The organism is Leptospira fluminis (genome assembly GCF_004771275.1).
Classification (GTDB): domain Bacteria; phylum Spirochaetota; class Leptospiria; order Leptospirales; family Leptospiraceae; genus Leptospira_B; species Leptospira_B fluminis.
The window spans coordinates 1-115,343 of the sequence record NZ_RQEV01000008.1 but is presented as its reverse complement, the minus strand read 5'-3'; the positions used below and the strand labels follow the sequence as shown (position 1 = coordinate 115,343).

The window sequence follows — 115,343 nt, the reverse complement described above, 5'->3', positions numbered from 1 at the left end:
AGATACAGTAGGCTTCCGAGCAATACGCTGGAAAACAAGGTCCGTCCCCAAGTGATCATGGAAGGGGAATAGGGAAGAATATGCGCGAACAGAACGTTGCCGCTGATGATGATCTGCGAGAATTGGAATTCTAAGTAGGTCCGAAGCCGGCTCTCTTCCATGGAAGTTCGCCCAACTTATCTCGGGGAGGGAAAAAGAAAAGGAAATCCCCGATTCGAATTTCCTTTTTCAAATTGATGTAACAATCCGCCGGAAAACGTGGCTTTAAGATGCCAATCGGGCGACTCCGACACCTTCCGATTTTTCCAAACGATTCGCCCGAAAGATGCTTCCGAAATCGTTGAACCGGATTCCGTACCGTTTCATGGCCGGATGGACGAAAGGCGCCACGGCCTGTCGTAAGTAAAAGGGTTGGTTTACGACGAAATGATGGATGCCGTGCGTGCTTCCGAAATTGAAACAGAAAAGGTGCAGCGGGAGAAGCAGCCAAGAATTCAGAACCTGGGTTTGGTCGTACAACCCCTTAACGTCTCCATAATAATGCATATTGGAAGAAACGATTTGAATGCTCGTTTGGCGGATCCAATTCGGGATCGTATAGACGACCGCGGCCGCGTTCAAAAAGGAACGTAGCATATCCAACCAATCCGGCGGGGAAATCGGTTTTCCGAGAAAATCGTTGAGAAAGTAAAACCCGTTCAGGAAGAGAAATCCGTACCAAAGATGATAAAAGACGACGAGGTAAGGCCAGCTAGAACGTACGATTTCGCCTCTTTTGAACTTGGGAGCCTCTTTTCTCAACCGATGCGCTTGGAATAGAAAAGACAGATTTCCGTCCATCATCGTTAGAAAGCGCTTCCCTCCGAACCTCATTCCGTTTCCGATCAGCCTTTCTTCTATGTCTTCCTTGTGGCCGGAGACTTTATGGTGGAGGGTATGGATCATTCTTCTGTACCAAGGGCTGACCGTGTTTCCGCGAAAGATCCAAACGACCCAGAATAGGAAATTCTGTTTGGAAAGGTCGTCCTTGTAGTAGAGGTTGTGGATGAGGTCGTGCTCTATTTCGTGCAGTAGGGAAGCGAAGATCGCGTTTGCGATCACGCAAGCCCAGGCCGGAACGATCCCGGCGAGATACAAACCCGCGAAAAGAATCATGCCGAGCGCGGAACCTAAAGTGATGGCCGCTCCGATTTCGTTCTGGTGTTTTAAGAATCCGAATTTTTTCCGGAGCTGTCTATCCCGGAAACGGATCCATTTCATGATCTTTTTGCTTTTTTCCCGATCGGAAAGTCCTGCAGCGGGCCTGGTTGAAACCGGACGGATTGCGGTCGTTGTCATCGGTGTTCTCCTGTGTTTTCGTCGGGAACAAGATACTCCGTTTTAGAATCCCCGTCGTCCGAAATGATCGAATGAGTCGGGGTCTTCCGTCTCAAACTATAAATTCGTACCCTTGTCGTTCCGAAATTCGGATGGGGTTTTGTTCGTATGTTTCTGAAAGGCTCTGTGGAAGGAGGATTTCGTGCGGAAACCCACTTCGAAGGCGATGTCCAAGACCGACCGTTCCGGTTGGGATTTTAATAATTCGCAAGCCTCCCGGATCCGGTAGTCGTTTACGAAAGCGGCAAAATTCCTGCCTAGCTCTTGGTTGAGAAGTTCCGAAATCTGGTGGGTAGAAAGCGCAAGCTCGTCCGCGAGATCGGCTAGGCTTAACTCTTCGTCCCGGTAGAGTTTTTCCTTTTCCATCAGGTTTTTCAGGCTCTCTTTCAGCGCTTCTCGGTCCAGCTCCAGGAGCAAGGAACGGGCGTATTTTTGCCGGGTGGCTTGAGCTACTTCTTGTAGGGTTTGGAAAAATTCGGGACGCCTGTGTCCGATCAAATAGGCAAGGCAGAGGCTGGCCCCCATCATGGAGGCGTTGGACAAAAGGAACACCGGCTCCCGGGTCCAAAGATAAACCGCACCTAAGGATAGGTTGATCAAGGTGGCGGATACGAGAAAAAGTAGGATCCTCGCCGTCCATTCCTGGCTTAGGACTTCTGCCCGAAACAGGTCCAAACTTTCGGACAAGATCGCAAAAACATATCCCGAGAGTAGAAATAGCGGAAAGAATAGAATCATCTCTTCTTTCCGGATCCCGGGTGCGGAAAGGAAATTTCCGATCGATTCCGAGACCGTCTTTTCCGGTAAAAGGAAACTACAAAGGTAGAGGAGCCAAAAGAGTAGTGGGATAGTCAGGTGTTTTTTGTCCAGGCCGAGACTTCCGAAAGCATCCATTTCCTTTTCCGTCGCGATTCTTTGGATTCCATACAGTACCGGACCTACCGATCCTAGGGCAGGAAGGTACATCGCACTGAGATGAGGGTAGGTCCGGAATTCCCCGGAAAGAAAGAGGAGGGAACAGGATTGGAATAGGCACAATAAGCCAAATAAAACGGCCAAAAGCCGGTTGAGTCCCGTTTTTTTCTCCAGGACGATTTGGCCTACGCACATCAAAGCACCCAAATAGGCGCCGAACTGGAGGATTCCCCAGAGAAGAGAGGTGAAAAATTCTAGATGAGGCGGGTTTTCACCGAAAAAAGGCATTCGAGGAATCTGAGTCTTGGTCTTTGCTCTGTCAAGAAAATCCCCCCTTGGGGAGAAGCATAGAATCCGTTTGAGATCAGGATAGAAGGCGGCAATTTGTCTAATTTTTATTATATAACAAATGTTTCTTATAAAAGAATCAGAGAGTAGGACTTTCTGATTTTTGGTTTTCCGGAAACGGCGAGTCTCAAAAGATATTTTGGGACTCGTGGGTGGAAATCTCTCTTTTTTATAACGATCGATATGTGAATAATCGGATGTTTCTGCTCCTAAGTTTTTTCTCGGAAACCTTCTCTTTTTTTTCTCTGCGGGAGGAAATATAAGAGTGATATAAGAGGATGCTATGTAGCGTTCGCTATGCTGTCCCGGAAGCTCCAAAAAGCGAAAGGGAAGCGGAAAATGGTCGGAAAACGGTTTTGGATTTATACAGCACTTTTCCTCTCCTTGGCCTGTAAGTCCAAAGAGGGGGCGATGGACAATCCCTCCGGTTTTTTCGATAACCTCCAAAACAACGGAGGACTGAAACTCTTTAATCTTTTGGACAACTACCCATCTTTGAAGGCAGGGTTCCAGAGCCTCCAACCGATTCCTTTCAACGACCGTCTCGAAGGCTCCATGACGATTCCTTACCGGGACGATATCATAGGCTTTCTCCGCTCTTCCAGCGACATGCTTCTCAAACCGGAAGCGCACGTAAGGCAATCTCTACTGAAAGTCCATAATCTTCTGGACCGGATCGAGAACGCTCCAAACCGGGCATTCGACACCCTGCAACCTTGGTTGGAAAATCTGAGAGTTTATCCCAAGCCGGTGCTCAGAAGCTTGGCTCCGCTTAGCCAGAATGCGTTATCTTTCATGTATTCCACCTACTCGAAAAGCGACATGCAGACGAAATTTCAGGAACTCGCCGCCGTACTGCGGGATCCTGAAATCAAGATCCTATTCGTGGAGCTGGAGGACGTGCTCGACAAGGCCTTGAACCAAAATCCTACGACCAAGGGCGCCTTGCAGGGCCTGTTACAAGGAATGGTGGACCCGTCGCTGATCGCCGATCGGGTGATGAAACAAAAGCTCATTCAGATCATATCCTCCGTGGGCGAATCTTTTCAGCAGAGGGCAGGGTTCAGCGATTTCAAATCCTCGGATACGGTTCTGAAGGAGCTGATCATCAATTTACAGAAATTTTATACAGCTCAAGGCTCCGTGTATTCGGATCCGACTCTTACCGACTATACCGATCCCGTTTATCCCTCCGAATTTTCGATCGTTCTCACGGAGGCGTTTCGAACCCTAAAACCGATGATGTCCAGAGGAGGCACCTTCACTTCAGATCCGAACGTAATCCTTTCTTTGAAGTTGGCGCAAAATCTGGCCAACTTCGACTTTTCCAGAAACATCAGCGGGGTGGATTTCTCTCTGAAAGAACTGATCCGTATGGATTCTTTGGGAAGAGACAGGGTAAACGACACGACTAGCAGTCCCGTAACCGCACTGGAATCCTTGATGTTCCTACTGACTCTCTCAGATAAATTCGGTTATCGATGGGAGAACCCGGCGGACACTACGATGATGAGATTGGAGCCGAACGGTTCCGTTAACGGCGGACCGATGACGGGAGGAGTGCTGACGGTCGGAGATAGCATTTATTCTCTGGGTTCCACCATGACAGGGAATATAGGAATCAAGTCCTTTATGAACCAGAGTTCCGTCGACGGAGCGGTTTTTAGAAACGGAGATGCGTCTCATCCGACCGCCTTTTCGATCTCCATCAATACCCCCACATTGACTTTGCTGGAGGCCCCCGATCCGAGCATCGTTCCTTCCGCGACCGATCCAGTCTATACCAAGACGATCCCTTTTATCATGAAACTGGTGCGCAAGGTCCTGCTGTCAGGAGGCGGGCCGTACTACAACAGGAACAGGACGGATTCTACAGGTGCGATTTATACGATAGACGGGAACATGTACAAGGACTCCAACGGAGTGGATCTCATCTACAAGTCCAGCTGGAACACTTCCGAATATAGAATCAAAGTTTCGGACACCGCCAGCGGTACTTGTAGCGGAACCGGACTTTGTCGTTGGGTAGGTCCCGGAGGAAGGGAGACTTCCGCCAATTCTTCCGACAATTCCTTCTCTTCCGTCGCCTCCGGAGCGAATGCGTCCGGAGCCAAAGGATGGAGCATTCCCGTTTGGGAAATCAATAAGGACGATCAGACGCAAAGAGCCGTCAATTCGGACGAAGAAGCGATTTATAAAAATTTCCAATGGCTTTTGCACGAAAAGAGGATGGTGGCAGTCATTCCGCTTCGCGCGTCTCTCGGAGTCGGAGTTCCTTACAAGATGGCGGCATTCGTGACTTTGATCGGTAACGGCCTGACCGGACTTATGGGAGCCGTTCCTATCCTTCAGGACGGTCCGAACTGTACGGACAAAATCAATGGGATCTGGAGAGTAAAACAGACTTACCTAAAACCGGGATGTGCCAGTTCCACCCAGCCGAATTTTCGCCAACCTGGGATTCCCGTTCTCCAAGCGAATTATTCGGACGTTCCGGGGGACAGCATGTTTTATCTGGAAGCTTGGGACTACGGTACCACCGGATCCGGCCCCTTGACGTTTAACAGCCTCGGTGATACGAGCGTCTATAGTATCTTTTATCCTCCTACCTCTTCCTACGGAGTCATTCCTGAATCGATCGCGGCCAATTTTGGAGTGATGGAAAGACTTTCCTTTTTGACATCGAATCGGGTATTGGCTTCTCCCGCCGATTCCACTTACGGAGTTTCGGTGGATAGCGCTTGGGATAGCAGAAATCGGTTGCTCCCTCTCATCGTAGCTTTGGCCCAAACTTTGGATGACCAAGCGGATGCGACTCACAATCCGTTTCAAATCCTGACGGGATTGAGCGGAAGTTTGACCCGTCCTCTTTTAGGAAGAATTACGGACCCGGAAACCGGTTCCGGAAGTCGTCAGATCGACGTGGTAAAAATCATGAATTCGGACTCTAGCATCCGGAGCAATTCCGCCGGTCCCGACGAATATTTGTTCCGCTATCTGGATCCGGTCACCCAAAAGCCGATCCGGTCACCCCTGTCCCTCCTGGCAGAAAGCGAAAGGAGGTACCAGGACGGACTCCTGAATCTGATGTCCCGGACGGAACTTCTCTCCACGTTCGTGACCATGCTGGCCGAAATGGGAACTCCTGCGAGGGCGACGGGGGCCGCTTTGACCTTTTCTTCCTTGGCCGATTTCTTAGGAGAAATCAAGGTCACGAGCGATTCCCCTACGGCTATTCAGTACAACCTGCAGACATATTTGGAATCCGTACGGGATCTGTTGGCGAGTTATCCTACGACTCGATCCACGAACGTGTATGACACGAGTTGGGATCATGTAGGAGCTTGGGCGGTTCGTCTTCGGGATTACTTCTCGACGGAATCCGTATATAGTCTCGTTCCGATGATCGACTTCTCCTTGGACATGGTGATCGACAACGTGCCTAGCAATTCGCAAATTGCGGGAATTCTGAACCTCTTGGGTTCCTTATTCAGAGATTCCAACGGGAACCAGGATTATCTGATCACGAATCTGATTAGCGGAGATTCCGCGGACTTGTTGGACATCGCTTCTCCCAACGGAAGGAGCGTCGTGGGAGTGCTACTCGGCATCGTAAAAACCGGCGAATTCTATTCCTATCTGGAATCGGATATGAATACCCCGTATCCTTTGAAAGCCGTCTTTACCGATCTGAAAAGCCTCATCGTTTCGGATATGATTCAGACTCCTAACCAGGATTCCACATCCTTACTATATACGGTAGGCGTTTTGACCGGAATATTCGCGGACATGGCTGCGGGCGGAAGAAAGGAGATGCCCGGAGGCTTTACGTTCTACGACAGATTTAACCAAGACGAAAATTCGGACACGTATTGGAACCGACTGACTTTGATCTTTTCACGGTGAGGCAGAAAGTATGAACACCAACGGAATCAAACGCACTCTTTTTAAAAAAACGAAAAAAGGATCAGATAAAGAGATGGAAACCGGGAAGAAAAACATTTTGAGATCGGCTGGCATTCCGAGGAAGGTCGTTTGGATCTGCTTGCTCCTGATTTTGAGTTCCTTTTCGGGAGCCTGTAAATCCAAAAACGGAAGCGGCTTGGATCTCTCCGATATTTTCGATTTGGGTTTTTTCTCCTTCGGTCGCGGTTCCGGAGCAAATCCGAATTTGCAGCCGGCATACAACAGCGTGGATAATGATGTAGCTCAGTTGCCGGTGGATTTCGGTGCGGCGAATCCGCAAGCAATGCTCTTCATCAATTCCTTGGACAACGTGGATCGTTATAAGGAATTGGAAATCCGGTTTTCCCATCCGATGAATAAGACTCTGGCACAAACGAATTTTTCCATCGTGGGAAGCAAGGGGCCTCTGCTCGGGCCGAATCCGGGCGGGGAATTCTATTGGATGAGTAGTCAAAAACTACGTTTCAATTCGTATCGGGAATTCCGTCCTGCGGAAGTCTACACTCTCACCATCACATCCGCGGCTTTGACCATATCCGGAACCGCTTTGCAACAATATACGGTGCAATTCCGCACGGCTGTGGATTATAGTATGACTAATACGATCACCCAAGGAAGCCAATATACATTGAATGGAAACAACGATATGTCCTTTGACCAGTCCGCTCCCTTGCAGTTGGCTTCCAACTTTCAAAACCCGGTGGTGGCGAACAATTATATCCAAACCATCAACCTCAAAAAAGTGGGCTCGTCGAATTCCCAGTCCGTTTGTTCGGCGCCGCCTTGTTCCATGAGTAGTCCGGTCACGCTGAACTTGAACACTTCTCCCGTTCCTCCGACGATAGGAGGGAACACGTATTATTACGAGATCACGACTACGAACGGGAAGGTATTCCAAAAATATTTCAGCTTTAATTACGGTCGTCTGGAAAACGCCGATACTATTCTTCCATACGTCGCAAACGGAGTTATGGACGAGGCACAGATGTTACCCTTTTTGGGGAAAGCGATCCAGAAGTTCACTACAGGAGCGTTTAAGGTTCTGGATTCCGGCGGAGTTCCTAGAACTTTCCAGGAGTTCCTGTTAGGTCTTCCGGATTATCCTAAGAAAAAATTCTACGAAAACGGTCAATGGACGATCGGAGAAGCCTGTATGAAACCCGACGGACAAATGTCCGGAAACGCGAACCTCTCCGCTTTTCAGAATTATTCTTATATCTCCGTGTTCGGTTCCAAGCCGGGATCGGAGGGAAGAGGGTATTGTTGGGTTCGCCCAGCGGAATGCGGTCCTTCGGATAACGGCGGGCCGAACGATTATGGAGCCCCGTACCATCCGAACTCCAGTTGGAATTGGAACGACTATAACGCATGTAAGGCGGGAAATACGGCCAAATGCCAGGCAATCACCCATTGGAACGATCCCGCCTGGAGTTATTGTCATTATCCGACCGACGTGAAACAATACGACGGATATACTTCCACAGTATTCTCTCCTTACGGTAGACCTAAGGGGAATATCGGCACCATGTGCGACGATACCGTGGACATCAATAACGCCGTCAGTTGGATCGCTTGTCTCAAGACGTTCGGCGACGTAAGCGCGATCGCTCCAGGCCCTTTTTCCAAGTACAGCGCCACGCTAAACATTACGAACCAGGGAATTTCTAACGGAAACGCAGCGGTGAATATGGACGTGTACGTGACCGATATGAGACTTCCTCAATTCGTGCGTTGCGGTTCCAATAATTCCACGTATGGCTGCTCCGCAGGAGTAGGGACCCAGCTCGGAAACGTAGCCGCCGATTTGAAAGTGAATCCGGGAGCGGGTTCCGTGGCCCCCGGTCTGGGTTTGGATCTAAAATCCAGATACGTGGAAGTGGATCTTTTGGTCGTTTCCCGTTTCGAAGATTGGTTCGGAAGTTTTATGGGTCCGGGAGCACAATTGATATTCACTACCACTGCCAAATTGAATTGGGATCCGGCCGTGGAAGGAGTCTTGAACGGATCCGGATACGATTGGCAGAATGTCCAGCTTTCCAAGCCTAGGTTGGCTACGGCTCGCGCAAGGAACGTGCTCAGCGTCGGTACGGACGGTTTGATCACGATGAATGTACGCACTCCTTTTACGATCAACGATTCGTATTTTCCGAACAATCCTAGCGCGTCCGACATCGTTTCCAACCTGAACAATTTCTTTATTCTGCCTTGGTCGAACCCGAACCATCTTTCTCTGGCGGGCTTGTATCCGGGAGAGGATACGTCCGATTTCATGTGGACCTCTCCCATGACTTATCTGGGCGGCAGCGAACAGTTCGGGGCGGTGATCGCCGCCATCGTCGGCAGCCAATCCATACAGGACATGGCGGGAACCACGGTGCCTTTGGTAAAACAGATCATCACCCAATATATGCTGAAGGATATCGTGACCCGGATCGCACCGAACGTACTCAACTCGGTGATCGCGGATCTCCGGGATACGGGAGTCACAATCTCCTTACCGGATTATCTTCCCGCTCCTCTGGGTGGATTTCCCTTAACGGTTAAGTTTAAGTTAAATACGGATGCGGTCATCAAGGACGACGGCACGAACAAAGGGTTGGTTTCCTCTCTGGACTTCGCTTTTACGAGCGGCTATACCCCCGCGGCTGGCCTTCGCACGCAGTCGGGCAAGACGGGAATGGTATCCACCAGGAACTGGAACGCGGGAAATCCTCCACCTTCGGGGTATCAATTCACCCAGTCTTCGAGCAATCCCGGATTCCTGATTTCCATGCATACGGATACCATTTCTCAGGCGGCCTATCATCTTTGGAAGAGAAGGGGGTTGGACATCACGCTGAATCAGCAATTCATCAACGGGATGAATTCATTTGCAGGATCGGATCCACTCTTTGCCTTGACCACTTCCTTTCTTAAGGCCTCTCCTTTGGTAACGATTTTGGTTCCGGGCAGGAATAAGCTGCAAGGCTTGAATTCCTCCAACCAACTGGCGCCTCCCGTAAAATCCTACGACGACATAGACATGGTGCTTTCTCCCATTCACGTACCGAACGTAAGTTTCAAACCAATGACTTCGTCGGGAGTCCCTAAGATGAGGCTTTTCTTTACGGAAATGCAGTTGCAGATCATCGCCAAGAAACCGGCGTCCTGCACCGGACTCTTCGGAGACGATCTGACCGATTGTTCCGCGGATACGCGACCCAACGGGACGCAACAGGCTCTCGGAACCGTAAGAATCAGTTTTGCCGCGGACGCCGATTTTCGTTTCAAAACGTTCTCGAATCCTACCGGAAATCCTAATTTAGCGAATTTGAATGCGCTCCAGGTCGTTTTGGATCCTGTGAATAATCTCAATTATGCGGTGGAAGTTCTGGAAGGAGCGACGTACGATCCTTTCGGACTCGATCCGGAAGGAATCAAGGCGGTCATTTCTCCGTTGGTAACCACTTTGATCGTCCCTATGGTGAACAGTATCATGAAGGAAATCCCCATGCCTTCTACGATCACTTTCCCGAAATTGAGAAACCCGGCTTCGACCTCGTCCCCTCTGAACCTTTCCACCGCATGTGCGATCAGCGCGACCAGCGATAAGGTCCAGTTCTTTACGTTGAATACTCCGCAGACGGGCGATCCGTACCTGCTAGGAGGGATGAAATTCGTGGGACAGGCAGTTTCGGATCCCTCTTCTCTGATCGTATGCCCCTAGAGAAGAGGGGACGGGTTGTCCCCCGCCTTTATTGTGAACGTTAATTATAAAAAAACCGGATCTTTTTCTTCCGGTTTTTTTATTGGCTCGGCAGTTTTAGAATTGTTTGTTCGGAATCGAAAACTATTCCTTCTATTCCTGTTCCCTCCGTATTTTAGATTCGGATAAATTCAGAATTGCGATTTGAAATAGCGATGGACGTCGTAAATTGTGAGCATTTATTCACAAAATTTGTCTCCTTCTAAGAAATGGGTTGCAGGAATCCTTGTGAGATAGAAAAGGAAAGTCGATCATGACATATTACCAACTCTCCTGCTATTTGGTCGTTACGGTTCTGGTTTACAGAACCTTTCACCATTTGGTTCTTTTTTTCCGGAACCGAAAGCAGGTTTATTTGCTCCACTTCGCATTTTTGCAAATTTCCTACGGAGCATATCTTTTCTTTTTTATACAAACCATCAATGCGGAAAGCGCTCAAAAAGCGTTGGTCTGGGAGAGATTGGAAAATACCGCGGTCCCTTTTTTCGGCACGTCTCTAGTGTTGTTCGTGAATAGTTACCGGAGGATTTTTAGCCGGGATTTCACCTACCTCTATATCTTTTTGAACCTTCTACTTTCCGGGATACTGGTCACAGATCCGAACGCATACACGATGCAGTTGTCTCATCCTAGAAGTTTTCCCGCTCTAGGTATCGTCATTTACGAAACCAAGCAGCCGATCCTGGTCCAGTACCTGTATCTTTCCGGAATGTTGATGATCTTCTGGACCTTGTTCAAAGTTATGAACCAATTCCGGAAAAATCATTTTAAGAATCCGTTTCTTCTCTTCGGTCTTTTTCTATTCTGCTCTTCCGTCATTATGGACATTCTGGTTTCTACCGACGTCCTGCCTCTCCCTTACACCTCTCATTTCAGTTTTCTCATCCTGATGTTCTCGGTGGATAGCTTCTTGACTGTGAACAAATCCGAACGGGAGGTGCGTCTGGAATTCAAGGAATCGATTTCGAAATGGTTAAAGTCCCCGTTCGATGAGCCCCCGATATCCGGTCCGAAATCGCCGCAGGATAAGAGCGGAGAGGTTGTCCGATCGGATTTTTCAACGGATAAGGTCGCGACCCGTAAGAAAGAATCCAATTCGCAAATCCTGAAAATCAAAACGATGGGGCCTCTAGAGCTGGAATTGGACGGAAAGAAAATCCCCCCTTCGGAATATTCCAGCAAAAAGAAACTTCTGAAGCTCATTAAGCTACTTGTGGTTCGTTATGGAAAAGGAATCCATAAGGAGGAATTGCTGGAGAACCTGTGGCCCGGAATGTCGGAAAAGAATGCGCTGAATAGCCTGCACGCTCTATTGTTCCGATTGCGCAAGATTCTGGGAAATCCGGAAGCCTTGGTTTTTGCGGAAGACAGACTGTATTTTCATCCAGATCTGGTGATCGTGGATTTTTCGGAATTCGAAAGGGAATTGGAGCAGGCCAATCGCTTGTTGAGAAATAAGAAGGAAGGAGAGGCTCTTGCAGGATTCAGAAATGCGCAGGAGCACTACAGAGGGGATTTTTTCGAATTCGATCTGTATTTTCCGGAATCCGACGTAAAGCGGGACTATTTAAGAAAAAGCCTAATCGAAACGTACCGGATCCTTTGCGAATCTTCCCAAAAGAGTGCGAATGCTGAAGGCCTGTTTCTGGATTCCGAAAGCTGGATTCGGTTGGACGATTTGGATGAAAGAGCCTGGAGATACCATTTCGAGGCTTTGCAATTGTTAGACAGGAAGAACGAAGCCCTCAGAAAATTCGAGGATTTAAAAAAGATCTTAAAAAAGGAACTAGGAGTGGAACCGGAGCAGGATACGGTTGCGCTGGTCGAAAAGATCCGAACCGCAAATTCGGTTGCTTAAAAAGCGAACAATTTGGGCCCTTATCGTTCCCGACCGCGATTTTAGAATAAAACAATCATTAGAAAAAAAATAGTTGGACGGAACATCCTCCTTTCCATAGGTTTTCCACAGTTCCCCTATCTCTATTTGGAAAGCACATCCTATTTCGTCATGAAGAAACTCATTCTTTTTTTTGTAACGATTGTTACAATAAACGTTTTCAACTGTTCCCTCGTATATCGCGTCACCGGACGAACTCTGAATTCGTATGCCGCAGACAATCTCGTTCCTTATCTTTTGGCTTCGGATGATATCGATTCCGTTTGTACCGGCGGTACAGCTTTAGGACCCCTCATTGCTTCTTTCGAAAGAGTAGGGACATCCGTGGAATTGCCCGTAATGGTCGCGCAGATGGGAGCAGGCATCTGTGCGGAACGTAAAGCTCAGGAAGCGGAACTTTCTTATTTAGCGGCAGTAAAAAAAGGGAAAGGAGAAGAAGCCTCCGATTTCCAAGCCGTTCAGATCCGCCAACACGGGCTGGCGGCAAAAAGATACGGGGACTCCTATAATCGCTTTTTGCAATATTTCGGAGAATGGAAGGGCAAATGCCCCTCTATGAACGACGAGGAAGAATTCTATTTTATGGTGGGCTTGGCTTCCGGTTTGCTTGCGATCTTGCACGATCGTGCGGCACAAGGATATGCGGGTATTACGACGGAAATCCCTTCCGTGGTTTCTCAGGCTTCCAAATGTCTGGAACCTAAGAAATGGTGGGGAACGCCTTTGGCCTTCGAGGCGGTGGTTTGGCTTTCGGTTCCCGGCGCCACTCCGGAAGGAAAGGACGCATTTAAGCAATTGGAGGAAGCGGTTCGGATGGGTGACCAAGCGGGAGTCAGACTTTCCCGCGCTTTCCAACTCCAAGGCGTGGCCGGAAGAGGAAATCTGGAATTGATGAAAAAGCTGATCCAGGAACATGCAAAATCTCTGGAGCAGTCTCCCCCCAAAAAGGAATTCCGTTTGTTGGAGACGTTTGCAGAGAGTTTGTCCCGTCACGAGTCGGATAAAATTTGGGTGAAAGAAACCGGACATAGGGGGCCGATCCATTTCGGTCAATTCCCGGGCGGGAAGCGTAAGAACGCGAAAGAAGACGACGATTTATTAAAGGACTTATAGACTTTCGGGATTCGAAGCGGGGTTCCGAAAGAGTAGGAGAAAATGAAAATGAAAAAACTGATATTACTTGCGGCGATTTTGTCCGCATTCGGAAGTCCGGTCGGGCTACGGAATGCGGATGCGGCGGAGGCGGTGGATCGCACGATGTGCGTCTTCGATCCTTCCGGCGCTCATGGGGATGTGTACAAATCCGCACAGAGATACCAAGCACAAGCTCTCACTTGGGGGATCCGTCTGGATCTCAAAGCCTATACCGACGAGGTGGTGGCAAACAGCGATTTTAAAGCGGGCAAATGTCATATGGCATTCCTGACCTCCTTACGGGTTCGCGGTTACGTTCCTCAATCCGGATCCATCGAGGCGATCGGGGCGCTTCCTAGTTACGATCTTTTGCATAGAACGATAGAAGTTTTAGCCAACCCGAAGGCACGCAAGTTGAACGTGGACGGAGACTACGAAACCATGGCCATGTTTCCGGGCGGGGCAGTGTATCTTTTGCTTAGGGATAAAAATCTAAAAGATATCAAGGATTTGGCAGGCAAAAAGATCGCAACTTTGACCTACGACCAGGCAGCCACTACGATGGTGGACATCGTCGGCGCTTCCATGGTTCCGGCGGAGATCGCCACCTTTGCCGGTATTTTTAATAACGGAAGGGCGGATGCTTGTTATTCTCCCGCCATAGGGATCAAACCTTTGGAACTCATGAAGGGAATTTCTCCGAATGGAGGTATCGTCCGTTTTCCCATCGGTCAATTGACCTTCCAGATCGTGGCACGGCATAAGGATTTTCCGGAAAATTTCGGAAATACCTCCAGAAGCTGGGCCTCATCCCAATTCGATTCCATGCTCGCTTTGACCAAAAGGGCGGAGCAGGAGATTCCGGCAAAATTCTGGCTGGAAGTCCCCAAGGAATTGGCCAAAAATTATTTCGAAAAATTCAGGGAAGTCCGCATCAAATTACGCGATAAGAAAGTATACCACCCCGCGATCTTAAAGCTGATGAAGGGAGTTCGTTGCAAGGCGGACTCGAGCGCGACGGAATGTTCCGATAATTTGGAATAAGCCGATTTCCATTCCATAAAATTAAAATAAAATTCGGTCGCGGAAAATCCTTTTTCCCGCGACCTTCAATCGACCGCAAATCCCGAGGATAGAGTTTCATATGTGGAGAAAGATCGTTTCCTGGTCCGTATTGTTTTTCCTTTTCGTACCTTTGATCCAGAGCGGGGCCCAGCTCGTACAAGCTAGGCTCTTAGGGCTGGGGGGAAGTATTTGGCCCGAATACGCGATGATCCGGAATGTCTGCATGGCAGGTCTCACCGCAACCGGCGACCAAAGAGCGGAAGTAAGCGAGTCCGACTCCGAGCTTTTGGAAGAGCTGGACATGGGATCCACCGCCAAGCAGAGTTCCTCCTCCGGACCCACGGAAACCCAGTTGGAATTGGCAAAGCTGGCGGCGAATCTGACCTGGACCCAAGCGACGTACTGCGGTATAGAAAGGCGCCTTTCCTGGATTACGATTTTTGCTACGGATTATATTCCGATGACGATGGTCGTTCTTCTCCTAGTTGCAGGGACCGTTTCCACAACGAGAAGATACCATATCGCTCTACGGAACCCCGAGAATTTTAGAGAAGAATTCGTAACCGAACTCAGTCAGATCGTGGCGAACCTGATCGTTCTGGTCTCCGCGGCTTACATGCTTCCCCTCCAAAAAGGAGTCGAGGCACAGATCCAAGTCCTATGGATTTCAGGTTTGGCCTTTTTATCTTTTTTGAATCTGTACAATCTCCGTCATCCGGTCTTCGCTCCGGGAAAAGAAAGCGAGGAAAAGAAAGGAAACTTCGCACACATACTTCTTTGTATTCCCCTGTATTGCTGGATGGCTTTCGTTTGCGGTCTGTATTTTTTCGTTTTAGAACACCATCCGGCGGGCTTGGCGATCTACCTACAAAAGTTAACGGCTCATGCGACTCTTTACATCCAGATCGGATTGTATGTATGGACGGGAATTCTCCTTCGGGACACTTCTTTAGGACACAGATTTTTCGATCTTCTGAATCCGTGGAAACTTCCTTCGGAATTAATGGCGGTAATCATCGTGGTGGTAGCGGCTCTTCCCACGGCCTACAGCGGAGCGTCCGGAATCGTAGTGCTTGCCTTAGGCGCCACGATTTTTACGGAGTTGAGAAGGGCGGGCGCCACACAGGAACGGGCTCTTGCTGCGACAGCCATGTCCGGAAGTCTCGGAGTGGTTTTACCTCCTTGTCTACTCGTTGTCATCGTTGCGTCCTTGAACCTAGACGTAACGACGGACGAACTGTTCCATTGGGGTTGGAGGGTCTTTGCGGTTTCTTCCAGCCTTTTCCTATTGGTGAGCTGGTTTACGAGAAAGGAATCCTGGAAAATCCGTCCCGCGGCAGACGCGTGGCAACAAACCTGGAAAGCGTTTAAGCCTTTCAGCATCTATATGCTGGTTTCGGTTTCCATCGTTCTCATCATCGTTTTAGGCTTGGGTACGCATTTCGACGAACATACCGCACCGTACATTCTGCCTCTTGCGATGCTCGCGTTATTGTCCATAGATTATAAACTATCCAAATCTTCGCATCCCATCACCGAGCCTGCGAGAGAAGCGGTAAAACTTTCCAGGACTTCGTACGACGCGGGATCCCACCTAGGCGCTCTTTTACTGCTTATGGGGCTTTCCGCCTGTATGGGAGGAGTGTTCGAAAGATCCGAGGTCATCAATCTATTTCCCACACAATTGGGTTCTCCGATTTCCGCGATGGTGGTGCTGACGATCGCATTAGTAATTATCGGGATGCTGATGGATCCGTACGGAGCGGTGATTCTGGTTTCCGTTACCCTCTATCCGATCGCGAAGGCCAACGGAATTCATCCTTTGAATTTCTGGATGACCGCGCTCGTTTCCTTCGAATTGGGATATCTAACTCCTCCCGTAGCCTTAAACCATCTGCTTACGAAACACGTCGTCCGGGAACTTTTGGTAAAGGATACGACCCTGGACGGAAAGGGATTTCTCGGAAGACACGAGCATATCGTTATCCCGATCGTAGTGCTTTTTCTCACGTTACTCGTAACCGCTTTCGGGCCGATCCTATTCGGTTGAAAGAGGCAGGATAAAAATCGAAAACCCGCTCTTAGGCGGGTTTCTTTTTTAGGTCTTCTGTTTCTTCTTCTTTTTCTTCTGCTTTCCTTCCGGTGGAGGCGGAAACGCTGAAATTTTGCCGTTGCTTGTATGGGGAGCCGACCTTTGCAGGGCCCTTTTCTTACTTTCCGCCCAGGGGATCACCTGTCCCAATTCTTCGGCGAGGGCCATTAGGTTTTCGTTGATGTCCACCAGCTCCTCGACGATTACGAAATAGGCGACGCTGGACTTCAGTTTGCTTTCTCCCTTCCGGATCCGTTTCATCTGGTTTTTATAAATCCGGATTTTGATATCGGAGAGCTCTTTGAGTTTCTTTTTGGATCTGGCTTTTTCCAACAAGCTAGGAATCTTATCGGAATCCACCAAAAGTTCGAACCCTTCCTCGGCAAGTTTGCGTAGGTCTTTCAGATCCTCTCGTTCGTCCCTGTTCAACGCGGTGCGATGGGAATCTATGCTGTTCGAACTGCTTCTGAGTATGTTCGAAATATTTTCGGAGATCCGATCAATATAACCGAGAGCGCCGGTCATCGGATGGATGGATTGGAATTCGCTTTCGTCGAAGTGTCTTTCCGCCAAAGTCAGAAAGCCGGATATCGAACTCTCGTACGTCTTTTTCAGGTTTTTTAAAAGTCTACCCGTTTGCTTGAAATCCTTCTTTTTACCGTTGATGTATCCGGAGCAGACGTTGTTCATCGCCTTCTTGGCGAGGATGAGGCTCCCCGAAATGGAGGAAATGGTTTTGGCCAAGGCCTTTTCCGGATGCTTGGTCAGGTTGACCAACTTTTCCACGCTCTCGTCGTAGGACGCTTTTCGTTGCCCGTGCACTTTCGCGAATAGGACGACGAGGAAAAGAGTCAAGGCGAGGATTCCCACCACCGCAGCGAACCCGAAATAAAAGAAGGAAACCGCAATGACCCCGCCAAGCACGGACGCAAAGATCGCAGTCATGAACCAACCGCCTACGACGGTCAGTACCCCGCTGACTCGGTGGATTGCGTTTTCCTTCTGCCAAGCGCCGTCGGCAAGAGACGTTCCCATCGCTACCATGAAGGTGACGAAGGTGGTGGAAAGCGGAAGCTTTTGCATGGTTCCGATCAGGATTAGACCGGAGGCGATCAGGATATTGACCGACGCGCGTAAGAGATCGAAGGCGTCCGACTCGTGGATCCGCACGATGTCGTCGGCGGCGTTGTTTTTCATCCTTTCCGCGATCCAAGAACGTAAGGATTTCGGAAGAATGGCGCGAAGAGGTCGGTAGATTCCTAACGCTATCTGAACGAATACTCTTGCCGCTAAGCTGGTCTGAAACGTTTCGATCGTTTCTCCTTGGGAACCCAGGTTGACTTCCGTCAGCGTAACCGTTTCCGCTTTCTTGGAACGGAAGAGAGAGATGATCATTACGAGAGCGGCGAGGAACAGTAGAAGGTTCGGCGTGGGGACTTCTCCCGCCAGACCGATCGCCAGCGCACCCGGATCCCCGTTGGAGGATCGGATCAATTCGTGCGTTTGGAGGCTCGCGATGGGAACTCCGATGAAATTCACCAAGTCGTTGCTGGCAAAAGCCATGGCGAGAGCCGCCGTTCCCAGGAGCACCACGAATTTAAGAACGTTTCTACCGGAAAGTACCAGAATTTGGAAGAGCACCGAAAACCCGATGAAGGAAAAAAGAAGGATCCGACCGAAGTGAAGGTCCATCCATTTCAGCATGTCTTTACCGATCAGAGTGGAGCCTTTCATCGCCGTCAAAAGTACGAAGAATAAAACGGTAGTCGTAGCCAATCCCGCGAACACGCCGCCGAAGCGACGGATGGTTTTTTCCAATTTGAAACTGAAGACTAGACGGAAGAGAAACATGAGGATCATTCCGGCAAAAAAAGCAAGAATGACCGAGAGTACGATTCCGAAGATGATTTTGAGGGCACTTTCCGCGTTGATGATTCTGAAGGCGTCGTTCGGGGTTTCCGTCTTTAGGAATGCGATCGCCAGAGAGGCGCCGAGCAATTCGAAGACCAAGGAAACCGTCGTGGATGTGGGAAGTCCTAAGGTATTATAAAGATCCAGAAGGATGATATCAGCGACCATTACCGCCAAAAAGAGAAACATCAACTCCGCCAGAGTGAAGTATTCCGGTCGAAAAATCCCTTTTCTGGCGACTTCCATCATTCCGCTGGAACTCATGGCTCCGACCAACACTCCGATGGATGCGATGATCAGGATAGACCGGCGGGAAGCGGCTCTAGCACCCACCGCAGAGTTCGTAAAATTCACCGCGTCGTTAGAGACCCCTACGACGAGGTCCATCACTCCAAGGATGCACATGACTCCTACGATGATCAGAAAAATATCCATATTGGTAAGTACCTACCTTCGTCGGGTCGGACGGGCCCGAAGGGTCGTTTTTTGAATATTCTGCGGACGAGAGGTCGCCACAACCTAAATTTTGGGGGTCTTCATTTCAGGGATTTTACTTTTTACGCGGACGGTTCCGAAGGATGAGGAAGGTCTCGATTTTCAAAACGGAACATCGGAATTCGAGTTTCAGATTCCGACCGATCCTAAAGAATGGATCCACAAAGGCCCGCTTTCTTTGGAGCGGGACGGAACGGAATCGTCGTTAAAGAAAGAATCAGGAGGCGATATGAAAATTTCCGTGGGAAATCTTCCCCAGGATTGGTCCGAAGAGGACATACGAAAATTGTTTTCCGAGTTCGGAGAAACCCAGCACATTTCGATCAAAAGAGATAAGCTGACCGGACGCTCTTTGGGATACGGGTCGTTGGAAATGGAGGACGAATCCGCCAAAAAGGCTTTAAATGCTCTGAATAAAAAAGAAATTTCAGGAAAAACCCTGGCAGTCGTAGATTCGGAAGAATGGAAGAAAGAGTTCGAGAAAAAGCAGTCCATAAAGGGAGGCAGCGGAGGTACGAAAGTACTCGGTAGCCAAACGAAAGGAGGATTTTCCGGCTCGGGTATCCGGCGCACAGGTGGTAGAGGAAAATGACAAAAAAAGGAATCAACGTGAGAGTTTCCGTTTTTATTCTGATCGGCTTGGTCCTTTCGATGGGTGCGGGGATTGTATTCTCTCAAGCTCAGGGGCTAGTCGTAAAGGATATCAAGAAAGGTACGGGCAAGGAAGCCTTTAACGGTTCTAACGTAACCGTTCATTATACCGGATGGTTGACGAACGGCAAAAAATTCGATAGTTCCAAGGACCGCGGCCAACCTTTCAATTTCGATCTAGGGTCCGGTCAAGTGATCAGGGGTTGGGATAAGGGAGTCCAAGGAATGAAGGAAGGTGGAATCAGAAAACTGACCATCCCTCCGGAGCTAGGATACGGATCCAGAGGGGCAGGAGCCGATATCCCGCCCAATTCCACCCTAATCTTCGAAGTGGAATTGCTGAAGGTATACTGACATTTTTATGTCAAACCGGCGAGCTCTTGTCATCGAGCCGCCGGTCTCCGCATTTTAATTTTTTTACGATATTGTAATATTTTATTCTTCCCGCCCCTCAAATAGTATAGGGGATCTCACGGTGGGGAAAGACGGAAACTTATTAGAGAAGTCGCATGATTTCATGGACGGTCTCTTTGATCAATTGCCTCTTCCGTCTCTTGTGATAGGCCCTACGGGAATCCTAGAGTTAATCAACCGGCAATTCGAAATCCTCTCTGGCTTTTTAAGACCGGAAGTGGAGGAACATCTGAAGTGGTCCGAGTTGGCGCATCCCGACGACCGCGACAGTTTTATGGAATTGTTCCTGAGCCTATCGGCGGGCAAAGAATCCGTCGCGACAAGGTTTCGGACCAGAATCAAAACCAAAAGCGGATTTAAGAACGTCTATGTTCGAGTCCAAACCCTGATGACGAAGCAAAACCAAAGCAAGATCCTTGTCCAACTTCAGGAGCTGAACGAAGACGGTCTCCTTCGGGATTACGAACTTCCGGATACGGACTATCGGTGGAGATCCCTTTTGATAGAAGGAATGGATTCTGTCGCGGTTCTGGATCTAAACGGGAATATATTATTCGTAAGCAAGACTCTGAGCGGGGCGAGCGTGGACCGGTATCTCGGAAAAAACGTGTATTCCGTTTTGAATTCCTCCGAGGGGGCGAAGTTTCGTTCTTTGCTTCGGCAGGTCATTGATACGCAAAGTCCGATTTCCTGGCAACTATGGAGCGATTTTTCGGGCGTAAAACGTCATTATTTTATGCGAGTTTCTCCCGTTACTCGATTGGGGGAAATCTATTCGATTATCGTTTTGATAAGCGACACAACCGAGCTGAAGGAATCCGATGCGGATCAGTTGAAACGGATCGAACTTCAGAAGCACAGACAAAAATTGGAAGCGCTCGGAACTTTAGCCGCCGGAGTGGCTCATGAAATCAACAATCCGTTGACGGGTATTCTGAACTACGCCGAGATAGTGAGAGACCAAATCGGTACAAACGAGCATTTACGAAAAAATTTGGACATCATCATCCGGGAGAGCGAGCGTATTTCCGTCATTGTTCGGAATCTTTTGGGTTTCGTCCATAAAGAGGAACGCATTAGAATCGAATGCAAAACGGGTGAGATTCTATTCTCTTCCGTCCAGTTGCTTTTACCTTTCATGATCAAGGACGGAATTTCGATCGAAGGATTACAGGAACTTGGTCTGGACTCCGAGATTCCCGGCGTCGAAGCGGAACCGAATAAACTCAAACAAGTTTTCCTGAATCTGCTTACGAACTCCCGGGATTCCCTGAACGATAAATATCCGGACTCCCATCCGAATAAGAAAATACGTATTTACCAATCGGTCGTAAAGCGAGGAGAAGCGCGTTACGTAAAAGTCTCCGTGGAGGACACAGGAGCCGGGATCAAAAAGGAAAACCGATCCAAAATCTTCGACCCCTTCTTTACCACGAAGGCTACGTCCAGCGGCATTGGGCTCGGGCTTTCCATTAGTTACGATATCATACGGGATTTTGCCGGAGAAATCGATTTCGAAACGACGGAGGGGGAATTTGCCCGCTTCGATATAATCCTACCCGTACCCGAAAAGAATTCTTGACCACCTTCCGGATTCGAAGAATTTTAAGGGTCGTTTATGTCCGAGCCAGATAAAAATTTTTCCGGACCGCAGGCGGCATTCCAATCCGCGTCCCGTCGGGACGTAATTCGAATTTTGGAGAGAATCACCGACGCGTTCCTGTCTTTGGACGGAGAGCTTCGGATCGGTTACGCGAACTTCGAAGCGGAACATTTGCTGGACGTATTACGCGAAAATCTGGTCGGAAAACGGATCACGGAAATTCTCCCCCAATTTTCCGGAACGCCTTTGTTCCCGTCGATCGTGGAGGCGAGACGGACGGGAATCCATAAAGATTTGGAACTACTGGATCCTACGGACGGAACTTGGTACGAAGTCAGACTTTTCCCCTCGCATGACGATCTGGCCGTTTATTTTCGGGATGTTACGTCCAGAAAATTAGGAGAAGTCAAACTTAGGGAATCGGAAGAAAGACTTTCCGAATTGGTCCGAACTTCTCTGGAACCGATCCTTTCTTTGAATTCGGATATGGAAATCGTGCTTATCAATCCCGCCGCGGAAGCTTTGTTCGGGTACAGCAGTTGGGAAGTGATCCGTAGGCATATCAAATTCCTAGTTCCGGATAGACATAAAAAATGGGGAAGTACCGTCGTACAGAGACTTTCCGAGACTCCGGATAAGGGAATCTTCGGGCCCTTTCGCGGAAAAAGAAAAGATGGAACGGAACCGATCCTCGAAGTATCCGTTTCAAAAATGAGGACTTCCTCCGGAAGCGGATTCACGCTGATCGTAAGAGACGTTACGGAAAGGATCCGAACCGAAAGAAAGTTGAAAAACACCGTTGAAAAATTGAGGCAGGTCGATAGGGAAAGAAACCATCTGTTGCACCATTTGGAGGACCAGGTGAGGGAAAGATCCAAAGAACTTTCCCGGTTCTACAAGCTGATGAAAGAGGAACTGAGTCTGGCACAAAGAGTGCAAAAAAGCCTTCTGCCTCCGATCGACACTTCCATTTCGGGGGCGTCCACTTTCATTACTTATCTTCCCGTCATGGACGTGGGCGGGGATTGGTACGACGTATTCGAAGTTCGCCCGGGAATACTCCGTATCCTGCTCGCGGACGCGACCGGACACGGAGTCCAAGCGGCACTTGTGACGATGACGATCAAAGGGGTTTGCGAGCCGATCAAATATTTGGCGGTTTCTCCGTCCGAACTGTTAACCGGAATCAATACGGATTATTGCAGGAATTTCCGCAGCCTTCAGATGTATTTCTCCTGCTTTATATTGGACATAGACGTGAATCGGAAGGAATTGAGATTCGCGTCCGCTGGTCACCCCGCCGTTTTTTGGAAAACGAACGACGAGACGCAGCTCTTGGAACGAACCGGTTCTCTGGTAGGTTTAAGTGGCGAAATGAAATTCGGAGAAGAGCTCCGTACTTATAAATCGGGTGATTCGCTGTTAATGGTGACAGACGGTATTTTCGAAGAGTTCGATTCCGAGCAGCATCCGTTCGGGGAAGAGAGGATAGAGGAGATCTATAAGACATCCGGATTGGAAGGCAAGGCGCTTCATGATCGGATGTTAAAGGACATGAAAGCGCATCTCGGAAAGAGGGAGCCTCAGGATGATATCACCCTTATATCCGTGGCTTTATCCTAGGATTGTTCGGCTCCTCGGCCGGAAAGGTTAGGTCGTCTAAGTGGTGGGGATTGCGGTCTTAACTCTCATACTTGTGTGCTTGTGCCTCTACGGTGTTTGGGAATACGAAAACCATAAAGCGATTCTGAATCGTATTCCGATCCGAATTCACGTAAACGGTACGAGGGGAAAAAGCTCCGTGACCAGACTGATCGCTTCGGGGCTTAGGGAAGGAGGAATTACCGTATTGGCAAAGACTACGGGGACGACTCCCAGAATCATCGCACCGGACGGTAAGGAATTTTCGGTCTACCGTAGGGGCGAGGCAAATATATTAGAACAATCTAAAATTCTTAAAATGGCGGCAGAGAAAAACGTCCGTGCGGTCGTTCTGGAATGTATGGCTTTGCATCCTGCGAATCAATGGATCTCGGAGAGCAGATTGGTGCAGGCCACCCATGGAGTTCTTACGAACGTGGGAGAGGATCATTTGGACGTCATGGGACCGGGAAAAAGAGGGGTAGCTTTAGCTTTAGGGGGAAGCATTCCGCCGGGTCGTAAATTGTTCAGTGCGGAGACGGAGCTGTCCGAGCTGATCAAAAATATCTGTTCTGATCGGTCCACGGAATTGATTTCTTTGGAAAAAGAGGACATCGATTCGGTATCGAAAGAGGATTTGAGGGGTTTTTCCTATTTAGAACATAAGGAAAACATAATTCTTGCTCTCAGGGTCTGCGAATCGATCGGAGTGGATCGAGCCACGGCACTGAAGGGGATGAAAAAGGCGGAACCGGATCCAGGCGCTACCACGGCTCATAAAATGGATTTTTTCGGAAAGCGGATCTATTTCGTCAACGGGTTCGCGGCCAACGATCCGGCGGCGACGAGACGGATCTGGGAAAAAGCGGTCGCCGCCTTTCCCTCCGTAGAACGTAGGATAGCGATCGTTCATTGCAGAGCGGATCGTCCGGACCGGTCTTTACAGTTGGGTCGTGAAGTGGGGCGTTGGTCGGAAAGGTCGCCGGATTCTTTTTTGGTAGTCGGCGAGGGGACTCATATCTTTTTAAAGGGAGCGGAGGAAACCGGGGTTCCACTTTCCAAGATGCATATCGCGGAGAGCGCCGCGCAGTCGGAAGTTTTCGAAAGGGCGGTGGATTTTCCGGAGAGATCCGCTCTGATCGTAGGAATGGGAAATATCGGCGGATTGGGTTTGGACTTACTCAAGGCTTTCAAAAACAGAAGCGAAAGGATCGGATCGGATTCATGGATCTACTGACTCTCGCGATCGGAATCGGATTGTTCGTGAGTTTGGCGTTTGCGGAGTTCTTCGGGATCGCCGCCGGAGGTTTGGTCGTTCCAGGATACATCGCGCTGCAATTGCACAGACCGCTCAATATTCTGATGACCCTGTCATTAGGAGGTCTGACTTTCGGTTTCGGGAGGCTGGTTTCCGGAGTCACAATCCTGTATGGAAAGAGAAAGACCGCTTTTCTACTTTTGACGGGCTTTCTCCTGGGAGCATTGGTCCAGGAATTCCTGCACAGAAACCATCTTGTCTTCTCAGCTTTTTCCCCGACGCTTTCGGATTCGGAGGAAGCTAGGGTAGTGGGCCATATCATACCGGGCTTAATCGCGTTGTGGATGGATAGACAGGGGATATGGGAAACGATATGCGTGCTGCTTACAGGGTCCGTAATCGTGCGTTTAGCGCTGATCGTGATTTTAGGCGGAGATTTTCAGCCTTGAAGAAAATCTATTGGAGGCCGACTTCGATTACGATTCGAGTTTATCTATTGATCGCTGCCGTTTCCGTATCGTGTCTTTTCGCGGTCGAAACCCTCAAAGTCCGGAAAGAACAACCGTACTATTCGGAAAAGATGGAAGCGGCAAGATTGGCCGGAGAAGCATTCCAAAGAATCCGGGAACTTAGAAAGGAGCAGAATAAAATCTCGGATTCGGAATTCGATCCTTCCCGTTCCGGCCTTATCGGTTCCTTCCTTACGCCTGTCACCAGTAATACCGGAACCTTGACCGCAAAGCAAACTTCGGTAAATCCGAATTTCGCGGGACTCGTAGTGGAATTCCTAAAACAGGCAGGAGTAAACGAAGGCGGAACCGTTGCCGTAGGTCTTTCCGGATCCTTTCCCGCTTTGAATATCTGTGTGTATGCGGCGGGGAAAGCTCTGCATTTAAAGTTGGTTCCGATTTCGAGCCTTTCCTCTTCGCAATGGGGAGCGAACGATCCGGAATTTCTTTGGGCGGATATGGAAAGGGTGTTGTTCCTGGAAAAGATACTTCCTTACAGATCCTTAGCGCTGAGTTACGGAGGGTTGGAGGATAGGGCTCTTGGCCTTTCTTCGGAAGGGAAAAATCTATTAAACGAAGCGGTTAAACGTAATTCGCTGCCGCTACTGAGCGGAAATTCCTTCACGTCCAGCGTGGAGGAGAGAATGCGTAAATTCAAGGAGGGGGCCAAGGGAGAACGGATCCAAGCGTACGTTAACGTAGGCGGAGGCACGATCTCAGTTGGTACGAGAGCGGGAAAGCAGAGTTTTAAGCCGGGATTGAATCTTTCCTCTTTGCCCGGAGCAGACAAGATCGATTCCGTTATGACCCGCTTTTTGCGGGAGGATATTCCGGTCATTCATCTGATCGAGATCGAGGAACTGGCGAAAAAATACGGTTTTCCCCTACGACCCAAAACCACTCCTAAAGGAGGAGAAGGCGAAATCTTTTCCAAGGTGGAATACAGCCGTTGGTTTGCCGGCGTCGTTTTGTCCGCGATTCTATTCCTGATATACGGACTGTTCCGAACGGGAGGAAGAATCGCCGCGGATCCCGACACCGGTTTTCCGATTTAGTGAATTAGAAAATTATAAATTTCTTTATCTCTTCTTCCGTCTTCCAGAAGCACGACTTCGTAGTGATTTTTGTCCGGGATGTCCAAAACTCGGAAAAGTTTAATTTCCCGCTCCATCTTTTTTATGGCGGAATCCGGCAGCAATTCGTCTCCCGGCTTCAAGTTCGGTTTACCCGCACGAACGGCTAAGACCGGACAGTTCAGAGCGGAATAGGGAAGGCGGTTATTCTCTTTCAGGATCCGGAAACTTCGGAGAGGTTCCTTGCAAAATTTGAGAAGAATCTTGGCCGGATCCATGGATCCTCCCATGCTTTCCAATTCGGACTCCGCGACGAAGGGAGGGAGGGAGCATCGGACGGGGCCTAACGGGCCTGATCCGTTGGAAAGATTCAGAGAAGGGGAAAGAGTTCCGAGCGGTTCCAATTCATAGGTCAGAAAATTCCGAATATCGTCGTTCCAAGCGGAAAGGATGGGGGATTTTCGGGCCTCCTCCAAGTAGACTTCCTTGCTCGGTACCGTCTTACCTAAACGCGCCAAAGACGAACGGATCATCAACAAGTTGGAAAATTTCCTTTGTGGGGAAAGCGCTCCGCCTCCGTCAACCAACACCGCTTTTTCCAGGATTTCGGGATGGGATTCCGCGAGACGAAGTGTGATCCAGCAGCCCAACGAGTGGGAAAGAACGGAGATGCGTTTGTAACCCAAAACTACGGAAAGCTGTTTTAGATCTTCCGCATGGACTTTCGCCGAATACTGTCCTTCCGGTTTGTCCGATTTTCCCCTGCCGCGCAGATCGTAAGTGATTACGGTGATTCCTTTCTTGGATAGGCCTTTTGCAATCGGTTCAAAATTTCTTAAATTTCCCGTCAGTCCGTGGATGCAGAATAAGGGGATTCTACTTTTTCCCTGGAATTTTCGGTACGCGATCCTGATGCCCGACGGAAGGGTGGCTAGTTTCGGTTCTTGAGATCTGTCGAGCATTCGATTTCATTCCGAGAGTTCCGCTCCTAAACGGCGGAGTATGTTTCCCAGATTCTTTTCCATCTCGCCACGAAAGGGGTGGTGGAGTAAAGCGATCTTTTCCTTTCTTTTGACGGCGGAAAAACCGGCCTCGCGCCGTTCCAATTTGTACCATATTCTGGATTCTCCCAGTCCGGAAAACCGGATGCAAAAATCCTCTCCTTTCAAATCGAAGCTCGTCAGGGTCCCGAGTTCTCCCCCGGATACCGCTTTTCTCAATTTTCTCAGGAAGGTCTCCGGATCTTCCTCTGCGACTCTGATTTCTTTCATTGGTTTACGCCACAAAAAGCATGTACAAGCCTTGGAACAGACCGACGATCGCACCTAAGACGGAGCCGATCAGGATCAACACGTATTCGTCTTCCTGGAACGCGGAGCGAAGGATGGGTTCGAATTCCTCCGGAGGTAGATCCTTCATGCGTTTGAACATATTGTTTTCTATGCTCATGGCTCGACCCATATAGCTTTCCAGTTTCGTGGAACTGTTCGCCAAAGTCTCGCTCACGTTGCGTATCACTTCTTTCTTGGTGTTTTCGAAATCCGAGTCCTCGCCTTTCCCGTTTTCCGCGTCGAGGTTTTCGTTCAGATTCATTTTGTGAGCCGCGGTTTCGGTCTCGGATTGGATGGTTTCTACGAGGGTCCGCGCCGCTCTTTTGTACAGGATCTCCTCTAAGACGTTCCTGGCGGTCAATACCTGTGTCGCGAAAACGTTGGAATACTTTTTGGAAACCTCCTCTTGTCTCGCCAAAAAAAGACCTCTGTATTTGATGGGGCCGAATTTCTTTTCGTAGAGAGGACGGAAGATCATGGTAAGCGCCACCCAATTCGTGACGTATCCGACGATAATTCCTTGGATCGGTAAAGTCCACCAGATCGGAAGCACTTCCCAAAGCAGCGCTTGCAGGATTCCCAAAGCTCCGCCCAAGTACCAGCCGCATCTTTCGATGAACGTAAATTCCTTCGAGCCCACTTCTTCGAAAATATCCACGATTCGTTTAACGTTCGGACCGGTAAGTTTTCGGAGAACCAAGGACCGGAAGTTGAAGACGGAGGATACGTTCTCTTTTACTTGGACCATGATATTCCGAACGGTATGAGCACATTTTTCCTGAACTGCGTTCACAATCTCGGATTCGTGTCCGTTTTCCAAATGTTTGCGAAGACTCGGATTGATATGATGGATGATCTCTCTTGTGGCGGAAGGAACGAGCCCGTCCAACACGGGTTGGAACTCTTTTTCCAATTGTTCGGGATCGACTTTGGAGAAGAAATCCTCCACTTTAATCAGTCTCTCCGTCATGATGTTCACGGATTTCAGCGCGAGTTTTTGCGCTTTTTTCGGGACGATTCCTTGCCAGCCCAGGTAGGGGGGAATTCCGACGAATTCCAAGGGATAAAAAGTCATTTTCAGGGCGACTACGTTCGTGAACCAGCCCACGAATCCGTACGTAAAGGGCATCATAATGATACCGATCAGTTCTTTGTTTTGGCTAAAGAAGGAGAAGTCCATATTTTCAAATCCTGTAGCAACCGCTATAGAGGCGGGCTTTTTTGCAAAGTCCCGTCGCCTACAGTCGGCTGCAAGTCCTTTTTCTGAAAACGTCCGGGCAAGAAATTTTCCCGTAAAAAAAACTTCCTCGTTCCGAACGGAAATCCGAGCTCTGCGGGCGAAGGGGAAAGTGGCTTGAAGGTTTTTTTCCGAAAACTAGACTCGGTCTTTCTTAAGGAAATTCTATGCAACATTCAATCGAAGAAATCCTGCAAAGCATTTATCTCTTTTCGAGCTTTTCCAAGGACGACCTCTCCAAGTTGGCGGAAAAGACCAAATACACCATTTTAGAGCAGGGAGAATCCGTTTACCAGGAAGGAAACGAAGCCAAAGCGTTTTATGTAGTGATGTACGGCACACTGAGGATCATCACTTCCACCGAAAAAGGAACCGACGTAAACGTGACCACGATCGCTACCGGAGACCATTTCGGAGAATTTCCGTTTTTGGACCACGGGAAACGTGCCGGAACGGTGGAGGCCATGGAGCGTTGCGAACTGCTGGAAATTCCTTACGAGCATTTGCAAAAGACCTTGGACGGAGACAAGGAATTGGCTTTAAAATTCTACAAAAGTATCACTACGTATCTGGTTAAAAGAATGCGCTTATTGACCCAAGACCTTGCTTACGCGAGGGAATTGAAAAAACGATATTCCTGATCGGGACGATTCCAAATGAAAAAGATGCCTGTACGTTTCTCGCTCCTTCTTTCTATACTCGTTTTTACTTTCGTTTCCTGTTCCAACACCGTAGCAAGTCTGGCCTTCGGTTTCGAACGCTGGAAGGCGGGCTTAGAACGGAAAGAACTGAAGGTCAGTCCTTGGGACTGGACGTATTTGGAAGGTGGAAACGAAAAGGGGGAAAAGATTCTCCTCGTACACGGCTTCGGCGCTGACAAGGATAACTGGACTCGATTTTCCGCAGGTCTCACCAAAGACTATAGAGTGATCGCCGTGGATCTTCCCGGTTTCGGAGAAAATCTCAGGCTTCCGAACGAAGGGTATACCATCGAACAGCAGGTGGAACGGTTGGACCGGTTTACCCAAGGGCTCGGATGGGAGAAATTTCATATCGCAGGAAATTCCATGGGAGGCTGTATCGCCGGAGTTTTCGCGGCTAAACATCCGGAGAAAGTATTGTCCTTGGGAGTATTCGCTCCCGGCGGGATCAATAGTCCGGTAAAGAGCGAACTCTCTAGAAATATGGAAAAGGGAAAGAACACTCTGATCGTAACGGACCAGAAGGATTTCGAAGAATTGATGAAGTTCGTTTTCGTAAATCCTCCTCCGATTCCTTCCCCGATGAAAAGTTATTTTGCGGAAAAAGCCATTCAAAACGCTCCGTTCAATAAGGTGATCTTCAACGACATTCGAAAAGGATTTCCTTTACAGGAGAATATGAAGGAGATCCGGGCCAAGACCTTGATTCTCTGGGGGGATACGGATCGGGTTCTGAACGTTTCCGGTGCGGATGTTTTAGAGAAAGGAATTCCGGGATCGAAAAAGGTCATTCTAAAAGATGTTGGGCATGCTCCCATGCTGGAAAAACCGCAGGATGTCTCGCAAATCTACCGGAAATTTCTTTCCGAAAAGCCTTTTCCTTAAATTCGGATCCTACGTTCGGATTAGAACATATTTTCTCGGTCTTGGTGGTCGCTGTACGCACAGTCTACGGGCGGCTTCCTAATTTGAGATTCCTTCCGGAATTTGCGGGAAGTACGTTTCTTTCGCAAAAATAAATCGAGTAAAATGTCGAATTTACAGTAATTGTCAATAAGGGAGAACCGCTCCGTCTCCCTTAGGAGAGTGGAATGGCGTTTTCCTGGATTCGGAATTGGACTCGCAAAAAAAATCAGGCGATCGCTTCCGAATCGGAATTGCAATCCGTTCTTCCGGAAATAGCACAGGATCTGATATACCGTTTCGACATATCCGAAAAAAAAGAACTTCGCTTAACATGGGCAAACGAAAGCCTGCTGAAATTTTTTCAGTTCGATGGGCCTCTACCTTCGGAAGGAATCGAATGGGCTTCTTGGCCGACCGTCCCCCCCGAAGATCGGGAAATCCTGGAAACGAAAAAAGAGGCCTCTTTAAGAGGGCTTCCTTTTCAGGCCGAATACAGGGTCATTACCAAATCGGGCGAGACCGTCTGGATTCGGGACGTCACAAAGATATACAAGGATCCGGACGATTCCGAGTTGATCCGGATATATGGTTCCATACAGGACATCCATCTCCGGAAAAAGAACGAAATCGCTCTTCGAGATCAACTGGAATACATTCAAATTCTCTTGGATAGTACGGACGAATGGGTCGTCCAATTGAATCGTTCGGGAAACGTCCAATACGTAAATTCCTCCGGAAGGCAGGAGGTCAAAAACCAGTTCGGGATTTCGCTTTTCAAAGGAATCGAATTGTCCGCTTTGATTTCTCCGGAACATAAGGAAATATTTACCGCGCAATTGGCAAAAGCGTTTGCGGGAGAACGGGTGAAATGGCATTTCAGTCGCCTTTTTCCTACGGATAAAAATTCGGAACTGGAAGTTTCTTTCGCTCCGTTGAAGCGGGAAGGTACGATCAAAGAAGCGGTCGTTTTTTTGAAAGACGTAACGCTCCGAACCGTGTGGGAAACGGCCTTACTTGCGAGCGAGGAAAAATACAGAAAACTTGTGGAAGTTTGTCCGGACGGGATCGGACTCCATTCGAACGGAAAACTCCTCTATCTGAACGATTCCGGACTTAGGATCTTAGGGTATGCGTCTCCGCAGGAAGTGGAAGGGCGTCCGATTTCCGATTTTGTGCATCCGGAGTCGAGAGCGTTAGTGGCGGAAAGGATTCGTAAGTCCCTGGAATCCAAGGTCCAGGCGGCCCCCATAGAGGAAAAATTTCTAAGAAAAGACGGAACGGAAGTCTATGTGGAAGTCACCGGGATCGCTTTCCAGCAGAGAAACAGCGATTTTATGCAGGTGATATTCCGGGATATTTCGGAAAGAAAGAAGTCCCAGCAGGAAGTGACAGATCTCAGAAAAAAAATCATGCTCACGAACGATCGCCTTCAGGCGATTCTACAGGGCGTCAACGATTCCATCTGTGCGGTGGATATGGACATGAGGATCATGGCTTGCAACACTTCTTTCGAGCTTTTGGTCTGGAGGCTTTACGGAAAGAGGGTCACGGAAGGAAATTATATCACCGACGTATTCATCACGGATGCGAAAGAAAGAAACACTATCGTGGAAAACTGGAGCCGGGCGCTGAGAGGCGAAGTTTTCCGTGTGGAGAGACGTGTTTCCGGATTGATCGACGAAAATCTCGTGTTCGAAATCAACTATAGTTCCATTCGCGATTTTAGCCACAATATGGTAGGTGCGACCCAGGTGATTCGCGATGTAACCGAAAGATACCAATACGAAGAAACGCTGAGAATTTCGTTAAACGAAAAGGAAATGATGCTGAAGGAGATACACCATCGGGTGAAGAACAATCTCCAGGTGGTTTCCAGTCTGCTCAGTCTTCAAGCGGAATTCATGGACGATCCGAAATTGGTTTCCGTCATACAGGAATGCGAAAGACGGATCCGGTCCATGGCCCTTATTCACAAGGAGCTGTACCAGAACGAATCCATTTCGGACGCGGACTTCAGAGAATACCTAAACAATCTGCTGATCGCTCTGGTGCAATCGTACGGCGCCAATCGGAAAGTTAAGTATCTGGTCGAGTCCGAAGAACTGAAACTGAATTTGGATTACGCGATTCCTTTGGCTTTAGTATTAAACGAACTGGTATCGAATAGCTTGAAATACGCATTTCCGGGGGATCGGATCGGAAACATCAGGATCGCCATTTTTAGAGCGGACGAACGATTGATTTTGGAAATGAGCGACGACGGAATCGGATTGCCGCCGGGCTTCGATATACGAAAATCCGAGAGTCTAGGTCTTCAACTAGTCGGAATGCTTTTGGGAAAATTAAAGGCCGATTGGGAACTTCTCCCTTCCGAATCCGGCGCGCATTATAGAATCCAGCTTTCAGGCCTTCCTTAAAAGGGAAAAAGGTTGCCCGACTCGCGGCAAAGAAAAGCCTGTATAGCTAGTGAATTTAATCTCTGTAGACAAAATCTCCAAAACGATCGGGGAAAAAAAACTCTTCCAGGACGTCAGTTTCGGAGTCGACGAGCGGGAAAAAACCGGCCTACTCGGAATCAACGGTTCGGGCAAGTCCACCTTGCTGCGCATCCTTTTGGGCTCCGAAGAGCCCGACCAAGGAAAGGTAATCCGAAACCGAAGTCTTAAGATTTCTTTCCTGCCTCAGTTTCCGGATTTTTTACCGGAAAATACGATTTTGGAACATGTGCTTTCCGGAGTCGGGCCCTTGACCGCTACGATCAAAAGATACGAAGTCGCTTGCACCTTATTGGAAAAGGGCGGAGCGGATGCGGAAAATGAATACCAGAACGCGATGGCCGAAATGGACCGCATGCAGGCCTGGAGCTTGGAATCCGATCTGAAAAATCTATTAAGAGAATTGAATATTCCGGATTTTTCCAGAAAGATGGGAGAACTTTCCGGAGGAATGATCAAAAAAGTGGCGCTGGTCCAAGCCTTGACCGAAGAATCCAATCTGCTCGTTTTGGACGAACCTACGAACCACCTCGACATAGACGCGATCTTATGGTTACAGGACTATTTGAAGGAAACCGATAAAGCTGTCCTGCTCGTAACGCATGATCGTTATTTTTTAGAGGAAGTCGCCGGTAGAATCTTGGAGATAGATAAGGCCGTTTTTCGGGTTTTTCCCGGAAACTACGATCTTTACCTGGAAAAGAAGGTGGAGATGCAGATGGTGGAGGAAAAAGAGGAAACGAAGCGCAAGTCCTTTTTGCGGAACGAATTGGAATGGCTGAAAAGGCAACCAAAGGCGAGAGGGACTAAGCAAAAGGCCAGAACGGATCGTGTTTTGGAAGTGCTGGACAGGAAAAAAACCGGAAAGGATATCGTTCTGGATATTTCGGTTTCCGGGCGTAGGCTCGGAGGAAAAATATTAGAACTTAAAAATATTAAAAAATCCTACTCTTCTACTCTTATCGGAGGATTTTCCTACGTATTCAAAAGCAAAGAGAGGATCGGAGTCGTCGGACCGAACGGGGCGGGAAAGACCACTCTTTTGAATCTTGTGACGGGAAGAGAAAAGCCCGATTCGGGCGACGTGTCCATCGGAGTGAACACAACGTTCGGATATTTCGATCAGATGAACCGCGGGTTACCGCCCGAAAAAAGGGTCTTGGATTATCTGAAAGAGGAGGTGGCACCGACGGTTCGAATGGCGGACGGTTCCCTCTGGTCGGCTTCCCAATTTTTGGAGAGATTCCTTTTTCCCCCTCAATTGCAATCCACTAAGATCGAAAGGCTTTCCGGAGGGGAAAAGCGCAGATTGTTTTTGGTGATGCTGCTCATGCGTAATCCCAATTTTCTCGTGCTGGACGAGCCTACCAACGATCTGGATATCCCCACTTTATCCGTCCTCGAGGATTTTTTACAGGACTTTCCGGGAGTAGTGTTGGCGGTTTCCCACGACCGCTATTTTATGGACCGGGTAGTAGATTACATTTTTATAATGAATGGGGACGGGAACGTGGAAAGATTCCCGGGAAATTATTCCGATTATCTGGAATATAAGGCCTATAAGGAAAAGAACCCGGGCGATCAGGATTTTTCTTCCGAACCGGATCCTCCTTCGGCGGACAAATCTACAGTCGCGTCGAAAAAGAAGCTGGGCTACCAGGAAAAAAGAAGACTGGAACAACTGGAAAAAGATATTTCAGAATTGGAGTCGGAGGAAAAGCAGATCGTAGAAAGACTTCAGACTCTTCTTCCTCCAAACGAGGCAAAACTTTCCGCGGAGAGACTGAAGCGGATCCAAGAGGAATTATTCGAGAAGGTTGCGGAGTGGGAAATCCTCGCTTCCAAGGAGTCTTAATTTTTAGAGCGGGTCCGGACTTGATTCGGATTTTACGGTCGTATCGATACCGCTGAAGCAGGTCGTTCTACCGTTCAAACGGCGGAGAAAGTGTGACTGAAGCCTTTTACCAAGAGAATTGCACCCCGACTTCTACCCGCTGCCGTAAATATTGTTGGTTTGTGGAGGCGTAGGTAAAGCCGTTCGAATCCCTTTCATTTCTGAGCAGGGGAGACCAGGTGGCCGTCTTGTCGGTTCCTTCTATTTTAACCTGTCTTGTGCCGGGAAAGAAAGCGGCGTCCGCTAAATTCGCGAGATACAGGACGGCCAGAATTCCGATAGAAATTTCGACTTGGTGGTATGCGGAAGAGGCGACGCCGAGTTTGGAAGGAATCTGAAAATAATTGATCGCCGCCAAGGGGTAGATCGCTATATTTCCTGTCTGGGTAATCGCGGAACCTAACATCAGATTCGTTCTTCTGGCCGCGTCATAATCTTTGACCGCATGAAGATATTCCTGGCCTTTTAAATACGTGAACGCACCTGCGGTAGCGACAAGGATCGGAAAGGCAAAGGATCTAACTTTGGATTTGCCCTGGTACAATTGTCCCCATCCGGGTAGAACCGCGGATCGCGCAAGCGCGCCGTAATCGAAACGGAAAGGTTCCTTGGAGGAAGGTTCTTGGGGAAGGTATTGCCTCTGCAGTGCCGCCAACCGTTCCGGGGTCTCCGCGACCACAAGGAAGGCTTCCGTTTCCGTCACCTTGTTTCTGGGATTTTCCAGTCTTAGGGAAACGCTTCCTTCCGGGATCTTTTTCTTGTCCAAGGAAACGATCAAGGAATCGGGTTCCCTGAATTCCACGGACTTGATAGGAAGTTCTTCTCCATTCGAATTTTTTAAAGTGATTTTCGTGGCTTCGTTCAGATATCTACCCTTGATCTCCAATACTTCGGGAAAATCCTTGGCCAAGTAAGCGTTCCGGGCGGAGGAAGTCAGGACGGGAGGTCTGGACAAGATGACTTCGAAGGGGATCCAAGTGGAAAATATGGAAACCCTACCGTATCGATTCAGGACGCCGATCCTGTGCTCATAGGTTCCGGGTTTTAGATCCACGAAGATCTGAGTCGCGTTCGTTTTTTGCCTCGTGATTCTCCCGTTTGTATCCTTGATTTCCACCAAATAGCCGTTTGCATCCGGGATGGAACTCCATTCCAACTTGGCACCTTCTTCCGCGTCTTTGGCGGAGGAGGATGCGGGCAAAAAGAGACAGACGGCCGCCACGAGGGAAAAAAGAGAAATGCGGATCGTATTTCGAAACGGTTTATTCGACATAAATTGCCTTCGGAGTCAATATATCGGGAGCCTTAAAGCTGGCCGAAACGACTACCGCGAATTCCCGGGAGATCGGAAGGGTTGTGCGAGAATTCCCGGATTCGTCCTTGTATTTTGCACTCAGCCTCCACTGGTATTTTCCTTCCTTTAATCTGTACAACTCCCGAAATTCGTAGGTTTCTCCCTGAATTTCTTTTTTAAACACCGATTTCCAGTTTTTTCCTTTGGATTCCAGAAGTTCTAATACGTAACCGTCCGTTTTTCCTTGCGTTTCCCAGTAGAAGGCCAGGCTTTCTTTTTCTTCCAGATCGATTTTGTCGCGTTCTCTCGGATAGGTCGGAGACACAAAAGGGGCGGAGTCCGATGTTTTAAAGGAAGCTACCGGACTGGATACCAGAGATTCTCCGCTCGGAGAAACGAGAGCCACCCGCCAATAAAAATCGCCGGGAGCGGGTAACAGTATGGAAACGGAACCGGATCGTACTGTGGACTCGGATAGTTTGGATTGAAAAGAGGAATCTCGGGAAACTTCCACACGATAGAGTCCGCTCGGGTCGGGACGATCCCAACGAAGGGTCATCCGTCCGTCCGAAGGGTGGCCGGATTGGGTTCCATCTTTCGGATACGTAAGTTTTACCGAATCCAATTGTTTCAGCAGGAAGGATTGGGAAACGGACTCACGAGCGCCGCTCCCTTCCTGGTTTCCTTTGACCCTCCAATAATATACTCCCTCCAGCCAGTCGAAATTCGGTTTTAGGAAATTCGCGGACGTAGATTGAGAAAAAAGGATTTTATTAAATTGGGAATCGGAGGCGATTTCCAACGTGTAAGACTTGAATTCTCTCCCGGAAGACCAACTGAAAAAGGAATTTCCGGATTTAAAAACGCGAAGGCCGATTTCCTCTCCGGCCAGTGGTCTATGGAGCTTAGGAGGTTCCGTCTCTGCGACCTTGCGAATGGAAAAGGGGACAGTTGAAGAGCTTTCCTCCGAAAACCCTTCCTTATCCGAAGACATCCGAAGCCTGGCGAAATAATTACCGTCCGATTTCGGTTCCCATTTCAAAAAACCTGATTTCGATTCGGATTTGAAGGCGATCTGCTTGAACCCGGGATCTTCCGCGACTTCCAACGTGAATTTGGAAGTCGGATCGGAGACGGACCATTGGAAACGGATTCCGGGAATTTCGGAGGTATAGGAAAATACTTCTTTAGGAGAAGGAGAGATCAATCTGGGACTGACCCAAGGGAGAATTCGAACGGAGCGGACAGTACTGGATTCCTCTTTCCCCGTACTCGGATTCACGCCCGAGACCCTCCAAAAATAGAGTCCTGCCGAAAGATTCGCGGTTACCTCCGGAAGATTCGAGGAATATTTCCGTAAACCGGATCGGAAGGAGGCGTCCTTGGCCAATTCCAATTTGTAGTTTTTGACTCCTTTTTCCGGCTTCCAAGTAAAGAATACGGAAATGGATTCTCCTTTTAGAGGAAGATTCTTTCCGTCGTTCGGACTTAACTGTTCTAAAGTCAAGTTTCGAACTTCGACCTTATTGCCCTTTAATTCCGCGGCTTGGTTTCCCTTTAGGACGTTTTCTCCGTTCGAAGAGACGACTTTCGCCTCCCCGTTTTTGACTTCCAGATTCAGGGCCTGGTCCTCGTTTTTGGAAAGACTTACGTTCGAGTTCGCAAGTGAGATCTTTGTGTCTCCGGAGCTGATTTGCAGGTTGTTCCCGCCTCCGCTACTCGTCGCCGACAAGGAACCCGCTACGAAGCTGATTTTGTCGACGTCCTCTATCAGTATCATGCTCCGTTCGTCCATTCGTATTTCCGTGGAGTTGTCTCCGTCCTTAAACAATAGGACGGCCTGAGATCCTTCTTCCGTACGAATGGTATCCCTGTATCTTACCGGGTCGTTCTGGTCCAGTTCTTCCCAAACCACTTCGGAATCGAGTTTTCGAAGTATCTTCAACTCCTTGGATTTCAATTCGCCGACGATCTTATTGTTTCCCCGTTTTTGTCCCGCGTTCGCATAAAGATACAACAAGGAGGAGAAGAATAGCAGTAGCAGAAGTAAGCCGGTGACTACGTATCTTCCGTCAGTCAAGTATCTCATACTTCACTTCCTCTTCCGGATCCCCGCTCTTGCCCGCTTTTTTGGCGTCGAACTCGATCCCGAGGAGCTTGCGCAGTTCCACCACGGAAGCCGGGGTCTCCGGATCGTCCTTTCTTCCCAGGACCGCATAGATCACTTGGGGCTCCGTCTTTCCCTTCACTTTGATGGACTGCATCTTTTCGACGGAGAATATGTCTTTAACGAAATTATAAAGATCCTGCGTTATGAGTATGTCCGTTCCGAAGGGTTTATTCAGCGCTTCCACTCGGGAAGCCAGGTTCACCGCGTCTCCGATGACCGTGTATTCCAATCTTTCTTCGGACCCGATCTGCCCCGCGATGACCGGACCGTAATTCAGGCCGCAACCGATCCGGATCACCGGCCTTTTGTCTCCGCCTCTGCCTTGGTTGAATCTTATTAGCGCCTTCCGCATCAGTAAGGCTCCGTTTACCCCGTTTTCGGCGTCCTTTTCCCCGGAGGATTTCAGAGCTCCCCAAGTGGCCATGATGGCATCTCCGATGAACTTATCCACGATTCCGTGAGTTTCGTTGACGCAACGAACCATTTCGGTCATGTATTCGTTCAGGAATTCCACCACCTCTTCCGGTTGGAGTTTTTCGGAAATCGCGGTAAAGGAGCGTATATCGGAGAAAAAGATCGTGCACATCTTCCTTTCTCCGCCTAAGGTCAGCTCCTTGTTCAGAACCATTTCGGCGATCTCTTTGTTGACGAAACGACCTAGAGCGTCCTTGACCTTTTCCCTTTCCTCCAAACCCTTACCCATGTTCACGAAGTAGTCGGTCAAAAGTCCCACTTCGTCTCTCGTAGTGGATTTGATATCGATCTTGAAATTTCCTTTAGCGATTTCCACCGTCGCTTTCAGAAGAGATAATAAAGGAATCGTAATATTTCTAGCCAGAAAAAAGACCACGATAAGAGCTGCGCAGAGCGCGATCGCCATGATGAGAAGGTTCTTGGTCTGGATCCTATAAACCATTTCGAAGACTTTTTCCTCCGGAACGGTGACGATCACCCCCGCGCCTCCGAAACCCACCTTCTGAAAGGACCCGTAATATTTCGTGCCGAGGCCGTCTTGGTATCTGGTCTGCTGACTGTCTTCCCGAACGGCGGAAAGCATGGTCTCGAATATAGGAAGATCGGCTAGATTCGTCTGAGAAGCCAGGAGTTGAGGATCGTAGTGAGCGATTAGATCCCCGTTCCCGTTGACCAGGAAGGGTACGTTAATATCTTGTTTTTGGAATGCGCTTAATAATCTTTCCGACCGCAGGACGTATACGAGTATACGGCTTTTGGACGCATCCGCCACGGCTATGGAAAAGGCCGGTTCCTTAAAATCCGCCGTAAGATTGTCGATGCGTCCCTCGGAGTTGAGCGCCTTTAATAAGGTGTTTTCTTTTTCACGGATCGCCGAGTCCAATTCTTCCCGGGTAGCCGAGATCCCTTCCAGATAGGAATCGTTGTACAGAACGATTTCCTTTTTCAGATTCGCGCCCTGGACTTTGTAGATTCCCACGAGTAAAAAATCGGGTTCGTTCCGGAAGAATAGGTCCGCATATGCGCCCGGGCCGCGAGGGTCCAATAATTTTTCCGTCAGCGACTTTCCTTTGTCCCGTATGTCCTTGAGATCGGACTTCACTTTAATGCCTAAAATATTTACGAGGGAAAAGTTCGTCTCCAATACCCGGATTTCATAATTCTTTTTGAATTCGCTCGATGCGTAAAGGATCACCGTGGAAACGGTGAGCGTTAATAATAGGGAAATCACCCCCATCAATTTCAACTGGAGAGGAAGCCTTGCTCGTGTTTGTTCCGTGGAAGTAGAAGGAGCGGGAGGCTCGTTCGGAGCCGCCGGTTCCGGAGTTTTTGCCGGAATCGTCGGAGCCGATGCGGCAGGCGTTTCGTCCGATTTTTTTTCGGCTTTAGGTTCTACGGAAGCGGTTTCCGGGACGGACTCCGAGATGATCTCGATCGGAGACTCTCGTTTCGGTTTTTCTACATTCTCTTTTTGTTCCGCAGGATTTTCCTTCCGTTTGCCGTTGGATTGGATCCTAGGAACTTGCTTTCCCGGAACTTGGTTCTGGAACCCTTGTCCCAGGTTGATCTCTTTAACGGAAAGAGGAAGCTCCCGCAAAAAAAGGGAAAATTCTCCGCGATGGATTTCCGGAATGTCGCGTGGAGGTTTTTTCCGGGAGAGAAAATTTCTATACTCGTTCAGGAATCTGGACTCTGAATCTCCTGACAGAGAAGAAAACCAGGAACCCAATTCCCCGTTTTGCAGATTCGGGTGAGCGGAGAGCACCATTTTCGAAAGAAGTACTTCCCACCTTTCGCTCCATTCTTCCGGAACTAAAAACAGAAGGTTGCCTCTTCCGACGGAATGGAGAAGTTTCCAAGTGGAAAAGAAAACGGATTCGTTCGTCTCCGGTCCCGGAGGGATTTCTAATGCGAAGAGTTTCCAGTCTTCCCTATGTAAGGTCTCTTCCAGAGTCGTGACCAGGGGAGAGCCGTTTTCCGAAAAGACGCATACCACGGATCGGATGCCGCGTTCCGCCCAAGAGAAAATGATCTCTTCCGATAGGGAAGATTCGGAAGGAGATTGTTCCCAAAAGGCCACCGAACCCCCGGTTCCAAATGGAATGTATTTGATCGAAGATCCCATCATTTGTGTACCGGAAAATGCAAGAAATTCGTTTCCGAACGCCTCAGGTAATAAGGAAAATACTACGCCCTGTAGCGGAAAGAAATTTCCGAGCCTCCTCTGTTAAATTATCGGTCCGAAAAGATTGGATATTAAAAAAGTGAGCAAATCTTCCCGGAAGCGAAAAGGGGAAACGGTTGATTCTCATGGAAGAAGCAAAATTCTGCCCAAGGGAGGAATCCAATGGCTCTTGCAAAGTTTATCACAAATCGCGGAACTTTTTCCGTTATGTTAGACACTGAAAAGGCACCTGTCACGACCGGAAATTTTATAGAACTAGCTCAAAAAGGGTTTTATAACGGCCTGGTCTTTCATCGGGTGATTCAAAATTTTATGATCCAAGGCGGTTGTCCAAACGGAACCGGAACCGGTGGTCCGGGTTATAAGATCAAAGACGAATTTCATCCGGACCTGAAAAACAAAAAGTTTACGATTTCCATGGCAAATGCCGGACCGAATACGGGAGGATCTCAGTTTTTCATCAATGTCCGGGACAATCTGTATCTGGACAACCGACACGCAGTCTTCGGACAGGTTTCCGAGGGAGAAGATGTGGTACTGCAAATTTCGGAAACGGAAACCGGCCCGGGGGACCGTCCTTTGCAACCGGTGGTCATTGAATCTTTGGAAATCATTTGAGGGAAAGTTCGTCTGAAGTTTTCCAAAATTATTCAGTTGCAATGGAATTGACGGAAAAAGACTTGTAAAATCCTCATTTTTGCCATAATTTGAACTGACACTTCCGAATCTCGTGAAGCGCAGGGTCAAATTATGGGAATTTTACACGAAGCATTTTCACCTCTTCCCGTGATTCCGGTTCCGGGAGGAGAATGCTATAAGTCCAGACTAGAATACATTTTAAATTCCGAAGCGTTGATCCTCTTTTCCACCGACAGGTACGGTCGGATCGATTTTTTGGAAGGTGAGGGATTGGCCCGGACCGGATTCCAAAGCGAAGATCTCGTCGGAATTTCTATCCAGGAGTTGGATTGGACGGCGACCGTCCGGTCCGGAAACGCGGGCTTACGAATCTTTAGTCCGAGCCAAATTTTAAAATCCGTTCTGCAAGGAGAAGAAGTAGAGGCGGAGGCTAAATTTTCCGGCAGGATCTTTCGGAGCAGATTTTCTCCCCTTCGCTACGAGAGCGGAGAAATCCAAGGGATGATCGGGCTCAGTCTGGACATCACCGAAGCGAAAAAATCCGAACTCGCCTTTGCGCAATCTTCCCGGGACTTTCGAACCGCTATCGAAGGCCTGCCCATCGTCGTTTTTTCTTTCAATCCGGTTGCCGTGATCACTTTTGCGGAAGGAGGAGGTTTAAAACGCCTCGGACTCCTCGCGGAAGATTTGGTCGGAAAAAATATCTTCGAAAGAAGTGAAGGTGACCCTGAAAGCATGCAGGCGCTCCGAGCCTCTTTAAAGGGAGAAGAATCCAGATACACTCTCCGGATCAAAGGCCGTTCGTTCGAGACGAGGCTCTATCCCAGGTTCGACGAAAAGGGGAGGATTACCCAAGTCTTGGGAGTATCGAACGAGATCACCATTCGAGAAGCTTTCGAAAAAAGGATCGCGGAAAGTGAATCAAATTATCGTAATTTATTTGAAAATAATTCTCAAATCATGTTCCTATTCGAGTACGACTCCTTAGCGATTCTTAAGGCAAACGGAATCGCAAAATCCGCGTACGGGTACGACGGAGAGGAGTTTCTCCGAAAGACCCTATCGGATCTGATGCCGCCGGAAGAGTTCGGACAGTTCACGGATCGAATTCGAGGAACCGGATCGAGACCGAATTTCATTCCGGAAGTCCGTCACCTGAAAAAGAACGGAGAACGGTTTTATGTGGATATTACGGCGACTCGTTTCGAATTTAACGGTAAGGATTGCGTTTTGGTCGCGGGCGCCGAGGTAACGGAAAGAGTCCAGTCGGAGCGGGAAAAAAGATTCAACCTGGCTATTCTTTCCCAAATCAGCGACGCGGTGATCGCGCTCGATTCGGAACGTAGAATCATCTATTACAACAAACCTGCGGAAGAGATGTACGAGATCGAGTGGGGGTACAATCCGATCGGAAAGCCTTATTCGGAATTGTTTCGGCGGGATTGGATGTCCGAAGAGAATAAGAGAGCCGTTATGGAGGAATACGAAAGGTACGGACAGGCTAGCGCCGAGGTCATTCACATCCTTCGCTCCGGAAAAAGGATTCGAATCGACTGCAATTTCAAAAAAATCAAGGACGAGGATGGAAACGATATCGGATCCGTCATGGTCATCCGGGATATTACGGACAAAGTCCGGGTCCGCGAATCCCTGGAACGAGCGATCAACGATCTGGAGACCACGAACCAGGAATTGGAACAATTCGCATACGTGGCTTCCCACGACCTTCAGGAACCCTTACGTACCATCGCCAGCTATTTGCGACTTTTGGAGAGGAGATGTTCTCCCCAGTTGCCGGAAGAGGGCAAGGAGTTCATTCAGATCACGGTCGATGCGGTAAAGCGCCAGCAAAATCTGATAGAGTCCCTGTTGAACTATTCGCGGCTCGGAGCAAAAATCGAAGTCTGGGAAAAAATTCAGACCGAGAGTCTCTTAAAGGACGTTGTCCACGATCTATTCGCGGGTCTCAACGCCGCGGACGTGGATTTTCGTTTGGAAAGCGAGATGCCGGTCATCGTAGGAGGGCCGGAGCAGATCCGCCAACTTTTCCTGAATCTGATTACCAATGCCGTTAAATTCAGGAGCAAGGAGAGGAGACCCGTTATTTCGGTTTCTGCTCGGGAAAGTCGGGAGGAATGGGAATTCAAGGTGGCCGACAACGGTATCGGAATGGATCCAAAATACTTCGATAAGATATTTATTATATTTCAAAAATTGCATTCTTTGGGGGAATATCCCGGGACCGGTATCGGCCTTTCCGTTTGCAAAAGGATCGTGGAAAACCATGCCGGACGCATTTGGGTGGTTTCCGATGAAGCCCGCGGATCCGAATTTTTCTTCACTATTCCTAAAAGGGGAAGCGAATGACCCTGATCGCTAAGAAAACGTTCGATATCCTGCTCGTGGAGGACAACCCCGCCGACGTTCGTCTTACGCTGGAAGCCTTAGGGGAGATGCCGACGGAAAAGAATCTGATTGTGGCCAAGGACGGAGAAGAAGCGATCGAATACGTTAAGGGAACCGGAATGTTTTCGGGAAACTCCAAACCCGATCTGATCTTACTCGATTTGAATCTCCCGAAGAAGAACGGATTCGAAGTGCTTCAGGAACTGAAGACGGATCCGGTTCTTTGCAGGATACCCGTAGTCGTGCTTACGACTTCCAATTCGGAAAGGGATATTCTCGCAACCTTCAGTCTACACGCGAATTCGTACATCCAAAAACCGGTAGAGTTCGGAAACTTCGTGGATGCGATGCGCTCTCTTAGAGTGTATTGGTTCGAAACTTCCAGCTTGCCTCCCAAATGATTATGCAGACATTCCCTCCGTTGGTAAAGACAAAGCGGATTCTCGTCATCGAAGACAATCCCGCCGATTCGAGACTCATAGACCTTTATTTGCAGGATGCAGCCGGGAACGAGTTGGAGACTTCTTTTGCACAGACCGTCGGCTCCGGACTAGAACAACTTAGGACTTCCTTCGGAGGATTGGATTGCATCGTCTTGGATCTTTCCTTGCCGGACAGTTTCGGGCTAGACGGTTTCGACGCGATCCGCTTGGAATTTCCGAGGATCCCGATCGTGATTTGCTCCGGGTCCGAAGATTCCGGCCTTGCGACGGAGGCTCTGAAGGCCGGCGCTCAGGACTATCTGATCAAAGGGAGATTCGATCCGTACCTTTTGCACCGATCCATCCTCTATGCCATAGAACGGAATGAATTCCTTTTTCGCCTGAACGAACAAGCCGCAACGATCCGTGATAGCGAGGAAAGATATAGGCTCTTGTTTGAGAATAATCCGCACGCTGTGTGGGTCTATGATTATGAAACTCTGGAAGTCATAGATGCGAACCAAGAAGTGGAAAAATTGTACGAATACAGTTGGGAGGAAGTCCGAAGGCTTGCTATTTCGGATATACGCATCTCTTCCGAGGCGCAAAAGGCGATGGAAGATCATATGCGTCTCAAAAGCGGAAAGAATCATCCCATCGCCTCCGTTCACAGAAAAAAGAACGGAGAACTGATCCTGGTAGAAGTCACTTCTTATAAATTCAGATTGCGGAATCGGGAAATCGTTTTAGCCATCGTTGTCGACATCACCAAATGGAAACAGGCGGAGGAATCCTTACGCGAATCCATTCGGGACAAGGAAATCCTTTTGCAGGAAATCCATCATAGGGTTAAGAACAATCTGCAGATCATGGCTAGCCTCTTGAATTTGCAGACGAATTACGCGAAGAACAAGGTAGTCATTCGGGAGTTGAAGGACACGGAGAGTAGGATTTATTCCATGTCCTTAGTGCATAACGAATTGTACAATTCCAAGAATCTCGCGGAAGTAAATCTGCGTTCGTACGTGGACAAACTTTTGGACAATCTATGGAACGTTTACGGAACGGGAGAAAAAATCCAGCGCAAGGTGGACGTCGGGGAATTGAGTTTAGAGGTGGAAAAAGCGATTCCTCTCGGAATGATACTGAATGAGATCGCGACGAATTCGCTGAAATACGCGTATCACCGGAAAAATTCCGGAACCTTTTTCGTGAGTGCGGGCCGCGAGGGAAATATCGTCAAGCTGGAGATCGGGGATAACGGACAAGGGATTCGGAATCTAAGCGAGGTGGAACAAAAAGAAACCCTCGGATTGCAACTTGTGAAAATCCTGGCAAAACAACTCAAAGCCGGCTTGGATCTGAACACGGGGGAATGGGGAACGAGGTTCGCCCTGGAATTTTCACTGGATTGAAAGAGGGGAGTCTGCCTTTTTTAAAATTCCGTTCGCTTATGCCGTAAGTTTTTTAAATTCCGTTACGCAGTTTTTACAAGCCGTAGAACACTCGCCGCATTCCTCATGATGCTCGGAATGCTTGTCGCATTGACGAGAACATGCTTCGCATACTTCTAAGCAGATGGAAGCGAGCCGTTTCGTCGAATTCGAGTTTAGGCTCGCCAGTTTCAGGAAGGCTCGGCAAAGCGCCACCGTCTCCTCTACGCTCCTTAAGCAATCGGACATTTCCGAACGGCCTTGGGACAGTTGGTCTATGCACATCGCTATACAAAGTTCGCCTTTGAGTATACACTCGGAGGCCGCCGAGATAGCGGAGTTCGCATGCTTCATTTTTTTTCCGGATCCTTTTTTTTATGGGAAGGTCCGCTTTCCTGGGCTATAAGGTCCGATACATTTCCCAGTGCAAGCGCCGCACCCCCGGCCAGGCCCAAAAATTCGTTTCTTGATAATTTTGGATTCGTCATTGCATCGGATAAAATCCCCTATCCTTTCCGGCTTTCGAGAACTTTTCGAAAAGCCCGACAAATTTCTCCAGAAACTGGAGTGTAACAAAAGAATTGGTCGTCAAATAAGCCGAGTAGATGCAAAGTTCGCAGCCAGAGCTCGGAAAAAAGACGATGACTTCTCCGGACCTACGGAAAGACCGAATTTTGATTTTAGACGATGCCCCCGAAAACTGCCTTTTGGTGGAAAGGATCCTTAAAAAGGCGGGGTATGGGGAAGTGATTTCCACGCAGAATCCGGAGACCGCTCTGGAATGGTTGGGTTTAAGCGGGGATCCGAAGAAAAGACGGCCCGTATCCCTTTTGCTGTTGGATATACTCCTGCCGGGTGGCCAAAACGGGCTAGACCTTCTCCGCCAATTCGGAGATCGGGAGGAACTTGCAGATCTTCCTGTGATCATCATCACCGCTATACACGATACGCACACTTTGGAATCCGCTTTCGAGGCGGGAGCCGTGGATTATGTTACCAAGCCGTTCGACGCTACGGAGCTTAGGGCGAGAGTGCGGTCCGCTTTAAGGCTGAGACACGAGATGGTACAAAGGCGGCGCAGGGAAAAGGATCTAGAAGAAATTACGGACAAACTCTCCGAAGCGTACCAGACCCTTCTTCGAGTCTCTAGAACCGATGGACTTTCCGGGATTTGGAACCGAAGATTTTTCGACGAGATTTTGGACGTGGAATGGAAGAGAGCCAATCGTTCCGAAAAGCCGATTTCCCTTTTATTGATCGATATAGATTTCTTTAAGAGATTCAATGATACGTACGGCCACCAAGCCGGGGACGATTGCATCCGAAAAGTCGCATCCGTTTTAAAAGAGACCGCAAAGAGAGCGGGGGATTTTGCGGCAAGGTACGGTGGAGAGGAATTTGCAATCATTTTGCCCGAAACGGACGAAGAGCGGGCCATAGTCGTGGCGGAAAAGGTCCGGGCGAAAGTCGTAGAATTGCAGATCCCGCACAAAATGTCGGAAACCTCGGAAAGCGTTTCCGTCAGTATCGGAGTCGCTACCGGCAAAGGAAACAAAAACGATATGAATCGGGAAGACCTGGTTCGTATGGCGGACGAATCTCTGTACGAATCCAAAGCCGGCGGAAGAAATCGTGTGACCCCTTATTCCACCTTGAACCGAAACGACTCCTGATTTCCCGGTTTCAGTTTTAGGACTCAATCGACACCGAAAAAGGAAGGTCCGAGCGCTAGAAACTGGATCCGAACATGTCCCAAAGTCCCTATTTCCTGCCTTTATTTAAATCAATTGATCGATATAAATAAAAATGAAAGTCCTAAATTTTGGAGACAAAACATTTTAATTGATTGACTTCTCATAACATTATGGTTCCCATCTTTCCTGCCACTTTGGTGTGGTGATCCGGTTTGTTCGAAATAAGAAGTTTGGTTTAATTTATACCAAACGTTTTGAATAAATAAAACGGGTGAATGCGGAAAACGAAGAGAAACAAATGAGGCGCTCGTTCCCAAAGAAGGACCCGCAACACAGATAGGGCCGGAGGGAAAGCTTCCTCAAGAGAATAGTGCAAGAGAAGAGGTATAAGATGTTTCGTGTAGCGAGGATTTGGATAAGTTCGTTACTAGTTTTTCTAGTGTCAGGTTCGTTACTGGCTTCCGGGGGAGGTTCTTCATCTCAACCCCTTTCCGGATCGTATCCCATCATATTGGCCCATGGAATTTTCGGATGGGGAAGCAACTCCGGAATCATAGACTATTGGGGTGGAAACGCAGCCTACCTTCAGTCGAAAGGGGCTACGGTAATTACTCCGACCGTTACCGCGATGGATTCTTCCGCAAACCGAGCCGCTCTTTTGAAGACCGCGATTCTAACAGCCTTAGCGGCAAACAATTATAACGGAAAGATCAATATCATCGGCCATTCCCAAGGCGGGTTGGATTCACGTTATATGGTATCCAACCTCGGAATGTCCAGTAGAGTTGCGACGTTGACCACGTTGAATACTCCTCACTACGGCAGCCCGGTGGCAAACGTAGTTGCAGCGGTGATTCCTAGTTGGGCATTGCCTTATGTGGCAACCGTGCTAAACGCGATCGTCGGAGTTGTTTACGGCGAATCGAATGAGAATGCGATCGCCGGGTTGAAACTCCTGACGACCGACGGGTTGGCAGCATTTAACAGTGTCACTCCGAACGCTTCCGGTGTGAAATATTTCTCTTATGGATCCATTATCACCGTTCCGGATTTGATTCAACACCCTGCAATGGGTTTGACGTATCCGATCTGCGCGATCGGAGCTCCGTTCTACGGACTTAGCATCGCGAACGATGGAGTGGTGCCTTCTTCCTCACAACTTTGGGGTACTTGGATGGGAGGACCTTCTTACGGAATCCTAACTTCGGGTGTGGACCACTTGGAAGCAACGAATGCTTTGTATACGGGACAGACTTGGTATGATACCAACGGTTACTTTCTGAGCATGGCTTCCAACGCGGCAAGCAACCAATAATTCCTCCCGAACCGGGAAGTTTTATGTGGCCCTTCCGGAATTTCCGGGAGGGCTTTTTTATTTTTCCTGAATTTCCGGAAAAAATTGCAGAAAAAATCCGATTTTTTTATCGAAAACGGAAATTTGTTTGCATTGCACAAAGTCTTATTTCTTAGTAAAGATAAGGGACGTAATGATTCGTGGAAATCCCCGGATGGGACAGGCTAGTACGAGAATTTAAGGACCGATTTTTCCAAACGGTAAAAGTTCCGGTAGAGGTGCATTCCGAATCCGGTCATTTTCCGGCGACTTGGGCGGGGATCGAAGGGACTTCTCTTAGCTTGACCTTGGATCGGTTTCATCCGGAGCCGGAAGGGCAAAATGCGACCCTAGAATTGCGGGTTCCTTTTTGGAAGGATCCGATCTTATTTTCCGGAAAACTTCTGCAAAAGAAAATGGTGCGCTCCAAATCCCCGGAGAGGATCACCGACACCGTCCTGATTTTCGAATCCGAACTTACGGAGTTCCTGAAAAAGAACCTTCCTAAGTTCGATCTAAAGATTCCGAAAAAATAGATTTCTTTTTCGTCTTTCGGGATTCCGTTATAAAGAAATTTCTAAAATCATGGGAGCATGGTCGGAAAGGATCGGGTCCTTTTTGATGGTTAGGCTTTTCAGTTTTTTTCTCAATTCCTCCGGAACAAAGAAGTAATCGATCCTCCAACCCTTGTTCTTTCCTCTGGCTCCCGCCCGGAAGGTCCACCAGGAATATTCCTGTTTTTCCGGGTACAAGGCTCGGAAGGAATCCAGCCATCCCGTTTTTAGGAAGTCCGTGAGCCAGGCTCTTTCTTCCGGTAAAAATCCGCTGCTTTTCGCGTTTCCTTTCGGGTCGTGAATGTCCTTTTCCGTATGGGCTATGTTTACGTCCCCGCAGAGGATGATGTTTGGGTGCTTTTTTTTCATTTTTTGCGAAATCTTTAAAAATTCGGCAAGGAAGCGCATTTTAGCGGCTTGTCGTACATCTCCGGTGGTTCCGGAGGGAAAATAAACCGTCCAAAGGGCAAACCCTCCGAAATCGGCGAGAACGCTTCTTCCTTCCTTATCGAATTCCTCCACCCCGATTCCGTAGGTTACCTGTTTCGGCTCTTTTTTGGTCCAGAGGCCCACTCCGGAATATCCCTTTTTTTCAGCGGAATGGAAATACGCTTTGTACCCCAATTTTTCCCAGAGTTCCGGAGCAAGTTGGTCCGGTTGTGCCTTCGTTTCTTGGAAACAGATCAAATCGGGGTTTTCTTGTTCGAGGAATTCTCCCAGTCCTTTGGTCCAGGAGGCGCGGATACCGTTACAGTTTAAGCAGATTACTTTCATAAAATCGGATGGGGTTTCCCAGGATTTTCGGGATGCGGACAAGAGGGAAAGAAAAAAACTGGTTCCCTATGGGGATTCGTATCCGGGAAGTAGACGGGAGCTTTTCTCTCAAACCGATCTTAGAGCGCGCCAAAGAGGACATGGGAGAAACCCTTCCTTTGGTTTCTCCGATTTTGGAGGCGGTCCGAACTAGAGGAGACGAGGCGCTCCGGGAATTGACCCTCAAGTTCGACAAACTGGAATGTGAATCGTTTTATCATCCGGTTTCGGAATGGAAAGGTTCCGTTTCAAGCGAACTCCAAGGCGCTCTGGAAAAGGCGAAGGAGAACATAGAGGCTTTCCATAGGGCCCAGGTTCCCGCTCCTTTGGATACGATCGTTTCGGGAAATCGTTTAGGAATCCGTTATACTCCTATCGAATCTGTTTCCGTTTATGCACCGGGAGGGAAGGCATTATATCCTTCCACCATTCTGATGGGAGTACTTCCGGCGAAAATTGCCGGAGTTCCCCATGTTCAGATCGTGACTCCTCCCCAAAAAGGAGGAATTCCGGACGGTTTGTTTGCCGCGGCAAAGATAGCGGGAGCGGACGCGATCATCACCGCCGGGGGAGCCCAGGGAATCGCCGCTGCGGCGTTCGGTACGGAGACCATCCCAAAATCGGAATTCGTTATCGGTCCCGGAAATAAATTCGTGACAGCTGCTAAGATCATCTTGAGCGGGCAGGGAAGAATCGGAATCGATAGTCCGGCCGGACCCAGCGAAGTGCTGGTCATCGCGGACGATTCCGCGAATCCGAATTGGGTAGCGGCGGACCTTCTTTCCCAAGCGGAACATGGAGAGGATTCCGCGGCTATCCTTTGCACCGATTCCATGGAATTTGCGAAACGGGTTTCGGAGGAATTGGATCTGGCTCTACTGCAAAGACCGAAGAGGAAAGATATGAAGTCCGCTTCCATCGCAAACGAAGGTTGGATATTGGTCTTTCCCGACTTGGAGTCGTGCTTAACATTCTCCAACGAATACGCTCCCGAGCACTTGGAGATCCAGACTAGAAATTATCAGGAATTGTTCCGGGGAGTCAAGCATGCAGGCTCCGTCTTTTTAGGGCCGTATTCTCCGGTCGCAATGGGGGATTATATCAGCGGGACGAACCACATTCTTCCTACGGCGGGGGGAAGCCGAATTTTTTCCTCCTTAGGCGTAGCCACCTTTTTAAAGAGAGTGACATACCAGGAAGTGAATCAAGCTTCCTTAACGGAACTATACCCGCACGTAAAAGTTCTTTCGGAATTCGAAGGGCTGGACGAGGAACACGGGAATTCGGTGAAAATCCGCATCGCCGGGAATTGAACATATGATCGTATTAAAAAATCCGAATGAACTACGCGAAGTCGTCCAAGGCTGGAAGCATGACGGTGCGGAAATCGGTTTTGCGCCGACCATGGGTTTTCTCCATAAAGGACACGGAGCTCTTTTTTCGCGCTCCGCGTCGGAAAACGATAGGACCGTCGTCTCTATTTTCGTAAATCCCGCGCAGTTCAATGATCCGGAAGACTATTCCAAGTACCCGATCAGCACGGAAAAGGATCTGGAACTCTGCAAGGCTGTGGGAGTGGATTTGGTCTATTTGCCGGACAGGGATAGCGTCTATCCGGGGGGAATCCCGAGCATAGAACTTCGGATCCCCCGATTGATGCGGAATCTGGACGCGAAAACAAGACCGGGACATTTCGAGGGAGTGCTTCTGGTTCTATCCAGATTTTTTCATGCGGTGGAGGCGGATCGTGCCTACTTCGGCAAAAAGGATTACCAACAGTACCTGATCGTAAAGGAATTCGTGCGTATGTTGGGGTTTCCGATGGAGATCATCGGAGTGGAAACGGTGCGCGATCCCGAGGGTTTGGCCTTAAGTTCCCGAAACGCAAGGTTGTCGAATTCGGAAAAGGAGGAGGCGCTTTTATTATCTAGGGCGCTACGTTTGGGGGAACGTCTGATCCAAAAAGGAGAAACGGATCCCGAAGCCGTGAGAGCGATCCTGTCGGACGTCTTGGATTCCTCGACATCTCTTAAGACCGATTATCTGGAAGTGTTGAACGCGGATTCGCTCGAAGAATTACAGGTCTTGAAAGGCGAAGTGCTTTTGGCCGTGGCGGCCTTCGTCGGACAAGTTCGTTTAATAGATAACATTACCGTTCGGATATCCTAGAAAGTTCATGTCAAGAGCCGAAGTCTCCGCCGCCGATTGGAAGCGACCGCTTTCCCAAAAAATACTGCAATCCTGGAAGAATCTACGAAGAATCGGTTCGGCTCCTGCTTCCGTTCACGGCTTATTGGCCTCCCTGATCGGAGATATAAGTCCGCGATCCGTAGTCGTAATCAGCCCCACCAATACCGAAGCGGAGTTTCTTTATCGAGAATCCCTCAGTTTTTTAAAACCGGAACGAACTCATTATTTCCCGGGCCAGGAAGTTCTGCCGTACGAATACATGCGTTACCCGCAGGAAATGAAACGGGAGCGCATCAAGGTTTTGGCCAAGATTCTTTCCGGTGAAAAGGCGATCCTGTTCACGTCCGTGGCCGGCTTTCTCAAATCCGTTCCCGCGCCCGAGGCGTTGAAAAGCAGGACGATCAAACTGGAAGTAGGGCAAGAGTTCGGTTTGGACGCACTACTTCGCGAACTTTTGCGTTTGGGTTATTCGCGAAAGGACGTCTGCGAAGCGTTCGGCGAATTCAGTCTGAAAGGCGGAATTTTAGACGTGTTCTCCTCCCTTTCCCGGGATCCGATTCGGATCGATTTTTTCGGGGAAGAAATCGAATCCATCCGCACTTTCGATCCGGCAACGCAGAGATCCTTGTCGACTATGGATAACGCATGGATTTTGCCCGCGGACGAATACGTCCTTACCGAGGAACAAAAAGTCGCATATCGGAAATTGATATCCGAAGCGGATTCTTCCCTTCATCTTCCCGAAATTCCGGACGATTCCGGCGGAACCTATTTCGAGGAATTGGTTCCTTTCGTGCGTCAGAATACGGGTTTTCTTTCCTACTTCCGGGAGCAGCCGCTGCTTCTGTTTCCGTCCGCGAACGATTCCCAGGAAAGACTCGCGAATTTGTTAAGAGAATTCGAATCGCTCTATGAGAAGAGGAATAAAGAAGTACTGTGCGCTCCTCCTTCTCTCCTCTTATCTTTGGAAAAGGAATTCAAATCGGTCGAGAATGCGGAAGGTATCCTGTTTTCCCAACTTCCACCGTCGGGGCCGGAAGACTTGGTCTGTCCTTTGAAGGAGGCTCCTGCTTTTAAAGGGAAAATACGGGAAGTGAGGGAAAAGATCGCGCAGTTGCGGGAAGAGGGGGGATGGACCGTCGTATTGACTTCCTCCTTCGAGGCGCAGACTAAGAGGCTTCAGGGATTGTTCGAATCCGAAGGGATCCGACTTTTGAATCCCGAGTCCGTCGAGCCGGAGGAAATCCTTTTCTCCAAGGGTCGGGAGGACGTCTTTCTGGCTGTATCCGAGATTCGTAGCGGCTTTATTTGGGAAGAGGAAAAGATTCTTCTACTTTCGGAAAACGACGTCTTCGGTCGGGAATACAAACGGAAAACTAGATTCAAAAAACAGAATAGTAAGGCGATTCAGAGCTTCTTAGACCTGAAGGAAGGCGACTTTATCGTCCACGTGAATCACGGAGTCGGGCGTTTTCTTAAGATAGAAAGGGTAAACGCGGGAGGAAAGGAGAGGGATTTTCTCAAGCTCGAATACCATGGAGGAGATAGTCTTTTCGTTCCTTTGGATCAGATATCCTTGGTGCAACGTTTCGTCGGAGGAACGGAAAGGCCGAGACTGGACAGTCTGGGAAAAAGCACCTGGAAAAAAACCAAAGACCGGGTTCAAAAAGCGGTGGAAGGTTTGGCGGAAGATCTCGTCCGCATGTATTCCAATAGGATAAAACTCCAAGGTTACGCTTTTCCTCCCGACACGATCTACCAGGAGGAATTCGAAGCGGAGTTCGAATACGAGGAGACTCCGGACCAGATAGACGCGATCGAGGCCGTCAAAAAGGATTTGGAATCCCCGAGGCCGATGGATCGTCTGATCTGCGGGGACGTAGGATACGGAAAAACGGAAGTCGCCATTCGCGCCGCGTTTAAGGTCTCGATGGCGGGAAAACAGATCCTCATGCTCGCGCCGACCACCATTTTAGCTTTACAACATTATAATACGATTAAGAAGAGATTCGAGAATTATCCCATTTCGGTCGAGCTCATCTCCAGGCTTCGGACCGCCTCGGAAACGAAACAAGTCCTGAAGAAATTTTCCGAAGGAAAAGTGGACATGATCATCGGCACCCATGCGATCCTGGCCAACTCCGTTCATCCGAAAAATCTGGGCCTACTGATCATCGACGAAGAGCAGAGATTCGGCGTGAACCACAAGGAATCGATCAAGAAGTTAAAGAATTTGGTCGACGTGCTCACTCTGACCGCCACGCCGATTCCGAGGACCCTGCACATGGCTTTGACCGGAATCCGGGAACTTTCGATCATAGCGACCCCTCCTAAAAATCGCCAGAGCGTGGAGACCTACGTGTTGGAAGAGGACGACGATTTGGTCAGGGACGCCATCCGAAGGGAGCTTTCCCGGGGAGGACAGGTCTTTTATCTTTACAATCGCGTGGAATCCATAGAGCGGGAAACCAAACGTTTGAACGAAATCGTCCCCGAAGCGTCGATCGGGGTTCTGCATGGACAGATGACGGAAGATGAGATCGAAGAGACTTTGGTGGATTTTTACGCCAAAAAATACGATATTCTGGTCACGACCACCATCATAGAGTCCGGTATCGATATCCCGAACGTGAATACTCTGCTCGTCAAGCGGGCGGATTTGTTCGGCCTCTCACAGCTGTACCAGATTCGTGGTCGCGTAGGGCGTAGCGATCGTAAGGCCTATGCGTATATGCTTTTACCGAGAGACCGCGTGGTCACCGAGGATGCGGAAAAGAGGCTGAATACGATCTACGAGTACCAGGAACTCGGTTCCGGCTTCAAGGTCGCTATGAGGGATTTGGAGATTCGCGGCGCGGGAAACCTACTCGGAAAGGAACAGTCCGGCGACATCATGGAAGTGGGATTCGATCTGTATGTCCAAATGTTGGAAGAATCCATCGCGAAAATTCGGGGAGAAGAAATTCCAGTAGAAGTCAGAACCGCGATCAATTTGGAAACGGATTTTTACATTCCGGAAACGTACATACCGGATACTCGTCAAAAAATCGAATTCTATAAGCGCTTCGAAGGTGCGAAAGATATGGACGAGATCGAAGAGATTTCTGCCGAAATGGTGGATCGATTCGGAGAGCCTCCGGAAGAGGCAAAAACCTTCCTTTTATTGGAAAAGATCCGTACTCTTGCCTCTCGTATCGGTTTTGAAACAGTGGCGGAAGTCGGAGAAGAAATTAGAATGAAATCCGGTCCGCATTTCCTAGGGAGTTACGAGAAGATCGTGAACTTGATCTCCGCTAGGGTCGGCCTAACGATGAATCCTAGAGAACCGAACGTATTGCTCTATCTTCCGGGCAAGGCGAATCAAAAAGAAAAATTATCGAATCTAGTGTATCTTCTGACGGAGATGCAGCCCGTTAAAAAGTAATGGACGAGAAGGAGAGGATCACTAATTTTTGCTTAGGAAATTCCTTATATGAAACGCATACTTCCTTTGCTCAGTATTTTCTTTCTCAATACCTTACTTATCGGATGCGGAGACGGTACTCCTGTGATCGAATCCATAGACGGAACCAAGATCACCGTCGGCAGTTTCGAGAGCGCTTATGAAACCGCGATCGATACCCTAAGTCGCACTCAAAACATAGAAAAAAAGAACATCATAGATTTTATCACGAAAGACGCGGCGGAAGTGCCCGAGCAGATGAGACCTCTCCGCGACGAATTTCAGAAAAAGACCTTTTTCGATCGTTATCGTCAGATGCTGATGATCAAGCTGGTAGCGGACAAAAGCGGTTTTACCAAAAGGGCAGATATTAAGGAAATCTTAAAGTTCCAAGAGATGCAGCTGATTTCCAACCTCTACATCGCCGAGCAAGTGGAGTCCAAGATAAAGATTTCGGAAGAAGAAGCGCAAACGGAGTGCGGCGAGTTAAGAAAGCGGAATGTGGAAGTAAATACTCTTCCGATCGATCGTTGTCTTTTGCTTGCGAGAGCGCAGATCAAAAGTCGTCGTTCCATGGAAGTCTATCCTAAAGTATTGGAAAGGGTCAAGGAAGGAGTCACGATCAAGCACAACGAAAAGTTCGATTTGGAAAACTACTTAAGCAAAAATATCGTATTTCCGGAAGCCGCCAAAACGGAGAAAAAAGAATCCTCCGAGGCTAAATGATTTCCGGAAGGACGAAACGTACTTAGTTTGGAATCTTTCCTAAACGCCCTATTCCGAAGCGTCATCGAGGCGGTTACGGAATTCCTACCTGTCTCCTCGACCGGGCATTTGTTCCTGTTCTCCTCCTTTTTCCCTTTTGCGGAAGGAGGAGAATTCGACGATCTATTCGATATCTTTATCCAGAGCGGTGCGATTCTTTCCGTGATCGTTCTATACCGAGACCGCTTTTTACATCATTTGACTCTCAGTCTGAATTACGTCCGCGGCAAAGAGAAGGATGCGACCGGTATCTTATTCGTGTCCCAGATTTTGGTGGGGGCTCTGCCCATCCTTGCGGTCGGGTTTCTTCTAAAGGGATTTTTGGACAAAATCAAAGCGAGGGAGGACCTTTTGTTGATTTTAGGCGCCGCCTGGGTCGGGGGAGGGATTCTCATTCTCATGGCCGAAGCCTGGTTTCGGAAAAATACCCCGAAGAGCAATCCGGAACCGATCCGTCTGAAAGATGCGATTCTGATCGGAATTTTCCAGTGTGCCGCCTTGGTTCCGGGAATGTCCAGGTCCGCGGCGACAATCGTGACGGCAAGGTTTTTGAAGAAGGACGCCCGTCATTCCGCCGAGTTTTCCTTTTTTCTTGCGGTTCCGGTTTTGTTAAGCGCAGGCGTCTATAAACTCTACAAACATAGGCATATTCTCAACGGAGACACCTTGCCTGTGTTAGGATTCGGTTTTTTGGCCTCCTTTTTACTCTGCATTCTTGTCATACGCTGGTTCCTTCGGTTTCTCCAATCCCACTCGTTCGATACCTTCGGGGTATACCGGATCCTGTTGGGCTCGGCCGTCTTGATCTTCTATAAATTAAATTGATGCAGACCTGACCGGAACGTAGATTGTGGCCTTGATTGGAATGCGCCTCTGGATCCGCACATTCGCACTTCTGCTATTTATCCCGACGGTCACCTGGGCCCAGGGAGCGGATCCCACGCGCACTCCTCGCGGCGCGGATTCTTCCGCCAGCGGGGAGGACGAATCCTCCAAATCCGCGGTAAAGACCCGGAATAAATTGCTTTCCCGATCCATAGAGTCCCTTACCGAAAGAGAGGTCGACGAACAACTGGAAAACCTGGGTCTGGTTCGGGAAGGATCGATTTATACGAAGCGACAAAGGTTGAAAGCCTTTTTGGAGGAAAAGGATCTCTCCGCTCCGGAGAACCTTCAGATTCCTCAGGCTCCCAAGAAGGACCCGCCCATCGTGATCGAAAACGCGGCGGAAGGAGAGCTCCTCCGGGTGGATAAAACCAAAGGAGGAGTTCTTGTTTTACGCGGAAGGGTCAGATTAAAATTGAGAAGCGGACACTTGGAGGCGGAAACGATCTCCGTGGATTCGGAGAGGCAGGAAATCTACGCGGAAGGCGGAATCCGTTTCGAGGACGGCCGAGCCAAAGTGGAAGGCGACAAATTCATTTACGATTATAAATTGGATAAAGGGGTCGTCTATAAAACCAAGGGGAGCATGGCCCCGGCATACTTTTTCGGGGAAAAATTCAAGAAACTAGACGATAAACGTTATCTACTCGAGATGGGGTATTTTACCGGATGCAATGCGGAAAAGCCCCATTATTCCTTCGAAGTCAGGAAAGTAATTCTGTACGAGGACCAAACCGCATTCGCCACCAATGTGCAGTTTAAGATCGGGGATAGAACCGTCTTTTGGCTTCCGGCTTTCTATACCAATAACTTGGGCAACGGATGGATCACACAAATGGGAAAGAACAACACGCAAGGGTTGTTCATGCAGAACTCCTACCAGTGGTCCGCTCTACCCACCAACTTTCTTGCACCTATGGGATACAAACTCCGGGCGGATTATTATGAAAAGACGGGACAAGCCGTACAGCTCGAGATGTGGAAACAGAGCGGGGCTCTAAACTACTTAATCGATTTAGGATATGCCAACCATAAGGATTACCAGATTACTTCGGCTTTTCAGGATAGATTCAGCCTTGCCACCACTGCGGTGACAAACGAGGTGGACAAGGGCACGAATTGGCTCGGCTATCCGAACATAGGGCAGCAAAGCGAACCTTGGAGGAAGGCGAGAATCTTCCTGAACTCCAAAACGAATAACACGGAAAAGGACGTAACCAGGAACTTCGCGATCCAATACGAGAACTATACCAACCGACTCTTCGAATACGAGTACGGAAACAGATACCAGCCTAGCAACAGTTTGCAGTCCTTGTACACGTATAGGGACGTTCGTTTCGGGTATGTCAGGAATAACTTGGAATGGAAGGCGGATTACACGGAGAACCGCGGGGATCTTTCCGTAAACGTGAACATGAAACGGAATATGCTCTTTTATATTCTGAGTCCGCAGAACAAGTCCGGATATTTTCCGACGGTGGACGTTCTGCCTTCGGTAACGATCAAGAACAATTCGGAGCTGACCCGGCTCCCTTACTTCGATACCCCGGTTTACTGGGATACGTACCTTACCAGTTCTCTCCTGCGTTTTTACGGGGCGCCGGTCCGTCAGACTCTGCAGATTCCCACCTTGGACGGAAACTACCAGGATCCCAACGGAAACTATAAGGAAAACCTACTGCGAACCCAGACCTTCCTGCAGGGAGAGACCGGCTTTAGGACTTCGATGAATTTCGGAAGTTATATTTCCCTCTCTCCTACGTTGTATTACGGGGCCAAAAAACAATCGGCGGCGATTCCGTCCAATAGCCAGAATTCCCAAACCACGTTTACCGCCTTGGAAAGAAGTCTCGCGAGGGATAGTTACCAATACTTCCGTACGAATACGAACCTGAGGATAGGAGCGCCCGTTCTATTCTTTAATGCGACATACAGGAAGGTGGAAGCGGAAAAACCGGATCTGCAGGATCCGGTCCTCATGAAGAATCGACAACACGAATTGGAACTTTCCCTGGAAAGCTACGCTTTGGAGAATTTCGAAATTTCCCTGAAAACGATGCGTGACCTCAGGAATTTTTCCTCTCAGTACGAGCCTCAGCCGACAAGCCAAGATCGTTGGTACTATACCGTTTTTCGATTTGCAGGTTACATAGATTTCCTGGACGGATTCAGTCGCAGGAGAAGAAGTCTGCTCGAAAGGAAAAGAAGTTTTTATACCGGAATCTTTTTCAACAACGACTTCGTTTATCATACTCCTCTGCATCGTCCTCTTTCCAATAACCTGACGGTCTCCTATAAGTTAGGAGGTTTCCGTTTGCCGTTTTTACGCTATATCCGCGAATTCGAAGCGGGAGGAACCTGGTATCATGTCTATTACGCTTCTATGATAGATAGTTATCGTTTTTTCCTAAAGGCCAGCGTGGACATCACGAGGGAACTCGGGTTCGAGGCGGAATTGGATTCCAGGGTGACGGAACCGTGGAGATATACCAACCAGACCGACAGCTATTATTACCAAAGGTATATCGTGGATAAGGATCCTACGGCGCCTTTTACTTCTATGAATATGAATTCCACCAACATTTGGCAGGATTTCGCCAACGGAACGGGAGTCAACGGAACCCAGGCTCAAAGGAGCACGGCTCTGAACATCAACCGGGTCATGGGTGTGATCAAATACAATCTACATACCATGAATTTAAAATTGGGTTTGAGCAGCGATTTACGCTCGGTTCCGGGCGGGACCACCGGAGCCAGCCAGGTGACCTTTTACGACCAGTCCATATTCTTTTCGGTTTCCTTGACGGACCTGACCATCGGGACGGAAGATACCTCTCAGTTGACAAGAATGCGTATTTATCGATTCAAAAAGCGTCCTTTGCGGGCCGGGGCTCTAGATGGAGTGGATTCGGAGTGACAAATGCTTAAAGAGAGGAGTCAGACTTTTAAACTTTTGTTCGTGTTCCTGGATGTGATCTTTTCCTTAGGAAGCTGCTTGTTCGCTTTCTTTCTGAGGTTCCACCTCCTCGATCCGAGCGGAGTCGATCGGTCTTACGTGGATACGGAAAGTTACGCGATACTTTCTTTTCTACTTTCCTTATCGCAAGTATTGGTCTTTCTTTCGGTGGACCTGTATCATCCGAGACGAGGTCTTTCGTTTGCCGACGAATTTTTGGTGATCTTCGGCGGGGTGTTTCTGAACCTTCTTTTGGTTCTTTCGCTACTTTTCTTTTTCCGCGGAGATTTGGGGAGCGAAAGGTTTTCCCGGACCTTCATCCTTGCATTCGCCGGTACGAATATTTTTTCGACCAGCATACTCCATTTTTTGACCAGGCAGATCCTAAGGTATCTTCGGAGTAAGGGATACAATTTGCGTAGAGTACTCGTGATCGGAGTTAGGCAAACCGCCGGTCGTTTTGCGGACTCCGTTCTCCGTCACCAAATCTACGGCTATCAGATCGTGGGGTACGTTTCCGGTAAGAATACGAAGCCTCTTCGAAAAGAGATGAAGGTATTGGGAAAGGCCGAAAGAATCGAAAAAGTCCTGCAGGAAGTCAAACCGGACCTGGTCGTCTACGCGTTGAACAATGAGGAAGGGGAATATCTACAGGACGTTTTGGATTCCTGCGACACCGAAGGAATCGATCTGAAGGTGATTCCCGGATTCCAGGAGTTCATCACCGCTAAAGGGCGGGTGGATGAAATGGACGGGTTGCCGGTTATCAGCATCCGGAATATTCCGATTCGTTTGGGATACAATCGATTCATCAAGAGAAGTTTCGATATCCTTTTCTCTCTGGCTTTTATCCTATTCTTCTCCCCGTTTTATCTTGTTTTAGCGATTCTCGTTAAATTGACCTCCGAAGGCCCCGTCTTTTACATGCAGGAGAGGGTGGGCTTGGACAATAAGAGCTTCCGGATGATCAAATTCAGAAGCATGGTCGTCCAGGAAAAATCCCGATCCGAAACGACTTGGACCGTCCAAAACGACCCAAGAGTCACGAAAATCGGGAAAATCATGAGAAAGACCTCCCTTGACGAAACCCCGCAGTTTTTTAACGTGCTCTTAGGGGATATGTCCGTCGTGGGTCCCCGGCCGGAACGCCCTCACTTCGTGGAAAAGTTCAAGAGCGATCATAGGCATTATATGAGGAGACACGCCGTTAAGGCCGGAATCACCGGATTAGCTCAGGTGAAAGGACTTAGGGGAGACACCTCGATCGAGGAAAGGATAGCGGTGGATATCTATTATATCGAAAATTGGTCCTTATGGCTGGACATTAAGATCATTCTTCTTACTCCTTTTATGGGGTTGATGGATAAAAACGCCTATTGATAAGGATCCGGGAAAAAGGAGAAAACGAACTCGTGAACTTAAACGAAGAATCCCTGAAAAAGATCGCAGACCTGGCTAAACTTAGGATACGCTCCGAAGAGGTCGGACCGTTTCTCCAAGATTTTAATAAAATACTAAATTATGTGGATACGATCAAGGAACTGGACGTGAGTTCCATCACGGAGGACGATCTGTATCCGGACTTGGGAAATTCGGTGCGCCATGACAAGATCGAATACGGGTTGACCCGCCAAGAGATCGAATCCTTTGCCCCTAGCTTTCAAAACGGCTATTTCGTCGTACCGAAGGTGATCGAGACATGAAAACCCTCTGGAAATTGGATTATTCTCAGGTAAAAAGCGGACTTAATTCGGGGGAATTTACTCCGACGGAATTGGCGGAATCCCTTTGGGAAAGAATCGAGGCGGTCGATCCGAAAATAAAGGCCTTTCTTTCCTACGAAAAAGAGTTCGTACTCAAAGCCGCATCCGAAAGTACGGAAAGGAGAAAAAACGGAAAGCCTCTCTCCGAGTTCGACGGCATTCCGATCGGGATCAAGGATAATATCTGCGTGGCGAACATGCTGACCACTTGCGCTTCCCGCATTCTGGAGAATTACCGTTCTCCCTTCAACGCGACCGTGGTGGAACGGCTCTTGGAAAAAGGGTTCGTGCTATTTCCAAGAACGAACATGGACGAATTCGCTATGGGATCTTCCACCGAAAATTCGGCTTACCAAATCACTACGAATCCCTTCGATACGACTCGGATTCCGGGAGGTTCCTCCGGAGGATCCGCCGCTGCCGTTGCCGCTTCTATGGTTCCGGTCGCCTTGGGATCGGATACCGGCGGATCCATTCGCCAGCCAGCCTCCCTATGCGGGATCTACGGACTGAAACCCACGTACGGAACCGTTTCCAGATACGGGTTGGTGGCGTACGCGTCTAGTTTGGACCAAATCGGACCTCTGTCCAAGGATTTGCAGGGAGTCGTGGATGTGTATTCCGTGATCTCCGGAAAGGACCCGAGAGACGCTAGTTCCAGGAATATTTCCCCGTACGATCCTTCCAAGCAGCAATCCGTGAAGATTCAGGGTTTGAAGTTGGGAGTCATGAAAATGACTTCCGAAATCTCCCCGGAAGTGGCAAAAGCATACTCCGAAGTTCTGGAGAAATTAAAGGCGGAAGGGGCCGAGCTGGTCGAATTGGATTTTTCGAAATTGGGTTCTGCGATTCCGATCTATTACATCATTGCGACCGCGGAATGTTCCTCGAACCTTTCCCGCTTTGACGGTATTCGTTTCGGGTCCAGAAAGGATCTCGCGGGAAAATTGGAAGATTTGTACGTGTCCAGCCGCAGTGAAGGTTTCGGACCCGAAGTCAAAAGAAGAATATTATTAGGTACGTTTTCTCTCTCTGCGGGGTATTACGACGCTTACTACGGGAGAGCCCAGAAGGCGAGGGTGCTCATCCGAAAAGAATACGAAGGATATTTCTCCAAAGTGGATTTGGTATTACAGCCGACTTCTCCCACCACGGCGTTTAAAATCGGAGAAAAAACCTCGGATCCGATCCAGATGTATAAGGCGGATATACTGACCACGTCCGTGAATTTGGCGGGAGTTCCCGCCATGTCTCTTCCGATCGGAAAGGACTCCCAAGGGCTTCCGATCGGGTTGCAAGTGACGGGACCGGTGCTGGAAGAAGGGAAAATATTCTCGTTTGTGCAATCTCTCTCCTCGCGGATCGATCCTAAGATCGACTTACCGGATACGATCCGATGAGCGAATTGACGGCTCGAATCATTCCCTGTCTGGATATCAAGGACGGGCGCGTCGTCAAAGGTGTTAATTTCGTGAATTTAGTGGACGCCGGAGATCCGGTCGAGTCCGCGGTCGCGTACGAGGCCAATCTCGCGGACGAACTCTGCTTCTTGGACATTACCGCATCCAGCGACAAGAGGGATATTCTGATTCATCTTGTGGAAGCGGTCGCCGAACGCATTTTTATCCCGTTTACCGTGGGTGGGGGAATCCGAACTTTGGAGGATGTAAGGGCGGTCTTGGAAAAAGGAGCGGATAAGGTTTCCATCAATACTGCCGCATACCAGCATCCGGAATTACTTACGGCTTCCGCAGAAATTTACGGGTCGCAATGCATCGTTTGTGCCGTCGACGTGAAATTCCACAAGGAAAGGGATAGATACGAGGTGTTTCTCCACGGGGGACGCACGGAAACGGGTAGGGATGCGCTCGATTGGGGCAGGGAAGCCCAGGAAAGAGGCGCCGGAGAAATCCTGCTAACTTCCATGGATCGCGATGGGACTAAGAAAGGATTCGATATCGGCCTTTTAAAATCATTTTCTTCTAATTTAGAAATACCTGTTATTGCCAGCGGTGGGGCGGGAAATCCGGAGCATATGGTGGAAGCCATACTGAGGGGAAAAGCGGACGCGGTTCTCGCAGCGTCCATTTTCCATTTCGGGGAATACACCATTCAGGAAACCAAAAAGAATATGAGGGAAATGGGGATCAAAGTCAGGCTTTGAGCCCGCATCCCGATTTTCGTCCTTCCGTTTTTTTAGAGACCGTTGGTGTAAGTGATCACGGTGGAAAAGAAAGATTGGACGGCGGCAGTACTGGAAGGGTTGGCCGGATTTCGGAAAGACATCTGGGAATGATCGAACGCCGACTGCGAGAATCTCCCTGCCACCGGATTGCCGTAGAGTTGGCCGGAATAGGCGGACACGATTCCGTCCGTGTTCGGAAACTGAGGGCTGGTCGAATTCAGTACGAGGCAACCGCTGGCATAAATCACATCGTGCCCCGAGCAGGATCCGGCCAAGTCTCCGTAGTAAACGGACACCTTGGAGTCCCTGAAGGTCTGCCCCAGTAGACTTTCCAGATAAGGATTGTAGGACCCTGAAATCGTTTGGCCAGGAAGCGGATTCGAACCTAAAGTGCCGCCGTTCGTATAACCTAAATCCTTTCCGCCAGGAGTGCCAGTGACGAATCCTACGATACTTCCTATCGAGGAAAGATCGTTATTCTGGTATTGAGGAGAGGCAAAGGGGGATCCGTAGTAAGGAGTTCCTAGGCTGACGATATTGTCTATGACATCCTTCGTGTTGTTGGGATGGTAAAGGGCCGCCCTGGATACTAAGCCGCCCATGGAGTGCGCCAGGATGATTACCTTGTCCGCCGTGGCAAAATACGTATTCAGAGTATCGATGAATCTTCTTCCGTTATTGGCGACGTAATCGGAGGTTCTATAAGTGAAAACGTATATTTCATAATTAGAATATACATTGGACACGTTGTTGTCGGCGAATTCCAAGGCCTGGTTCCAAGTGCCGAGAAGTTTCGTCACTTTCGTGTATTTGTCGGTAGGCGGATCCGTGTTCCGTTCCGTAAAATCCCAACCGTGAATGAAGATCAGTTTCGTTTTTCCAGAAACCTGTCCGACGGAAGGATCGCCGAAAAAATCCGCGTTGATCTGGGACTTGGTGGCCGGTACCGGACTTAGTATATTGACGTAACGATACAATGCGTGGTTCGTTTCCGTATAATATTCGAAAAGGATATAATTGATCAGTTTGTCCGTGGCCGATTCGTGATGATGGGGCGTTAACTTGGCTTTTAAATCGTGCACGTTGCAGGAAAAAAAGCCGATCGAAATGAACAGGATAAGCCAGATCCCGTAGGAGAGGTGTCCGAACATTTCTTAAGAGTCGCACGATTCGTAGAACTTTCGCAAGCAGTAAAAACGGGAGGACGGGGTAGAAAAAAGAGGGTTCCGATGACGAACGGATTACGGAAGAGGGCGATTCTTGAGTCTGTCCAAGACGATACCGGTCGCCACTGTTACATTCAGAGAGGAAATATGACCGTGAAGAGGGATCCTTAAAACGAAATCGGATTTATCCAGAAGGATCCTTTTGACTCCGTCCCCTTCGTTTCCCATCAGGATGACCAGGTCCTCCCATGCCGGAACCTTGGACCAATCTTCGCTTCCTTGGTCGGCGGTCGATACTACCCAAAAATTCCGTTTCTTTAATTTGTCCAGAAGTTGGGCTAGGTTCCCTACGCGAAACACTTGCAAGTAGGCCAGGGCTCCGGAGGCGGTTTTTTCCACCACAGGTGTGATTCCGGAAGATTCTCGATCCGGGATCAAGACGGTCTCCACTCCGAAACATTCGGCCGTCCTAAGTATGTTTCCCAAGTTGCCGGGGTCTTGGATCCGGTCAGGAATCAGGATCGGCCCCTTACAGGATTTCAAATGTTCTTCGAAGGACTTTTTATCTCCGCTGTGAAATAGAATCCTTTGGGCGATGATTCCCTGGTGGTTGCAACCCGGAACGAGTTGGTCCAATTTGCTTAACGAGACTTCGTTGACTTTGACGTGTTTCGGAAGGCGTTTCAGGATTTCTCGTAATTCCTGGTTAGGGTTCGCTTTTACCCAGACTTCCTGGAAAGAAAGTTCGGATCCGAACTCTAGATGTCGGATCAGGTTTTCGGAGATATTCCTCTTACCGTATATAAAATCCGATCGACTCACTTTCTTCTCCACCTCAATCCGTCTTTCGTGTCTTCCACTACGATTCCCAGTTCGTTTAGCCTATCTCTAATTTGGTCGGAAAGGGCAAAGTCCTTGTTCTTTCTGGCTTCCTGTCTTCTTTGTACGAGTTCGTCTATCTCGGAGTCCAAGGTTTCCGGTTTCCGCTCGAATTCCAGGATTCCGAGTATTCCGTCGGCTTTGCGGAAGAATTCCACGGCCTCTTCCGCCTGCGGAGCCGTTAATGCCCGTTTGTCCAATCTTTGATTCAAAGATTTTACCGCTTCATACACGCAGGCCAGAAATTTAGAAACGTTCAGGTCGTCCGCCAAAGAATCCAGCATTTGCTCCCAAAGTTCCCGGGTCGGAATCGGGGAGGCGTCCCGGAACGAGAAACTCGGCGTCTCTTTCTCCGTTAGCAAACGATCGAGGCAAGTCTGCAAACGCTGGACGGCTTGGTTCGCTTCTTCCAGACGATCGAAGGTAAAATTCAATTTGCTCCTGTAATGCGCTCCTAAAAGTAGAAAGCGAAGCGCTTTCGGATCGGCTCCCTTTTGCAGAAGGTCTCTGAGGGTAAAAAAATTTCCTTTGGATTTGGACATCTTTTCGCCGTTCACGAGCAGGTGTTCCGAATGGAGCCAGTACTTTACGAAAGGCTCGTCCGGATACGCGCCTTCACTCTGTGCGATTTCGTTTTCATGATGAGGGAAGGTGAGATCTACACCTCCCGTGTGAATGTCTATCCCGGAACCGTAGATTTTACGGATCATCGCGGAACATTCCAGATGCCATCCCGGTCTACCTTTGCCGAGATCCGTATCCCAGAATGCTTCCCCTTCCAGCTTCGGGGATTTCCATAAGACGAAATCGCGCACGTCGTCTTTTTCGTACTCGTCGGTGTCGTACCTGGTGCCGGTCTTCATTCCTGTCGAGTCGATATGGGAAAGCTTGCCGTATTCCGAAAATTTCGAAATAGAATAGTAGAGACTTCCTTCCTTTTCGTAGACCAGACCCCTTTTCTGCAAAAGATGAATGATCTCCACCATCTCGGGGACGGAATCCGTCGCCTTCGGATAGTGTTCCAGCCTTTGGATTCCCACGGTTTCCAAGTCCTGAAAGAACGCCTCCGTCCAAGGACGAGTGAATTCCTGGATGTTTTGTCCGGAAGAGATGGATTCTCGAATGATCTTGTCGTCTATGTCCGTGATGTTCATGGTCATCTCGGCGCCGAATCCTAACGCACGTAAGGAACGACGTAACAAATCCACGAATAAAAAGGCGCGTAGGTTTCCTATATGTGCGAAGTTATAGACCGTAGGGCCGCAGGAATAGATCCGGACCTTATTTTTGTCTTCGGGCAAGAAAGGTTCTTTCTTCCCGGTAAGAGTGTTATGGAAGCGAACTTCTCTCATTCGGAAATCAGGATTTCTTTGGCGAATTCCAGATTTGCAAGATTTTGTTTGTCTCCCGCAACGCCCGCCTCGTTGCCTTCCGTCGGATACACTTGCATTCTTTTATCGCCTTGTATATGATTGAAAAGTGCAAAGACGGACTTCGGATGGGAGACCCTGTCCTCCATTCCGACGGAGACTAACGTAGGAACCTTGATCTTTTTGGAAAAATTCAAGGTATCGAAGTAGGAAAGATTTTTACGCAAAACCGTCTTCTTGGATTTCGAAGCCGCCAACTGTTCGGACACTTCCTTGGTCCAATTCGTTCCCAATTTCAGTTGGGCATCCTCGATATAACAGAAGTTAGGCGTTTCCAGGATGATTCCTTTTACCCGATTGGAATGCGCCGCTCCGAAGAGGGACATGGCGGCACCTAAGCCCTTTCCTGCGAGAACGATTTTTTCCCCGTCGATCCCGTCCGTTAACCTCAAAAACTCTATGGTTCGGATGACGTCCAGGTACATCGCTTTTAGGAAAAACGATTCTTTCGCCTCCAGACCTTTGCGGAAATAACCGGGAGTCCAGTCCGGATCGGGGAGTTCCCCTTCCTTCAATACGGGGCGAATGAGTTGGGCCCCGTGACCTCTCAGGTCCAGGATCATTTGCGCGATTCCCGCCTCCGTCAATCCTTTGATGATCTGGGGACGATCTTTGGCGTAATCATGAAAGTACACCAATACGGGAAGGTCTCCCCGTTTCCGCGGAATGACCAAGCTTCCCGTCAAAGTAGCGTTTCCGTAGGATTGGAAGGAAATATCGTAAATGGTTTCTTTGAGTATGGTTCCTTTTAACAAGGCCTTGGTCTGGTTTTTGACCGGAAAACCTTTGAGTTCCCGAATCGCTTCCGTCCAAAATTCGTCCAGATCCGCCGGAGGCTGAAGAGTAGGGTAAGTCTGGAAGCATTCGTCGAAACTGATAGCCATTAGGGATACATCGTTTTCACTTTAACGGGGGTGTAAAGTGATCTTTTGCGGAATACAAAGTCTGAAGGAGCAGGACCGCTATCGTCATGGGACCGACTCCGCCCGGTACCGGAGTGTAGTAGGAGGAAATTTCTTTGGCTTTGGAAATCTCTATATCCCCTACGTTTCCGGGATTGTATCCCGCATCGAGTAGGACCGCACCCGGTTTGATCCAGGAAGCTTTTACGAATTCAGGTTTGCCCACGGCGCCTACGACGATGTCGGCGTTACGGACGATCTCTTCTAAACCTTTCGTTTTAGAATGACAAAGTGTGACTGTGGCGTTCATTTCCGTTAGGAGCATAGCCATCGGTTTTCCTAAGATCGGCGATCTTCCGACCACGGCTGCCTGTTTTCCTTCCGGAGAGATTCCGTATTCCCGTAATAAAAGGATCATACCGTAGGGGGTACAGGGGAGAAATGTCTCCACTCCCATAGAAAGTTTCCCGAAAGAAAGGGTGGTCACTCCGTCCACGTCCTTTTGTAAGGAGATCCGATCGAAGGCTGCGCGTTCGTCGATTTGGTGGGGGCAAGGGTGCTGCAATAGGATTCCGTGTGTGTTCGGATCCGCGTTCAACCGGTCGATGACTTTCAAAAGTTCCTCGGTGGTCGTGGATTCCGGCAGTTCGATTTTTTCGGAAAGCATTCCCACGGAATGACAGGCTTTTACTTTCATACTGACGTAGGTTTCGGAAGCCGGATTATTCCCTACGAGAATGGTCGCTAACTTCGGGGGTTTTTTCCCTGCCGCTACCATCTGTCGGATTTCCTCAGCGATCGAATCTTTGATTTTCTGGGAGAGTTTTTTGCCGTCTAACAGCCTGGGATCCATAGAATCAGGATTTCCTTTCGTCCTTGAATGTCATTCCAAAATAATCCTTTTCAGTCCTGCCTCGGAGCTAAAATACGATCCATGTCCGAACCCAAAACGATTTCCTTAAACGAACTTTCAGAATACCGGGGACAGCTCGTGACGATCCAGGGCTGGGTCCACGGGATCAGGGGCTCGAACGCTAGGCAATTTCTAAGCCTTAGGAATTCGGGGAGAATTCTGCAAGTCCTCGCGGAAAAGGAACTTCTGGCGGAAGAGACCTTTTCCGAAATCAAACATCTTAAGCAGGAAACTTCCCTGTCCGTGACAGGAAAGCTGGTAGAGAACGAAAAATCTCCGATCGGATACGAATTGATTTTGGAATCTTTTCGGAAGATCGGAGAGTCGGAAAATTATCCCATTACTCCGAAAGACCACGGAATAGATTTCCTATTATCCCAACGTCATCTTTGGTTGCGATCCAGTCGTCAACTTGCCATTTTGAGAGTGAGGGACGAGTTGTCTTTCTCCATCCGGAACTATTTTCACGAACGCAAATTCACCTTGATCGATACTCCCATATTGACCGGATCCATAGGGGAATCCGCGGGGACCCTTTTTTCCACGGAGTACTTCGATTTAGGGAACGCGTACTTGGCGCAAACGGGCCAGCTTTATCTGGAGACGGCCATCTTCGCGCACAATAGGGTATATTGTTTCGGTCCTACCTTTCGCGCGGAAAAAAGCAAAACCAGGAGACACCTAACGGAGTTTTGGATGTTGGAAGCGGAGAGCGCCTTCGTTTCCCACGAGCAAAACATGGAATTGCAGGAAGACTTTATCAAGACCGTCGTAAAGCAAACTGTGCAGGCTTGTCTTCCGGAACTGAAAGTGTTGGAACGGGATCCGGGGCCTCTATTGGAATATATGGAAAGACCGTTTCCTAAGATCGATTACAAGGATGCGCTGGAATTTCTGCGATCGGAAAAGGAAGACATCGTGTGGGGAGACGATATCAATTCGGAAAGGGAACAGATGTTGGCCCGAAAATACGGAGGACCGGTCTTTATACAAAAATATCCTAGGGAAGCCAAGGCGTTTTATATGAAAGTGAATCCGGAGGATCCTCGCACGGTCTTAAACGCGGATCTCATCGCCCCCGACGGAGTGGGGGAAATCATCGGAGGTTCCGAACGGGAGGAAAATTATTCCAATATTATAAAAAGATTGGAAGAGGAAAAACTGCCCGTGGAGTCGTACGAATGGTATTTGGAATTGCGTAAGTACGGCTCCGTTCCGCATTCCGGATTCGGGCTGGGATCGGAAAGGTTGATCGCCTGGATTTGCGGCCTTTCGCATATCCGCGAATGTATTCCGTTCCCTCGGATGATGGAAAGACTCTATCCTTAAATATCTTCCCTTCGGAAACGGTTTTTCTTTCGAAAAAAAAACGCTGAAAATCGAAATCCTCTCCGATACCAGGAATAGAGGATAGTATCACTATGGCCAAGAGTTCAGCGATTTCCCATTCCGTATCTTTGGAAGAATCCGTGTGGGAACTTTTCGAAACCGGGGCATACGAGGAAGTTTCCCTGGCCGCAGAACGGCACCCCACTAACGTTTTTATCCATCACTTAAGTGCGATCAGCCAGTTCGAAACGGGTGCCGATACCGCGAATAATTTCCCGTTGGAAGGAAAGACGGTATTGACCCCGCTTCTCGGAGCGTATCTCCATAGGTCCAACGGAAGACCGAGAGAAGCTGCGATTCTGTTTCACGAATATTTCAAAGCCTCCTCCTCTCCGATTTCCTATTCCATTCTAAAGACGGGAATCAGGACTTGCGAAGAAGCCGGCAATTACAAGTTCGCTTTGGATCTGATCCAGATCTACAAGACTCTCTTTCAAGACGATTTCTTTGCGGGATTGGAATTCTTTTCCTTGTACCATATGCGTCGTTTCGGAGAAGCGCTCGAATCTTTTAAAAGAAACAGCCTTGTTCTCCGGGAAGACCGGGATGTTTTGGCGGCTCTGGGGCTTTGTCTCGTTCATTTGGGAAAGTTCGAAGAGGCTAAGGAAATTCTGGAAAAACTTCCGGGCGCCGGAGAAATTCCGAGTTACGAGGATAAGGTAACCGAATACGAGCCTATGATCCGAAACATTCCGAAATACGAAAAAAGGAAGAAACAGCTTTCCGAAAAGGAACTTTTGGATCTAGGGTATGCCTATCTTTTTTCCCAATCCTATAAGAAAGCGGAGGAAGTCTTTACTTCCCTTGTTTCGCAAGTAAAATAACCACTTTCCCTTTCCGCAATGCCTCTCTCGTTTTGGGAGAGGCAAGGATCCTTTCTCCGTCTTCGTTCGAAATCACCAGATCCACGGGATACTTTCCGGAAACGGACAAGGCTGTCGTCAGGTACGGTTTGTCACCGGAAATCCCCCGTGTCATCGCTTCTTTCGGATCGGAAAGATAGATCGCAAAACCGTTATTCGTCACGGTTCCTTTTTTCAGGAAAAGAGGAGAATACAAGGTCACCCCGTCCTCGTTGCGTATTTCGGGGAAAAGTGCCGGCTCTACGGGTAAATGTCTGGCGTCCACGATGAGTCCCGTATAGGAATCCGTAGAGAGAAGGGCCGGATGAAATTCGGGAAACGACTCCGAGGAGTAGGGAAGAAGTAGATGGGAATAGATTCCTTTCGCACCTTTGAGGGGAAGGATTCCGGTGGCGATCAGGCGATTTTCCCTGTACCGATTTTCGATTTCTATAGGATCCTTTTCATACAATTCCTGGAAGATTTCGCGGAACGTCTCGTCTTTGCCGATTTTTTCCTTCAATAATTGGTTCGAATCCAATCTTAGGTTTTCCATTCCCCGAAAGAGGTATTTCTTCAGGTCCTCGCGTAACGCTTCTTTGGCGATATTTCTGGCTTCGGTGAGATTTTTAGCGGTTCCTTCCCGATTGTACTCCGGATCATCCGGATGAAAGACGATCCGCGGAAGCTGTCTTTCCACAGTTTTGCGGATCTCTCCGTTTTTCCAATCCGTGATCGTATCCGTTTTGTCGGAAGATTCCCAGGCGGAAAGAGGAGGAAGGAAGGACCATAACGTCAGAGTCGAAAATGCAAAAACTAGAGCGGGAATTTTCCTCGGATTCATTTCAAAGCACCTGTCGCATATTTCGGTAATTTTGAATATTCCGATTTCAATTCGTCCCAGGACGGGATCCGTTTTGCGGGCGGAAGAGCGGAGATCAGATCCTTTCCGTAGGATTTCGTCCAAATCCTGGAGTCCAGCAGGCTCACGATCCCGGTGTCTCTCTCCGATCGGATCAATCTACCGAAACCTTGCTTCAAGATCGTGGTAGCGTAGGGAAGCTGGAGATCTCGGAAAGGATTCCCACCTTGCTCCTTCCATTTTTCGCTCCTGGCTTCCAGAACCGGATCGTTGGGCGGTTGGAAGGGAAGTTTGGTCAAAATCACGGACCTAAGCTTGTCTCCTCGGATATCCACTCCCTGCCAAAACGTGGACACACCGAAGAGAACGGAATTTTCCGTGGAAAGAAACGCGTTTTTAGCCGGTTCGGATCCAAGTTCGATTTGGGAAAAAATCGGAAACCGGGACAACGGCCGTACTGTCTCTAATATTTCGTTTAAAGAACGATTGGAGGTGAAGAGTACGAACGTGTTTCCTTGGGTCAGTTCGATCAATTTGAGAATATAACGGGAAAGATCCGCGGAATTCCCCTCCGGATTTTCCGAAGCGTCCCTTACGTCTTTCGGAAGAAAGAGTAAGGAATGTTTTTCGTACGGGAATGGAGAAGGAACGATCCTGGATTTGGAGGAAAGATCCCCTATTCTCCGGCTGAAGTATTTTAAATCCCCACGATTCGTGGCTAGGGTGGCCGAGGTGAATATGATGCTTTCCGTCCTAGGTTCCAGGACTTCCCTTAGGATGCTTTCCGATTCCAACGGCTGGGTCAGGAGTTTAGGGTAGATTTCTTTCGTTTTTTGGTTCGGCGGATCCGCCCAATACACCCGCTCGCCTGCGTCCATGGTGCGAAACAAATGCAGTCCTTCCGCTACTTCTCCGATCCGCTTGGCTAGCATTTCGATTTCCAGGGCGATTTCCTTTTCCTCCAACTCTTCGCTTTCTTTGCTGTATTTCTTTCCTTCCTGGAGAAGGGTCTGTTCCAAGGAATCCAACAAGGATTCGAAGGCACCTCCGTCCATTTTCAATACCTTACGGATTCTTTGGGAGCCGTAGAAATTCAAAGGAAGTTCGCCGGCAATGGAGTTGAAGCAATGAAATAGCTTTTCTCCTGCTTGTGTCGTAAGGTCGTTGATCCTAGGGGAACCGAGGCGCACTGCTAATCCGGATTTCTTTTGGGAATTCCAGACTTGTTGGAGCAACTTTTGGATTTCGCCGGAAGACAACTCGATACGAAACGCCGACCCCAAGGTTTCCGGAAAATGATGGGCCTCGTCTATCACCAGTTTGGCGAATTCAGGAAGAATGTTAAAATCGGAAGCGATATGTGCCGCGAGCAGGTGGTGGTTGACAATCAGGATCTGGGCCTTCTGCCATTTGGCTCTTTCCAAAAAGTAAAAGGAATGGGAAAAGTTCGGGCAATTTCTTCCTAAACAGGAATCCGCTTCCCGGGTAACCTTATTCCAAAAATCGAATGAAGAAAAACCGTCGTATTCCTGTCTTCTTCCGCTCTCGGTTTTGGAAGTCCAATTCTTGAAGAACTCCAGATGGTCCAGCATTTCCGGACCGAAGGTTCCTTGCGTGAGAACGTTTCCCAGTTTCCTCTTGCACACGTAGTTTGAGGCTCCCATCGCGATTTCCGCACGGATTTCCTGGCCTAGGATTTCTGAAACGAGAGGGATGTCTTTCCGGACGAGCTGGTCTTGGAGAGCCTTGGTTTCCGTGGAAATGACCACAGTTTTTTGGTTCTCCAGGGCGGATAGAGCGGCGGGGATTAGGTATGCTAGGGATTTTCCTACTCCGGTTCCCGCTTCCACGATCAAGTGTTTGGCTTCCCGGAAAGCGCTTTCCACAGCTTCGGCCATCTGGATTTGGCCCGGTCTGGACTCGAATTCCGGCCAGATTCTGGAAAGTTTGGAGAATTGTTCCGCTACGGTTTCCAAATGAAATCCTTACTGTTCCCTTGTCTGGAACAACTTTATGATACAGTACGCCGAAAGTAGAATGACCAGACCGAGAGAAAGACCCATGGTCAGGATTCCTTCCCAACTCAATTCCGTTACCGGAAAGGAAAGGGTGGGCGCATTTCCTCCGTTACGGTACGGAAAGAAATTGTACGCGATCACTAGGATTAGACAGAATCCGACCAAGACTCCGGGTAAAACGTATTTTTCTCCGTTTCGTTTTTGGATGACCGCTTCTTCTTTTCCTTTCAAGCTGATATGTACCAGAAAATAGAAAAAGGCGAATACGCAAAGAATCGTCAAAAACACGAATCGGGAAACAAGGGCTTGTAATCTCGCTTCCTCGGGAGGCGTTCCCGGAGCCGCGTGCGCCACCATCCAATCCACGCTCATCTTGTTGATATAGGATTCCAGGTTTTGGTACAAAAAGACCCCGAAGACTAGGAGCAGAAACGTAGGGGTCACATATTTGATGATCCACCAAAAGGAATGGGGAAGTTTGATATGGGAACCTCTGTATCCTTCTTCCAAACCATGCTTCGCTCCTATGATCCAGCCGAAGATCAGGATTTGTATCGTAGCCAGGATGTAGATCAATACGGTTCCGATCCAGAAGTCCGCTTGGTCAAGAGCGTTAAAATCCTTATTGAAATATAGAATAGGAAAGGAAAGGGAAAAGCTAAGTAAGAAAAGGAGAAAACTGGAGGTGCGTCGACGCAGATGAAAGGACTCTTCCAGAAATACGGTCCAAGGTTGGAGCATGGTCACCGAAGAGGTCAAGGCCGCCAAGAAAAGAACGAAGAACCAAAGCGCTCCGAAGAATTGTCCGCCAGGCATGAGAGCAAAGACGGAGGGCAGGGCGATAAAACCCATTCCGAACGTACCGAAGGAGGTTACCGTCGCGCCTAAGAAAAGGAAAGCGACCGGAATGGTGATCATTCCGCCGAAGGCGACCTCCACGAATTCGTTTAATGACGCGGCGGAAAGAGAAGAGAGGACCACGTCGTTTTCCTTTTTCAAGTAACTGGAAAAGACGAGAGCGATTCCGAATCCGGCGGAAAGGGTAAAAAAGATCTGCCCTGCCGCGGAGATCCATACCTTGGCTTCTCCTAAGGACTTCCAGTCCGGATTCCACATTTTTCCCAGACCGATCTGTATTCCGTCCAGAGTAAGTACGCGGACGAGAACGATTCCGGAACAGAGTAACATCAAAGGCACTGCGATCTTTGCAAAGACTTCGATTCCTTTCGAAATGCCTCGGAAGACCAAAATGAAATTCATCAAAAAGCAGGCCAGAGTTGCGTAGAAGATTTTTCCGGCGATGGCGGCTCCGTTTTCCTTGGCACCTACTAGATTCCGGAAATGTTCCGTTGCGGTAGTAATGACTTCCGATCGCTCCGATCCTTGGGAGGTCAAGTGGATCTGGCCCGTCAAAAAGTCGAATGCGTACGCCAAACACCAGGCTTCCACAAAAACGTAATAGATATAAATCAATAACGGAATCGTAATCCCGATAGCGCCCACTAAGCGGAGCGGAATCCCGGAAAGATAGGAGCGAAATAGATTCGGTGCGCTATGGCCTTGTTCCCCGCCCATTCTTCCCATGACCCATTCCGTGATACATACCGGAATTCCGACTAGGATAAAGCTGATGATGTAAGGGAGCAAAAACGCCCCGCCTCCGTTTTGGACCGCCTGTCCCGGAAAGCGAAGAAAATTCCCCAAACCGATGGCTCCTGAGGCTACGGTTAAAATCAATCCAGTGCGAGATTTCCAACTCTCCTTAGGAGGTTCATTCGACATTCTTCTTTTCCGCCGGGGTCCCGGTCAGAAATCTGCCAGGAAAGTGAGATGAACCATAATCGCATAAGAGGAAGGAGATTTGTCAAAAGGATTTCCAATCCGGAAACGGAAAAAGAGGGGACATAAAAAGGGAAAAAAGTCTCTGACTAACTGGCAGAAAAATTAGACTTTTTATGAATTTGGGAGGTCTAAATGGTGCTTGAGTCGGAGACCGATTGAGAAGCGATTAGGAAGAAAAAATGAAATTGGATAAGATCACTTTAAAGCTGAACGAGGCGCTTTCGGAAGCGCAGTCTTCCGCGGAACGGTTTCGCCATCCCGAAATCAAAGAGGAACATATCCTCTCGGCAATATTTTCCCAAGGAGACGGATTCGCTCCGCCTTTGTTCTCGCGGTTGGGACTGCCTTTAGAGGAGTTCCGTAGAAGGACGGAAGCCTTTCTGCAAAAACTTCCCAAAGTGGAAGGTGGAACGGAACGGGGCTTTTCCAGAGAGGCGATTTCTTTGCTCCAAAATTCGGACTCTCTCCGCAAAGAGATGAAGGACGATTATTTGAGTACTGATCACGTTCTTCTCTCCTTTTTAAAATCCGGGATTTCACCCCTTCGTCTGGAATTCCAAACGCTTGGATTGGATTACGCAAAATTACTCAAGGTCGTTTTAGACTTAAGGAAAGGACAACCTATCATGGACGATTCACCCGAAAACAAGGCCGATGCTCTGAAAAAGTATGCGAAAAATTTAAATGAGCTGGCAAAGAAAGGCAAGCTGGATCCCGTCATCGGAAGGGACGAGGAGATCCGGCGTACGATTCAGGTTTTGACCCGCAGGACCAAAAACAATCCCGTTCTGATCGGAGAACCGGGAGTGGGAAAGACCGCGATCGTAGAAGGACTGGCCAACAAAATCATCCAAGGCGAGGTTCCGGAGGGAATCAAGAATAAGATTCTCTACGCTCTGGACCTGGGCGCCATGATCGCCGGTGCGAAATACAGAGGAGAGTTCGAAGAGAGGTTGAAGGCAACTTTGGACGAAGTGAAACAGAGCGAAGGGAATATCATTCTTTTCATTGATGAAATTCATACGCTTGTGGGAGCGGGAGCCACCGAAGGAGCGATGGACGCTTCCAATATGTTGAAACCTATGTTGGCCCGAGGAGAACTCCGTTGTATCGGGGCTACCACGCTTAAAGAATACCAAAAGTACATCGAAAAAGACGCCGCGCTGGAAAGGCGCTTCCAACCCGTTTACGTCAAGGAACCTAGTGTGGAGGAAACGGTGACCATCCTAAGAGGGTTGAAGGACAGGTACGAATTGCACCACGGAATTAAGATCTTGGATTCCGCGTTGGTTGCAGCCGCGACGCTTTCCAATCGGTACATCGCGGACCGTTTTTTACCGGATAAGGCGGTGGATCTTATCGACGAGGCAAGTTCCAAAATGCGGATCGAGATGGATTCCATGCCTGAGGAATTGGATCGTCTGAGCAAAAAGATCCAATCCTTGAAGATAGAGCGGGAGGCCCTGAAGAGGGAAACGGATCCCGCCTCGAAGCAGAGGACCCAAAATTTGGTCCAGGAGTTGGCGGAGCAAGAGGAGACCTTCCGAATCTTAAAAGCTCGTTGGGATCTGGAAAAATCCAAGATTTCCAAGATCAAGGAGATCAAGGAACAAATCGACCGTTTCAAACTGTTGGAAGCGGAGGCGGAGCGTAGGGGAGAAATCAACCAGGTCGCAGAAATTCGCTACGGCAAACTGGTGGAATTGTCCAAGCAGATGGAAAAGGCCAACGAAGAACTGAAAAAGATTTCGGGAGACAGTCGCCTACTCAAAGAGGAGGTAGACGAGGAGGACATCGCGAATATCGTTTCGAGATGGACCGGCATCCCCGTTTCCAAAATGCTCCAGGGAGAAAAGGCGAAACTACTTCAGATGGAGGAATTTTTGACCGCAAAGGTGATCGGACAGGACCACGCGATCTCTCTTTTGTCCGAAGCCATACGCAGGTCCCGGGCGGGAATCTCCGACCCTCATCGTCCGATCGGAACCTTTCTATTCTTGGGGCCGACGGGAGTGGGAAAAACGGAGACGGCCAAAGCGCTTTCGGAATTTCTATTCGACGATGCGAATGCGATGTTACGGATCGATATGAGCGAGTACATGGAAGCCCATTCCGTGGCGCGTTTGATCGGGGCTCCGCCGGGTTATATCGGGCACGATGAAGGAGGGCAATTGACGGAAGCCGTCCGCAGAAGACCCTATTCCGTGATCCTCTTCGACGAAGTGGAAAAGGCTCACCCCGAGGTGTTCAACGTATTCCTCCAAATTTTGGACGAAGGTAGGTTGACCGATAGCAAAGGTCGGAGCGTGGATTTCAAGAACACAGTGATCATTCTCACCTCCAATCTGGGTTCCGACGTTTTGTCCTCCTACGAATACAGTGCGGAGGAAAAAGAGAGATTGGTAGACGAAAGGTTGAAACGACATTTCAAACCGGAGTTCCTGAACCGTTTGGATGAAGTGATCCTGTTCAAGTCCGTGGATCAGTCCATGATTTCCAAAATTTCCGAGTTGCAACTGGACCTTATGGCTAAAAAGGCAAAGGAAAGCGGGCTTGTCGTGGAATACACGACGGCACTCAGGAAATACGTGGCCGATGCGGGTTTCGATCCGGAATACGGTGCAAGACCTCTGAAGAGATTGATCCAAAGGGAGGTAGGGAATGCTTTGAGTTCCTACATTCTAAAAGGGGATTTCGAAGCCGGCCAAAAAGTCCGAGCGGATTACAACGGAGGAAAGATAGAAGTGAAGAAAGCTTAAAGTCGGGCCTGAGCTTTCCATTCTAAAATAAAAAACCCCGGTGAAAAGCCGGGGTTACCGTTCGATTTTGTCAAAAGGGGAAGGGACAAAACGTAAATGGGTTTTTCTCTACGGGAGGCAAGCGCCCCCCGTTTGGAAATATCAGAATTCTACTTTATGTAGAAATAGTTCTTCCTTTTTCATTTTTAAGACCTTAGAGGCCATATTTTTGAATTCCTCTGGAGGTTCTAGTAATCCTAATTCCACTTTGGAAAGAAAGGGAGTCGAAACCTTTAATTTCTTTGCCATATCGTATTGTTTGATTCCCAACTCTCTGCGTTTTGCCCAGAGTTTGTTGGTGAGACCTTGGCTGAATTCGGGATAAACGTCTTCGACCGGGTTCTCGTTGAATAATTTCTCAAGTGTGGTTTTCAAATATTTTGCACAGGCTTGTCTGAATTTCTCAGTGGGTGCCTGGCTTCCCGTTTCGATCTTGGAGAGGTAGCTAGGGGAAACTCCCAAAGCCCTTGCCATATCGTATTGTTTGATACCCCGTTTTTTGCGGAGCATGTAGATGTGGTTATTCATCTTTTTCCCCTCTTTATTACCGTTTTATCCGTGTCCTATCTAGGCTCAAGAATAAATTTCCAGTACGTTCCCTTAGAACCTTTAGGATACAATTTTTTTCCAATTTTAAGAAATTCTCAACAAAAAAGGAAGAGCTTGGCACAAACGACCTAGGTATGGCAGGAAATCGATTGATTTTAAAAGTTTCTTTAGAAGGTCCGATTCCTATACGGAAAGAGGTTCGGAATTAAACCCCAAGGGTTAGGAAGAAAGTAAGACGAAATAGCTAAGTAGACTCGGGTCCGATCGAAAGAAGAAATGCAAAATAAAAAACCCCGGCTTCTTTGCCGGGGTTCGGAACGTTTTCGAATCTTTGTAGCAATTTCTATTAGATTCGTCCGGGTTTCAGTTGCTCCGTGGCTACGGTTAATTGGTATTCCGTTTTTAACTTTCCGATGAATTCCTGGGCTAAGCTCTGTTTCTTGGCTTCCAGCAACTCCTGGTGGATCTTTTCCCGAACTTCCGCAAACGGAACGGGAGTCCTTTCCTTTTGGTTATTCGGATTCGGTTTGGAATACGCGAACATCTTACCGGCTTCGTAAGTGCTTCTTACTTCCGCTTCTCCCACTTCGATTTTAGGAGGAAAAACTTTCTTCATGAAAAGCGGAAGCACTAGGAATCTTTTTTGGATCGGAAAGAGTTCTTTGAATTCCTGGGATTCTCGAATCGCGTGGATAGTTTCGGAGCGTTCTCCGATCTTCAAAGGAAGATAGCGAGAAGAGTAGAAATTGATCACTACGGATTTTTCGTCCTTTCCCGCGATCGGATCCGCTCCGCTTGTGGCCGCAAAATCTTTAAAGTTTTCTAATACTTCTTTGTATTTTACCGAAGATCCCGTCTTTTTATCGGAGAGGAGAACGGTTTCGGGTCCGAGAGCAGGGATGCTCGCTTGGGAGATTTGAGCCGGCTCCCAACCGGATTCTTCCATTACTTTGTCTATGCTCTTTTTCCAGCCCTCGGCCAAGAACTTATTTTTGTAATAGTCGGCGTACTGACCGGATATGTCTTCCACCCGGAGTTCCGAATAGAATTTCGCATTTTTCTTATCTTCTTCCGTCAAATTAGGATTCTGTAAATAATCCTTTGCGGCGTCCCTTTGTTTGGCCAATTCCGTTTTGAACAATTTGTCCAAACGAGCTAGGTAGATATTCTCAACTCTTTCCGCGCGCAGAACATAGACTTTTCCCGCGCTCTCTTCTAAGATCCATTTTCCCTTATTTTCGGCGGCCCGGGAAAGAATCGCGGAGAGAGGATCGTTTCCGCAGTCCAGACAGACGGGTTCCAAAACTCCGCCTACCGCTTTTCTCTGGGGTTCTTCGGTATGTTCGGAGACGAACTTAGCCGTCTCCTTCTTGGAGGATAACTTGGAAAGTTGAGCGAGTAGCTCTTCCCCTTTCTGTTTCGGAGTCTTTCCGGATGCGTCGGGAGTCGCTACGAGAAGTACTCGTATGAAAGCCATTCTGACTTTTCCTTCTTTCGCGATTCCGTCCTCGAATTTTTTACGATACAGGGAAAACGCGAATTGGGGTTCGGAATATTTCAGGTACTTTTCCATATCCTGATCGGAAACTAAATGATGATCCTTATTGTAAAGTTCCGCCATTTTGAGGAGACTCAGCTCTTCCAGGATCTTGTTCTGGTTTTCCACCGAGGCGTTGGTCTCATCTATTTTACGGCCTTTTAAACTGTAAAAGTAATGGGTTCTAAGCTCTTTACGTGTGACCGTACCTCCTTTAAAGGAAGCCAGTACGTCGGAATCTAATTTGCAATCCGCAAATAGGATTCCTAAGAGAGAGAGTACGATGATTTTTTTACTCATGTTTCTTTGATTACCTGATTTTTTCGGAAGTTTGATGGGATTAGTATTTATGAACGGTCTTTCGGGCAGGTTGCTGGCGCTTTCCTTGTATTTCAACGGATATTTCGCTGGTCAGACGTTTTTCGTTGTCTTGGTACAGACCCTCTGCGGCTCTTGCTCCGGAGGAAGAGGAAGGAAGGTTCCATCCGCTTGGGATTTCCTTCGTGGAAAGAGAAAGAAGTTCGTCCCTTTGCGAGCTGAGCTTTTTCATCTCGGCTCCGATGGACTCCTTTAGAGACTCAGAGTAGTCCCGGTCGGTTGCGATCCGGTCCTTGATTTTTCCCAATTCGGTCAGATCTCTTTCGATCTCTTCCGTTTTTCTGAGAAGGTGAGCGATTTTAATTTTCATACGAACGCCTGCTTATCCGGACGATTCCTCCCTTTCGGATTCTTTCTCCCTATCCCGTTCTTGCAAGTAGGAAAAAAACAACCCCAGAGAATAGCCCGGAAATTCGGGGCCCGGATGGGATGCGGAAACGGCCAAAAAGGAGAACAGAAAGAGTATTTTTTCGATGAGAGCCTCCTTTCCGTAAAATAGTAAGAGTCCCATCGCGGAACAGATCAAGATCGATTTGCTGAAGGAAGGTTCGGTCGGCAAGGAGGGGTTTATCCCGTACAAATGAATCGCGGAGAGGGAAAGAAGAGCGAGAAGCAAAAGGATCCGTATTTTTTTACCGAATCCCTTTTTTAAGAACAACAAAGCTAGGGCCGGAGATAGGAAGGCGGAAAATTCTTCCCGAGAGTAGGAGAAAATGAGTCCGCAGGCGAGTAGAAGCGCGAGGATGGCCTCAGCGGGTACGGATTTGTAATTTCCGTCGAATCGCAGCGATTCCCTGTAGGAAAGGATTCCGGCTAGGCTGATCGAGATTAGGTCCAGAATATCTTCGGGGGAAGATCCGTCCCAAAGGGAAAGGAGGCAAAGTAGGGTCGGAAATGTCAGAAAAACGGGAGGAAATTTCCGCATGCTTTCGCGGAAATCGAGGGATGTAGCTAGGGTAAGGCCGAGGACTAAGGTCCCGGAAAACGGAAAATCGTACGTTTTGAAAAAGAGAAAGGCGGAAACGAATAACAGAAAAACCATTTGTATCTTTTGGGAAAATTCCGTATCCTGACCAATCGGAGAAACTATGATCCTGAACGAGATATTGATCTCGACGGAAAAGATAGACAACGTTCAGGTTCTGAAGTTGCAAGGTTCTATCAACTCCTTTACGGAGAAAAAGTTTCGAGAAGTTCTTTCCGTTGCCGTTCGCCAAGGACCGGTGATTATGGATTTGGAAGACGTGCATCTGATCTCTTCCAAGGGCGCGCAGGCGCTCAAAGAAGTGTATCAGGTCAGTTTCGGCCATAAGAATAAGCTCGTATTGGTGAATATCTCGAAACCGATTTTGAACGTTTTCAAGATGGCGGGCTTGAACGGTTTTTTCCTGATCGCCGGCGACGAGGAGGCGGCCTTAAAAATGGCCTCCAAACGATAAACTAGGAATTAGAAAATTGGAAATTACTCGACCCGCATCCTTCAATTACTTCCGAAAGGCTTGGCATTTACTCGGGCTTTTGATTCCGGTCTGCTATTATATGGACGTTTTCCAGGGAGCCTTCGGTATGCAGCATGCGACTTGGGTGCTCATCACCGTCATCCTATTCGTCTGTCTGTTATTGCTGGTGGTTCTGGAGTATTCCCGCTTTCACGTTCAGGCGGTCCAAACCCTTTTCGTAAAGGTAGCGGGGCCTTTATTGAAAGAGGAGGAAAAATACAGGATCAACGGGACCTTTCCGTATTTTCTTTCCATTCTGTTCGTAGTACTTTTTTTTCCCCCAGACATAACGATCTTATCCATGTTGTTTCTCGTAATCGGAGATCCGATGGCGGCTTGGGTGGGGGTGCACTTCGGTAAAAACCGCTTCTCGAACGGAAAATCCAAGGAAGGGATCCTCGCTTTTATCCTTTCCACGCTGGTAGTCGGTCTTTGGTTTTTGTATCTGGTCCAAGCCCAACCTAAGATACTCGGAATCTATCATTTCGGTTCCGGTTCCTTCGGAGAGAATCTGATTTTGATTCTTCCCGCCATCGTTTCTGCCGCGGTTACGGAATTGTATAGCGGAACGTATTGGAACGGGTTGATCGACGATAATCTTCTCATACCGGTTGTTTCCGCGCTCGTTTTGGGAATCGTGGCCTATTTGGTTTTAGGCATTCATGCGGATCGGATATTTTTGAATCCTTTGCAGATGATCTATTGATTTTTTCGTTTCCGATCGAGATCGTCGTTCAGGTTATTTCGTTTCGGGCGGAAGCACGTTGTACACGAAATCGATCCTGGTCTTGAGTGTGCCGGAAAAAAGTGCGGAGGACCAGCTGAATTCCAGGTCCGCAGGAAACAAACCGGATTCGTAAGGGTATTGCTTCAGTCGATTTTCCTTTTTTAGTTTTTCCTTAATCATGGATCCGAGATAGTTGAAGGAACCCACCCAATTCTCGCCGATTTCTAAGCCTTCCATTTTGCCCCGTTCTCCCGCGAAATCGTACATGGCAAAATAGGATTCTTTTAGACGCTTCTTTTCCTCCGGTGTGAAGTTCCGATTTGCACGGATCACGAAGCCGGGAGTCTCCCTTGCATGAAAATACAGGTAGTTCGCCAAGTCTTCCCAGGTCTGGGGTCTTTTGTTATTCGGTATTTTCACTTCGTATTTCTTATTTTTTGCGACGGGCTCCTCGCAGTTCCCGTTTCTCGTAAAGTAATCGCAAAGTTCCACGGAACCGATCTGCAGAGCGGACGGTTCGCAACAGTTGAGAACAGCGGCAAAAAGGAAAATAAAAGGGTTAACGTTTTTCGAGGGATAAAACATAGGACTCTCTCAGGTTTGTAAAAAAATACAGAACTTCCGGGGACTTAAAGAAATTCGGAGCCGAGGCTTGGCAAACCCATTTCTGCCCCTGGTAAGTATAAACGATTTCGGCAAAGACTCCGTGAAACAGATAGACCCTATGGAGATCCTCTTCTACGGAAGCTAACACTAGATTATAAGGGGTAAGATACCCCGGAAAAATACGGAAGGATTGGTCGGATTTCCGAAGTCTGTCCTGGGTTTTGGAACATTCCTTTTGGAGACTCGGAAGTTCTTCTCTCGAAATCCTACGTTTGAACGAAAGGATACGAGTGTGGCGTCCCAAAGGAGAGTCCAAAAAGTTCGCGAACTCGTGACTCCACTTCGGGAGTGCTTGGGATTCGTAGAGAGTCTGGGAAAAGATCTCTTCCGCCTTTTCTTTCAGTTTATAATAGCATTCCTCGTCTTCGAAAGAAACCACTAGGAAAAAAGAAGCGGGGAGGGGTTTGCGCTGCTTGACGGTCTGTCTTTGTTTCACTCGGGATGGACTGCTCTGTTCGACAATCGATTTCTTAGGATTGTCCGGAATTCAGGCTATAATTTGGAATCGAAATAATCCAGCAGAATTTTCGTGACCCAATGGCCGTCGGGAACCTCCGGACTGGAATCGGCGACGAACCCAACGTGCCCTCCCTTTTTGGTCAGTAGGACCTTGAGATGGGGGAGTTTTTCCCAAGGCACGGAATCCCATTCGAAGAGAGGAACGACCGGATCGTCCTCCGCGTGTACTAGAATTCCGGGATGTCGGATGGAGGATATGTAATCTTTACAGGAATTTATCTTATAATAATCTAATGCACTTCTGTAGCCGAACGTGGGAGCCGTGATCAAATCGTCGAAATCGAAGAAGGATCTCACGTTCGCTAGATTCACTCCGATTTCCGGAGTCAATTGTACGACCCCTTCCTTGATCTTGCGACGGAAGCTATTCAGAAAATGTTCCCGATAAAATCTTCCCCTGGCGGAATCGATAAAAGCGCAGTTTTTGGCCAGATCGAAGGGAGGAGAAACAGCGGAGAAGCCTCTCGCCTGGCGATCCGTTCTTTCTCCGAAAAATTTTAAAATCAGGTTGGCGGAGAGGGAAAAGCCGGATACGAACACCTTACTGCAGACGGATTCTCGGACGTAATCCAACACGTCTTCCAGGTCCTCCGATTGGCCGGCGTAATACGAATGCTTTGCGAAGCCTCTTCCTCTTCCGCAATTTCTGAGATTCACTCGGATGCTTCCGTATCCCCTGTTTAACGCTCCCTGGGCCAGGGAAACCAGGTAAGGGCTTTCGGAATCTCCTTCCATTCCATGGAGCATGACTATATAAGACCCGTTCCACTTGGGTCCCTTTTTTCCGTAGGTGGAAACGGGCGGATTGTGTTCCAGCCAAAGTATGTCTCGGGAATCGTCACGAACCGTAAGAAGGATATCCTCGCAGAAATATTCGGTTCGTAGTCGATTTGCAGGCGGAAAAAAGGTATTATAGATGGTCTGAGCGTGTTTGCCGGAGACGAAACGCTTGGGTCGAAACGGAGGATGATCCATAAAGAAAGCCTTATATTCCGTTTTCTTGAAAGAATTCTTTCCAGTCTTCCGATTGGACCTTGCTCAGAAGATTCTTTCTTTCCAGATATTTGCGGAAGCGCTTGAGAAAATCCTTAGCCTTCTTTTGAATCTGAGAGTCGTCAGGGTGCATGTCGGGGAGGTAAAAATGGAAGAACTCGTCTAGTTCAAAGGAACCTAGGTTGCTCAGGGTCATTTTTTCCCGACTATCGCCTTCCTCCTCGGCGAATAAGAGTTCGCAGAATTCCAGGAGTAGGGAACAGAATGCCTTGTCTCCATCCGAGGCTCTCCCTTGGGGATTTTCCAGAAAGCCTTTTAGGGCGTCTTCGATCCGGGGAGCCTCCGACAAAGATAGCTTCCTTACGAATTCGATTTAGGGAATTCTATTTTAGTGGCGAGGGTGTCCACGATACCGTATTGAATCGCCTCGTCCGCATCCATATAATAATCCCTGTCCGTATCCTCCTCCAGCTTGGAGACGGGGTGACCGCAGGCATCCGCCAGGATTTGGTTCAGCCTTGCCCTGGTTTTCAAGATTTCTTCTGCCTGGATTTTCAGATCGGAAGCGGGAGCTACGATCTGGCCTCCGATGGAGGGTTGGTGGATCATCACTTTTCCGTTGGGCCAGATGGAGCGTTTGCCTTTGACTCCTGCGGCGAGTAGAACGGATCCCATGGATGCCGCCAATCCCATACAAACGGTGTGTACGGGAGAACTGATCATTTTGATCGTATCATAAATCGTAAGTCCGGAAGTCACGACTCCTCCGGGGCTGTTAATATAAAACGTAATATCTTTTCCGGGGTCCGCCATTTCTAGAAAGAGGAGTTTGCCTACGATATCCTTCGCGGATTCGTCCGTTACAGGTCCCCAAAGAAATATTTTTCTATGGTCGATCAGCTTCCTGGAAATTTTGCTTCCGGTAAGTTCTTCGAAAACTTCAGTAATTTTCTCGGTCTCAGACATTCGGGCTCCCTTAAGCGCTTCGTTGTTCCAGTTTCTTCTTACGCAATTTTCTGAAAACACCAATACATACGAACGCGACAAAGGACACGTAAAAAAAGCGGATCAATTGGATGGGAGGGACGGGCAGATCCTTTCCTGCACGGAGGGCGATCAAACGGGAGGCCAGAACCGGTCGGTTTTCCGACCTAGGTTCTGCTTCCTTGAATTTGATAATATGGGCGTTTTCGGATAAAAGATAATATCTTCTGGCTTCTCTTTCCAAGGCGACCTTGTCGTCCCGTAACAGTTTTTGCCTTTCTTCCAATTGGCGGTTTTCGTATTCCAACCTTTCCACATCCAGGTGCAGTTCGGAGAGGTTGGTTTCGAGGGTAGACCTCACGACCAGGCCGGATTCTCCCAGGATCGTAAAATAGAAGAGTCCTGAGAGAAAAACCAATCCTAGGAAAAGCCTGTTCGCGAGTTTCGAGCCCATGGGGTTATAGATTATAAAAGGTCTCCCTTCCTTTGTATACCGCAGAATTTCCGAGTTCCTCTTCTATCCTGAGGAGTTCGTTGTATTTTGCGATCCGATCCGTCCGGGACAAGGATCCCGTTTTGATCTGGCCTGCGTTCGTTCCGACCGCGATATGCGAAATCGTTACGTCTTCGGTTTCTCCGGATCTATGACTGATCACGTTCGTGTACTTCGCCTTTTTGGCCATGTCGATGGAGGCCAGAGTTTCGGATAAGGACCCGATTTGGTTCACCTTAATCAGGATCGAATTCCCGACTCCGGAAGAAATTCCCTTGGAAAGTTTCTCGATGTTCGTGACGAATAGATCGTCTCCGACCAACTGTACTTTTTTCCCCAGCTTTTGGCTCAGGATCTTCCAGCCTTCCCAATCGTTTTCGTCCAATCCGTCCTCAATAGTAATGATCGGATACTTAGCGGCGAGATTTGAATAGTATTCCACCAATTCCGCGCCGGTAAATTCCTTATTTCCTTCTCCGCCCAGCACGTATTTTTTCTTGGATTTATCGTAAAATTCGGAAGAGGCGGCGTCTAGACCCAAAAGTATGTCCTTTTCGGGTTTGTATCCGGCTTTTTCGACGGCTTCTAGAATGACTTCCAGGCCTTCCACATTGCTGGCTAGGTCCGGAGCGAATCCGCCTTCGTCTCCGACGGCAGTGTTCAGTTTTTTGGATTTGAGTACGGATTTCAAGCTATGGAATATTTCCGCTCCGACCCGGAGAGCTTCCCGAAAGCTGGATACTCCCACGGGGAGAATCATGAATTCTTGAAAATCCACGTTGTTGTCGGCGTGAGCACCTCCGTTCAGGATATTCATCATGGGTACGGGGAGTTCTCTGGCGAAGTTTCCTCCGATGTATCTGTACAATGGGAGCCGGGTATGGGAGGCGGCGGCTTTGGCGACAGCCAAGGAGGTACCTAAAATGGCGTTGGCCCCTAATTTGGATTTATTCTTGGTTCCGTCCTTGTCCAACATGAGCGCATCGATCCTATTTTGGTCGAGAGCGTCTTCCCCTAACAATAATTCTTTGATTTTCAAATTCACATGATCTACGGCTTTGAGAACTCCTTTGCCGCCGTATCTGGATTTGTCTCCGTCCCTTAGTTCCACCGCTTCGTATTCGCCCGTTGAGGCACCAGAGGGAACGGCGGCTCTGCCGAAAGACCCGTCTTCTAATTTTACATCCACTTCTACCGTCGGATTTCCGCGAGAGTCCATGATTTCTCGAGCTGTAATTCCGGAGATTTTGGAAGATTTGAGCATGATAGTTCCTGTAATTCTTTCCCGAAGGATTTTTTCTGAGATTCTTCGCGTTCTGCAAAATAAATCAAGCGGGAAACGGGGAAAAAAGGTTGCTCACGTTTTAGAGGAAGATACAAACTTTCGCAGCAGGGCCCGTCGGAAGGCGGACCTTTCCGAAAGAAACGGAAGGAGGTTCCCTTTGTCCGATACCGAACTTTCGACGGAATTCGAGATCGTCCGTGATTCTTCCCGATTGGATCGTTTGCGCGAAGCGCGGTCGAAAGAGATCCTTTTTTTACCGGACCATTTTATAGGAACGCCTCCGGTTTCGAGCCGGGATTTTTCCTATACCGTCGAAAGGGAATTCGTTCTAGAAGGGAAGGCGACCTTCGAAAACAGGAACAGTCGGGTTTACGTTCGTCCCGCAACCGATCCGGAAAAATCCTCCTTTTCCTGGAGAGAAAGCCGATTTCCCTTGGACGCTTCCTATTGTATTAAAGGAAATCATAATATACAATTGGGAGAAGTTAAGATCATAGAACATCCGCTGGCCTGGATGTTGGCGTACGGAGTCTATACGGATATAGAAACCTCCGAGTCGAGTTTTCCCACCTTCGATACCTGCGACCTTCCTTATTCGACAGGCTTAAAGGACAATTTTAGAAAATTGGAAAAGAGGAAAGCGATTTCGGTCTCTTCTCCTTTTGCCCTGGAATGGGAAAAGGGATATTGCATCCTGGAACCTCCTGCGAATTCCAAGGATGCCGACGAGTTGGTTTTGGATCACCAGGTTTCTTATCCCGGAACATCCGTCGGAAATTCCAGAATCCGAGTGACGTTACGTCCGGATACGTTCTCCTATTTCTGCGATGCCAGAACAACCGCGTTCCGAACCAAACCCGAGGCGGAAAAATTCCACCAGATCGGTCTCGCAGGCGGTTTGAAGGATTATCCCTTTACCCTGGAAAACGTACTCCTGCTGGATGAGGACAGAATCTATAACTCTCGGGAAAAATTTCAGGATTCCAAAACCGGCAGGAACTTCGAATTTCTCTGCCACGAGTTGATCGACATTTGCGCTTGGCTCAGGTTCGTGGAGGAGAAATATTCCGGAAGGTTTGTGGGAAGGATGACCACGTATTTGTTCGACCATCACAAGCAGATCGACATCGCTCAATTCGCTTGTGATCCGGAACGTTTGGCCGAACTCGATTTGCAAATTTTCGGATAGATTGTCGCAAGAGAAACGGTAATGACGGTTCTATTCCGAAAGAGATTTTCGGACGGAATCCTTTTGGACGAAATTTATTTCATATCGGTTTAAAAACGGTTGCAAGCAAAGAGCGAAACGCTCAGAAATGAAAAAAAATCATCTGGATGAATTTGAAATGAGGAAAAAAGCGTTCTTTCTCTCGAATCTTTTCTGTGTGCTTCTCGTAAATTGCGCGGTCTTGGATCCGATCGGTTTTACGTATGATAGGGTCAAAGGTGATGTGGCATCCAATGAAATCCAAAATGCGGCCATTACGACCGACCTCGTCAATTCCGCCATTCTTTCCGGCAAGGCTACCGTCTCTATTCTTTCCGTGATTGCGGGAGATGTCGCCGGGATAGATCCTACGAAGTACTATAAAAAGTCGGTCGTAGACCAATGCGTAAGCGATATCAAAGGATTTAAAGGATACCTGATCGGTTCCACTTTGACGATCGTAACCTCCTGTCAAAAAATCGAAGCGGACGGTTTGATTTACTAAGAATCGATCCGAAGAAAGGGCGGGGACGTTTTTCCCCGTCTGTTCTCACCGTCCTTTTTCCAAGGTACGGACCTTATCCTCGAAAACTCGGATCGAGAAAACGCTTTTCAGGGAAGGAATTCCCCTGAATTTTGTTTTTAAGCATGTCCGACCCTAGATACATCCGTAATTTCTCCATTATCGCTCATATCGACCACGGAAAATCCACGCTGGCCGACCGACTATTGGAGATCGGTAGGGTCACGGATGATAGAACCAAGAAAGACCAGATTTTGGATTCTATGGATATAGAAAGGGAAAGAGGGATCACGATCAAGGCGAATAACGCCACCTTCAATTACCTTGCCGATGACGGGCATACATATACGATGAATTTGATCGATACTCCGGGGCACGTGGATTTTACGTATGAAGTTTCCCGGTCTTTGAAAGCTTGCGAAGGGGTACTTTTGATCGTAGACGCGAGCCAGGGTGTGGAAGCCCAAACTCTAGCCAATCTGTACCTCGCGATGGAACAGGACTTGGCGATCATTCCCGTTATGAACAAGGTGGACTTGCCTGCCGCCGACGTGGAAAGGACCAAGTTGCAAATCGAGGATAGCCTCGGATTGGATGCGGAAAAGGCGGTGGCTATTTCCGCAAAGACCGGGTTGAACGTAAAAGCGGTTTTAGAGGAAATCACGAAGCAGATCCCTGCGCCGACGGGAGATTTAAAGGGACCGCTGAAGGCATTGATCTATGATTCTTACTTCGACCCGTATATGGGGGTCGTCATTAAAATCCGAGTATTCGTCGGAACCGTAAAAAAAGGGGACCGGATCCTTCTCATGAGCAACCAGAAGGATTTTACAGTGAACGAAGTCGGGATCAAAGGAATCGGACTTCTGCCCACGGAATCCCTTTCCGCAGGGGAAGTCGGATACATCATCGCAGGGATCAAAAAGGTTTCGGACGCCAGATCGGGTGATACAGTAACGCTTTATTCCAACCCCACTCAGGATCCCGTTCCGGGATATAAAGACGCTAAGCCTATGGTCTTTGCGGGTCTCTTTCCGATCGCAGGGGAGCAATTCGAGGAACTGGTCGACGCGATCGAAAAGATGAAATTGAACGACGCGGCTTTGGTCTACGAAAAGGAAAGTTCCGCCGCTCTCGGTTTCGGATTTCGGGTAGGATATCTAGGCCTTCTGCACATGGAAATCGTGCAGGAAAGATTGGAAAGGGAATTCAATCTGGATCTGATCACGACTGCTCCGTCGGTCAAATACACGATCCACACCAAGAAGGGGGAGGTCTTCGATATAGACAATCCTTCTAAATTCCCCGATCCGATCAATATAGAAACCACGGAAGAACCTTACGTAAAGGCTTCGATCATCACTCCTATCGAATATGTCGGGAACATCATGTCGCTCGCGATGGATAAGCGGGGAATCCAGCTGGATACCGTATATCTTTCCCAGGAAAAGGTCCAGTTGACGTACGAGTTGCCTCTGGCGGAGCTAATATTCGAATTTTATGATAAATTAAAATCTTTGACGCGAGGATACGCGTCCCTGGATTACGAGCCTTCCGGTTACAAGGCCTCCCAGTTGGTCAAAATGGATATATTGGTAAACGGGGAGCCTGTGGATGCATTGTCCATGATCGTGCATCGTTCCAAAGCAGAACAAAGAGGGCGGGAAATCATAGAAAAACTGAAGGAACTTATCCCGCGCCACCAATTCATGATCCCGATCCAAGCGGCAGTAGGAGGAAAAATCCTCGCCCGAGAAAGTATCTCCGCGTTGAGAAAGAACGTGACCGCAAAATGCTACGGAGGGGACATCACCCGTAAGAAGAAATTGCTGGAGAAACAGAAGGAAGGAAAGAAACGGATGAAGCAGATCGGAAACGTGGAAATCCCTCAGGAAGCCTTCCTCGCCGTCCTAAAAACGGGAGATTAAAATTGGAGGGGAAGCGATCCCCTTTCGATTTCTTCACTCCGATCCATCCTATTTTGAAGGTGGGCGGTTCCGAAATTTTCGTAAAGAGAGAAGACAGGATTTTTTTCTCCCAAGGCACTAAGATTCGAAAGCTGAAGGGAATTTACGAATTTTTAAAGTCGATTTCGGATTCCCGAAGTCGATTCCGTGCGGTTCTGCGCGGAAATTTGCATTCTAACGCGATTTTATCCGGAGTCCTTTTTTTTCATTGGATGGGAATTCCGGTTAAGGTAGAGGCGTATTCCCGGAATCCGAAATTAGAAAGTCCGGCATCGATTTTGGCCCGCCGCTTTTCCGAGATTTTCCTTTTTTCCGGTAGGAGAGAATGGGAAGAGCAGACGGTCCGAATTCCCGATTTCGATTTTTCCGGAGAGTCGGTCGGGCTTTTCATGAGAGAAAATTCCGATACAGAAATTTCGTCCGGCTTTTGGGATATTCGTATGCCGGAATATCTTTTTTGTTCTCCCTCCTTCCAAGGACTTTCTTCTCTCTGGGACGAAATCGATCCGAGAGAGTATGACTGGCTCGTGCTAGACGTAGGCTCCGGATTGACTTGGCTTTCCGCTCTAGGATGGAACAGGATTCCGGTCTTAGGAATCAGTTTGGGCCTAACTTTTCCTAGAATGAAGGATTGGATTTTACGGAACGCTAAGAAGATCGGATTCCCAGAATCGGATCTCCGGTGGTCCTCCTTGTTCGATCCTAGATCGCAATTCGAGGAAAAATCTTTTGCCTTCCGTAGCGGAAAAAAATGGAAGTCCGTAGCGGAGGAGTTTTCGACTCGGACCGGAATCTTTATCGAACCGATCTATGCGGCCAAATCCCTATTCGTTTTAGAGGAGTTGGTCAAGGCAGGCAAATTGAAAGGAAGGATTTTGTATGTGTACCAGGGTGGAATCCTGCAAAGCCTTTCCATAGGGGAAGGATAAGCGATTCAATCGAGGAGAAGTCTACCGGGGTTCTTGTCCCCGGCAGACAAGGGAGTTTAGGAAAGAATGTAATCCCGATTGAGCATTCTTATGAAATCCCGTTTGATATCTTTCGGACAAGCGGCCTCGCATTCGTACTGGTTGGTACAGTTCCCGAAGCCTTCCTTGTCCATAGCTGAGACCATTTTCTTGACCCGTTCCTGTTTTTCCACCTGTCCTTGCGGTAAAAGAGCCAAGTGGGAAACTTTCGCGGAGACGAAGAGCATCGCCGACGCGTTTTTGCAGGAAGCGACGCAGGCGCCGCATCCGATACACGTGGCGGCGTCCATCGCCAAGTCCGCATTCTTTTTCGCGACAGGAAGCGCGTTTGCATCGGGAGCTCCTCCCGTATTGATGCTGACGAATCCTCCGGATTGGATGATCCGATCGAAGGAGCTGCGGTCTACGACTAGATCTTTGATCACCGGAAAGGCCTTCGCCCTCCAAGGCTCCAGAAAGATCGTATCTCCGTCCTTGAAGGACCTCATGTGGAGCTGGCAAGTAGTTACGCCGGGAAGAGGTCCGTGGGCTTCGCCGTTGATCATGATATTGCAGGAGCCGCAGATTCCTTCCCTACAGTCATGCTCGAAAGCGATAGGATCATCGCCTTTTTCGATCAGTTCTTCGTTGACCACGTCCAACATTTCCAAAAAGGACATATCCTCGGAAATTCCTTTGGCGGGATAATCCACGATTTTTCCCTTTTCTTGGGAGTTTTTCTGTCTCCAGACTTTCAGTTTGAGATCCATTATTTATAGCTCCTCGTTGCGAGTTTAATGTTCTCGAATTCCAGGTGTTCCCTGTGTTCGACCGGTTTTCCGCCGACTCCCTTCCATTCCCATGCACTGACATGGCAGAATTTACTATCGTTGCGCTTGGCTTCCCCGTCTTCCATCTGGTGTTCCGTCCGGAAATGTCCGCCGCAGGATTCTTCCCGAGTGAGAGCGTCTAGGCAGAGTAGTTCCGCGAATTCTAGGAAGTCCGCGACCCGACCGGCTTTTTCCAAAGATTGGTTCAATTCGGCGCCGGATCCCGGGACGTTTACGTTCTTCCAGAATTCTTCCCGGATTTGCGGGATTTTCTGCAGAGCTTCCTTTAGGCCTTTGTCGTCTCTTGCCATTCCGCATTTGTCCCAGACCAATTTTCCCAATTCGCGGTGGAAGGAATCGACGGTCCGTTTTCCTTTGATGGAAAGAAATTTATTGATTTTCTCGGTGTTTTCCGTCTCCGCCTTTTTGAATTCGGCGTGATCGATCGAAGGAGTTTTTCCGAATCCGACTTCCGCCAGATAATTTCCGATCGTATACGGTAAGACGAAGTAGCCGTCGGCCAATCCTTGCATCAGAGCGGAAGCGCCCAAACGGTTGGCCCCGTGGTCGGAAAAGTTCGCTTCCCCGATTACGAATAAACCGGGTAGGTTGCTCATCAGATTATAATCCACCCAGAGTCCGCCCATCGTATAGTGAACGGCGGGGTAGATTCGCATCGGCGCCTTGTAAGGATTTTCTCCGGTGATTTGTTCGTACATCTGGAATAAGTTTCCGTATCTTTCCGCGATCGTATGCTCGCCGAGACGTTGGATGGCGGAGGAAAAATCCAGATAGACTCCTTGGCCTCCCGGACCGACTCCTAAACCTGCATCGCAAACTTCTTTTGCGGAGCGGGAAGCGATATCCCTCGGGCAGAGGTTTCCGTAGCTAGGATATTTTCTTTCCAGATAATAATCCCTTTCGCTTTCGGGGATATCCGCCGGATTCCGGGTGTCTCCCTTCTTCTTCGGCACCCAAATACGTCCGTCGTTTCTAAGAGATTCCGACATTAGAGTCAGTTTGGACTGGTGGTCTCCCGTAACCGGAATGCAGGTCGGGTGGATCTGCGTATAACAAGGGTTCGCAAAGAAAGCACCTTTTTTGTAGGCGCGGAACGTCGCGGTGACATTGGAGCCTTTTGCGTTCGTAGAAAGATAGAATACGTTTCCGTATCCTCCCGACGCCAATACGACTGCGTCCCCCGCATGAACGGAAATTTTGCCGGTAACCAAATCTCGGATTACGACTCCTTTGGCGTGTCCGTCCACTACCACTAAATCCAACATTTCGGTTCTAGGATACATTTTAACGTTTCCTAATCCGATTTGCCTGGATAGGGAAGAGTAGGCGCCTAAAAGCAATTGCTGTCCGGTCTGTCCTTTTGCGTAAAAGGTACGAGAGACTTGGGCTCCTCCGAAGGATCTGTTGTCCAAATGGCCTCCGTATTCCCTCGCGAACGGAACTCCTTGCGCGACGCATTGGTCGATGATATTCGCCGAGACTTGCGCTAGACGATATACGTTCGCTTCTCTCGCCCGAAAGTCGCCGCCTTTGATGGTATCGTAAAACAGGCGGTAAACGGAATCTCCGTCGTTCTGGTAATTCTTTGCCGCGTTGATTCCACCTTGAGCCGCAATGGAGTGGGCTCTTCTCGGACTATCTTGAAAGCAGAAGGTTTTTACGTTGTAACCGAGTTCCGCGAGGGTAGCGGAGGCGGATCCTCCGGCAAGTCCGGTTCCGATGACTATAATCGTATATTTGCGTTTGTTGGCGGGGTTTACCAATTTGATATGGGATTTGTAACTGTCCCATTTTTGTTCCAAGGGTCCCGAAGGGATTTTTGAATCTAAGCTCATTCTATTGTGCTCCTGGCAACTTTACATATCCCAGTAGGATAGAAAGGGGAATGGAAGAGTTTCCTATGAAAATCAGGATCGCAAAAGCGATCGCGAAGGCGTTGGTTTTAGGCGCCCAAAAGGATGTGTTGAGACCGAAGGTTTGGAAAACGCTGGAGACTCCGTGCCTGAGGTGAGAGGCCAGCAAAAACATCCAAAGCACGTACGCGCCGGAAACGATCGGATTTTGAAATCCCAGAACGACCATGGAATACACGTCGTGACGACCTTGCGCGTCTTTTAATGCGAAGTCCTTGGGATCGGTAATGCCCAGAGTAAAATGAGCTAGGTGGTAAAGAACCGCTCCGAAAATAACCAGGCCGGTCAGAGCCATCATTCTCGAGGAAAGAGTGGCTTGGATCGTGCTATTTTTCACGTATCCGACCGGTCTTGCCTGGCGGTTTTCCACCGAAAGTCGAATCGCATAATAGACGTGCAATACGAAGGCCACTAATAACGTACCGCGAGCGATCCAAAGAAGTCCGCCGAGGCTTTGCAGAAACGCGGCATAGCTGTTGATCTTATCCGGTTCCTGGAAGATCTGGAGGTTCCCCAGCATGTGAAAAAACACAAAGCCGAAGAAAACGAGTCCGGTAATCCCTACGATAGTTTTCCTACCGATGGAAGACCTAAGGTATCCAGCCTGAAAGTCCATTCAAAATCTCCTGTGAGAGTCATGGGAAGAAGTCATCGATTTATTTTGCGGGAGGGAGAATCCTTAAAGGAAGAAGCGTTCTCCGATTTGTCCCAAGTTTTAGGGTAAAAAAACTGCTTTGGACGGAAAGTAACTTTTAAACTAAGGGACAAAAAATGGATATTTGTAAGAAAAGGAGCGAACCCGATCGGCGTTTTCCATTGTGCAACGCGAAAATTTCCTTCAAATCGCGAGGGGCGAATTCGCGGTTTCGGTTGGGGAACACGGCGGGGAAAGAAAGGGGAAATCATGGAATTCGACCCTGAAATTCTGAGCATCCTTGCGAAAATCTCGAATACTTCCGAAGCGAGGGAAAGTTTCCCGTTTGCCTGGGAAAAGGGAAGGGAACTGTATGCAAAAGGAAGATACTTCGAGCTGCACGAAGTATTCGAATTCCAATGGAAGAAGGAAACCAAAGGGCGCAAGCTCTTATTACACGGCTGGATCCAGTTGGCGATTTCCTTAAATAAGATTTTCGTAAAACCGAACGTTCGCGGCGCGAGGATGCAGGCGGAAAAATCCAAGCAAAAATTCGAGGCGTTGCTTCTTTCCGGAGAACTTTCCGAAATCGGAAAAAGAATCGTTCCGGAATGGATCGGGTTTTTGGATTCCCTTTTGTCCGAATTTTCCGGTGAAAATCGTTGGGATCTCGAACGAATCCAAGAACTTCCCCTACCTATTTTGACGAAAACGGGAGAGGAATTGCTTTCTTCCTCCGAATCGGATTCCATTCTGGATCCGAATATGGATTCTACAGAGATTCAGATCGGCAAAACCGTAAAAGGAACTTTCGAATCGGGAGGATACAAACTCTCGTATTCCATCAGGAATAACGGTAAGGGAAGGGCGCTGCTTCTACTGCACGGATTTATGGACTCCTCCGATACCTTCGTCTTTCAGGAGGAATTTCTTTCCGAATTTTTCGATCTGTACAGATTCGATTATAGAGGTCACGGAGATTCCGAATGGTTGCGGGAAGGTTTCTATCATTTCATGCTTCCGTTAGTCGATACCCAAAGTTTTATCTCCAAATTTCTGCCGGAAAAATTTCATATACTGGGCCACTCTATGGGGGGAGGTCTTGGATCTAGGATCGCCGGGTTGGTACCGGAGAGAGTCGAATCCTTGGTTTGTCTGGAAGGATTCAGTTCTCTGCCGAATCCGGAAAAAGAACGGAAACGATTCCGTTCCTGGTTGGAAACTTGGGAAAATAGTTTAGCGGGCAGGGAAAGAAAAAGACAAAAGAGTTTTCGAAATGTGGAGGAGGCGGCTTCGAGACTTTCGCCGGTGTATCCTAGACTTCCCAAGGAAAGGTTGCTCGTGATTGCGACGTATTTGACCAAACCGGTGGAAGACGGATTCGTATGGAAAAGCGACCCGATCTACAAAAGCGGTCCGCCGGTATTCATTAGCCCTCAATTCACGAGGCATCTTTGGGAAAACGTATCCTGTCCCGTGCTAGTAATCTACGGTAAGGAAACCAATCTTCCATTGGACGATCCGAAAGAAGTGTTTTCCCATCTTAGGAATCTTACATACATCGAGTTGGAAGACGCGGGGCACAATATGCACCATGATCGTCCGGATCTTCTCGCAAAAGTGATGGGAGAGTTTTATTTTAAGAATTCCCTAGTCTGAAACTCCGGATCGGCAAGAGATGAAACTTTAGAATCGTAAAGAACTCCGTTCGTTTCCTTAGAACTAAAATTCCGTAGAACCAACTTTATCCCCCGAAAAACTCCTATGCGACGGAAGGAGAGGAGTTTATTTTTGTCAAAAAGTTGCATCGATAAAAATGTTTCTACGAATTCTCAGTGCCGCCAGATACGGAACTCCGCTATTACTCCTTCTAATCTCCACCCAGTTGATCGCAGTGCAATCCATTCTACTTCGAAACGGAAGTACCGTAAAAGGAACGGTGATCACTCAAAACGAAAAAAATATACAGGTAAAGGGGGAAGACGGTAGGCTCGTCACCATCCCCAAAAAGTCGATCTTAAAGGTCATTTACAAGGAAGTTACGAAGGAAGAAGAAAAGAAAATCCGGCAGGAAGAGGAGAAAAAAATCCAGGACGCCCAGCAACCGCAATCCACGAAGGAAGCGGTCCCTGTGGTTCCTGTCATTCCCGAAGTTCCGCAAGAACCCGTCGTTATCCCGCCTCCATCTTCTGTTAAGCCGACGAGAAGTCGCTGGAGCCCTGTCTGGAGATCCGCAGTATTGCCCGGTTGGGGGCATATCTATGCAGGTCGTAAAAAAACGGGATGGATCTACGGAGGCACGTTCGCTGTTGCGTTAGGATATACGATCCTGTCGGCGGAACATGCAAAATCCGCAAAGTCCAGTTATGACCAGGCTACGTTTACTTCCGCCTTGATTTTCGGAAATTCTCCGATCGGACTGGGAAGATTTAATTTGGAAGGCCAGCGGAGCGAATACCAAAAAGACGTGAAACAGTACAACCAATCTCTTGCGATTTTAGGAACCGTCTATTTGGTACAATTGGTCCATAGTTATTTTACCGGAGGGACCTGGGCCGCAGAAGAGACGGTGGTTTCCGCGGATGGTACGCCGGTCCGCAACGGATTCCAATGGAATGCGGGCTATGACAGGGTTCCGACTGCCGTATTCGCGAGTGCAAGTTCCGCAAACGGATGGTACGGAAAGGCGTTGTACGGAGAAATCCGTTATTCCACCCTCTTTTAGAATGTATATTGGTGGTTTTGGGGAGGAGAGTGTATGAAATCGATGCAGTGTAGATTGTCTAGATCCGCGGCGGGATTTTTTCTTTTGTTCGTCTGTACGGGATGTATGAAATTCCAGGAAGCATCCTTGGACCCACAATCCAATTTCTCTTTGTTGACCACACTTCTCGGATTCGGAGATTCCGTCGGTTACAACAGTTTTCCGGATCAATACCAACAATTTCGAACCGTAGGAACGGGAGTACAATTTTCGTACATCACGCGTCAGAAAGGATTGCAGCCTAGCGCTCTGGACCTGCTTTTTACCGGCGGAAGTACGGGTACTTATACGGTTTCTACGAACGTTCCCGGGAACAGTCTTTTGAGTTCTACTATCGCATTGAATGCCGGTGCGAACGGGTCCGCGAACGGCTTCTATGTGATGTTCGAAGCGACCGGTTCGAATACCTATTATTTTGCTCAGGGAGTTTTGCCTCTTACGCAAGGAGCAAATCTGAATTTTACCCAAGTGACCCCGCCAATGGGAGGAACCGGATTTACTTCGATCTATTACAATTCGGGCTATTATTATTGGTGTGAAAGCGGTGCAGCATACAATTGCTACCGGGCAATCAGCTTTCCGAGTTCCGGAACGTCGATTACGAATCTTACGACCTGTGTCGGTCCGAAAAGTTCGGGCACCGGATATGAGTTTTGCGGTTTCGGAATTTCAGGTTCTTCCGGTGCGTATTCTATGAGTGGACAGTCCATCTCCAGCGCCGGAGTTTCTTCTAACGTCACTACTTCTCTCATCTCGTCATACGGATATACCCCTTTTACACTCAACGGGAGTAATGCATCCTGGGCGTTTGCGGACGGTTACAGCCAAGCCTTCTTTCTGGATGTGGGTTCCGCGACGACTTCCCTGCGTATCAATACTACGCCGGTTACGAACTTTACCGTGAGTTCGAGCGCCACTTTTACCACTGTGAACGTGACCCCTCCTTTGTATTTGACGACAACGAGTTCGATCAACCAGACAGTGGCGCGGATGGGGGCTTCCGGATCCGGAGTCTTGGTCTCCACCATGTACCCCGAAATTTCCGCTCAGAACGGTTATTCTCCGCTTTACGTAAGTTTGGATGCGGGGGCAACTTGGACTCTCGTTGACACGAGTGCTTTGCCTTTGGGAGCGGCAGGGTCCTCTTTTTACGCGAATGCGTACACTTCCACCATCGATTCCACGAACGCGATTACCGTTTTCATAAGCGTTCCGAGCGCGACGGGAACCGGATTGTACTGGTACACCACTACGAACAACGGAGCGAGTTGGACGGGACCGAATCAGGTTCCGTTTCCGAACTGACACTTCCCGGATTCGGATCTGTTCCGCCCAAGTCCTAGCAACTATCCAACATTGGAAAGACCTTCACATCCATTCAGTACTTCTAAATTAGCGGACATAAATATTTTTCGAAGGAAGAAATAAAAAAAACTTGTACTTTTACCTAGGTTCTTTAGGCTACCGTTCAACGTTTTTGCCGAGGAGCAACCATGGAACAGGGAAATAAATTCAGAGACCAACTCGAAAGATATGTCAACTACCGCGGAATCGACATCGTACTTCATCTAAAAGACGGGTCCGTAGTGGAATTGGACAAAAATAGGAGATTGGTCGGTGAAGAGATCGTTTATTTCCCGGATAAAATGAACGTAAGCAAAGTTCCACTGACGATGATCAGCAAAGCCGATCTATTCGTAGCTTAAGCCGGAGTCTTCTCGGCCGTTTTCGTCCTTTCGAATGGAAACGACCGAGTCAGAACTGCTTTCCCGCGTTTTACGCGAGGTCTCTGATCAGATCCTCGATCGCCTCTATCTTACCGAAATCCTTTTCGGTGTAATTTAGATAAACGTCGTATTCGAAGTTCGAAATCCTTTCGCATTTGATCACTTTCATCAGTAGTTCGATCGAGCCGGAAAGACTGAGCACTCCTATCTGTATAGAAAGGTTGGTTCCGGGATCTACGGCCGAGTCGCTTCTCATTACGAGTCCGACAAGAACGTTCTCTGCGAACCTAAGCTTAGTGTCGTCGATAGTCTCAAAACGAACGTTTAAAGTGGAAGGGATTCTATTGTATTTCATGGCGGTCCTCCCGTTTGCACTACCCTAATCGAGGATACTTACATACAGATTAAGGAATTTTTACGATTTTAATCGCGATTTTTGTCAGTAAAAGGTCCCTATCCAATTTCGTTCCTCCATAATCTAACAGCAATTAGCGTGCCTAAGAAAGGGATATCGGAAGAAATTTATAGGGGGTTGTGCAGAAAGGACCGGATCGCTTCTCCTGCGCGTTTCTGCGCATCACAGAAGGATTTTTGGCAGTAGAAAACGATCAAAGGGATGAACGCCCGTTGTTCAATTTGGCAGCTATTTGACCGAAAGAGAACGGATTTTACGATTTGTTAAACGAATCCAAAGTCCCAGATGAAAAGAATCCGGAACAAGGATTGCAGAGAGTTTAATACAGGATTCTGGTCTTAATGGAACCGGGATGTCTCTCGATTTTTTCCTTCAATTCGTCTCCTACGGACATATTGATCACCATCGATAGGTAACCGATTTCCGCGCTAGTACCCAGATGTTGGGAACTGATATTCGCTCCGACCTCGGAGACCATCGCGTTGATATCCTTCAGGAATCCCGGTTGGTTCTTATGGACGTTCAGGATGCGGTACATTCCGGTCGGAATCGGATTCAGCTCCAATTGCGGAAAGTTTACGGCAAAGGAAGTCGACCCATTATTGACGAATTTCAGCAATTTACTGGCCACTTCGGAACCTATGTTCTTCTGGGCTTCCTCCGTGGAACCTCCGATGTGCGGCGTAAGTATCACGTTCTGCAGATTCTGCATCGGGGTGAGGAACGGATCGTTGTTGGACTCCGGCTCCTGCGGAAATACGTCCACACCCGCGCCGGCGATATGCCCGCTTTTGATGGCTTCCGCCAGAGCTTCCAGGTCTAGAACTTTTCCTCGAGACAAATTGATGACGTACGCACCCTTTTTCGTTTGGTCGATCTGCTTTTTGCCGTACAGATTCGTGGTTTCCATAGTTTCAGGAACATGAAACGTGACAAAGTCGGAAATCGCCAATAACTCCTCGTAAGAGTGGGCAGGAGTCGCATTTCCTAAAGGAAGTACCGTTTGAACGTCGTAATAGACTACCTTGAGACCCATTGCTTCGGCGAGAACGGAGACCTGACTACCGATATGACCGTATCCCACGATTCCTAGGGTTTTTCCCCGTACTTCGAAACAATTCTTGGAGATCTTATTCCAAATCCCCGCATGGGTATTTCGGATATGGTCGGGAACTCGCCGAGCCAGGAGGACGATCTCCGCTATGACTAGTTCCGCTACGGATCTAGTATTCGAATAAGGGGCATTGAAGACTGGAATTCCCTTGCTCTCGGACTCGGTAAGATCTACCTGGTTGGTGCCAATGCAAAAACAACCTATGGTAAGCAAACGCTTTGCCTTGGCTAAAACGGGAGCGGTTATGTTGGTTTTGCTGCGGATTCCCAAAACGTGAACGTTCTCGATTTCCTTTAAAAGTTCCGCTTCGCTAAAAGCCTGGGGGAGGAGACGGACGTTAAAACCGTCCCTCTGAAAGAGATCGTAAGCGTCTTTATGAATGTTTTCGAGTAGCAGTACGTTGATCTTTTCTTTAGGGTAGGAAATCATAGGTTTAAAACCATAAAAGGACTTCCTTCATTCCCTGGAAATCGGATTTTTGCTTCACGTTTTGCGGCGGAGAGATACTATGGAATTGATTTTGGAGATGACAGTGCGGAGATTTCAATCCAGTATCCTTCTGCAATTCGCAAGCCTATTTGCGGTTTTTCTGCTTTCCCTTTCCTGTTCCGCTCGCCCGGAATCTTTCGCGGAACCGGTGATCGAGCAGACGACGCTTCGGTCCGGTCCGGTGTGCATTTTTTCCTGGTTCTGTTCTCCCGGTCGCTCGGGAGCCTTGAATTTCAAAGGGGTTTTGAATAACCGTACGGGAGAAAAACCGCTGTTTTTGGAATACTACGTGAGCTCTTTCGACGAAAGTTTTCCGATAGGGGTTTCCTTAAAATTGGACCAAACTTGGCACAATCTGCGGAAGGTTACGACCGATTACGGAGAGACCCTTCGGCTTGTTTCCATCCTTCCTCCCGAGGTGGCGGATAAGATCATGGCCGCAAAGGAGATAGAATTCAGCTTCTCTTCGCGCGAGCATACGGTCACGAAATCCCTGAGTTCGGGAGATTCGGAAAACCTGAAGCAGCAATTAAGGGAACTTAAGACCAGACTCGACGCGCAGGCCAAGCTGATCATCGCCAATTACTGAAGTGGCCCGGATTTTACTCCGGACGCATCAGAGGAAAAAGAATGGTGTCCCGGATGGATTGGGAATTCGTCAAAAGCATGACCAGTCGGTCGATCCCGATTCCCAAACCGCCGGTAGGAGGCATGCCGTATTCGAGGGCTCGGATATAATCCTCGTCCATCATAAACGCCTCGTCGTCTCCCGCTTCCCGTTGTTTCACCTGCTCTTCGAATCGTTCCTTTTGGTCGAAAGGATCGTTCAACTCCGAAAACGCGTTTCCGATTTCTCTTCCTACGATATAGGGTTCGAATCTTTCGACGTAATTCGGATCGTCCGGACGGGATTTTGCCAAGGGAGAAAGTTCTTTCGGGTAATCGGTCACGAATACCGGTTGGATCAGATTCGGTTCCGCTTTTTCTGAAAATACCTCGTCGGCGACCTTCCATATCGAGTGACATTTGGAAACGTCCACTTTTAAGGCGGATGCCTTTTCTTTTGCCTCTTGGAGGGTCTTGATCTGGGAGAAATCTATCCCGGAATATTCTTTGATGATGTCCACATATTTTACCCTTCTCCACGGAGGGGTCAGATCCACCATGTCATTTCCATAAGGAATTTTTAATGTACCATGGATTTTTTGGGTCACATGAGCGATCAGACGTTCCGTCAGGTCGAGCATCTTCGACATGTCTCCGAAGGCCATGTAGGCTTCCATCATCGTGAATTCGGGGTTGTGCTTCGTGGAGACCCCTTCGTTCCGAAAATTCCGATTCAGTTCGAAGACCCTATCCAGACCTCCCACAATCAAGCGCTTCAAATAGAGCTCCGGGGCGATTCTCAGAAATAATTGCATGTCCAGGGTGTTGTGGTGGGTGACGAAAGGTCGAGCGGCCGCACCGCCTGCGATAGGTTGCATCATAGGAGTCTCGACTTCCAAGAAACCTTCGCCGGTTAGGAAGGATCTGATTTCGGATACGATCCTGCTCCGGGTGATAAAGGTTTCGCGGACAAAATCGTTGACGACCAAGTCCACATAACGCATCCGATAGCGCTGTTCCACGTCCGCAAACGCGTCGTAAACTACTCCGTCTTTTTCCTTGACTACGGGCAGAGGACGGATGCATTTCGCCAGCAATTCCACGGAAGTAAGATGAAGGGTCGTTTCCCCTTTTTGCGTCTGGAAAAGATATCCTTCCACTCCGATTTGGTCTCCCAAATCCAGGCCTTTAAACAGAGAATAGTTTTCCTCTCCGAGGTCGTCACGTGTGGCGTAGAGTTGGATCACGCCACCCTTATCTTTCAGATGAGCGAAGCTCGCCTTACCCATGACCCGCTTCGAATGGAGTCTTCCCCCCAATTTGAATTTGGTTTCGGGGCCGCCGGGTTTTTGGGAATACCTATCGATCAATTCGGAAGAAATCGCATCCGGGAAAAAGCGAACAGGATAAGGATCGACTCCTTTGGCTTTCAATTCCTCCACTTTGTGGATTCTTTGCTGTATTAGTTCGTTGGTTTCCTTAACATCTTGCTGGGACATGCTTTAGTTTCCTAATAATATAAGATACAAATACTTTGCGAAACGGCCTATGACGGATTCGAGGTTCTTCGGTTTCAAAAACCAATCCGTAGCGGAGAACCCTTCCGGAACTTTCGAAACGGCGAAATAGATACCGGCCGGTTCCAGCACGGAACGATAAAGACGCAAAAGAGTAGCCGAATCGTATTCGCGGCCTACCAATAAGAACGTCTTCCATTGACGGTCTAACGCGATTTTCAGGAGAGTTTTCGGAAATTCCTGAGGCCCGGCCGCGACGGTATAGATTAGAATTTTATTCTCCTCCACTCCCTGAGCGATCAGATTGGATTGGATGCCGGACACGAGATCCGTAGCGACACCTACATCCGAATCGGAACCTGCGGGGGAATAGAGAACTATAACCGTCGGAGCCAAACCTTTTTTCCAAAGTTGGGCGGCTTGTTTCAGTTTATCTTTTCTTCCCGTTTCGATCGCCTCGACTAGAATCGCATTCGATTTTTTCGGATCCGCCTTCGAAACGAGGAGAAGGGGAGCGGAAAAGAAGAGAGCCAGGAATAAGAAAAGTAAAGCGAAAAAGCCGTAAAAGACCAGTTTAGCTTTATTAAGAAATTCTTGTACGGATAGAGGGCTCGATGACATTCGGTCTTACCGTCGGCCGGGCCATAAAGAGAATTTTAGGGGAATTGTCGGCAATGTTCCGTTTGCTCGAGAGGGGACTCGAACCCCTACACCTAACCGGCACAAGCACCTCAAGCTTGCGTGTCTACCAATTCCACCACCCGAGCAGGCTGCGATTGACAGAATGGGGGAGGACCTTGCTGTGTCAAGGAATTTCATACCAACTGGTACTTCTTCTTCTGTTTCTTATCCTTAGGATCCAATACGAATCTCTCGGGGTGGAATACGATGTCCCAATACCTGCGGGCATAGGCAACGACACCGATCATCAATATAGTAACTAAAAGATAACCGGAATATTCCGGATGATAAAAGAGATGATCTTGCGGATAATTCCCGTACAACAATGGGAGAGTCATGTACCAGAGAACCGTGACTGCAACGAGTCCGACTCCGATTTTTCCCCACCAATTCGGTTTCCCTTGGATCCCCCGTTTTAAGTACAAAAAGCCTCCCAGCCATACTCCTAAAATTTCCCGCAAAACGTATACGCATAGAATCCATAGAGGGAAATGATAATAATGCACGATAACGGAAAGTCCGCCTACGGTAACGATTTTATCGCAGATCGGGTCCAAGTATCTTCCGAGAACAGATTCCTGTCCCAAAAGTCTCGCCAAGAATCCGTCTAGGTAATCCGTGAGAACCGCCAAGACACAGGTACCTATCGCCAAAAGGAGATACTCCCCTTGCTTCGGTGCCTCCATGTGTTTTCGAGTAAAGTGGATGAAAAACGGAAGAAGAAATACTCTGCTGATGGAAAGAAAATTGGAGACCGTAAATATCCGATCTTCGAGTAAATCTTTGGGTTTTTTTTCCTGTAGCATTGTTTTGCGTATCCGGACGGAATACATCCGTCCTTTGGTGAAGAATGGGAAAGGGACTTAAAAATTCATCCTTTTTTCCGGTAAACATTGTTGACCGGAGCAAGCTCCGGGAAATGATGTTCATCGGAAAGAGGAGCTGTAGCTCAGCTGGTTAGAGTGCCTGCCTGTCACGCAGGATGTCGCGGGTTCGAGTCCCGTCAGCTCCGGATCTATCACACCGTTTCACTCGAATCTATTTCATGAATTCCTGGAATACCTGCAAGGTTTCTTTCGGGGACTCTTCCTGGGGAATATGCCCCAAATTTTCAAAAACGACCAATTTGCTCCCTCGGATATCGCTGTGGAATTTCTCCGCGTATTCGGGAGGTATCAACCGATCCTTTCCTCCCCAAAGGATCAAGGTAGGAATGTGAAGTTCCCGAATCTTATCCTCGTGTAATCCGGGAGCGATCTGCTGAAATCTCTGTATCAAGGCCTTGCGATTTCCTTCGCGCAAAGTTAGGTCGTAATAACGATCGATTTGTATTTCCGTAACTTTGCTAGGATCTCCGTACGTGTTCTTTACGCTGGAAGCGATGATGAATCGGGGAAGCACATTGCTTACCAGATTGCGCAGTAACGGAACTCTTGCGATCCTAAAACCGATCGGAACCGAAGTAGATTGGAAGCGGTAGCCGGAGGCGTCCACTAGTACCAATTTTTCGAAATATTTCGGGTGGTTCAGTGCGGTAAACCATGCGATGTTTCCGCCTAGGGAATTTCCCGCGATCACCGCATGTCCGACACCTAACTTGTCTAGAATGGAAATTACAAATTTTGCATATAGATCCAGAGAATAGTCTCCGTTTGGAGAAGGACCGGTAAGGCCGAATCCGGGAAGGTCGAAACGTATGACTCTGCGAGTGGGTTTGAGTTCTTCTACCCATCCATCCCAGGTATGAAGAGAGGAGGCGGTTCCGTGGATCAGGACGATCGGGTTCGGATCCGTGCGAGGTCCTTCGTCCCGCAAGTGCACTTTCATTCCCATGATATCGACGAAAACGGAAGGCAGAGGAGCCCATTTCGGTTGTAATTCGGCTAGGGTTTTGTCCGGAGCCCAGGTATATATGACCCCGAAAAATAACAGTACGAATAGCAGGGATAAAAATCCGAGCGTGAGTTTTAAAGCACGTTTCAGCATATTAGGCGAAACCATGTATAGTGCGTTTGCAAACTCCAGTCCAGAAGTATTCTGGAATTGCAAAACTTTTTCCCGGAAAGTATCGCCCGTATCGAGTCAGAAAGCGGGCCTTCGAAGTTCTTTGCCGTTTCTGTTTAGATGAACTCTTCCGTGTCTTTTTTGAGAACGATTTCTCCGGTTTCTTCCAGATCTCGAAGTAAGGAAAGGATCCTGTTTCTCGCGTCCGTGATCTCTTTTAAGGTCACCTTTCCCCTTAATTCCATCTGTTCCAAAATGTCGTTGGCTCGGTTTTTGGACATGGCCTCGAAAAAATGAGCACGGATTTCGTCGCCGGAACCTCGCAATGCGGTAGCAATCACATCATCGTCTCCGAGGCGATTGATGACGAAACGCATTTCCCGGGAATTCAAAAGAAGTACATCCTCGAAGGTATAAAGTTTTTCTCTGACCTGAGAAGCTAGTTCCGGAGAATGTTCCTCCAAGTCTCTCAGGATGGTCTCCTCGAGAGACTTGTCCATATGATTTAGAATGCTCGCAAGGGCTTCCGTTCCTCCCGCTTCACTGAATTCGGATTTGTCCCGGTTTTCATATTTTTTCTTCAGAACTCTTGCGATTTGTCTGATCGCATCCGGATGAGTTTTGGTCGTATTCGCCAATTTTAATGCTACCTTGGATTGGAGGTCCTTGGGCAGGAATTTCAAAGCTTCCGCGGCTTTTTTAGGATTTAAAAACGCGAGTGTGACCGCGATCGTCTGGGGATTTTCCGGAAGGAGGAGCTGCGCAAGAGTTTGCGGGTCCGCGTCGTTCAAAAAAGAAAAGTCCTCTTCCGTGTCTTTTCTATCTAGTTTTCCTAATATAGATTCCGATTTTTCCTTGCCTACGGATTTGTACAGCAGGTCCCGGGCGGCGTCTATGCCTCCCCGTGATTCGCCCGCGAGCTCTCTTAAAGATTCCTGAAAATCCAGAAGAGCGCCCTCTTTTTCGGCTTTGGAAACCGTCCGAATCTTGGCCATTTCCTGGACGATTTCTTCGATCAAGCCCTCTTCCAGTTGGGAAAGGGCTTTTGCCGCGGAATCCTTGTCCAGGGAAAGCAGAAGCAAAGCCGCTTTTTTGACTTTTTGGATTCGGGAATTCGGGTCTTTTTCCGCCAAGCTGCATCTCTCCCAGGAGAAGATTCAGACGAGGAGGCGTAACGGGTGCTCTACCAATTCCCGAAAGACCTGCAACCAACGTGCTCCCACCGCTCCATCCACCACTCTATGATCGCAGGAAAGGCAAACGGAGAGCGTGATTCCGGGAACGATTGCACCGAATTTTAGTACGGGTTTCGGGACCGCGTTTCCTACGGCTAAAATCGCCGCTTCCGGCTCGTTGATGACGGCCGCAAAGCGATCGATACCGAACATACCTAGGTTGGATACCGTGAACGTTCCGTCCGAATATTCTTCGGGTTTTAGTTTTCTTTCTCTGGCCCGGGAGGCAAGTTCTTTTACTCTCTTACCGATTTCCAAAACGGAGCTGAGATCGGCGTTTCGGATATACGGGGTGATGAGTCCGCCTTCGATAGAGACCGCGACCCCGACATCCACTCTTCCGTGGCGCAGGATATGGTCTTCCCTCCAGGAAGAATTCACTTCCGGCACTTGTAAAAGTGCGAACGCGGAAGCCTTGATGACAAAATCGTTTAAGCTGACCTTCGTCTCTTCTCCGGCCGCCTTTAGGTCCGCGTTTAGGTTTTCGCGCAATTTTACGAGAGGCTCCGCGTCCAACTCTATGTCCAAATAGAAATGAGGTTGGTGGGTCTTGGAATGTACCAAGCGGTTGGCAATGGTCTTTCGCATTCCGGAAATCTGTTGCTTTTCCTCTCTGAGGGGAGCCGCGGACGGGGAAAGGTTTGTCCGTACGACCTGGTTTGCCTCCACATCCCGTTTCAGGATTCTCCCGTCCGGTCCGGAACCCTGTATCCTAGCTAGGTCGATTCCGGTTTCCTTGGCGATCTGTTTTGCCAGGGGAGAAGCCTTGATTCTTCCTTCGAGAGCAGGAGTCGCAAGCCCTCTCTGGGGGGATGAAACCGGACGTGCGGAATCTTCTTCCTCCGTTTCGGAGATTTGAGGCGGTTCCGATTTGACGGGAGCTGCCTGCGGAGGTTCGGGGATTGCGGTGGGCGCAGGGGAAGCAGACACTTCCGACTTTGGTAGAGAGGAACTTCTTGTTTTGGCTTCGGCGAGAAGGGAAGTGATGTCCTCTCCCGATTTGCCGATGATCGCTACCGGAGCTCCCACGGGAAGTTTGGAGCCTTCTCCTGCGATGATTTCCAGAAGGATTCCCGTATCGAAAGATTCCATTTCCATCACGGCCTTATCGGTTTCCACCTCGGCGATCGATTCCCCCGGAGCGACGGAATCCCCTTTCTTTTTTAACCACTTTACCAATACGCCCTCGGTCATCGTAGGGCTGAGTTGGGTCATTTCGGCGATTTTAGCCATATATATTACCTATTATAATAACAGAATGTTGGAATATTCTGATATATTGGATCATTTGATCATCTCTCTTACCTTTAGGATTATCTTCTCTTCGCTCGGCAAGGAGGCTTTTTCCAGGTTGGCCGCATAGGGCATGGGCACATCCTCTTGGGTCACTCTTTCCACGGGAGCGTCGAGGTAGTCAAAGGCTTCCTTCTGGATCAGATAGGCGAGCTGTGCTCCGAACCCGGCCACGTTCCAACCTTCCTCTACGATCAGAGCCCGATTGGTTTTTCGAACCGAGGCCAAGATTGCCTCTTCGTCCAAAGGACGGATGCTCCGGATGTCTAACACCTCCACGGAGATTCCTTCCTTGGCCAATTTTTCCGCTGCGGGTAATACGTACATCAGGGCTCTAGACCAGCTAACAATCGTAAGCTGGGTTCCTTCCCGTTTGATGTCCGCTTTTCCCATCGGAATATAGAATTCTCCCGTCGGAACTTCCCCTTTCGTCCCGTACAATACTTCACTTTCGATAAAAATGGTCGGGTTATTGTCTAGGATCGAAGTTTTCAATAATCCGTACGCGTCCGCAGGAGTGTAAGGGGCGATGACCTTCAGGCCCGGAATATGAGCATACCAGCTCTCGAAGGATTGGGAATGTTGTGCGGCCAATCTTCCTCCGGCTCCTCCGGCTCCGCGGAAGACGATCGGTATCGGAAATTGGCCGGCGCTCATATAGTTCATTTTGGCCGCGGAGTTTATGATTTGATCGATCGCAACTAGGGAGAAATTCCAGGTCATGAATTCGATGATAGGTCGGAGTCCCACCATCGCGGCTCCGATCCCAACTCCCGCAAACCCGTTTTCGGAAATGGGAGTATCTATCACTCTTCTTTCCCCGAATTTCGCCAGCATTCCTTGGGAGACCTTGTACGCTCCCTCGTAATGTCCGACTTCTTCTCCCATGAGAAAGATGTTCGGATCCTTTTCCATTTCCTCTGTCATGGCCCGATTTAAGGCCTCGCGATAAGTCAGAATCGGCATCAGATATTCTCCGCATACACGTGTTTGTAAAGCCAACCTAAGGGCGGTTCTTCGCTCTTTTCCGCAAAGGTCAAAGAATCATCCACGACCGATTGTATGGAATCGCTCAGGCTGTCCAATTCCTCGCGCGCCCAGCCGCACTGCAAGAGTTCCTTTTCCGCCTTGATCAGCGGATCTCCCTGTTTGTATTTCTCCAGCTCTTCTTTTGTACGATATTTTGCCGGATCGGACATGGAATGGCCTCGAAAACGATACGTGGAGATTTCCATGAGGGTGGGACCTTCTCCGCGTCTGGCGCGATCGATGGCGAAGCGAACATGATCCCGGACTTTTCTCACTTCGTCTCCTTCTATATGGTCTCTCGCGATGTCGTATGCCGCGGCGCGTACGGATACGTCTTTGACGGATAGGGCTCTGTATTCCGGAGTTCCCATCGCGTAATGGTTGTTTTCGCAGATCATGACCAAGGGAAGTTTCCAAATTGCGGCGAGATTCATCCCTTCATGGAAGGAACCGATGTTCGCCGCTCCCTCTCCGAAAAAGCACAATGTAACCGCGCCGTCTTGTCTGTATTTGGAAGCGTATGCGATTCCGGCGGCCAAAGAAATATGACCTCCTACGATGCCGTGTCCTCCCATGAAATTCTTAGTCTTATCAAAAAAGTGCATGGACCCGCCGTTTCCTTTGGCGATCCCCGTTTTTTTTCCGAAGAGTTCCGCCATCAGGGCTTTCGGTTCGAGTCCTCTTGCAAGAGCATGCCCGTGGTCTCGGTAGGTGGAAACGATATAATCCTTTTCTTCTAAAGCCGCGATAGCACCGACTCCCACCGCTTCTTGGCCTATGTACAAGTGGCAAAATCCTCCGATTTTTCCCATGCTGTACGATTTTGCCGCGGCTTCCTCGAAGCGGCGGATCAATAGCATTTGTCTATAAAGTTCGTGAAGGTCTTGGGTGTCTTTTTTGGTTTTGGGTTGGCTCATCGTTTTCGTTAGACGGAAAGTTCTGTTTGTCTGTTGCAATCCCAAAGAATGGAATCGAAAGAGGGGAGAGCAAGCCGGATTCCGGAAGGTCAGGCCTTTTTCGGGCCGCAGACGGGAACTTCTTTCCGGAAAGAAATTTCTAAACGAGAAGTTTTCCCTTCCGGCGATAGTTTCACGGCGGGAAATCCGGGACCGGATTTTTTTCTCCTTAGGATCTAAAAAAAATACTTAGGGAAATTTCGGAATCGATCGAAGGATTAGATGTGCGTGAAAAAGATCATTTTTCCGGAAAAAAGTAAATTTTCTTCTTCTTTTGATTTCTCAAAAACTCCCAAAAATGGGTAAAAAACACCGTTTTTGAGTAAAATTAACCAAAATCTTAAAAATTAATCCAGACTATCTGCGCCACCGAAGATATATCTGAAGGAAACCGTATTTTGGAGAGGATTCTCCCGAGTTCGAGCCTTCGTTAAAAGATAGAAAACCATAAAGACCAAAACCAAACCAAGGCAAAAGATCCCGGCACGGACGCCGGGCTCATGATCTGTTTCAAGGAGGAAACTCATGATCATTAACCACAACTTAGCCGCGATTAACTCCCACCGCGTCCTGAAGTTCCAGAACAACGAAGTGGCCAAGAACATGGAAGCTCTGTCTTCCGGTATGCGTATCAACCGCGCCGGTGACGATGCATCCGGTCTTGCCGTTTCCGAAAAAATGAGAACTCAGGTAAAAGGGCTTCGTCAGGCGGAGAGAAACACCGAGGACGGCATGTCCTTAATCCAAACCACGGAAGGATATCTGCAGGAAACCAACGATATCATTCAACGGGTTCGGGTCCTTGCCATCCAATCTTCCAACGGTATCTACGGCGCGGAAGACCGCCAAATGATCCAAGTAGAAGTTTCTCAGCTCATCGACGAGATCGATCGGATCGCTTCTCAGGCAGAGTTCAACAAAATGGCGCTACTCCAAGGGGATTTTGCCCGCGGTTCCAGAAGCGCTTCGATGTGGTTCCACATCGGTCCGAACCAACACCAAAGGGAGCGGGTCTATATCGCTACGATGACCGCTAAAGCTCTGAATCTGATCAAAGCCGACGGAACGCTGTTGACTCTTTCCACTGCGGAACAGTCCAACGACGCCATCGGATTCTTGGATGACGCCCTGATGAAAATCAGCAAGCAAAGAGCGAATCTCGGAGCATACTTCAACCGACTCGAACATGCGTCGAAAGGTTTGATGGTAGCTTACGAGAACATCCAGGCTTCAGAGTCGCGTATCAGAGACACAGACATGGCGGAAGAAACCGTTGCATTTACCAAGAACCAGATTCTGGTTCAATCCGGTACTGCAATGTTAGCACAAGCCAACGTCAGACCCCAGTCCGTCCTTCAATTACTCAGGTAATTAGGACTTTCCGGCAGCGGGAGCGGATTCGCTCCCGCACCGGGAATCTTTCTATCCCGACTAAGAAGCCGCCGCAAGCGGCTATCGTCGTCTCAGGATGGTCGAAGAGAAACAGGAGCAGGGTTGGCCGAACTCTAAGAATATTGTCCAATCTTTCTCCGGTTCCTCTTCTACGGGATCGCTTCCCGCGGTTTAGGGCCGACGGATTTTTCGGAATCCGTGCTCGTTGTACGTAATTGAATCATCACTAACTCCTCGGGAGAAAATGGCCTGTCGGGTGGTCCGACCGGGTCCATCCCGGAGCACCGGACAGACCATAGTCCGACCGGAGGATAGGGAGATCCTCCGGGAATCTCTACAAGGAGTGTAGGATGATTATCAATCACAATCTGAGTGCGGTGAATTCACACCGTTCTCTAAAGTTCAACGAGCAAGCTGTGGATAAAACCATGAAGGCGCTCTCGTCGGGCATGAGGATCAACTCTGCCGGCGACGATGCCTCCGGTTTGGCTGTCTCCGAGAAGCTTCGTACCCAAGTAAACGGTCTGAGGCAGGCGGAGAGAAATACGGAAGACGGGATGAGCTTCATCCAGACTGCGGAAGGCTTTCTTCAGCAGACATCGGACATCATCCAAAGAATCCGGGTTTTGGCCATCCAAACCGCGAATGGAATCTACAGCCCCGAGGACAGACAGTTGGTCCAGGTGGAAGTGTCTGCACTGGTAGACGAGGTGGATCGAATTGCCTCCCAAGCGGAGTTCAATCGGTTCAAACTTTTCGAAGGGCAGTTCGCAAGAGGTTCGAAAGTTGCCTCTATGTGGTTTCACATGGGACCGAACCAGAACCAGAGGGAGAGGTTCTACATCGGAACGATGACTTCCCGGGCTTTGAAACTTGTGGGCGCGGACGGAAAAGCGATTTCCGTATCCACTCCCACGAAGTCGAACGACGTGATCGGTTTTGCCGACGCGGCGCTCGGGAAGATCATGAAGCAGAGAGCGGATATGGGCGCCTACTTCAATAGGTTGGAACATTCCGCAAAAGGACTGATGGCGGCATACGAAAATATGCAGGCATCGGAATCCAGAATTCGGGACGCCGATATGGCGGAGGAAATGGTTGCGCTAACATCGCCGTACCACTCTGCACGAGTATTTGTTTTGTGGTC

94 protein-coding genes, 2 tRNA genes and 1 pseudogene (1 of these 97 running past the window's edge) are annotated in these 115,343 nt (G+C 48.7%); 52 read left to right on the top strand and 45 right to left on the bottom strand.

Annotated elements, in window-relative coordinates:
* From EHO61_RS07330 to EHO61_RS07320, 3 genes are all read right to left on the bottom strand, one after another.
* On the bottom strand, positions 1–161 hold the start of the coding sequence (locus tag EHO61_RS07330) for a DMT family transporter (protein WP_135812977.1). Its footprint begins 706 nt before the window's first position; the window shows 161 of its 867 coding nt (coding positions 1–161); its start codon is at positions 159–161; its stop codon lies beyond the left edge, outside the window.
* A gap of 103 nt (positions 162–264) precedes the next feature.
* Entirely contained in the window at positions 265–1,338 is a 1,074-nt protein-coding gene (locus tag EHO61_RS07325) for a fatty acid desaturase (protein WP_135812976.1), read from the bottom strand.
* 96 nt (positions 1,339–1,434) lie between these two features.
* Positions 1,435–2,580 carry a helix-turn-helix domain-containing protein gene (locus EHO61_RS07320; protein ID WP_135812975.1) on the bottom strand — a complete coding sequence of 382 codons (1,146 nt, stop codon included), beginning with the start codon at positions 2,578–2,580 and terminating at the stop codon, positions 1,435–1,437.
* A gap of 399 nt (positions 2,581–2,979) precedes the next feature.
* Between EHO61_RS07320 and EHO61_RS07315 the strand changes: the two genes are divergently transcribed.
* The 6 genes from EHO61_RS07315 to EHO61_RS07290 all read left to right on the top strand — a co-directional run bounded on the left by EHO61_RS07315 (position 2,980) and on the right by EHO61_RS07290 (position 16,497).
* Entirely contained in the window at positions 2,980–6,546 is a 3,567-nt protein-coding gene (locus EHO61_RS07315) for a hypothetical protein (protein ID WP_135812974.1), read from the top strand.
* A gap of 10 nt (positions 6,547–6,556) precedes the next feature.
* On the top strand, positions 6,557–10,312 hold the full coding sequence (locus EHO61_RS07310) for an Ig-like domain-containing protein (RefSeq protein WP_135812973.1): 3,756 nt from the start codon (positions 6,557–6,559) through the stop codon (positions 10,310–10,312).
* A 292-nt stretch (positions 10,313–10,604) separates the two neighbouring features.
* Complete coding sequence (locus EHO61_RS07305; protein WP_135812972.1) at positions 10,605–12,209, top strand: AfsR/SARP family transcriptional regulator; 1,605 nt, start codon at positions 10,605–10,607, stop codon at positions 12,207–12,209.
* A gap of 150 nt (positions 12,210–12,359) precedes the next feature.
* On the top strand, positions 12,360–13,361 hold the full coding sequence (locus EHO61_RS07300; protein ID WP_135812971.1) for a hypothetical protein: 1,002 nt from the start codon (positions 12,360–12,362) through the stop codon (positions 13,359–13,361).
* Positions 13,362–13,409: 48 nt separating this feature from the next.
* Positions 13,410–14,426: a putative solute-binding protein gene (locus EHO61_RS07295; protein ID WP_135812970.1), complete on the top strand. Its 1,017-nt coding sequence runs from the start codon at positions 13,410–13,412 to the stop codon at positions 14,424–14,426.
* 100 nt (positions 14,427–14,526) lie between these two features.
* Positions 14,527–16,497 (top strand): TRAP transporter large permease subunit, encoded by a 1,971-nt coding sequence (locus EHO61_RS07290; protein WP_135812969.1) that lies wholly within the window; start codon positions 14,527–14,529, stop codon positions 16,495–16,497.
* A gap of 48 nt (positions 16,498–16,545) precedes the next feature.
* Here the strand turns inward: EHO61_RS07290 and EHO61_RS07285 are convergent, their stop codons facing one another.
* Complete coding sequence (locus tag EHO61_RS07285; protein ID WP_135812968.1) at positions 16,546–18,885, bottom strand: inorganic phosphate transporter; 2,340 nt, start codon at positions 18,883–18,885, stop codon at positions 16,546–16,548.
* A gap of 289 nt (positions 18,886–19,174) precedes the next feature.
* On the opposite strand from EHO61_RS07285, the gene EHO61_RS07280 reads away from it, so the two are divergent.
* The 7 genes from EHO61_RS07280 (at position 19,175) to pgsW (ending at position 26,076) form a co-directional block, all read left to right on the top strand.
* Positions 19,175–19,537 (top strand): RNA recognition motif domain-containing protein, encoded by a 363-nt coding sequence (locus EHO61_RS07280; RefSeq protein ID WP_135812967.1) that lies wholly within the window; start codon positions 19,175–19,177, stop codon positions 19,535–19,537.
* Between the two features lie 59 nt (positions 19,538–19,596).
* Complete coding sequence (locus EHO61_RS07275) at positions 19,597–19,950, top strand: FKBP-type peptidyl-prolyl cis-trans isomerase (protein WP_425460341.1); 354 nt, start codon at positions 19,597–19,599, stop codon at positions 19,948–19,950.
* 121 nt (positions 19,951–20,071) lie between these two features.
* Positions 20,072–21,592, top strand: coding sequence for a PAS domain-containing sensor histidine kinase (locus tag EHO61_RS07270; protein WP_135812965.1), 1,521 nt, complete (start codon positions 20,072–20,074; stop codon positions 21,590–21,592).
* A gap of 36 nt (positions 21,593–21,628) precedes the next feature.
* A complete protein-coding gene (locus tag EHO61_RS07265; RefSeq protein WP_135812964.1) occupies positions 21,629–23,236 on the top strand; it encodes a SpoIIE family protein phosphatase in 1,608 nt (535 codons plus the stop codon).
* A gap of 40 nt (positions 23,237–23,276) precedes the next feature.
* On the top strand, positions 23,277–24,491 hold the full coding sequence (pgsB, locus tag EHO61_RS07260) for a poly-gamma-glutamate synthase PgsB (RefSeq protein ID WP_135812963.1): 1,215 nt from the start codon (positions 23,277–23,279) through the stop codon (positions 24,489–24,491).
* On the top strand, positions 24,479–24,961 hold the full coding sequence (gene pgsC / locus EHO61_RS07255) for a poly-gamma-glutamate biosynthesis protein PgsC (protein WP_135812962.1): 483 nt from the start codon (positions 24,479–24,481) through the stop codon (positions 24,959–24,961). The genes pgsB and pgsC overlap by 13 nt, the downstream gene beginning before the upstream one ends.
* Positions 24,958–26,076 carry a poly-gamma-glutamate system protein gene (gene pgsW, locus EHO61_RS07250; RefSeq protein WP_135812961.1) on the top strand — a complete coding sequence of 373 codons (1,119 nt, stop codon included), beginning with the start codon at positions 24,958–24,960 and terminating at the stop codon, positions 26,074–26,076. Before pgsC ends, pgsW begins: the two co-directional genes overlap by 4 nt.
* Here the strand turns inward: pgsW and EHO61_RS07245 are convergent.
* From EHO61_RS07245 to EHO61_RS07235, 3 genes are read right to left on the bottom strand one after another with little or no spacing between them, the layout of a single operon-like run.
* Complete coding sequence (locus EHO61_RS07245) at positions 26,073–27,056, bottom strand: alpha/beta fold hydrolase (RefSeq protein WP_135812960.1); 984 nt, start codon at positions 27,054–27,056, stop codon at positions 26,073–26,075. The two genes, pgsW and EHO61_RS07245, sit on opposite strands and share 4 nt — an antisense overlap.
* A gap of 6 nt (positions 27,057–27,062) precedes the next feature.
* Positions 27,063–27,365: a hypothetical protein gene (locus EHO61_RS07240; protein ID WP_135812959.1), complete on the bottom strand. Its 303-nt coding sequence runs from the start codon at positions 27,363–27,365 to the stop codon at positions 27,063–27,065.
* A 4-nt stretch (positions 27,366–27,369) separates the two neighbouring features.
* Positions 27,370–28,605: a DUF445 domain-containing protein gene (locus tag EHO61_RS07235; protein ID WP_135812958.1), complete on the bottom strand. Its 1,236-nt coding sequence runs from the start codon at positions 28,603–28,605 to the stop codon at positions 27,370–27,372.
* Between the two features lie 224 nt (positions 28,606–28,829).
* Here EHO61_RS07235 and EHO61_RS07230 point away from each other — a divergent pair, with 224 nt between their 5' ends.
* The 4 genes from EHO61_RS07230 to EHO61_RS07215 all read left to right on the top strand — a co-directional run bounded on the left by EHO61_RS07230 (position 28,830) and on the right by EHO61_RS07215 (position 34,619).
* The gene (locus EHO61_RS07230) at positions 28,830–29,303 is read left to right on the top strand and encodes a cyclic nucleotide-binding domain-containing protein (RefSeq protein WP_135812957.1); all 474 of its coding nucleotides are present in this window, start codon (positions 28,830–28,832) and stop codon (positions 29,301–29,303) included.
* 15 nt (positions 29,304–29,318) lie between these two features.
* Positions 29,319–30,248: an alpha/beta fold hydrolase gene (locus tag EHO61_RS07225; protein ID WP_135812956.1), complete on the top strand. Its 930-nt coding sequence runs from the start codon at positions 29,319–29,321 to the stop codon at positions 30,246–30,248.
* 206 nt (positions 30,249–30,454) lie between these two features.
* On the top strand, positions 30,455–32,686 hold the full coding sequence (locus EHO61_RS07220; RefSeq protein ID WP_135812955.1) for a PAS domain-containing sensor histidine kinase: 2,232 nt from the start codon (positions 30,455–30,457) through the stop codon (positions 32,684–32,686).
* A gap of 49 nt (positions 32,687–32,735) precedes the next feature.
* Entirely contained in the window at positions 32,736–34,619 is a 1,884-nt protein-coding gene (locus EHO61_RS07215; RefSeq protein ID WP_135812954.1) for an ABC-F family ATP-binding cassette domain-containing protein, read from the top strand.
* Between the two features lie 106 nt (positions 34,620–34,725).
* Here EHO61_RS07215 and EHO61_RS07210 read toward each other — a convergent pair whose 3' ends face one another.
* Genes EHO61_RS07210 through EHO61_RS07200 form a run of 3 tightly spaced genes read right to left on the bottom strand, consistent with a single transcriptional unit; the run spans position 34,726 to position 40,721 of the window.
* Positions 34,726–35,931, bottom strand: a complete 1,206-nt coding sequence (locus tag EHO61_RS07210; protein WP_135812953.1) for an LIC11435 family protein — start codon at positions 35,929–35,931, stop codon at positions 34,726–34,728.
* Positions 35,921–38,041, bottom strand: coding sequence for a FecR domain-containing protein (locus tag EHO61_RS07205; RefSeq protein WP_135812952.1), 2,121 nt, complete (start codon positions 38,039–38,041; stop codon positions 35,921–35,923). Before EHO61_RS07205 ends, EHO61_RS07210 begins: the two co-directional genes overlap by 11 nt.
* Positions 38,025–40,721 carry an adenylate/guanylate cyclase domain-containing protein gene (locus EHO61_RS07200; protein ID WP_135813130.1) on the bottom strand — a complete coding sequence of 899 codons (2,697 nt, stop codon included), beginning with the start codon at positions 40,719–40,721 and terminating at the stop codon, positions 38,025–38,027. Before EHO61_RS07200 ends, EHO61_RS07205 begins: the two co-directional genes overlap by 17 nt.
* A 222-nt stretch (positions 40,722–40,943) precedes the next feature.
* Between EHO61_RS07200 and EHO61_RS07195 the strand changes: the two genes are divergently transcribed.
* The 4 genes from EHO61_RS07195 (at position 40,944) to EHO61_RS07180 (ending at position 45,663) form a co-directional block, all read left to right on the top strand.
* Positions 40,944–41,399: a peptidylprolyl isomerase gene (locus tag EHO61_RS07195; protein ID WP_135812951.1), complete on the top strand. Its 456-nt coding sequence runs from the start codon at positions 40,944–40,946 to the stop codon at positions 41,397–41,399.
* A 132-nt stretch (positions 41,400–41,531) separates the two neighbouring features.
* Complete coding sequence (locus EHO61_RS07190) at positions 41,532–43,787, top strand: PAS domain-containing sensor histidine kinase (protein WP_135812950.1); 2,256 nt, start codon at positions 41,532–41,534, stop codon at positions 43,785–43,787.
* Positions 43,784–44,227 carry a response regulator gene (locus tag EHO61_RS07185; protein ID WP_135812949.1) on the top strand — a complete coding sequence of 148 codons (444 nt, stop codon included), beginning with the start codon at positions 43,784–43,786 and terminating at the stop codon, positions 44,225–44,227. Before EHO61_RS07190 ends, EHO61_RS07185 begins: the two co-directional genes overlap by 4 nt.
* Positions 44,228–44,229: 2 nt before the next feature.
* Positions 44,230–45,663, top strand: a complete 1,434-nt coding sequence (locus EHO61_RS07180; protein WP_135812948.1) for a sensor histidine kinase — start codon at positions 44,230–44,232, stop codon at positions 45,661–45,663.
* Between the two features lie 36 nt (positions 45,664–45,699).
* Here the strand turns inward: EHO61_RS07180 and EHO61_RS07175 are convergent, their stop codons facing one another.
* Positions 45,700–46,035, bottom strand: a complete 336-nt coding sequence (locus tag EHO61_RS07175) for a Csp1 family four helix bundle copper storage protein (protein WP_135812947.1) — start codon at positions 46,033–46,035, stop codon at positions 45,700–45,702.
* 287 nt (positions 46,036–46,322) lie between these two features.
* On the opposite strand from EHO61_RS07175, the gene EHO61_RS07170 reads away from it, so the two are divergent.
* The 3 genes from EHO61_RS07170 (at position 46,323) to EHO61_RS07160 (ending at position 49,244) form a co-directional block, all read left to right on the top strand.
* Complete coding sequence (locus EHO61_RS07170; RefSeq protein WP_167884826.1) at positions 46,323–47,354, top strand: GGDEF domain-containing response regulator; 1,032 nt, start codon at positions 46,323–46,325, stop codon at positions 47,352–47,354.
* 412 nt (positions 47,355–47,766) lie between these two features.
* Positions 47,767–48,690, top strand: coding sequence for a lipase family alpha/beta hydrolase (locus tag EHO61_RS07165; RefSeq protein ID WP_135812945.1), 924 nt, complete (start codon positions 47,767–47,769; stop codon positions 48,688–48,690).
* A gap of 179 nt (positions 48,691–48,869) precedes the next feature.
* Positions 48,870–49,244: a hypothetical protein gene (locus tag EHO61_RS07160; RefSeq protein ID WP_135812944.1), complete on the top strand. Its 375-nt coding sequence runs from the start codon at positions 48,870–48,872 to the stop codon at positions 49,242–49,244.
* A 27-nt stretch (positions 49,245–49,271) separates the two neighbouring features.
* On the opposite strand, the gene EHO61_RS07155 is transcribed toward EHO61_RS07160, so the two are convergent.
* On the bottom strand, positions 49,272–50,036 hold the full coding sequence (locus EHO61_RS07155) for an exodeoxyribonuclease III (RefSeq protein WP_135812943.1): 765 nt from the start codon (positions 50,034–50,036) through the stop codon (positions 49,272–49,274).
* Positions 50,037–50,104: 68 nt separating this feature from the next.
* Between EHO61_RS07155 and hisD the strand changes: the two genes are divergently transcribed.
* From hisD to hisF, 10 genes are read left to right on the top strand one after another with little or no spacing between them, the layout of a single operon-like run.
* Entirely contained in the window at positions 50,105–51,388 is a 1,284-nt protein-coding gene (hisD, locus tag EHO61_RS07150) for a histidinol dehydrogenase (RefSeq protein WP_135812942.1), read from the top strand.
* Positions 51,389–51,392: 4 nt separating this feature from the next.
* Positions 51,393–52,244 (top strand): pantoate--beta-alanine ligase, encoded by an 852-nt coding sequence (gene panC, locus EHO61_RS07145; protein ID WP_135812941.1) that lies wholly within the window; start codon positions 51,393–51,395, stop codon positions 52,242–52,244.
* Between the two features lie 7 nt (positions 52,245–52,251).
* Complete coding sequence (gene mfd / locus EHO61_RS07140) at positions 52,252–55,689, top strand: transcription-repair coupling factor (RefSeq protein WP_135812940.1); 3,438 nt, start codon at positions 52,252–52,254, stop codon at positions 55,687–55,689.
* Positions 55,690–55,737: 48 nt separating this feature from the next.
* Positions 55,738–56,433, top strand: coding sequence for a lipoprotein LipL31 (locus tag EHO61_RS07135; RefSeq protein ID WP_135812939.1), 696 nt, complete (start codon positions 55,738–55,740; stop codon positions 56,431–56,433).
* A 27-nt stretch (positions 56,434–56,460) separates the two neighbouring features.
* On the top strand, positions 56,461–57,297 hold the full coding sequence (locus tag EHO61_RS07130; RefSeq protein WP_135812938.1) for an undecaprenyl-diphosphate phosphatase: 837 nt from the start codon (positions 56,461–56,463) through the stop codon (positions 57,295–57,297).
* Positions 57,298–57,337: 40 nt separating this feature from the next.
* Positions 57,338–60,274 carry an LPS-assembly protein LptD gene (locus EHO61_RS07125; RefSeq protein WP_135813129.1) on the top strand — a complete coding sequence of 979 codons (2,937 nt, stop codon included), beginning with the start codon at positions 57,338–57,340 and terminating at the stop codon, positions 60,272–60,274.
* 3 nt (positions 60,275–60,277) lie between these two features.
* Positions 60,278–61,693 (top strand): undecaprenyl-phosphate glucose phosphotransferase, encoded by a 1,416-nt coding sequence (locus tag EHO61_RS07120; RefSeq protein WP_135812937.1) that lies wholly within the window; start codon positions 60,278–60,280, stop codon positions 61,691–61,693.
* Between the two features lie 32 nt (positions 61,694–61,725).
* Positions 61,726–62,016: an Asp-tRNA(Asn)/Glu-tRNA(Gln) amidotransferase subunit GatC gene (gene gatC, locus EHO61_RS07115; protein WP_135812936.1), complete on the top strand. Its 291-nt coding sequence runs from the start codon at positions 61,726–61,728 to the stop codon at positions 62,014–62,016.
* Positions 62,013–63,476, top strand: a complete 1,464-nt coding sequence (gene gatA / locus EHO61_RS07110) for an Asp-tRNA(Asn)/Glu-tRNA(Gln) amidotransferase subunit GatA (protein ID WP_135812935.1) — start codon at positions 62,013–62,015, stop codon at positions 63,474–63,476. Before gatC ends, gatA begins: the two co-directional genes overlap by 4 nt.
* Positions 63,473–64,240 (top strand): imidazole glycerol phosphate synthase subunit HisF, encoded by a 768-nt coding sequence (gene hisF / locus EHO61_RS07105; protein ID WP_135812934.1) that lies wholly within the window; start codon positions 63,473–63,475, stop codon positions 64,238–64,240. The genes gatA and hisF overlap by 4 nt, the downstream gene beginning before the upstream one ends.
* Positions 64,241–64,272: 32 nt before the next feature.
* On the opposite strand, the gene EHO61_RS07100 is transcribed toward hisF, so the two are convergent.
* From EHO61_RS07100 to folD, 5 genes are all read right to left on the bottom strand, one after another.
* The gene (locus EHO61_RS07100) at positions 64,273–65,412 is read right to left on the bottom strand and encodes an esterase/lipase family protein (protein ID WP_135812933.1); all 1,140 of its coding nucleotides are present in this window, start codon (positions 65,410–65,412) and stop codon (positions 64,273–64,275) included.
* 90 nt (positions 65,413–65,502) lie between these two features.
* A complete protein-coding gene (gene rlmB / locus EHO61_RS07095; protein WP_210415315.1) occupies positions 65,503–66,261 on the bottom strand; it encodes a 23S rRNA (guanosine(2251)-2'-O)-methyltransferase RlmB in 759 nt (252 codons plus the stop codon).
* On the bottom strand, positions 66,246–67,658 hold the full coding sequence (cysS, locus tag EHO61_RS07090; RefSeq protein ID WP_135812931.1) for a cysteine--tRNA ligase: 1,413 nt from the start codon (positions 67,656–67,658) through the stop codon (positions 66,246–66,248). The genes rlmB and cysS overlap by 16 nt, the downstream gene beginning before the upstream one ends.
* Positions 67,655–68,620, bottom strand: coding sequence for an acetylxylan esterase (locus EHO61_RS07085; protein WP_135812930.1), 966 nt, complete (start codon positions 68,618–68,620; stop codon positions 67,655–67,657). Before EHO61_RS07085 ends, cysS begins: the two co-directional genes overlap by 4 nt.
* Before the next feature lie 16 nt (positions 68,621–68,636).
* Positions 68,637–69,491 carry a bifunctional methylenetetrahydrofolate dehydrogenase/methenyltetrahydrofolate cyclohydrolase FolD gene (gene folD, locus EHO61_RS07080; protein WP_135812929.1) on the bottom strand — a complete coding sequence of 285 codons (855 nt, stop codon included), beginning with the start codon at positions 69,489–69,491 and terminating at the stop codon, positions 68,637–68,639.
* 81 nt (positions 69,492–69,572) lie between these two features.
* Between folD and asnS the strand changes: the two genes are divergently transcribed.
* Together asnS and EHO61_RS07070 are read left to right on the top strand one after the other, a co-directional pair.
* Positions 69,573–70,880 (top strand): asparagine--tRNA ligase, encoded by a 1,308-nt coding sequence (gene asnS, locus EHO61_RS07075; RefSeq protein ID WP_135812928.1) that lies wholly within the window; start codon positions 69,573–69,575, stop codon positions 70,878–70,880.
* A gap of 92 nt (positions 70,881–70,972) precedes the next feature.
* The gene (locus EHO61_RS07070; RefSeq protein ID WP_135812927.1) at positions 70,973–71,764 is read left to right on the top strand and encodes a tetratricopeptide repeat protein; all 792 of its coding nucleotides are present in this window, start codon (positions 70,973–70,975) and stop codon (positions 71,762–71,764) included.
* On the opposite strand, the gene EHO61_RS07065 is transcribed toward EHO61_RS07070, so the two are convergent.
* The 3 genes from EHO61_RS07065 to EHO61_RS07055 are packed head-to-tail and all read right to left on the bottom strand — an operon-like array spanning position 71,736 to position 76,444.
* Positions 71,736–72,626 (bottom strand): hypothetical protein, encoded by an 891-nt coding sequence (locus tag EHO61_RS07065; protein ID WP_135812926.1) that lies wholly within the window; start codon positions 72,624–72,626, stop codon positions 71,736–71,738. The two genes, EHO61_RS07070 and EHO61_RS07065, sit on opposite strands and share 29 nt — an antisense overlap.
* Complete coding sequence (locus EHO61_RS07060; protein WP_135812925.1) at positions 72,623–74,620, bottom strand: ATP-dependent DNA helicase; 1,998 nt, start codon at positions 74,618–74,620, stop codon at positions 72,623–72,625. The genes EHO61_RS07065 and EHO61_RS07060 overlap by 4 nt, the downstream gene beginning before the upstream one ends.
* 9 nt (positions 74,621–74,629) lie before the next feature.
* Positions 74,630–76,444: a sodium-dependent transporter gene (locus EHO61_RS07055; protein ID WP_135812924.1), complete on the bottom strand. Its 1,815-nt coding sequence runs from the start codon at positions 76,442–76,444 to the stop codon at positions 74,630–74,632.
* Positions 76,445–76,683: 239 nt separating this feature from the next.
* On the opposite strand from EHO61_RS07055, the gene clpB reads away from it, so the two are divergent.
* Positions 76,684–79,263, top strand: coding sequence for an ATP-dependent chaperone ClpB (gene clpB, locus EHO61_RS07050; protein ID WP_135812923.1), 2,580 nt, complete (start codon positions 76,684–76,686; stop codon positions 79,261–79,263).
* 141 nt (positions 79,264–79,404) lie between these two features.
* Here clpB and EHO61_RS07045 read toward each other — a convergent pair whose 3' ends face one another.
* The 4 genes from EHO61_RS07045 to EHO61_RS07030 form a co-directional block, all read right to left on the bottom strand.
* On the bottom strand, positions 79,405–79,812 hold the full coding sequence (locus EHO61_RS07045; RefSeq protein WP_135766508.1) for a helix-turn-helix domain-containing protein: 408 nt from the start codon (positions 79,810–79,812) through the stop codon (positions 79,405–79,407).
* A gap of 385 nt (positions 79,813–80,197) precedes the next feature.
* A complete protein-coding gene (locus EHO61_RS07040) occupies positions 80,198–81,688 on the bottom strand; it encodes an LIC12015 family putative lipoprotein (RefSeq protein WP_135812922.1) in 1,491 nt (496 codons plus the stop codon).
* 40 nt (positions 81,689–81,728) lie between these two features.
* The gene (locus EHO61_RS07035) at positions 81,729–82,076 is read right to left on the bottom strand and encodes a hypothetical protein (protein WP_135812921.1); all 348 of its coding nucleotides are present in this window, start codon (positions 82,074–82,076) and stop codon (positions 81,729–81,731) included.
* Positions 82,077–82,088: 12 nt separating this feature from the next.
* Positions 82,089–82,808 carry a hypothetical protein gene (locus tag EHO61_RS07030; protein WP_246032045.1) on the bottom strand — a complete coding sequence of 240 codons (720 nt, stop codon included), beginning with the start codon at positions 82,806–82,808 and terminating at the stop codon, positions 82,089–82,091.
* Positions 82,809–82,854: 46 nt separating this feature from the next.
* Here EHO61_RS07030 and EHO61_RS07025 point away from each other — a divergent pair, with 46 nt between their 5' ends.
* Together EHO61_RS07025 and EHO61_RS07020 are read left to right on the top strand one after the other, a co-directional pair.
* Positions 82,855–83,205: an STAS domain-containing protein gene (locus EHO61_RS07025; RefSeq protein ID WP_135812920.1), complete on the top strand. Its 351-nt coding sequence runs from the start codon at positions 82,855–82,857 to the stop codon at positions 83,203–83,205.
* A 22-nt stretch (positions 83,206–83,227) separates the two neighbouring features.
* A complete protein-coding gene (locus EHO61_RS07020) occupies positions 83,228–83,971 on the top strand; it encodes a diacylglycerol/polyprenol kinase family protein (RefSeq protein WP_425460340.1) in 744 nt (247 codons plus the stop codon).
* A gap of 33 nt (positions 83,972–84,004) precedes the next feature.
* Here EHO61_RS07020 and lcpA read toward each other — a convergent pair whose 3' ends face one another.
* Genes lcpA through eno form a run of 7 tightly spaced genes read right to left on the bottom strand, consistent with a single transcriptional unit; the run spans position 84,005 to position 88,911 of the window.
* Positions 84,005–84,577: a complement regulator-acquiring protein LcpA gene (gene lcpA / locus EHO61_RS07015; RefSeq protein ID WP_135812918.1), complete on the bottom strand. Its 573-nt coding sequence runs from the start codon at positions 84,575–84,577 to the stop codon at positions 84,005–84,007.
* Positions 84,552–85,094: a DUF4416 family protein gene (locus EHO61_RS07010; RefSeq protein ID WP_135812917.1), complete on the bottom strand. Its 543-nt coding sequence runs from the start codon at positions 85,092–85,094 to the stop codon at positions 84,552–84,554. The genes lcpA and EHO61_RS07010 overlap by 26 nt, the downstream gene beginning before the upstream one ends.
* Positions 85,095–85,150: 56 nt before the next feature.
* Positions 85,151–86,152 carry a YheT family hydrolase gene (locus EHO61_RS07005; protein WP_135812916.1) on the bottom strand — a complete coding sequence of 334 codons (1,002 nt, stop codon included), beginning with the start codon at positions 86,150–86,152 and terminating at the stop codon, positions 85,151–85,153.
* A 10-nt stretch (positions 86,153–86,162) separates the two neighbouring features.
* A complete protein-coding gene (locus EHO61_RS07000; RefSeq protein WP_135812915.1) occupies positions 86,163–86,519 on the bottom strand; it encodes a hypothetical protein in 357 nt (118 codons plus the stop codon).
* Between the two features lie 11 nt (positions 86,520–86,530).
* On the bottom strand, positions 86,531–87,136 hold the full coding sequence (locus EHO61_RS06995; protein WP_135766278.1) for a ClpP family protease: 606 nt from the start codon (positions 87,134–87,136) through the stop codon (positions 86,531–86,533).
* A gap of 10 nt (positions 87,137–87,146) precedes the next feature.
* Positions 87,147–87,608: an FtsB family cell division protein gene (locus tag EHO61_RS06990; protein ID WP_167884825.1), complete on the bottom strand. Its 462-nt coding sequence runs from the start codon at positions 87,606–87,608 to the stop codon at positions 87,147–87,149.
* 4 nt (positions 87,609–87,612) lie between these two features.
* The gene (gene eno, locus EHO61_RS06985; protein WP_135812914.1) at positions 87,613–88,911 is read right to left on the bottom strand and encodes a phosphopyruvate hydratase; all 1,299 of its coding nucleotides are present in this window, start codon (positions 88,909–88,911) and stop codon (positions 87,613–87,615) included.
* 178 nt (positions 88,912–89,089) lie between these two features.
* On the opposite strand from eno, the gene EHO61_RS06980 reads away from it, so the two are divergent.
* The 4 genes from EHO61_RS06980 to EHO61_RS06965 all read left to right on the top strand — a co-directional run bounded on the left by EHO61_RS06980 (position 89,090) and on the right by EHO61_RS06965 (position 93,558).
* Complete coding sequence (locus tag EHO61_RS06980; protein WP_246032044.1) at positions 89,090–90,121, top strand: UDP-3-O-acyl-N-acetylglucosamine deacetylase; 1,032 nt, start codon at positions 89,090–89,092, stop codon at positions 90,119–90,121.
* Positions 90,122–90,248: 127 nt separating this feature from the next.
* Positions 90,249–90,644: a TIGR04452 family lipoprotein gene (locus tag EHO61_RS06975; protein WP_425460254.1), complete on the top strand. Its 396-nt coding sequence runs from the start codon at positions 90,249–90,251 to the stop codon at positions 90,642–90,644.
* Positions 90,645–90,787: 143 nt separating this feature from the next.
* Positions 90,788–92,590, top strand: coding sequence for a translation elongation factor 4 (lepA, locus tag EHO61_RS06970; RefSeq protein ID WP_135813127.1), 1,803 nt, complete (start codon positions 90,788–90,790; stop codon positions 92,588–92,590).
* A 2-nt stretch (positions 92,591–92,592) separates the two neighbouring features.
* Positions 92,593–93,558 (top strand): 1-aminocyclopropane-1-carboxylate deaminase, encoded by a 966-nt coding sequence (locus EHO61_RS06965; protein WP_135812912.1) that lies wholly within the window; start codon positions 92,593–92,595, stop codon positions 93,556–93,558.
* A 56-nt stretch (positions 93,559–93,614) separates the two neighbouring features.
* Here the strand turns inward: EHO61_RS06965 and EHO61_RS06960 are convergent, their stop codons facing one another.
* Genes EHO61_RS06960 through EHO61_RS06950 form a run of 3 tightly spaced genes read right to left on the bottom strand, consistent with a single transcriptional unit; the run spans position 93,615 to position 96,956 of the window.
* On the bottom strand, positions 93,615–94,346 hold the full coding sequence (locus tag EHO61_RS06960; protein ID WP_135812911.1) for a succinate dehydrogenase/fumarate reductase iron-sulfur subunit: 732 nt from the start codon (positions 94,344–94,346) through the stop codon (positions 93,615–93,617).
* Positions 94,346–96,262 (bottom strand): fumarate reductase/succinate dehydrogenase flavoprotein subunit, encoded by a 1,917-nt coding sequence (locus EHO61_RS06955; protein ID WP_135812910.1) that lies wholly within the window; start codon positions 96,260–96,262, stop codon positions 94,346–94,348. The genes EHO61_RS06960 and EHO61_RS06955 overlap by 1 nt, the downstream gene beginning before the upstream one ends.
* A 1-nt stretch (position 96,263) precedes the next feature.
* Positions 96,264–96,956: a succinate dehydrogenase cytochrome b subunit gene (locus EHO61_RS06950; protein ID WP_135812909.1), complete on the bottom strand. Its 693-nt coding sequence runs from the start codon at positions 96,954–96,956 to the stop codon at positions 96,264–96,266.
* Positions 96,957–97,244: 288 nt separating this feature from the next.
* Between EHO61_RS06950 and EHO61_RS17340 the strand changes: the two are divergent.
* From EHO61_RS17340 to EHO61_RS06925, 5 genes and pseudogenes are all read left to right on the top strand, one after another.
* Positions 97,245–97,490: pseudogene (locus EHO61_RS17340) on the top strand (DUF309 domain-containing protein); the annotation flags it as partial.
* A gap of 270 nt (positions 97,491–97,760) precedes the next feature.
* Positions 97,761–98,633 (top strand): alpha/beta fold hydrolase, encoded by an 873-nt coding sequence (locus EHO61_RS06940; RefSeq protein WP_425460339.1) that lies wholly within the window; start codon positions 97,761–97,763, stop codon positions 98,631–98,633.
* A gap of 157 nt (positions 98,634–98,790) precedes the next feature.
* A complete protein-coding gene (locus tag EHO61_RS06935; RefSeq protein ID WP_135812908.1) occupies positions 98,791–99,699 on the top strand; it encodes an LA_0442/LA_0875 N-terminal domain-containing protein in 909 nt (302 codons plus the stop codon).
* Between the two features lie 33 nt (positions 99,700–99,732).
* The gene (locus EHO61_RS06930) at positions 99,733–101,043 is read left to right on the top strand and encodes an LIC11996 family lipoprotein (RefSeq protein WP_135812907.1); all 1,311 of its coding nucleotides are present in this window, start codon (positions 99,733–99,735) and stop codon (positions 101,041–101,043) included.
* A 188-nt stretch (positions 101,044–101,231) separates the two neighbouring features.
* Positions 101,232–101,444: a hypothetical protein gene (locus EHO61_RS06925; protein WP_135766270.1), complete on the top strand. Its 213-nt coding sequence runs from the start codon at positions 101,232–101,234 to the stop codon at positions 101,442–101,444.
* A 70-nt stretch (positions 101,445–101,514) separates the two neighbouring features.
* On the opposite strand, the gene EHO61_RS06920 is transcribed toward EHO61_RS06925, so the two are convergent.
* Together EHO61_RS06920 and serA are read right to left on the bottom strand one after the other, a co-directional pair.
* Positions 101,515–101,820, bottom strand: a complete 306-nt coding sequence (locus tag EHO61_RS06920) for a PilZ domain-containing protein (protein ID WP_135812906.1) — start codon at positions 101,818–101,820, stop codon at positions 101,515–101,517.
* Between the two features lie 379 nt (positions 101,821–102,199).
* Complete coding sequence (gene serA / locus EHO61_RS06915) at positions 102,200–103,423, bottom strand: phosphoglycerate dehydrogenase (protein ID WP_135812905.1); 1,224 nt, start codon at positions 103,421–103,423, stop codon at positions 102,200–102,202.
* A 79-nt stretch (positions 103,424–103,502) separates the two neighbouring features.
* Here serA and EHO61_RS06910 point away from each other — a divergent pair, with 79 nt between their 5' ends.
* Positions 103,503–104,072: a hypothetical protein gene (locus EHO61_RS06910; protein WP_246032043.1), complete on the top strand. Its 570-nt coding sequence runs from the start codon at positions 103,503–103,505 to the stop codon at positions 104,070–104,072.
* Positions 104,073–104,085: 13 nt separating this feature from the next.
* Here EHO61_RS06910 and lysS read toward each other — a convergent pair whose 3' ends face one another.
* The 4 genes from lysS to EHO61_RS06890 form a co-directional block, all read right to left on the bottom strand.
* Positions 104,086–105,588, bottom strand: coding sequence for a lysine--tRNA ligase (lysS, locus tag EHO61_RS06905; protein ID WP_135812904.1), 1,503 nt, complete (start codon positions 105,586–105,588; stop codon positions 104,086–104,088).
* Positions 105,589–105,591: 3 nt separating this feature from the next.
* Positions 105,592–106,227, bottom strand: coding sequence for a hypothetical protein (locus EHO61_RS06900; RefSeq protein ID WP_135812903.1), 636 nt, complete (start codon positions 106,225–106,227; stop codon positions 105,592–105,594).
* Positions 106,228–106,290: 63 nt separating this feature from the next.
* Positions 106,291–106,373: transfer RNA gene (locus tag EHO61_RS06895), tRNA-Leu, on the bottom strand.
* Between the two features lie 48 nt (positions 106,374–106,421).
* Positions 106,422–107,093, bottom strand: coding sequence for a CDP-alcohol phosphatidyltransferase family protein (locus EHO61_RS06890; RefSeq protein WP_135812902.1), 672 nt, complete (start codon positions 107,091–107,093; stop codon positions 106,422–106,424).
* 132 nt (positions 107,094–107,225) lie between these two features.
* Between EHO61_RS06890 and EHO61_RS06885 the strand changes: the two genes are divergently transcribed.
* Positions 107,226–107,299: transfer RNA gene (locus tag EHO61_RS06885), tRNA-Asp, on the top strand.
* A gap of 26 nt (positions 107,300–107,325) precedes the next feature.
* Here the strand turns inward: EHO61_RS06885 and EHO61_RS06880 are convergent.
* The 5 genes from EHO61_RS06880 to pdhA all read right to left on the bottom strand — a co-directional run bounded on the left by EHO61_RS06880 (position 107,326) and on the right by pdhA (position 112,765).
* Positions 107,326–108,336 carry an alpha/beta fold hydrolase gene (locus EHO61_RS06880; RefSeq protein ID WP_246032042.1) on the bottom strand — a complete coding sequence of 337 codons (1,011 nt, stop codon included), beginning with the start codon at positions 108,334–108,336 and terminating at the stop codon, positions 107,326–107,328.
* 71 nt (positions 108,337–108,407) lie between these two features.
* Positions 108,408–109,424: a flagellar motor switch protein FliG gene (gene fliG, locus EHO61_RS06875; protein WP_135812901.1), complete on the bottom strand. Its 1,017-nt coding sequence runs from the start codon at positions 109,422–109,424 to the stop codon at positions 108,408–108,410.
* A gap of 24 nt (positions 109,425–109,448) precedes the next feature.
* The gene (locus EHO61_RS06870) at positions 109,449–110,759 is read right to left on the bottom strand and encodes a pyruvate dehydrogenase complex dihydrolipoamide acetyltransferase (RefSeq protein ID WP_135812900.1); all 1,311 of its coding nucleotides are present in this window, start codon (positions 110,757–110,759) and stop codon (positions 109,449–109,451) included.
* Between the two features lie 51 nt (positions 110,760–110,810).
* On the bottom strand, positions 110,811–111,785 hold the full coding sequence (locus EHO61_RS06865; protein ID WP_135812899.1) for a pyruvate dehydrogenase complex E1 component subunit beta: 975 nt from the start codon (positions 111,783–111,785) through the stop codon (positions 110,811–110,813).
* Positions 111,785–112,765, bottom strand: a complete 981-nt coding sequence (gene pdhA / locus EHO61_RS06860; RefSeq protein ID WP_135812898.1) for a pyruvate dehydrogenase (acetyl-transferring) E1 component subunit alpha — start codon at positions 112,763–112,765, stop codon at positions 111,785–111,787. The genes EHO61_RS06865 and pdhA overlap by 1 nt, the downstream gene beginning before the upstream one ends.
* A gap of 564 nt (positions 112,766–113,329) precedes the next feature.
* Between pdhA and EHO61_RS06855 the strand changes: the two genes are divergently transcribed.
* Together EHO61_RS06855 and EHO61_RS06850 are read left to right on the top strand one after the other, a co-directional pair.
* Complete coding sequence (locus tag EHO61_RS06855) at positions 113,330–114,175, top strand: flagellin N-terminal helical domain-containing protein (RefSeq protein WP_135766260.1); 846 nt, start codon at positions 113,330–113,332, stop codon at positions 114,173–114,175.
* A 371-nt stretch (positions 114,176–114,546) separates the two neighbouring features.
* Positions 114,547–115,343 (top strand): flagellin N-terminal helical domain-containing protein (locus tag EHO61_RS06850; RefSeq protein WP_135812897.1); only part of this gene is annotated, 797 nt, incomplete at its 3' end.

What these genes read in the sequence shown, in the direction of transcription:
- EHO61_RS07325 (WP_135812976.1), bottom strand. Translation starts at nt 1,338, where the DNA reads ATGACAACGACCGCAATCCGTCCGGTTTCAACCAGGCCCGCTGCAGGA.
- EHO61_RS07320 (WP_135812975.1), bottom strand. Translation starts at nt 2,580, where the DNA reads ATGCCTTTTTTCGGTGAAAACCCGCCTCATCTAGAATTTTTCACCTCT.
- EHO61_RS07315 (WP_135812974.1), top strand. Translation starts at nt 2,980, where the DNA reads ATGGTCGGAAAACGGTTTTGGATTTATACAGCACTTTTCCTCTCCTTG.
- EHO61_RS07310 (WP_135812973.1), top strand. Translation starts at nt 6,557, where the DNA reads ATGAACACCAACGGAATCAAACGCACTCTTTTTAAAAAAACGAAAAAA.
- EHO61_RS07305 (WP_135812972.1), top strand. Translation starts at nt 10,605, where the DNA reads ATGACATATTACCAACTCTCCTGCTATTTGGTCGTTACGGTTCTGGTT.
- EHO61_RS07300 (WP_135812971.1), top strand. Translation starts at nt 12,360, where the DNA reads ATGAAGAAACTCATTCTTTTTTTTGTAACGATTGTTACAATAAACGTT.
- EHO61_RS07295 (WP_135812970.1), top strand. Translation starts at nt 13,410, where the DNA reads ATGAAAAAACTGATATTACTTGCGGCGATTTTGTCCGCATTCGGAAGT.
- EHO61_RS07290 (WP_135812969.1), top strand. Translation starts at nt 14,527, where the DNA reads ATGTGGAGAAAGATCGTTTCCTGGTCCGTATTGTTTTTCCTTTTCGTA.
- EHO61_RS07285 (WP_135812968.1), bottom strand. Translation starts at nt 18,885, where the DNA reads ATGGATATTTTTCTGATCATCGTAGGAGTCATGTGCATCCTTGGAGTG.
- EHO61_RS07280 (WP_135812967.1), top strand. Translation starts at nt 19,175, where the DNA reads ATGAAAATTTCCGTGGGAAATCTTCCCCAGGATTGGTCCGAAGAGGAC.
- EHO61_RS07275 (WP_425460341.1), top strand. Translation starts at nt 19,597, where the DNA reads ATGGGTGCGGGGATTGTATTCTCTCAAGCTCAGGGGCTAGTCGTAAAG.
- EHO61_RS07265 (WP_135812964.1), top strand. Translation starts at nt 21,629, where the DNA reads ATGTCCGAGCCAGATAAAAATTTTTCCGGACCGCAGGCGGCATTCCAA.
- pgsC (WP_135812962.1), top strand. Translation starts at nt 24,479, where the DNA reads ATGGATCTACTGACTCTCGCGATCGGAATCGGATTGTTCGTGAGTTTG.
- EHO61_RS07245 (WP_135812960.1), bottom strand. Translation starts at nt 27,056, where the DNA reads ATGCTCGACAGATCTCAAGAACCGAAACTAGCCACCCTTCCGTCGGGC.
- EHO61_RS07240 (WP_135812959.1), bottom strand. Translation starts at nt 27,365, where the DNA reads ATGAAAGAAATCAGAGTCGCAGAGGAAGATCCGGAGACCTTCCTGAGA.
- EHO61_RS07235 (WP_135812958.1), bottom strand. Translation starts at nt 28,605, where the DNA reads ATGGACTTCTCCTTCTTTAGCCAAAACAAAGAACTGATCGGTATCATT.
- EHO61_RS07230 (WP_135812957.1), top strand. Translation starts at nt 28,830, where the DNA reads ATGCAACATTCAATCGAAGAAATCCTGCAAAGCATTTATCTCTTTTCG.
- EHO61_RS07225 (WP_135812956.1), top strand. Translation starts at nt 29,319, where the DNA reads ATGAAAAAGATGCCTGTACGTTTCTCGCTCCTTCTTTCTATACTCGTT.
- EHO61_RS07220 (WP_135812955.1), top strand. Translation starts at nt 30,455, where the DNA reads ATGGCGTTTTCCTGGATTCGGAATTGGACTCGCAAAAAAAATCAGGCG.
- EHO61_RS07210 (WP_135812953.1), bottom strand. Translation starts at nt 35,931, where the DNA reads ATGTCGAATAAACCGTTTCGAAATACGATCCGCATTTCTCTTTTTTCC.
- EHO61_RS07205 (WP_135812952.1), bottom strand. Translation starts at nt 38,041, where the DNA reads ATGAGATACTTGACTGACGGAAGATACGTAGTCACCGGCTTACTTCTG.
- EHO61_RS07200 (WP_135813130.1), bottom strand. Translation starts at nt 40,721, where the DNA reads ATGGGATCTTCGATCAAATACATTCCATTTGGAACCGGGGGTTCGGTG.
- EHO61_RS07195 (WP_135812951.1), top strand. Translation starts at nt 40,944, where the DNA reads ATGGCTCTTGCAAAGTTTATCACAAATCGCGGAACTTTTTCCGTTATG.
- EHO61_RS07190 (WP_135812950.1), top strand. Translation starts at nt 41,532, where the DNA reads ATGGGAATTTTACACGAAGCATTTTCACCTCTTCCCGTGATTCCGGTT.
- EHO61_RS07185 (WP_135812949.1), top strand. Translation starts at nt 43,784, where the DNA reads ATGACCCTGATCGCTAAGAAAACGTTCGATATCCTGCTCGTGGAGGAC.
- EHO61_RS07180 (WP_135812948.1), top strand. Translation starts at nt 44,230, where the DNA reads ATGCAGACATTCCCTCCGTTGGTAAAGACAAAGCGGATTCTCGTCATC.
- EHO61_RS07175 (WP_135812947.1), bottom strand. Translation starts at nt 46,035, where the DNA reads ATGAAGCATGCGAACTCCGCTATCTCGGCGGCCTCCGAGTGTATACTC.
- EHO61_RS07170 (WP_167884826.1), top strand. Translation starts at nt 46,323, where the DNA reads ATGACTTCTCCGGACCTACGGAAAGACCGAATTTTGATTTTAGACGAT.
- EHO61_RS07165 (WP_135812945.1), top strand. Translation starts at nt 47,767, where the DNA reads ATGTTTCGTGTAGCGAGGATTTGGATAAGTTCGTTACTAGTTTTTCTA.
- EHO61_RS07155 (WP_135812943.1), bottom strand. Translation starts at nt 50,036, where the DNA reads ATGAAAGTAATCTGCTTAAACTGTAACGGTATCCGCGCCTCCTGGACC.
- hisD (WP_135812942.1), top strand. Translation starts at nt 50,105, where the DNA reads ATGGGGATTCGTATCCGGGAAGTAGACGGGAGCTTTTCTCTCAAACCG.
- panC (WP_135812941.1), top strand. Translation starts at nt 51,393, where the DNA reads ATGATCGTATTAAAAAATCCGAATGAACTACGCGAAGTCGTCCAAGGC.
- mfd (WP_135812940.1), top strand. Translation starts at nt 52,252, where the DNA reads ATGTCAAGAGCCGAAGTCTCCGCCGCCGATTGGAAGCGACCGCTTTCC.
- EHO61_RS07135 (WP_135812939.1), top strand. Translation starts at nt 55,738, where the DNA reads ATGAAACGCATACTTCCTTTGCTCAGTATTTTCTTTCTCAATACCTTA.
- EHO61_RS07125 (WP_135813129.1), top strand. Translation starts at nt 57,338, where the DNA reads ATGCGCCTCTGGATCCGCACATTCGCACTTCTGCTATTTATCCCGACG.
- EHO61_RS07120 (WP_135812937.1), top strand. Translation starts at nt 60,278, where the DNA reads ATGCTTAAAGAGAGGAGTCAGACTTTTAAACTTTTGTTCGTGTTCCTG.
- gatA (WP_135812935.1), top strand. Translation starts at nt 62,013, where the DNA reads ATGAAAACCCTCTGGAAATTGGATTATTCTCAGGTAAAAAGCGGACTT.
- hisF (WP_135812934.1), top strand. Translation starts at nt 63,473, where the DNA reads ATGAGCGAATTGACGGCTCGAATCATTCCCTGTCTGGATATCAAGGAC.
- EHO61_RS07100 (WP_135812933.1), bottom strand. Translation starts at nt 65,412, where the DNA reads ATGTTCGGACACCTCTCCTACGGGATCTGGCTTATCCTGTTCATTTCG.
- cysS (WP_135812931.1), bottom strand. Translation starts at nt 67,658, where the DNA reads ATGAGAGAAGTTCGCTTCCATAACACTCTTACCGGGAAGAAAGAACCT.
- EHO61_RS07085 (WP_135812930.1), bottom strand. Translation starts at nt 68,620, where the DNA reads ATGGCTATCAGTTTCGACGAATGCTTCCAGACTTACCCTACTCTTCAG.
- folD (WP_135812929.1), bottom strand. Translation starts at nt 69,491, where the DNA reads ATGGATCCCAGGCTGTTAGACGGCAAAAAACTCTCCCAGAAAATCAAA.
- asnS (WP_135812928.1), top strand. Translation starts at nt 69,573, where the DNA reads ATGTCCGAACCCAAAACGATTTCCTTAAACGAACTTTCAGAATACCGG.
- EHO61_RS07070 (WP_135812927.1), top strand. Translation starts at nt 70,973, where the DNA reads ATGGCCAAGAGTTCAGCGATTTCCCATTCCGTATCTTTGGAAGAATCC.
- EHO61_RS07065 (WP_135812926.1), bottom strand. Translation starts at nt 72,626, where the DNA reads ATGAATCCGAGGAAAATTCCCGCTCTAGTTTTTGCATTTTCGACTCTG.
- EHO61_RS07055 (WP_135812924.1), bottom strand. Translation starts at nt 76,444, where the DNA reads ATGTCGAATGAACCTCCTAAGGAGAGTTGGAAATCTCGCACTGGATTG.
- clpB (WP_135812923.1), top strand. Translation starts at nt 76,684, where the DNA reads ATGAAATTGGATAAGATCACTTTAAAGCTGAACGAGGCGCTTTCGGAA.
- EHO61_RS07045 (WP_135766508.1), bottom strand. Translation starts at nt 79,812, where the DNA reads ATGCTCCGCAAAAAACGGGGTATCAAACAATACGATATGGCAAGGGCT.
- EHO61_RS07040 (WP_135812922.1), bottom strand. Translation starts at nt 81,688, where the DNA reads ATGAGTAAAAAAATCATCGTACTCTCTCTCTTAGGAATCCTATTTGCG.
- EHO61_RS07035 (WP_135812921.1), bottom strand. Translation starts at nt 82,076, where the DNA reads ATGAAAATTAAAATCGCTCACCTTCTCAGAAAAACGGAAGAGATCGAA.
- EHO61_RS07030 (WP_246032045.1), bottom strand. Translation starts at nt 82,808, where the DNA reads ATGGTTTTTCTGTTATTCGTTTCCGCCTTTCTCTTTTTCAAAACGTAC.
- EHO61_RS07025 (WP_135812920.1), top strand. Translation starts at nt 82,855, where the DNA reads ATGATCCTGAACGAGATATTGATCTCGACGGAAAAGATAGACAACGTT.
- lcpA (WP_135812918.1), bottom strand. Translation starts at nt 84,577, where the DNA reads ATGTTTTATCCCTCGAAAAACGTTAACCCTTTTATTTTCCTTTTTGCC.
- EHO61_RS07005 (WP_135812916.1), bottom strand. Translation starts at nt 86,152, where the DNA reads ATGGATCATCCTCCGTTTCGACCCAAGCGTTTCGTCTCCGGCAAACAC.
- EHO61_RS06995 (WP_135766278.1), bottom strand. Translation starts at nt 87,136, where the DNA reads ATGTCTGAGACCGAGAAAATTACTGAAGTTTTCGAAGAACTTACCGGA.
- EHO61_RS06990 (WP_167884825.1), bottom strand. Translation starts at nt 87,608, where the DNA reads ATGGGCTCGAAACTCGCGAACAGGCTTTTCCTAGGATTGGTTTTTCTC.
- eno (WP_135812914.1), bottom strand. Translation starts at nt 88,911, where the DNA reads ATGCTCAAATCTTCCAAAATCTCCGGAATTACAGCTCGAGAAATCATG.
- EHO61_RS06975 (WP_425460254.1), top strand. Translation starts at nt 90,249, where the DNA reads ATGAAAAAAAATCATCTGGATGAATTTGAAATGAGGAAAAAAGCGTTC.
- lepA (WP_135813127.1), top strand. Translation starts at nt 90,788, where the DNA reads ATGTCCGACCCTAGATACATCCGTAATTTCTCCATTATCGCTCATATC.
- EHO61_RS06960 (WP_135812911.1), bottom strand. Translation starts at nt 94,346, where the DNA reads ATGGATCTCAAACTGAAAGTCTGGAGACAGAAAAACTCCCAAGAAAAG.
- EHO61_RS06955 (WP_135812910.1), bottom strand. Translation starts at nt 96,262, where the DNA reads ATGAGCTTAGATTCAAAAATCCCTTCGGGACCCTTGGAACAAAAATGG.
- EHO61_RS06950 (WP_135812909.1), bottom strand. Translation starts at nt 96,956, where the DNA reads ATGGACTTTCAGGCTGGATACCTTAGGTCTTCCATCGGTAGGAAAACT.
- EHO61_RS06935 (WP_135812908.1), top strand. Translation starts at nt 98,791, where the DNA reads ATGTTTCTACGAATTCTCAGTGCCGCCAGATACGGAACTCCGCTATTA.
- EHO61_RS06930 (WP_135812907.1), top strand. Translation starts at nt 99,733, where the DNA reads ATGAAATCGATGCAGTGTAGATTGTCTAGATCCGCGGCGGGATTTTTT.
- EHO61_RS06925 (WP_135766270.1), top strand. Translation starts at nt 101,232, where the DNA reads ATGGAACAGGGAAATAAATTCAGAGACCAACTCGAAAGATATGTCAAC.
- EHO61_RS06920 (WP_135812906.1), bottom strand. Translation starts at nt 101,820, where the DNA reads ATGAAATACAATAGAATCCCTTCCACTTTAAACGTTCGTTTTGAGACT.
- serA (WP_135812905.1), bottom strand. Translation starts at nt 103,423, where the DNA reads ATGATTTCCTACCCTAAAGAAAAGATCAACGTACTGCTACTCGAAAAC.
- EHO61_RS06910 (WP_246032043.1), top strand. Translation starts at nt 103,503, where the DNA reads ATGGAATTGATTTTGGAGATGACAGTGCGGAGATTTCAATCCAGTATC.
- lysS (WP_135812904.1), bottom strand. Translation starts at nt 105,588, where the DNA reads ATGTCCCAGCAAGATGTTAAGGAAACCAACGAACTAATACAGCAAAGA.
- EHO61_RS06900 (WP_135812903.1), bottom strand. Translation starts at nt 106,227, where the DNA reads ATGTCATCGAGCCCTCTATCCGTACAAGAATTTCTTAATAAAGCTAAA.
- EHO61_RS06890 (WP_135812902.1), bottom strand. Translation starts at nt 107,093, where the DNA reads ATGCTACAGGAAAAAAAACCCAAAGATTTACTCGAAGATCGGATATTT.
- EHO61_RS06870 (WP_135812900.1), bottom strand. Translation starts at nt 110,759, where the DNA reads ATGGCTAAAATCGCCGAAATGACCCAACTCAGCCCTACGATGACCGAG.
- EHO61_RS06865 (WP_135812899.1), bottom strand. Translation starts at nt 111,785, where the DNA reads ATGCCGATTCTGACTTATCGCGAGGCCTTAAATCGGGCCATGACAGAG.
- pdhA (WP_135812898.1), bottom strand. Translation starts at nt 112,765, where the DNA reads ATGAGCCAACCCAAAACCAAAAAAGACACCCAAGACCTTCACGAACTT.
- EHO61_RS06855 (WP_135766260.1), top strand. Translation starts at nt 113,330, where the DNA reads ATGATCATTAACCACAACTTAGCCGCGATTAACTCCCACCGCGTCCTG.